This window comes from Paracoccus wurundjeri (assembly GCF_030678915.1).
In the GTDB taxonomy this organism is placed as follows: domain Bacteria; phylum Pseudomonadota; class Alphaproteobacteria; order Rhodobacterales; family Rhodobacteraceae; genus Paracoccus; species Paracoccus onubensis_A.
Window position 1 is genome coordinate 1 of record NZ_JAUUTZ010000008.1, and the last position, 114842, is coordinate 114842.

Sequence of the window (114842 nt, forward strand, 5' to 3'; positions counted from 1 at the left end):
CGCGCCCAAATTTATAGGTGCCCGGCGCGGCGGCCGCGCGGTGCGTCGTGCGGTCCCGTGTCCACCCACCCCCCGCGGCGGGGGGGGGGGCGGGCGGGCCCGCGGCCCGCCCGGCGCCCCCCCCCCCTCCTGCGGGTCAGCAGCCGCCGGCTGTGGATGCCTGGGGAAAACCGGTCCCTCCGCAGCAACCCGGAGGTCCGGGCGCGTCGCCTTTCGGCAGGCCCGCTGGCCCGGTCGCGGCACCCTTTGGTCAGGCTCAGCCCGGTTCCGCTTCGCCCTTCGGCGACAACCGGCCCGGGGGCTCGCCTTTTGGCGCGGCGCAGGAAGGGCAGACCTGGCTGGGGCATCCGGCACCGGCGCAGAATGCCAATCCCGGGCAGATAGGCCGCGCGTCGGGTTCGGACGCGCCGGGGTTCTTTCCCGATTTCAACCGCGGCGGTCAACAGCAGCCTGCCCGGCAGGCCCCGCGTATCGCCCTGCACGAAGCGCTGCATGTCCGTGAACTGGGCGCGGCATCTTCCGCAAATCCGCTGCTGGCTTCGGCAGCCAGCCTGCTGATCCTGCTTGGACGATTGCGCACCGGTCTGGTGGAATTGCAGGTTGCGCCGTTGATGGAACACGTGACTCGCGAAATCGACCGTTTCGAACGGAACGCCCTGACTGCGGGTATCGGCCAGCACGAGGCGTTGGTGGCGAAATATGCGCTGTCGGGAACGGCGGATGATATCGTGCAGAACCTTCCGGGCAGCGCCCGTGGCGACTGGCAGCAATATTCGATGGTCGCGCGCTTCTTTCACAAGCGCGATTCCGGCGTCGGCTTCTTTCAGGAGGCCGAGAAGGCGATGCAGGCGCCAGCGCAGCAATATAATCTGCTGGAATTGATGCTGGTCTGTCTATCGCTGGGCTTCGAGGGGCAATTCCGCACCATGCCCAACGGAGCCGCCGAACTTGCCCGGATCAGAAGCGCCATTTATGAAAGCCTCCGGCGCGTCAATCCGCGTCCTGCCGAAGATATCTCGGTCACATGGGAGCCCGTCGTGCAAAGCAGCGGACGGCGGTTCGGGGCGATCCCGATCCCGGCGGTTCTGGGAATCGCCGCAGCGATGGTGCTGGGGGTGTTTACGGTTTTCGTTACACTGATTAACCGTGACGGAGCCGAAGCGGCCGAGGCGATGCGGGGTTTGCATCAGGGCGTTCCGATCATCCAGGTTGACCGGACAGGCAGGGATGTCGAGGTGAAACCCTTTGTGGCGGAGAACACGCAGTTGGACCGGCTCCGCGAGGCTTTTTCGCAAGAGATCTCGGACGGGTTGGTCAAGGTTGAAGCCAAGGGCGATTACATCGCCATCCGGGTGGGTAATCTTCAATTGTTCGATACTGGCGCTGTTGAGGTCAAACCGGGTTTCACCGATCTGGCCGAACGCATTGCCGAGGTACTGAACAGTGAGCAGGGTCCGGTCCTGATCGAAGGTCATACCGACAATGTGCCGATGTCCGGGCGTGGTCAGTACAAGGATAACTACCAGCTTTCCGAAGCCCGCGCCGAAGGCGTGGCCGAGGTGCTGCGACCACTGCTTTCCGATGCATCCCGGATTGACGTGGAAGGCCGCGGCGAAGACGAACCCGTTGCCGATAACGCCGCACCCGAGGGACGGACCGAGAATCGCCGGGTCGAGATCATGTTGGCGCGCGAAGGTACATATGGCGACGCGGTGACTGGCGATGCGGAAGCCTCGGGCGGAGAAGTCGCGCCCGAAGCGGAAACACCCGCAGATAACGCCGGGACGGAGGCGCAGAATTGAGATTGCTGGGGCTGAATATCCGCTTTCCCCGCTGGAAGAAGCACGCATGGTGGCGTTGGACGGTAACGGCCCTTGGCATTCTTCTGCTATGTGCCGCGATCTGGATCGGTGGCCCGATGACCGGATGGGGGCCGCTGGCGACCCTGTGGTTGCGCCTGACGCTGATCGGAGCGATCCTTTTCATCTTCTTCCTGGTGCTGTTCATCCGCTGGCGCCGCCGGGTTCGCGCGGCACGCGAAATAGAAGATGCGATGATCCCGGTCGAGCCCGAGGGCGATGGCAAGCTGCTTGCCGAAAAGATGCAGGAGGCCCTTGCGGTTCTTAAGAAATCCGGTGGCGCATCCTCGCTTTACGATTTGCCCTGGTATGTCATCATCGGGCCTCCGGGGGCGGGCAAGACGACCGCGCTTGCCAATTCCGGCCTGGATTTTCCGCTTGCGCAGGAACAGGCGGTATCGGGCTTTGGCGGCACGAGGAACATGGACTTCTGGTTCTCGGAAGAAGCGGTGCTGATCGACACTGCGGGCCGGTATACCACGCAGGACAACGACTCGGTTGCCGATAAGGCCAGTTGGGATTCATTTCTTGATCTGCTCAAACGGACCCGTCCGAACCGCCCGATCAACGGCGTGATCCTGTCTTTCTCGGTCGAAGACATGATGAAAGACGATTCAGGGTCCCTGACCCGTCATGCCGAGACCGTTCGCGCCCGTCTGGCCGAACTGCACGAGCAACTCAAGATCGATTTTCCGGTCTATGTGATGTTCACCAAAGCCGACCTTATCGCCGGCTTCCGCGAATATTTCAGCAGCTACAGTCTGAACCGCCGCAAGCTTGTCTGGGGCGTGACTTTCCAGAACAAGGATCGCAAGGCGATCACCCACGAATCCGTTCCGGCAGAGTTCGACCGGCTGGTATCGCGGCTGTCGGACGAGATCATCGACCGTCTGTCCGAAGAACCCGATGGCGTGGCGCGTATCGCGATTTTCGGCCTGCCCGGGCAGATGGCGCTGTTGCGCGACAATGTCTCTTCCTTTCTGCGCAGGGTTTTCGAGCCGACGCGCTACAAGACCAACGCCATTCTGCGCGGCTTCTATTTCACCTCGGGCACGCAGGAAGGCACGCCGGTCGATCAGGTTCTGGGTGCGATCCAGACGCCGGACGCGCCGATGGGCTTCCAGTCCGCCTTCATGTCGGGCAAGGGCAAAAGCTTCTTCATCCATGACCTCCTGCGCCGGGTGATTTTTCCCGAACAGGGTTGGGTGTCACATGATCTCAAGGCTGTCCGGCGCAGTCTGATGATCCGCACGGCGGTGTTTTCGGCAATCGCCCTGGTTACGGTCGGTGCCGTTTCGGCGCTGGGCTACAGCTATTGGAAAAACTTCCAGCTTGTGCGTACTGCCGAAGGGGAAACCCGGTCCTACAAGCTGGCGGCGCAGGAGGAACTGGCCCGCGACGTGATCGACGATACAGATCTGCGGCCCATCGTGCCTTTGCTGAACGATCTGTCCACGATGCCCGCCGGATATGGCGACAGTCAGGATACCAGTTTCTGGGAGGGATTGGGCCTTGGTCAGCGTGACCGTCTGAACCGTGTCGCGACCGAAAGCTATGCCGAAGCGCTGGAGCGGATGCTGCGTCCACGTCTGATCCTTGAGCTTGAAACCCGGATTCCGGAAATCATCGCTTCGGGCGAGATGACCGAGATCTACCGGGCGCTCAAGGTCTATCTGCTTCTGGGCAAGCAGGGCGAGACACAGGATGACGACGCGATCCTGACATGGTTCAATCAGGCATGGCGGCAGGAATATCCCGGTCGCACGGGGCTGGAACTGATCGACCAGCTGCAAATCCACCTTGAGGCCATGTTGTCTCTGGATGACAGACGCAATCTTCTGGTGGATCTGGATCAGGCAACGGTCGACCGCGCGCGCGCCGCAATCGCACAGCTGCCCCTGGACGAACAGGCCTATGCCTTGATCAAGGATGGCGCTCTGGCCGCCGGGCTGAGCGATTGGAACCTGCAAGAGGCCGCCGGTGGCGACATGGCTGCGCAGGTCTTTACCACAAGAGACGGGCAGGATCTGTCATCGCTGACAGTGCCGGGGCTCTATACCTATGAAGGCTTCTGGTCCTATTTTTACGATCAGCTGGCAGTCGTCGGTGAGGAACTGCGCCGCGATCAATGGGTGCTGGGCGATCTTGCGAATACCGCCGAGATCGAAAGCCGTCTTGCCCGTCTGGACCGCGATCTGCTGGAACGTTACCGCAGGGAATTCATTTCTGCGTGGAACGGTGTTCTGAACGATATAACGCTGACTTCGATGGTTGCCGACAAGCCGAATTACGCGGCGCTCAGAACCGCGGTTTCCGCTCAGGCATCGCCGATATTGGAACTGGTCAAGGCGGTTGCGACCCAAACCAATCTCAGTCGCGAATATGAACAGCTTGAAGGTGCTGATCTGGCAGCCCTGACAGGTGAAGGTGGGGAAGAAAACGGTGAACAAGGCGGCGAGGGTGGCGCAGTCGCCGGAGCTGTCGGCAAGCAGCTTGGGGACCGCCTGCGTTCGCGTTCCAGCGGTGTGCAGCGTATCCTGCTTGACGCGGCGGCCCAGCAGGGTGGCGACGCCTTGCCCGGAGGTGGTGGCGGGAATGGCGATCCGGGCGAAAGCAATAGCGTGACCGCTCCGATCGAGGCGATCACCAAGGAGTTCGAGAACTGGCATTTGCTGGTCGAGGGCGAAGCGGGCCAGCGGCCTGTCGACACGCTGCTGGGCAATCTTGGCGCCATCTGGGAAACATTGCGAAACGCAGAATATAATCCGGAAATCGGCCCCGAAATACTGCCTCCGCTATTGAACAAGCTGACACAGTACAATTCGCAATTGCCCGATTCCCTGGCGCGGATGGTCACGCGGGCAGAAGGCGATTTTCGCACCGGGGCCTCGGACGCAAGCATCGAAACGATGAACCGGGAACTGACCGACCGCGTGACATTCTATTGCCGCGATGTGATCACCACGTCATATCCTTTCGCGGATTCCTCTCGCAGCCTGTCCATCGCCAATTTCTCGCGCTTCTTCGGCCCGGGCGGCGAGATGGATAAATATTTCGCTGAATTCCTTGAGCATTATGTCGAACGCACGGATGAAGGGTTGAAATGGCGCGAGGATGAAGAGATCACCAAGCGGCTTTCGGCGAATACGCTGAAGCAGTTCGAGCGTGCCGAGCGGATTCGGCGGGCCTTCTTTGCCGGAGGAACCTCGGAACCGTCGGTCGAGATTACCATCAGCCAGGTCGATGCCCATCCCACGGTTGAAAGCGCCGCACTCGCCATCAATGACGAGGTGGTGCAGACCGCAACCGGCTCGCTTCCGCGTACTGTTGTCTGGCCCGGCACGGGAAAATCGACGATCCTGCAACTGTCGCCGCCTCAGTCGCGCCAATCGGTCTTGCGGTTCGAAGGCAGTTCCTGGACCTTCCTGCAATTTCTGGATGCGGCCAGTTACAAGCAACAGCAGGGTGACACTTTGCGCGCAACCTTCATGCTGGACGGGCGCAATATAACCTATGATTTCACCATCAATGCGCTGGTCAATCCGTTCACCATGCCCGAACTTCGTGAGTTTGAATGTCCGCAGAGCATCGACTGAACGTCGCAGGGATCTATGGCAAGCATCCGGGTTTCGGCGATTTTATCGCCTCGGGGTTGCCGGATTCCTGCCTGAATCCCCTAGGCGACTGGATGCAGGCAGCATTGGGCGAATGGCGGGCGCAAATCGGGGAAAGCTGGCAAAACCGTTTCGATCTGTCTCCGCGCCTGAATTTCTGGATCGGTCCGGCATTGCTTGGCGGCGAGGCGCTGCGCGGCATCTGGACTCCGTCGCATGACCGGACCGGGCGCCGTTTTCCGCTTATCGTGGCACAGGTAACCACGGGACCGGCGCCGGTGACCGAGCCGTCGCAAGATTTCTATATCGCCGCCTCGACCGCATTGACCGGGCTGCTGGACAGCGATGGTTTCGACCCGCGCGACGTGGCAAACCGGCTGCAATCCGAACTTCCCGGACAGGTCTCCCCGGGAGGACAGCCGGGCTGGCCGACATTCTGGGCCCTTAATCCCGAACTTGGGCCTGAAACATTGCTTGAAAATTTGCGCTCTGCCGATCACGCACATGCCGTCACAGCTAGAAGTTATTGGTGGTTTGCCGGCGCTTCGACCCCTGCATCAGGAGTACTGGCATGTCAGGGCTTGCCGGGCCTGTCCGAACTGGACTGGTTGCTTGCGGGTGGGCGGCAGGCGGACGCAGCACCCGGTGGGGAGGATGTGGCATGAACGAGACGAATCGCTGGTTCTCATTTCAGGTGGGTGCGCTGAGCGACAAGGGGCGGATCAGATCGCATAACGAGGACAGCATCGGCGCATTCTCGGATATCGGCGTCTGGGCCGTTGCGGATGGCATGGGCGGACATGCCGCCGGCGACGTGGCCAGTGCGATTATCATAGAGGAACTGGGCTCGCTTGGGATCGCCGTCGATGCGCAGGATCAAAGGGCGCGCGTACTTGAGCGGCTGGACCGCGCGCATCTGCGGATCGCCGAACATGCTCGTCAGAACCAATTGGGCACGGTCGGCGCGACCATCGCGGCGCTACTGATCCATGATGCCGAATTCAGTTGCATCTGGGCGGGTGACAGCCGGATATATCTGCTGCGCGACGGTCAATTGACCCCTTTGACACGCGATCACAGCGAAGTTGCCCAACTGATCGCCTCTGGCGTCATGAGCGAAGCCGAGGCGCGGCTTGCGCCGGGCCGGAATGTCATTACCCGGGCCATCGGGATCGGGGAAAAGGCGAATCCCGAAATCGCGGGCGGGGTGATCAAGCCCGAGGACCGCCTTCTTCTGTGCTCGGACGGGCTGACCGAGCATCTGGACGATGCCGAGCTTGCGCATCTGTTGATACAGCCGATGCCCGCACCAGAACTGACGCGGAGACTGATCGAACTGACGCTTGAACGCGGCGCAAAAGATAATGTCAGTGTGATCGTGCTGGACTGCGCCGCGAAGGAGGAAGCACTGCAGGCGCAGGACGAATAACCGATGACCAAGGATGATCCTTCCCGCAAGACCGACCCGCCCGAGCCATTCGGACCGAATGAGGTCGTAAAGAAGAAGGACAAGCCTGTCGCTTCCAGTGAATCCGCTGAAGATGGCGCGACAGAAGACAGGACTGTCTTTTCCGAACCTGACGAGTCGAAGCCCGAGGTGGGGCCCGAGATGGAGGACGATATCCGGCAGGTATCGGGCTCACCGGACAATGCGCAGGCGGATGCTGATGGTGACAAGACGGTATTTTCCGGCCTCACGGCTGCGAATGAAGGCGGGGAGGAGGATGCGCCGCGAACGATGATCTCATCCGATGGGCCGCCGGTCTCACCGATGCCGTCGTCCGCGGACCCCACCGTGATCGGCGAGCAACCGGCGTCTGGGGCCGCAGAGATCCGCATCGTCGAACCGGGCACCCTGATCAACAATAATTACCGGATCGTGTCGCTGGTCAGTTCCGGCGGTATGGGCGAGGTATATCGCGCCGAGAATGTCTTTACCGGCGATCCGGTGGCGGTGAAGGTGATCCTGCCGAATCTGGCGCAGGATGAATCGGTTCTCGACATGTTCCGGCGCGAGGCGCGGGTGCTGGTTCAGCTTCGCGACGAGGCGATCGTTCGCTATCACAATTTTGTCCTTGATGGCGGGCTGAACCGTTATTGCCTGATCATGGAATTCGTCGAGGGGCGTCATCTCGGCGCGCGGGTCAAGGAAGACGGCCCCTTGTCCGACGATGCCGCGATCACGCTTTTCCGGCGGCTTGCGCGAGGGCTTGAGCGCTCTCACAACCGTGGGGTCACGCATCGTGACCTGTCCCCCGATAATGTCATCCTGCGCGATGACAGGATCGACGAGGCGGTTCTGATCGATTTCGGTATCGCCCGCTCGACCGAGTTGGGGGACGGGCTCGCAGGGCGATTTGCCGGGAAATTCAAATATATCGCCCCCGAACAGCTTGGCCATTTCGGCGGCGATATCCAACCGGAGACCGATGTTTACGGGCTGGCCCTGCTGATGGCGATGGTTTTGCGGGGCAAGCCTTTGGATATGGGAGATTCGATCGTTTCCGCATCTGCGGCGCGTCAGGCCATCCCGGACCTGACCGGAGTTTCGCATCGGTTGCTTCCGTTATTGCAGCATATGCTGGAGCCGGATCCCAAGCGGCGTCCCGGAACAATGGGCATAGTGCTGCGAATGCTGAACGATCCGGCGATGATCCCGGCGCAGTACCGTTTGCCCCTGTGGACCGCGACCGGAAACTCTTCCGGCGACGATAGCGATACGGGCGGGCTCCAGACATTGATCGGGCAAACCGGTTCGCAGGATTCCAGCAGCCCCTTTGCGCGGCCGCCAGAGGCAGGGGTGATGGAAAGCGCGTCTTCGGGAATTCCACCGGCCAAATTGGAACGAAGTCGGGTATGGACCATCCTGATTGCGGTCATCGTTCTTGCTCTTGCCGCTGCGGCAGGCGGGGGGTGGTGGATGACGCGCGATAGCGGGCAACCTCCACCGGTTAAGGAAGCCGTGATAGAAGAACCAAAGGAACTTGCGGCGCGGGATACATCCACGCGCGAAGGTTTTCTGGCATCCCAGTCCTTGCCCGCATGCAGTTTCGTGGATCGGATCGCCATCGGGCAGAATGCCGGGATGGTATCCGTTCTCAGCAATGCCGACTTTCCGTCATCCGGGCTTGTCGATGCCTATGAGGCCGAATTCGGCGCGCGCCCGACGATTATCGAAACGCAGGTCATGCCGCAGCATTGCCCGGCACTTGAGTTTCTGCGCGAAGTCTCGGGGCGTCCTGCCGCTCCGCCCATGCTGACGGCCACGATTCGCTTGGCGGATGAGGGGTATCAGCTTATCGGTGACGTGAATGCTGATACGGCCCGAAATCTTTGGCTGTTTCTGGTTTCTCCGACTGGCGGAATCTACGATCTGACCGGGCAAAGCAGTGAAACTTCGGATGGCCGTCGGTTCGGCGTGGGTATTTCGGCGGTGCAGGCAGATGACAATCCGGCGGCTGCTCCGTTCCTGCTTGTTGCCCTGACCACAGAAAAGCCAATCGCGGCAGTCGCCGCCGCGCCAGCAGGAGCATCGGCCGACGAATTGTTGCCACGGGTGCTTGAGGAATTGCGTGCCAATGAAGAGAATCCGGCGGTCAGTGTTCTGGCGTTGCGTGCAGAGGCACCTTCTGATGCGGCTGTTTCCGACGATGCTGAGGACTCCGAATCAGATGATGCGGACGAGGAAGCCGGCAACTGAACTTTGCAGCCGGTAGCTGTTCAAAGATCAGTCGCGTCCGTCGAATCGAAGAAAATCCATCACGCTGCCCTGTCCAAGGGCGACCTCAGACCAGTTTTCGATCTGGAAATCGATGACAAGCGTTGCCCCGGTCGCATAGCGGCGGAATTCCGGATCCAGCGGGGCACGTGAGGGCAGCATTGCGGCGAATTCCGAGATGCCAGGGTTATGGCCAAGCATCATGACGGTCTGATGACTCGCGCTGCGCAAAATCGTCAGCATCTTATCTGCGCTGGCGTGGTAAAGGCCCGGCTCATAGCGGATCAGCGGGCGTACCTCGAGAATGGCGCTTGCCACCATTTCCCAGGTTTCCTTCGTGCGTCTGGCCGAGGAGCACAGGACCTCTTCCGGTTCGTAATCCCGGCTTGCCAACCAGTCGCCAAGCGCCAGTGCTGAACGTCGGCCACGCGCGTTTAGCGGCCGGTCGTGGTCATCAAGCGAAGGATTGTCCCATGCCGATTTGGCGTGGCGTGTCAGGATCAGTCTTCGGTATCCAAGCGGAGTCATGGGAAAGATGCCTCATATGCCATGCCAATCGTTCAGGCAGCCTGCCACAGCCGTTGCCGGTCGGGCAAGCACTCGCAGCATGTTACTTAATCGAGATATGCAACTTTACAGTCCGGCCTCGCCCTGACGCAGTCCGCGAGGTTTGACCCTTGGCTCGGTTGATCGGATCATGCTGCCCGCGCCATGTTCGGTAAAAAGCTCCAACAGGCAGGCATTCGGTACGCGACCATCCAGAATGATGACGGCCCGAACCCCTTCTTCAAGCGCCATAAGCGCGGTTTCGGTCTTCGGGATCATACCGCCGGCAATCTGCCCGTCGGCGATCATGTCGCGGACCTGATCGGGGCTAAGCTGGGTGACAACCTCTCCTGCACTGTCCTTGACACCGGCGACATCGGTCAGCAGCAGCAGCCGGTCAGCCCTTAGCGCGCCCGCAATCGCGCCCGCTGCCGTGTCCCCATTGACGTTGAAGGTTTCGTTATCCTCCATGCCGGTTGCAACCGGAGCGATTACCGGAATCATGCCCGCAGTGTAAAGATCGCGGATGATCTGCACATTCATCTCGATCGGGCGGCCCACGAAACCCAGTTCCGGATCGTCGGCCTCGCAGACCATCATGTCGTCATCCTTGCCCGAGATCCCGACCGCGCGCCCGCCCGCATCGTTGATGGCCTGAACGATTCGCTTGTTGACCAGCCCGGACAGAACCATCTCGACGACTTCGACGGTTTCCTTCGTGGTGACGCGCTTGCCCCGGACAAACCGGCTTTCAATTCCCAGCTTGTCCAGCAGGTTGTTGATCATCGGTCCGCCGCCATGCACGACGACCGGATTCATGCCGACCTGCTTCATCAGCACCATGTCACGCGCGAATTCCGCCATTGCGTCATCGTCGCCCATGGCATTGCCGCCGAATTTCACTACCACGACCGCGCCCGAATAACGCTGCAGATAGGGCAGGGCTTCGGATAGGGTGCGAGCGGTGGCGATCCAGTTCCGGTTCATATTCTGCTTTCTCATACTGGCCTCTGAGTGACGATGGCGAGCCTATGACGGCGGTGCCGGTCAGTCCAGCCCGGCAATGATGCTTCGCAGACCGGCGATTCCCTGTCCCTTATCCGCCGATGTCACGAGAAGCTGGGGGAACGCGGCCGGGTGTTTCTGCAGCTCGGTTTCCACTTGCTCCAGTACAGGTTTGATCGCGTTCGGCCCCAGTTTGTCGGCCTTGGTCAGCACGACCTGAAACGGAACGGCAGAGCGATCCAGCAATGTCATAATCTCATGATCCACCGGTTTGATTCCGTGGCGCGAATCGATCAGGCAAAAGGCACGGCGCAGGGTGGGTCGACCGCCAAGATAGGCTTTCAGCAATGTCTGCCATTTTTGCACCACCGGAACCGGCGCCTTGGCAAAGCCATAGCCAGGCAAATCCACCAGATAACCGTGCGTGCCTAACGTGAAATAGTTGATTTCCTGGGTGCGCCCCGGTGTGTTCGAGGCGCGTGCCAGTCCCTTGCGACCGGTCAGTGCATTAATCAGGCTGGATTTTCCGACATTGCTGCGGCCGGCGAAACAAACCTCTGGCCTGTCCGCCGGGGGCAGGCCGTTCATGGCGACCACGCCTTTCAGGAAATCGACCGGCCCCGCGAAAAGCTGGCGTGCGGCCTCGGCCTCTTCCCGTTCCGGTTCGGGCGCGACGGAAAACGTGACCTTCATGCGACCGGATCGCCGATGGCGATTTCCCCGCCCGAGATGACTTCGGCGAAAACACCGAAATCCGTATGGCCATAAAGCCGCCCCAACGTGTCCAGCATGTCGATATCGACGCCGCCAGTATCGGTATTCGCGCTCGTTGCCTCGCAGCGGGTGATATGCTGCGTCACCCGCAATTCTACCGCGCCGATCTGGAAGGTGCTGCCGATCAGACTACGCTCGGCAAAGGGCTCCCATCCTTTGACCCAGAAATTCCCTCGCCAGCGGTCGATTCCGAAACGCTGTCCCGTCTGAGCCTCCAGATCGGCAAGGCTGTCCAGCGACAGAACCGAGACCCAGGGCCATTTCTGGTCGGTCCAGATCGCCGCGCCCCTGACCAGCCGCGTGGGTGGCGGAGCATTCGTTGGCCATAGCGGACGAAGCCATTCGACCAGCTTCTCGCCTTCGCATGCAGGATCGAAACTCAGGGCCGGGCGTTCGGGGTGGCGAAGGGCGATGCGCTCATTTTGCCAGCTTCCCTTGATCGCCTGAACCGGGGGCGAGGACACGCCACGGATAAAGCAGGCTTTCGGCAGCCAGCGATCCGGTTCACCATCGGTTTCGCTGGCGCGGGCGTTGCGTTCGCCCGCCTCGGTCAATACCGCCCATTCCCGGTCGCCCGGCAAGCGCTGCGCAGGGTTCAAAGTCACACGCTCCAGCCCCTCGCCGCCGATCGATTTGATTGGATGGCGGCGGATATGGGCCAGATGCGCGGTCATTTGCCGTCATCCTTTCGGGGCCGTTTCGGCATGGAGGCCTTGATATTGCCGAACAGATCGGGGCGGTGCCCATGCATCGACATGATCGAATACTGCTGGATGATCGTGATCGTGTTGTTGGTAATCCAGTACAGCACCAGTCCCGACGCGAAACCGCCCAGCATGAACATGAAGACCCAGGGCATCCAGGCGAAGATCATTTTCTGTGCCGGATCGGTCGGCGCCGGGTTCAGCTTTTGCTGCATCCACATGCTCACCCCCAGCAGGATCGCCAGAATCGGCAGTGACAGGGAATGCAGCATCGTTCCTTGCGCAGGGGCCGCAAAGGGCAGCAGACCGAACAGGTTCAGCAGGCTGGACGGGTCAGGTGCCGACAGGTCGCGGATCCAGCCGATCCAGGGCGCGTGGCGCAATTCGATGGTGACGAAGATCACCTTGTAAAGCGAGAAGAAGATCGGCACCTGCAACAGCACCGGCAGACAGCCCGCGGCGGGGTTCACCTTCTGGCTTTTGTAAAGCGCCATCACCTCTTTCTGGAACTTCATCCGGTCGTCGCCGGTACGTTCCTTGATCGCCTCCATCTGGGGCTGGAGTTCCTTCATCTTGGCCATGGAGATGTAGGATTTCCGCGCCAGCGGGAAGACCAGCAGCTTGAGGATGAAGGTCAGGGCGATGATCGACCAGCCCATATTGCCAATATGCCCATGCAGCCAGTGCAGAAGCTGGAAGATCGGCTTGGTCAGGAAATAGAACCAGCCCCAGTCGATCGAATCGACGAAGCGCTCGATTCCCGGCGTTTCCTGATAGTTGCGGATGACTTCCCAAACTTTCGCGCCCGCGAATAGATAGCTTTCCACCGATGCCTCGCTGCCCGGTTGAACCGTCTGCATCGGGTAACGGGCTTCCGCCTGGTAGATATCGGAATTCTCGGCATATTTCACGACCGAGGTAAAGGGCTGCCCCGGCGCGGGGGCCAGAGTTGTCATCCAGTATTTGTCGGTGAAACCGATCCAGCCGTTCTCCTCGACGGTGACGACATCGGCCCGGCCTTCGCGTTCGACAGGGTCGAGCTCGGTAATATCGTCATATTTCATCTCGAGCAGCTTGCCGTCATGCATGCCCACCGCGCCTTCATGCAGGATGAAGAAATTGGTTGTGTCGGGGTGACCGTGCCGGGCGATGATTCCGTAAGGCGCGGCATTGAACGCGGCATCTCCGTCATTCTGAAGGCTTTGCTTGACGGTGAACAGGTAATTGTCGTCCAGTTCGAACACGCGACGGAAGGTCTGGCCGGCACCGTTGTCCCAGGCCAGCGTCACCGGCTTTCCGGGTGCGAGCGTGTCACCGGACTCGACCTTCCAGATCGTCGAAGGGGTCGGGACAAGGGCAGGATCGACGCCGGAACCGGGAATCCAGCCGTAAACGGTATAATAGGGCTTGGAGCCGGCCGTATCCAGCGACGGATCGGCCGTGGCAGAGGATGGCGACAGCAGCCGGACATTGGGTGAGTCCTTGGCCTGCGTTTCCTGATATTTTTTCAGCAGCAGGTCGTCGATCCGGCCGCCGGCCAGGGAAATCGAGCCCTGCAATGCCGGCGAGGAGATGTCGATACGGCCAGCTTGCGGGGTTTCGCCTTCCTCGCCAAGATCGGCGGTTGCCGGGTCGCCGGCACCAGGGTCTGCGGGGGGTGCCGCGGTGTCATTCGCGGTTTGCTCCGCCACCTGCGGCTCGGGTTGTTGCACGGGTGGCTCTGGGGCGAAGACGGTGTACCAGATCAGGATCACCAGAAACGACAGAACAGTCGCCAGGATCAGATTGCGGTTATTGTCTTGCATTCCGTTACCACCGTATTCGCGTCAGTCGCGCCGGTTCAACAGAAGGGGCCATCAAAGGTCAAGCGCTATCGCCCATTTTATGGGCTTTGTAAGCAAAATTGATCTTGCAGGCGCGAATGCGGAGCGATCCCTTCAGCCAAATTTCTGGAGGCGGGTATCAGGAAGGGGCATTCCCTTTTCACGCTGTCGGGCAAGTTTCACGCTGTCGGGCAAGGAGGTCGAGAGTCTCCTCCAGTCGCATGGGCGGAGCAATGGCGCATCCCTGCACTTCCTGACAGCCAGATTTGGCGAGATAGGCATATTCTTCAAGGCTTTCCACGCCCTCGGCGATTGTGCAAAGCTCAATCTGTCCGGCCATGGCCAGTATGCCGCGAACCGTTCGCTGTTGGACGGGATCCATATCGCAGCAGAAGACAAAACTGCGGTCGATCCGGATCGAATTCACGGCAAGCTGGCGGACCTGATCCAACCCATTATGGCCGATACCGAAACCACCCAGCTCGATCCGGCACCCGATCTCGCGCAAATTCCGCAGATTGGCGCGCAGGGACGGCGAAGCCCGGTCCGATCCTTCGCCACCACCGATTCGCAGAACCAGCCTGATTGGGGGCAGTTTCATCCGCATCAACTCGTCGATCACCCGCTGGGAAAAATCCGGAGCCTGAAGTTCCGTATCCGGTACATTGATCGAGACACGGAGAATATCTGCATCGGCCTTGTCCCAGAAGCGCAGCGCCTTCCGCGCCTCGTGCAGTGCGGGCAGGACCGGGATCTCAAAACCGCGATCATCCGCAGCTTGCAGACCGGAAATCAGACTATCTGCATTCGCGATATGGCTTGATTTGCTGCCCTGCAGTTCAAAGCCTGTCACACGACCTGAATAACAGCATGTAACCGGCTGAAACAAAGTAGTAAATGAATCTTCCTTGTCTGATTGACCGGCGGGCGAAACCTTGGCGCCGTCGGTCTGATCCGAAAATCTGATCTGTCCCAGAAGGCTGCTGTCCATCCGCTCCAGAATCCGACATCCCTGCGCGATCAGAGCCGTCTCATTGCGTAGATGTTCCACGTTCGGCATGACCAGCCCGCTCAGAACCGGAGTAATCATTCGCCCCGATACAGCCAGCATGCGTTCACCCTGCAATTGAGCGCGCCTTGCCACAGCCATTGCTTCGGCTTTCGGAACGCCCGTCAGCGTGACTGCAAAGAATCCGGGCGGGGCAGGATGGATCAGGTCGGATTGCACTGCCTCACCAATCCGGGCGGATATCCTTGACAGGACATGCTCATGTTCGGATTCGGTCAGGACGTGGCTAAAAAGTGCCAAGCTTTCGAGGCGGAGCAGCAAAAGATAGCTGCCCGTCCGTCGCATCGACACCGCCGTGGCGACGCCGTTGCGCAGCCTGGCCCATCCGGTCTTCAAAAACCCTGTCGTCATGCCGGTCCTTTCGGTATTTCTGGTGACCGGTTTTAGAAGCGAAAGATTTTTGATCCGTTAATGTGGTGACTTTTCCTTGGGGAACAGCGAAGCGAAATCGAACAACTGAGGGTCAAGCATATGCGACAGGCGCAGGTTTTTGAGCGCGCGGAACATGACCTGCCGCCGGCCGGGGCTGCGTGTTTCCCATTCGTCCAGCATCTTCTTGACCTGCATTCGCTGCAGCCCTTCCTGGCTGCCGCAAAGATCGCAGGGGATGATGGGGTAATTCATGGCGCGGGCAAACCGTTCGCAATCATCCTCGGCCACATAGGCCAGCGGGCGGAGAACGGTCAGATCCCCTTCTTCGTTCAGTAATTTCGGGGGCATGGTCGCCAAGCGCCCGCCGTGAAACAGATTCATGAAGAACGTTTCCAGAATATCGTCCCGATGATGCCCCAGCACGACCGCAGAGCATCCTTCCTCTCGTGCGATTCTGTAAAGATTCCCCCGACGAAGCCGCGAACACAGGGCGCAATAGGTGCGGCCTTGCGGGACCTTGGCGGTCACGATGGAATATGTGTCCTGATACTCGATCCGATGCTCGACAGCCCGATCCGAAAGGAATTCGGGCAGCACGGTCGCCGGGAAGCCCGGCTGGCCCTGATCGAGATTGCAGGCAAGCAGGTCGACCGGCAGCAATCCACGCCATTTCAACTCGTGCAGCACAGCCAGTAGGGTATAACTATCCTTGCCGCCCGACAGGCAGACCAGCCACCTGTCGCCGGGCCGCGCCATACCGTAATCGTCGATCGCCGCGCGGGTCTCGCGCACCAGGCGTTTCCGCAGTTTGCGAAACTCGGTTGACGAGGGCGCGCCTGCGAAAAGCGGGTGAATGTCCGTATCGTCGGTATCGTCCAGCATGTTTCCGTTTCCCGGGTCTGGGATGGTCAATACCGGCCCCGATACCGCCGCGGGGCTAAAGAATCCAGCGGAAGATGGCAGATCCAGTCCGGATTCGTTATGCCGGGTTGCGCTGCGGATCAGATTTCCTTGACCAATCGTAGTGCGTCATAGATCGCGGCATGGGTATTCCGAGCCGCGACGGCATCACCGATGCGGAAAAGCTGATAGCCGCCCTCAGGGTTGTGCGTGACCTTCTGCGGGCGTCCGTTGATCAGTGCTTCGTAATCCACCTCGCCCAGATTGATTGAACCGGGGCGAAGCTCGAAATAGATGTCGTCCAGCGGTCGTGTGCCGTGATTGACGATAACCTGATCGACCCGCCGTTCTTTAGTCACCCCACCGTAATCGCTGCCGATCATGGCCAGCAATTCATTTCCGTCGCGGCGAACCGCATCGAGTTTCCACATCACGGTAAATGTAACCTCACGCTTTTGAAGCTCGCGCATCGAGGGGGTCAGCGACATCGCCATGACTTCAGGCGCGAAACTGCGGTCCCGCGTCATGATCTCGACCTTCGCACCGGTGGCGGCGATCTTTTCGGCAGCCTGAAGCGCCGGATAATCTCCGGCATCGTCATAGATCAGCACGTTCGAGCCGGGGCGCACATCGCCCGACAGGATATCCCAGCTTGAGATGACCAGATCGTTGCCCGCCTCCAGCAGTTCGGTATGCGGCAGCCCTCCGGTCGCCACGATCACGACATCGGGCTTGTCTTGCAGCACAGTATCGGCGTCGGCAAAACTGTTGAAATGGAAGCGCACCCCCAGCCGCTCACATTCGCTGAAACGCCATTGGATGATCTGGATCATCTCGGCCCGGCGCGGGGTTTGGGCGGTCAGGCGAATTTGCCCCCCGGGATCGCTGGCTGCTTCGTGCAGGATCACCTCATGGCCGCGCTCGGCGGCGACACGCGCAGCCTCAAGACCCGCCGGACCGGCGCCGATGATGACCACGCGGCGTTTTTCGTCCGCCTGCGGGATCTGGTGGGGCTGCTCCAGTTCCCGCCCTGTTGCGGGATTGTGGAGGCACAAGGCCATGCCGCCCTGATAAATCCGGTCAAGACAGTAATTCGCGCCGACGCAGGGGCGGATGCGCTCTTCCTCGCCGCGCATGATCTTGGCGACGATATGAGGATCGGCCATATGTGCGCGGGTCATGCCGACCATGTCCAGCTTGCCGCTTGCGATCGCATGACGCGCGGTCGCGACATCCTGTATCTTGGCCGCATGGAAGGTCGGGAACCGGGTTTCGGCCCGAATTTCCCCGGCGAAATCCAGATGTGGCGCAGAACGCATGCCCTGCACGGGAATGACATCCGTCAGCCCTGCATCCGTGTCGATATGCCCTTTGATGACATTCAGGAAATCCACCATGCCGCAATCTTTCAGCCGGTGCGAGATTTCCAGCCCGTCCTGTCTGGTCAGCCCGCCGGGCAGGTCCTCGTCGCCCGTATAGCGGATACCGACGATGAATTCCGGCCCGACCCGTTCGCGGATCGCCTTAAGCGTATCGAAGGTAAAGCGCAGCCGGTTGTCCAGATTGCCGCCGTAGGGTTCGTCCAGATCATTGGTCAGTGGTGACCAGAACTGATCCATCAGATGGCCGTAAGCCTGCAATTCGATCCCGTCCAGGCCGGCCGCCTGCATCCGTTCGGCCGCGTCCGCGTAATCTTCGATGATCCGGGCGATATCCCAGTCCTCGGCTTTTTTCGGGAATGCCTTATGCGACGGTTCGCGCTCATGCCCGGCCGAAACCACCGGCAGCCAGTCGGCCTTGTCCCAGCGGGTTCGCCGGCCCAGATGGGTCAGCTGAATCATGACGGCGCAGCCGTGATCATGGCATTCGTCGGTCAGTTGCTTCATCCAGCCGACGACCTCGTCCTTCCATGCAAGGATATTGTTGAATACCGGCGGGCTGTCCCGCGAAACCGAGGCCGACCCCGCTGTCATGGTCAGGGCCACGCCCGCCCGCGCCCGTTCGGCATGGTAGGCGCGATACCGTTCCTTGGGCATTCCGTCTTCGGGATAGGCCGGTTCGTGGCTGCTGATCATCAACCGGTTTTTCAGCGTCAGATGCCTGAGCTGATATGGCTGAAGGAGTGGGTCGCTGGACATGGCATCCTCCCTTGGCTTTGTGGGAGAATTCCAGAAATGTTCATAACTGTCAAATTTAAAATCAGCAATGTACATTTTTCTTGTTCGGCTGGAACTCCGCGTCTATGATCCGGGCATGGATGCGGTAAATGACAAGACGGATGAGCCGAAAACCTCGGGCTGGCGCGGTTCGCGCGAACTCTGGCTCGATGCGGCGAAACAGGCGCTGGTGGAGACGGGTCTGGATTCGGTGAAAATCCAGCCGCTTGCGAGTCGGCTGAACATTTCCCGCACCAGCTTTTACTGGTTCTTCAAGGATCGGCGCGCATTATTGGATGCATTGCTGAAGGAATGGGAGGCGAAGAACACCGGAGCTTTCGTCGATGCCTGCGAAGCCTATGCCGAAACCCCTGCCGAGGCGGTGCTGAACCTGATCGGCGTGTTCATAGATGAAAACCTGTTCGAACCGCGTCTGGATTTTGCCATCAGGGGCTGGGCGCATCGGTCGGATTCCGTCGCAGAGCGTGTCAATGCCGCCGATGAAACCCGTCTGGCGGCGATCCGTTCGATGTTCGGGCGTTTCGGTTATGCGATAACAGATGCCGACACACGGGCGCGCACGGTCTATCTGACCCAGATCGGCTATATCTCGATGCAGGTCGTTGAAAGCCTGCAAACCCGGATGGAGCGGATTCCCGGCTATGTCCGGATATATTCCGGGCACGCCCCGACCGGGAAGGAACTGGCGCGTTTCCATGCGCGGCACAAGTTCATGACGCAGGAAGCCGGTCTTTCCGCGCATGATGCCGGGTAACGGGATTTCAAGGTATTGCGCGAATGTCGCGGCAGTCATTCCTGTGACCGGGCAGGGCGAAATTGTCTGCGGCGCAGGATCATCCCGCTGCTTCGGCTGCCTGATAAATGCGGGACAAAAGACTTTCCCGGCGTTCCGGCGGTACGGGAAATGTGCCGTTGCCTTTATTCCGGGCCGTCCCCTTGAGCTTTCGATCCGGTGAAGTTCAGCATCCACGGCGTGCCGAAACGGTCGCGGAACATGGTGAACCGTTCGGCCCAGAAGGTTTCCGCCGGTTCCATGTTGATATTCTGTGCATCTTTCGACAATGCCGCGAAAATGCGATCGAATTCTTCCAGCGAAGCAGGTGCAAGCTGAACATAGAAGCCCTGCGGCCGGTCATACATGTCTTCGGAATTGTCCGAGGCCATGATCATCGACTGATCAAGCTTCATGCCCATATTCATCACCATATCCTCGCCGCCCGGCATGCGCATGTCCGGCTCTGCATCGCCATTGCGGAAGACATAGGCGATCTCACCGCCCAGCGTTTCGGCGTAGTGCTTCATCGCTTCAAGGCAGTTGCCTTTGAAAAACAGATAGATGATCGGATTCATCGGAATCTCCGTTATAAGCTTTTCGCCAATTCTTCCAACTGATCGGCGGCGGCACCCCAGCCTTCGTGAAAGCCCATTTCCTCGTGTTCCTTCCGGGCTTCCTCGGTCCAGTGCATGGCGCGGGCGACATAATGGGTGCGGCCCTCGCCGGCATCCTCGAATGTGACTTCCGAGGCCATGAAAGGCCGCCCCTGAGGGCGCCATCCGGGTGCGAATGCGTCAGTAGTCACGAGTTTGCTGCCCTCGACGATTTCAAGAAATACGCCGAGATTTGGGAATTGCTCGCCATCCGGCCCGTTCATCACGCAGGAAAACTCTCCTCCGGGGCGCAGGTCGATGACGGGATTCGTGATGAACCACGGCTTTGGGCAGAACCATTTTTCCAGGAGGGCAGGTTCGGTCCAGCAGCGCCACAGGGCGGCGCGGGGTGCGTTCAGTTCCCGGTCGAGTACCAGTTCGATCGTGTCAGTCATTTTGTCCTCCCTCCGGACGGCTTTGAAACAAGAGTTTGACATAACGCCGAAGATGGTCAACGCTTTCGACCGCAAGCGAAGGATCGTTGCCTGCCTTGGCAAGGATGAACGCGCCTTGCAGAACCGCCTGCGTATGCCGTGCGAGACTTGCCGGGGTCCAGTCCGCCGATATTCCATATGCCTTCATCGCGGCCTGTATGTCTGGCTCAAGCGTGGTGGAATGCCCGAACAATGACGCCGCACAGGCATCGCGGATGGCGGGATATTTCGAATAGGCTTCTTGCGTCATGGTTCCGACAAGGCAGGTGAATTCGGCAAGCTCACCCGCCACAAGATCGCGGCGAAAATCGATATAGGCCAGGATCCGGTCCAGTGGTTCTGCATGGTCGTGATAGGGTGCATTTGCAAATAGTTCACTGGTCGTTTCCGCCCAGAATTGCGCCGCCGCTACCCCCAGCGCCTCTTTGCTGGCGAAGTGGTGGAAAAATGCCCCCTTGGTGACGCCGGCAGCCTGACAAAGCTGATCAACGCTGGTGGCGGCGAAGCCCTGGGTCCTTATGATGTCCCGCGCGGCCTCCAGCAGCCTTGTGCGCGCATCGCCCCGGTCGGGATTTTGTTTGGTTGGTCTGTTCATGTATGTTTAATACCAACCGGTCGGTATGATTGTCAACCGATAAAATGGCAAGGCAAGCGCAGAGGATCGGCTGCCGTGCTGTAGTCAGGTCGTTCCGTTGGGGGAACGGATTGCCTGAGGGGCGCCTCAGGCTGCGCTTTGCCAATCCGCAAGCTTGCCGGGAAGCATTTCCATATGCGTGATGATGTCGATTGCCCCGGCGTCGCGCAGGCGCGCGGCATGGGTCGGCCAGGTATGTCGTCCGCCGGTAAAGCCAAGCGCCTGCATTCCCGCACGCCGCGCCGCGGTGACACCTGCCGCGCTGTCCTCGATGACCAGACAATCCGCGGGATCGGCACCCAGTTGCGAAGCCGCCAGAAGAAAGACATCCGGCGCGGGCTTGCCGCGGGCGACCTGCTCGGCGGAATAGATATGATGGCCGAAGAAATCGCTCAACCCGCAAACCTCCAGCGAAAGCTTCAGTTTCGTGACGCCGGATGACGACGCGACTGCGCGCGGAAGATCGAGTTTTTGCAGAGCGTCGACGACGCCCCTGACCGGCTTGAGTTCCGTCCGCAGCCTTTCAAGCAGGATCTCATCGGCCTTTTGCAGCAGATCCAGGGGCCAGGGCTGCCCGCGCTCTTCGGCCAGCTCGGCCCAGATGGCGTGTTTCGGCCTGCCGATAAAACGGTGGATGATGTCTTCGGTCGTGATCTGGTGTCCGGCAGTTCGCATCAGCCGGGCATCGGTTTCGCAGGACAGGATTTCGCTGTCCACAAGTACGCCGTCGCAATCGAAGATAATCATTCGCCGTATGGAACCCATATGTTTTTCACTTGTGTCGCATGCTCCAGAAAGATGCGGCCCTGACCTTCGGCACCTGTCCAGTCGCGGGCAGCGCCATCCTCGACCCAGGTCTGCTTCAGATTCCCGGCGCTTTCCGCCTCGACCATGCGGCCTCCGTCCGGTGTGCCGAAATACCACATCCCTGCAACTTCGTCATGCTGCGCCAGCGTCTTGGCCAGATCGTCGCGCGGACCGGTGACGATATTGACCACGCCTGCGGGAACGTCAGAGGTTTCCAGCACCTGATAGAAATCCGTTGCGGCCAGCGGATGGGCCTGGCTGGGAACCGTCACGACGCTATTACCCATCGAAATCGCCGGAAGCACCGTAGAGACGAAGCCCAGCAATGGATGCGCCAGCGGGCAGGCGATGCCGATCACGCCTAACGGTTCGTTCATCGCCAGCGTGCCATGGGCGCTTTTGGTCTGATGCACCGCACCGTCGAACTTGTCGGCCTGCGCGGCATACCAAAAACAGCGACGGATCGCGGTTGCGACCTCTTCCGCGGCTGCGCCTTTGCCTGCGCCGAAGCTGCGCAACCGTTCTTCGAATTCAGGAGCGCGGGCCGAGAGATTTTCGCCCAGATAATACAGCACCTGCGCCCGGTTATGCCCGTTCGCCTTGCCCCATCCGGTGGCCTTGTTCGCGGCTTCGACCGCGTTGCGGATATCTTTGCGGTTGCCCAGTCCCGCTAATCCGACAGCCGCCTTTCCGCCCTGAACGGTATAGGAATAGCCACTGTCGGGCCGGGTCTGCTTGCCGGCGATATACAGCTTGGCGGTACGGTCGATCCCTTGCGCCTGACCGCCGGTATGAGGCGTCGCATCCGGGGCAGGGGGCGCGGCCTCGGGTTTCTTCGTGCGTGGCGCGGGATGGGCGAGATAGGCGCCCATGCCTTCGCGGCCGCCCTCGCGTCCGAAACCGCTTTCGCGATAGCCCCCGAATCCCGCGCCAGCGTCGAAAACATTCGTGCAGTTGATCCAGATCACCCCGGCCTTGATCTTCGAGGCGATGTCGAGGCAAAGATTAACGTTCTCGGACCAGATCGAGGCTGCCAGCCCGTAGCGGGTGTTGTTCGCCAGTGAAAGCGCGTCGGCAGGCGTTCGGAAAGGCGTCAGCGTGACGACCGGACCGAATATCTCTTCGGTCGCCAATATGCTGGCGGGCTCGACCCCCGTGGCAAGCGTCGGCGGATAAAAGCATCCTTCGGGTGCCGTGCCTTGATGCAACACCGCACCTTGCGCCACGCCTTGCCCGACCAGATCGCGGATCCGGTCAAGCTGAACCGGATGCACGATCGCGCCGATATCGGTGGATTTGTCCAGCGGATCGCCCACGCGCAGCGTGGCCATGCGTGCCTTCAGCAGGGTTTCGAACCGTTCGGCTACCGCTTCCGCCACCAATATCCGCGCTCCGGCACAGCAGACCTGCCCTTGATTGAACCAGATCGCATCGACGACCCCTTCGACCGCCGCGTCAAGATCGGCATCGGCAAAGACCACGAATGGCGATTTGCCGCCCAGTTCCAGCGTCAGGGATTTGCCGGAACCGGCGGTCTGGCGACGGATCAGCCGCCCGACCTCGGTCGAGCCGGTGAAGGCGATCTTGTCAATTCCGTCATGAGCTACGATTGCCGCACCGGTTTCGCCATCCCCGGTCACGATGTTCAGCACCCCCTTGGGCAACCCGCATTCAACGGCGATTTCGGCAAAGGCAAGCGCGGTCAGCGGCGTATATTCAGCGGGTTTCAGCACCACCGTATTCCCCGCAGCAAGCGCGGGCGCGATCTTCCATGCCAGCATCAGAAGCGGGAAGTTCCACGGGATCACCTGACCGCAGACGCCAATGGGTTCCGCGCCGGGAAACTCGTCCTCCAGCAGTTCTGCCCAGCCTGCGTGATGATAGAGATGGCGGGCGACAAGGGGAATATCGATGTCGCGGCTTTCGCGGATCGGCTTGCCATTGTCGAGACTTTCCAGCACGGCAAGGAAACGGGAATGCTGCTGGACATGGCGGGCGAGCGCATAGAGATATTTCGCCCGTTCATGCCCCGCAAGCGCCGCCCATTTGGGTTGAGCCTTGCGCGCTGCCGTGACCGCCGTATCCACATCCGCCGCCGTGCCTTGCGTGACCTTGGCCAGTTCCTGCCCGGTGGCCGGATTGCTGACGGTGAATGTCTTGCCCGGTTTCGTGAACGCACCGTTGATGAAGTGGCCGAAACCGCCGGAATGGCGCTCCAGCCAGCCGAGGGCGATGCTGCTGTCTTCGGGAGAGGGGCCGTAATCCATGCTGCTCAGAATATCCGTGATCGTGGTCATATCCCGCTCCTTCAGGCGATCGCGTGACGGGAAGAGGACGCATAACGCCCGGTGACGTGATGTTCCAGTTGCCGCTCGATATCGCCCAGCATCGAAGAGGCTCCGAAGCGGAACAGATCGGGGTTCAGCCAGTCGCGGCCCAGCTCCTCTTTCATCAGGATTTGCCATGTAAGCGCCTCCTTCGCGGATTTCATGCCGCCAGCCGGTTTAAAGCCGATCCTGTAGCCGGTGACCGCGCCGTAATCCCGCAACGCCCGGATCATCACCAGACTGACGGGCAGGGTGGCGTTGACGCTTTCCTTGCCCGTAGAGGTCTTGATGAAATCCGCGCCCGCCTGCATCGCCACCATCGAGGCAGCATAGGTATTACGCAGCGTTTGCAGATCGCCGGTAGCGAGAATCGCTTTCAGATGCGCCGGCCCGCAGGCTTCGCGCATGGCGCAGATCTCATCGTAAAGCGCCTGCCAGTTCGCCGTCAGAACATGCTCGCGAGTAATGACGATGTCGATTTCATCCGCGCCCTCGGCCACGGCGTAACGGATTTCCTCCAGCCGCAGGTTCAGTGGCATCAGTCCGGTGGGAAAGCCCGTGGCGACCGAGGCGACCGGAATGCCTGAGCCCTCAAGCGCGCGGGCGGCATGGTTTACCATGGTCGGATAGACGCAGACCGCGCCGGTTGTCAGGGGCATATCGCCCAGCCCCAGCCCTTCCTTGATATGAGGTGCAAGCGGGTTGCGGGCCTTGGCGCAAAGGCGACGGACGCGGGCCGCTGTATCGTCGCCCGCCAGCGTGGTCAGATCGATGCAGCGCAGGGCATTCACCAGCCACGCCGCCTGATATGCCTTTTTCACCGAGCGCCGCGCGGCAAGTGTCGCGGTCCGTCGCTCGGCGGCAGAACGATTGAGGGCGTGGCTCTCAAACATCTCAGGCGTCAGGGGCATGCCGGGATTGCGTTCATGTCCGGCCCCGGTCCGGGCCGGGACGGGGTGGGTCTTGCCCTGTATGGGCGCTTTCACATCAACGGCCATGTATATGCTCCAATACGCAGATGCGGTGGCATCAGCCCTGACGAGAACACTGACAGAGCATTTGCGCAAGACCTCAACGGTTCATTGCCCGATGATCAGGCGGCGGCTGCCGGGATATGGACCTGCTTGGTTTCTTTGGGTTGCTCGGCAGCAGGTAACGGCAGCGGAAAGCTGCCGTGCAGCGATCCTGGTGCCCTTATCCCCGCGCCCTGACGACCTGCAGAAGCGGCATCAGTTCGGACATGTCCGGCCCATGCGCCTGACCCGTGACCGCCTTGCGCAGTGGCATGAACAGGCCCTTGCCCTTGCGCCCGGTCGCTGCCTTGACCTGTGCGGTCCATTCGCCCCAGGAGGTGTCTGAGTAGGGCGGAGGAGGCAGAAGTTTCACTGCCTCGGCGACGAAATCGCTGTCCTCGGCATCGATCAGCGGTTCGGCGCCCTCGTGGCAGATCCGCCACCAGCCGTTCAGATCGTCCAGCGTGGTGATGTTCTGCGACGCGACGCGCCAGAAGCGCTCGGCCTGATCCGTGGGAACGCCAAGTTCGGCAATGCGGTCGCGGACGGAAGCGAAGGGCAGGGACTGGTTGTACTCGCGCGTCAAAGGCCACAGGTCTTCGGCGTCGAACTTGGTGGGGGAAGCGCCGAAATGCGCCAGGTCGAACTCCGCCGCCAACTCGTCCAATGAGCTGAGCCCGACCGGCTGGCCCGATCCCAGTCGGGCCATCAGCGAAATCAACGCTTCGGGCGCGATACCGGCGTCGCGCAGATCCTTCAGCGAAAGCGCGCCGATCCGCTTGGACAATTCCTCGCCCTTCGCCCCGGTCAGAAGGCTGTGATGCGCGAAGGAGGGCGGCGTGCCGCCAATGGCGCGGATGATCTGGATCTGGGTGGCGGTGTTGGTCACATGATCCGCGCCGCGCACGACATGGGTAACGCCCATATCGGTATCGTCCACGCTGCTGGCGAACGTATACAGCACCTGCCCATCCGCGCGGATCAGCACCGGGTCGCTGACCGAAGCCGCATCAATGGAGATATCGCCCAGGATCCCGTCATTCCACTCGATCCGTTCATGATCCAGCCGGAAGCGCCAGTAGCCCGCGCGCCCTTCGGCCCGCAGTTTGTCCTTGTCTGCATCCGACAGGTTCAGCCCGGTCCGGTCATAGACCGGCGGTTTACCCATATTCAGTTGCTTCTTGCGCTTCAGGTCCAGTTCGGTCGGCGTCTCGAATACTTCGTAAAGATGCCCCGAGGCGCGAAGCTGATCGGCGGTCTCGGCGTAGCGGTCCAGCCGCAGCGATTGCCGCTCGACCCGGTCCCAATGCATGCCCAGCCATTCCAGATCGCGCATGATACCGTCGACATATTCCTGCTTCGAGCGCTCCTGATCGGTATCGTCCAGCCGCAGGATGAACGTGCCGCCCGCTTTCCGGGCGATCAGATAGTTGAACAGCGCGGCACGCAGATTGCCGACATGGATGTGGCCGGTAGGTGACGGGGCGAAGCGGGTGGTGGTCATCAGATGTCTCCTGTTGAGAGACGCTCTTTCACAGCCGGGCTTTTTTGTCCATATCAGCATTGGCAGCAAGGAGTGACCAATGGGCGATTGCGAAGAGCTGAAGGCCCCCGATGCGGCGGCGATAGAGGCTATGGCGCGTGAGGTTCTGGCGGAATTGCCTGCGGAATTCGCCGGCCACGCGCAGGATGTCGCGATTCGCGTGGCGGAATTCGCCACCGAAGAGATGCTGGACGAATTGCAGATCGACGATCCGTTCGAACTGACGGGCCTTTATGACGGCATTCCGGTGACCGAAAAATCCGTGTCGGATCAGCCCGGGGGTCCGGATACGGTCTGGCTGTTCCGCCGCCCGATTCTTGACGAATGGGCAGCGCGGGGGAATGTGACTTTTGGTGAACTGGTGGGCCATGTGATGACGCATGAGCTGGCGCATCATTTCGGCTGGTCCGATGCGGATATCGCGCGGATCGACAGGTGGTGGGAATGAACCAGCTTCCGATCCTGACGGTCACGCTGAATCCGGCGCTTGATCTTTCGACCGTGGCTGACGAGGTTCGCCCCGATCAGAAGCTGCGCTGCGACAAGCCGATAGCTGATCCGGGGGGCGGTGGGATCAATGTCAGCCGGGCGATCAAGATCATGGGCGGGCAATCCACGGCGATGGTTGCGCTTGGCGGCGCGACGGGAACGCGGATCGCCGAGATGCTGAAGGCCGACGGGCTGTCGGTGATCCGTCTGACCGCGCCCGGAGAGACGCGGCAGTCCCTTGCGGTCAGGGATCGCGCGACGGACAGCCAGTATCGTTTCGTCATGCCGGGTCCGGAATGGCACAAGGCGCATGTGTCGGACATGATGCAGGCGATCGGGGAGGCGGCCCGGGCAGGCGGCTGGGTCGTCGTATCGGGTTCGAACCCCCCGGGTGTGGCGCCGGGTTTCGAGCAGATGCTGACCGTGCGGTTGAAAGGCGGCAATGCGCGTCTGTTGGTTGACACTTCGGGGGATGCGCTGCTTGCGCTTGCAGGTTCGTCAACGCCGGTCGATGTGCTGCGCATGGATAGCTACGAGGCCGAGGGGCTGGCCGGGCGTCCCCTGCCGCTGCGCAGCGATAGCGCGGCATTTGCCGCCGGTCTGGTGCGGGATGGGGCAGCGAAATCGGTGATCGTGGCACGTGGCGCGGATGGCTCGATCATCGCCGGCGATGGTGGGGCATGGCATGCCGAAGCGGCAAGGGTTCCGGTGATCAGTGCGGTTGGCGCGGGCGACAGCTTTGTCGCCGGCTTTGTGCTTGCAGCATCCCGTGATCAGCCGGTCGAGGAGGCGCTGGCGCTTGGCGCTGCCGCTGCGTCGGCGGCAGTGATGACCCCGGCGACCGAGCTATGTCGCGCGGAACAGGTGAGGCAGCTTTATGCCAGGAGGACCCTGACGCGGCTTTAAGAGCGTCATCGCCGCCTTTTTGACATTTTCCTTCCGGATGCATGCCGCTGGTCCGTTGCCTGAATCTTCTTCTGCCTTCGGCAAGGTTTTCCGGCTTCGATCAGGGCGACAGGCTGATGATGCCGCCCGATTTCATCAGCGTAATAGGGGCATTATCGCCGATCGGGCTATGCGGCTTTCTTCAGGGGTGCAGCGGATGGCCGCCTGTCCATGAAGTGTGGTTTCCAACACTCACCTGCCGCCTCGATACACCCGAGCCGAAAGACGGGCAATAAGAAGGATTGAAAACACAGAAGCCGTGCAATTTATTGAAATTACACGGCTTCTTGTCATTTAATGGTGCCCAGGAGAGGACTCGAACCTCCACGCCTTGCGGCACACGGACCTGAACCGTGCGCGTCTACCAGTTCCGCCACCTGGGCAGGTGGTGTGAGCGGGGTAACTATAACCAGTCGTGGGGGTCGTCAATGGGAAGTTTGAAAAAAAAATCGCCAATTGCCGACCGGGGTGCTTCACATGGTTCGGCCGGGATGATCGGGTTGGATTTTACACGAATATTTGCGCTTTTCCGCTGCGGAGAACGGGCAGGCGGCTTGTCGATTGGCCCGACCTTCAGTATTGAAAGCCAGGACGCGGACGAAGGAGGCAAAGGCCCATGGCGAAACTTGTCACGATCTTCGGCGGCTCGGGGTTTCTGGGGCGTCAGGTGGCACGGCAGATGGCCGGGCGCGGCTGGCGCGTACGGATCGCTGTGCGCCGCCCCAACGAGGCGTTGTTCACGCGCACCTATGGCGCGGTCGGGCAGGTCGTGCCGGTTTTGTGCAATATCCGCGACGAAGCGTCGGTCCGCGCCGCCATGACCGATGCAGATGCTGTCGTGAATTGCGTCAATATCTTGTCACGGCAAGGGAAAAGCACCTTCAAGACCGTATTTGAAGATGGCAGTCAACATATCGCCCGCCTCTCGAAAGAGATGGGGGTTCCCAAACTCGTGCATGTCTCGGGGCTGGGCGTCGACGCCGATTCCGTCAGTGAATATATCGCCTCCAAGGCCCGGGGCGAGGCTTTGGTGCTTGAGCATCGGCCGGACGCCGTGGTGCTGCGGCCTTCGGTGATGTTCGGCTCGGGGGATGTTTTCTACAATCGTCTTGCCAGCCTTGCGCGATTCGGTCCGATGATGCCGGTTGTGGGCGCAAATACCCGGTTGCAGCCGGTGCATGTGGATGACGTGGCGACCGCTGCCGTCATGGCCGCTGAAGGCAAGGCAGAGCCGGGCATTTATGAACTGGGCGGGCCGGATATTTTGACCCTGCGCGAAATCGCCAGGCAGATACTGGAAGTCATCTACCGCCGCCGGCTGGTGCTGAATGTGCCCTTCTGGCTGGCACGGATTGGTTCGGCTGTGCTGAATGTCGTACAAATGGTCACAGGCGGGCTGTTCACGAATACTATCATGAACCGTGATCAGCTGGCATTGCTGCAGCGTGATAATGTTGTCAGCGATGGTGGCAGAGGATTTGCAGAACTGGGCATTGACCCAATTTCACCTGCGGCGGTGATCGAGGAATATCTGTGGCGCTTCCGTCCGTCGGGCGAGTATGACGACATCAAGCGTTCGGCCAAGAATCTTCGTACTCTCTGATGGAAAGCAATAGCATTGTTGCAGTCGCCCTTGGGATACTCGAAGGGCTGACCGAATTCATCCCGGTCTCTTCGACCGGTCATGTTCTGTTGGCCGGGCATTTCCTTGGCTTCGACTCTCCCGGTCGGGCATTCGAGGTCGTGATTCAGCTTGGGGCCGTTCTGGCTGTGCTGACCATATATGCCACACGGCTTTGGGGCATCTTCTCGACCGCGCCGCGTGATCCGGAATCCCGTCGTTTCATTTTCGCGGTGCTGCTGGCATTCCTGCCTGCGGTCGTGATCGGCGTGCTTGCGCATGACATCATCAAGCGGGTGCTGTTCGAGTCGCCGGCATTGATCGCGGTGATGCTGGTCCTTGGCGGGATCGTGATTCTTTACGTGGATCGCTGGGCAAGGAACCCGACCTATCACCGTGCCGAGGATTTTCCCTTGGGGATGGCGTTGAAAATCGGGTTCATTCAATGTCTGGCGATGATTCCCGGTGTTTCCCGTTCGGGGGCGACGATCGTCGGCGCCCTGCTTCTGGGGGCGGACAAGAGATCGGCGGCAGAGTTTTCATTCTTCCTGTCGATGCCCACAATGCTAGGGGCGTTCACCTACGATCTCTACAAGAATCTGGATGTTCTGGACGCCGGGGCGATGGGGAATATCGTCATCGGCTTTGTCTTTGCGATGATTACGGCGATCATCGTCGTTCGCTGGCTGCTCGATTATGTCTCAAAGCAGGGATACGCGCTTTTCGGTTGGTGGCGAATCATTGTCGGTAGTGTTGTTTTGCTCGCTCTCGCGGCGGGTATGTAAGTATTGCTGACCTGAATTTGGAATTTAGTTGCGATAAAACTCTTCGATAACATAAAAAATCTATATTTAGGTCAATATTACTGACTTTTTATTCGCTGCGCCTTGGTTTATTCCGGCGACGGGAGTTCCTGTCACTTGGAAGGTTGCGCAGCAATGGCCACGCAGAAGATGTTGAAATTCGTTTCCACCCCGCGCGAGATGCCGGAGAAACGCAGCGCGCAAGAGCGCAGCGAGGATTTCAACGAAATTTACCGCGAATTTGCTGAACAGAAGGCCGCCGAGCAGGCCGGTCGCTGCAGCCAATGCGGAGTGCCTTACTGCCAGACGCATTGTCCTTTGCACAACAATATCCCGGACTGGTTGCGCCTGACCGCCGAAGGGCGGCTTGAAGAGGCGTATCGGGTCAGTCAATCGACCAACACTTTTCCCGAAATCTGCGGCCGGATCTGTCCGCAAGATCGCCTGTGCGAGGGCAATTGCGTGATCGAACAGTCAGGCCACGGCACCGTCACGATCGGCGCGGTCGAGAAATACATTACCGATACCGCGTGGGAAAACGGCTGGGTGCAGCCGATCACTCCGAAACAGGAACGGGCTGAAAGCATCGGGATCATCGGTGCCGGGCCGGGCGGGCAGGCGGCGGCGGATTCGCTGCGCCGGATGGGTTTTCAGGTGACGATCTATGACCGCTATGACCGCGCCGGCGGATTGCTGACCTACGGCATCCCCGGCTTCAAGCTGGAAAAAGATATCGTCATGCGCCGCAGCAAATTGCTGGAGGATGGCGGCGTCGAATATGTACTGAACTGCAATGTCGGCGAGGATATCAGCTTCGACGCGATCAGGGGCAAGCACGACGCGGTGCTGATCGCGACAGGAGTCTACAAGACCCGCGATCTGGATATCGACAATGCCGACGCGGGCGGCGTCGTGCGCGCGATCGACTATCTGACCGCCTCTAACAAGGTCGATTTCGGCGATGATGTCCCCGATTTCAACGACGGCGAGTTGAACGCGAAAGGCAAAAGGGTCATCGTTATTGGTGGCGGTGACACCGCAATGGATTGTGTGCGCACGGCGATCCGTCAGGGCGCGCAATCGGTCAAATGCCTGTATCGCCGCGACCGCGCGAATATGCCCGGCTCGCAGCGCGAGGTACAGAATGCCGAAGAGGAGGGCGTTGAATTCGTATGGCTGTCCGCCCCCGGAGCATTCGCGGCGCAGGGCACGGTCGACACCGTCCGGGTGCAAACGATGCGTCTGGGCGCCCCCGATGTCAGTGGCCGTCAATCGCCCGAATTGATCGAGGGCGCGGATTACGATGAACCCGCCGAACTGGTCATCAAGGCGCTTGGCTTCGAGCCCGAGGATCTTCCCCGCCTTTGGGGGGTCGAAGGGTTGGAAGTGACTCGTTGGGGTACGATCAAGGCAGAGTTCCAAACGCATCAGACCTCAATCCCCGGGGTTTATGCTGTTGGTGATATCGTGCGCGGGGCCAGCCTTGTGGTTTGGGCGGTCCGCGATGGCCGTGAGGCCGCAGAAGCAATTGCGGATTTCCTGATCGGCGAAGCACGTGTCGCCGCAGAGTGAGGGTGTGGAGATGAAACCCGACGCTTCGATGAAATTGACAACAGGACGGGCGGCATGCCTGTCGCTTGTCGTGATGACCGCGGGGTGGGTGTTTCCGGTGCATGCCGGAAATTACACCCCGCCGGATGGCTGCAAGCTGGAAGTCACGGTTCAGAATCGGGGATGCACCGTCTCGCAGATCTTCCGCTGTGAGCAGGATCCCCAGGGCCATCAACGCAGCGCGATTTTCGATGAAGAAGGGCTGACCTATCAGTCGCGGATCGATGCCGAGACCCGCTGGATCGAAAGCAACGATCCCGATACCGGTATCGAGGATCTGCTGGTCGAAGAGGCCAAGGACCACGCCAGTTTCAGCACCCTGCTTGAAACCGGCAGGGATGATTTCGACTTCTGGACCGAATCCAACACTGGTGAACGGCTTCACCATGTGGGCCAGGACGAGTTGACCGGCGAGAAGGTGACAATCGACGGGATCGAGCTTGAAAAAACCCGGTTCAAGCTGACGACAAGCAGCCAGAATGACGAGGTTCTGATCGAGCGCGAGGGCCAGCAGTTCATCAATCGCGCCATGGGCCGCTTCTTCGGCGGCGTCGAGACGATGCGGGATTGGACCGGGCAGCAGCAGGAAAGCAACGATTCTCCGGTGATTTTCAGCTTCCCCGGCGAAGATGGTTTCGCGGACACGACCCCGCAATTCGATTGCAGCGAGATGCTGGCATCAGGGGGCGGACGGAAAGTGTCGGAGCCTTCGTCATGACCTTGAGGTGAAACCCTGACCGCGGCGAATTGCGCTTCTGCCCTTCAACAGCGTGATTCCAAACCAACATTTATTCGGCTTCCGTACAGACGGATCCCGACTTTCCTCAGAGAGGCCCGAAATGAAAGATTGGCAAGCCAAGGAACAAGCCCGCCGCGACTGGATGGCCGAAAACAGCCTGTATCGCGCGGATGACGAGCATTCGTCCTGTGGGGTGGGATTTGTGGTCAGCATCGATGGCAAGCCCAGCCGTCAGGTGGTGCAAAACGGGATCGATGCGCTGAAAGCGATCTGGCATCGCGGCGCGGTGGATGCGGATGGCAAGACCGGCGACGGGGCGGGCATCCATGTGCAGATTCCGGTGCCCTTCTTCTATGATCAGATCCGCCGCACCGGACACGAACCCGACCGCGAAAAGCTGATCGCCGTGGGGCAGGTCTTCCTGCCGCGCACGAATTTCGCCGCACAGGAAGCCTGCCGGACCATCGTGGAATCCGAGGTCCTGCGGATGGGGCATTACATCTATGGCTGGCGGCATGTGCCGGTCGATACCTCGGTCCTTGGCGAAAAGGCCAATGCGACACGCCCCGAGATCGAGCAGATCCTGATCCGCTGCGAGAAAGATATCGATACCGTCCAGTTCGAGCGCGAACTTTACATCATCCGCCGCCGGATCGAGAAGGCTGCCGTGGCCGCGCAGATCTCGCAGCTGTATTTCTGCTCTCTCTCCTGCCGGTCGATCATCTACAAGGGGATGATGCTGGCCGAGCAGGTGGCGGAATTCTATCCCGACCTGAAGGATGAGCGGTTCGAATCCGCCTTTGCGCTGTATCATCAACGCTATTCCACCAATACTTTTCCGCAATGGTGGCTTGCGCAACCATTCCGGATGCTGGCGCATAACGGCGAGATCAACACGCTCAAGGGTAATCTCAACTGGCTGAAAAGCCATGAAATCCGCATGGCTTCCAATGCGTTCGGCGAGATGGCTGAAGATATCAAACCGATCGTCTCTGCGGGATCGTCGGACTCGGCTGCGCTTGACGCGGTGTTCGAGGTGATGGTCCGTTCAGGTCGCTCTGCGCCGATGACCAAGACGATGCTGGTGCCGGAAAGTTGGTCGAACTCGACGACCGATATGCCGCAGGCATGGGCCGATATGTATGCCTATTGCAATGCGGTGATGGAACCCTGGGATGGTCCTGCCGCATTGGCAATGACCGATGGCCGCTGGGTTTGTGGCGGGCTTGACCGGAACGGGCTGCGCCCGATGCGTTATGTCGTGACCGGGGACGACCTGCTGATCGCCGGGTCCGAGGTTGGCATGGTGCCCGTCGATGAAAGCGCGGTTAAGGAAAAGGGGGCGCTTGGCCCGGGCCAGATGATCGCGGTCGATATGTGGGACGGCAAGCTTTACCGCGATTCCGAGATCAAGGACCGTCTTGCCGCCAGCCAGCCCTTTGGCGAATGGATCGAGAAGGTCGTGGACCTGAATCACATCATGCGCAATTTGCCCGAAGGCACCCATTATCAGGGTGAAGAACTGCGCCGCCGTCAGATCGCCGCCGGTTTCACCATGGAGGATCTGGAACATGTCCTGTCACCCATGGCCGAGGACGGGAAAGAGGCGCTTGCCTCGATGGGCGATGATACGCCGCCAGCGGTTCTGTCCGGGCAGTACCGGCCGCTGAGCCATTTCTTCCGGCAGAACTTCTCTCAGGTTACGAATCCGCCCATCGACAGCTTGCGCGAAACGCGGGTGATGAGTCTCAAGACCCGTTTCGGGAACCTTAAGAATGTGCTGGATGAAAATTCGTCCCAGACCGAGATCCTGATTCTGGAAAGCCCGTTTATCGCCAACGGCGAATATGCCGAGATGTGCCGGATGTTCGGCGAGGCCGTAACGCATATCGACTGCACATTTGCCGATGGTGCGGGACAGGAAGCGCTGTCCCAGGGGCTGGCCCGTATCCGTGCAGAGGCTGAAGATGCGGTTCGCTCGGGCGCCGGGCATCTGGTGCTGACGGATGAGCATCAGGGGCCAGAGCGGATCGGCATGCCGATGATCCTTGCTACCAGCGCGGTGCATAGCTGGCTGACGCGCAAGGGGCTTCGCACCTTCTGCTCCATTAATGTACGCGCTGCTGAATGTGTCGACCCGCATTATTTCGCCGTGCTGATCAGTGCCGGGGCGACGACGGTGAACCCCTATCTCGCACAGGATTCGATCAGCGACCGGATCGACCGGGGCCTTCTGGAGGGCAGCCTGATCGAGAATATGCGCCGCTACCGGGATGCCATCGATGCGGGTCTTTTGAAGATCATGGCGAAGATGGGCATCTCGGTGCTGTCCTCTTATCGTGGTGGGTTGAACTTCGAGGCTGTGGGTCTTTCCCGCGCCATGGTGGCCGAGTATTTCCCCGGCATGCATAGCCGGATCAGCGGGATCGGTCTTTACGGGTTGCAGGACAAGCTGGAGGATATTCACCACCGGGGCTGGCACGCCGAGAATGTCGAGCTGCTACCGGTTGGCGGTTTTTACAAGCTGCGCCGCTCGGGCGAGAAACACGCCTGGGAAGCCAGGACGATGAAGATGCTGCAAATGGCCTGCGACAAGGCATCCTATGATCTGTGGAAGCAGTTCTCGGCGCAGATGCGGGCCAATCCGCCGATCCATATCCGCGATCTGCTGGATATCAAGCCGCTGGGCAAACCGGTTCCGATTGAAGAGGTCGAAAGCATCACTGCGATCCGCAAGCGTTTCGTGACGCCTGGCATGTCACTGGGCGCATTGTCGCCCGAGGCGCATATGACGCTGAACATCGCCATGAACCGGATCGGCGCGAAATCGGATTCCGGAGAGGGTGGGGAAGATCCGGAACATAGCTATCCGATGGCCAATGGCGACAATCGCTCTGCCAAGATCAAGCAGGTTGCATCGGGCCGTTTTGGGGTGACGGCGGAATATCTGAACGCCTGCGAAGAACTGGAAATCAAGGTCGCGCAGGGGGCGAAACCCGGCGAGGGCGGTCAGCTTCCCGGCATGAAAGTGACGAAGCTGATTGCCCGGCTGCGGCATTCGACGCCGGGGGTGATGCTGATCTCGCCGCCGCCGCATCACGATATCTACAGTATCGAGGATCTGGCGCAGTTGATCTATGACCTCAAGCAGATCAATCCGCGCGCCAAGATCACCGTGAAGCTGGTTGCTTCAAGCGGTGTCGGCACGATTGCGGCGGGCGTGGCCAAGGCCAAGGCCGATGTGATCCTGATCTCGGGCCATAATGGCGGCACCGGCGCCAGTCCCGCGACCTCGATCAAATTCGCCGGCCTGCCATGGGAGATGGGGTTGACCGAGGCGCATCAGGTTCTGGCAATGAACCGGCTGCGCGAACGTGTGACCCTGCGCACCGACGGGGGCTTGCGCACAGGGCGCGACATCGTCATGGCGGCGATGATGGGGGCTGAAGAATACGGCATCGGCACCGCCGCCCTGATCGCCATGGGCTGCATCATGGTCCGGCAATGTCAGTCGAACACCTGTCCGGTGGGCGTTTGCACGCAGGACGAAAAACTGCGGGCCATGTTCACCGGCAGCGCCGATAAGGTGGTGAACCTGATCACCTTCTATGCGCAGGAGGTGCGGGAAATCCTTGCCAGCATTGGCGCCCGTTCGCTGGATGAGGTGATCGGACGTGCAGATTTGCTGACGCAGGTCAGCCGCGGCGCCGCGCATCTGGACGATCTGGACCTGAATCCGCTGCTGATCACCGTCGATGGCTGGGACAAGATCGTCTATGACCGCTCGAAACCCCGCAACGCGGTGATGGACACGCTGGACGCGGAAATCATCCGCGATGCCGAGCGGTTCTTTTCGGATGGCGAAAAGATGCAGTTGTCCTATGCCGTGCGCAACACGCTGCGGACCATCGGGACACGGACATCCAGCATGATCGTGCAGAAATTCGGGATGCGGAACAATCTGCAACCCGATCACCTGACGGTCAGGCTGACCGGCAGCGCCGGGCAGTCGCTGGGTGCCTTTGCCGCGCCGGGGCTGAAGCTGGAAGTCTCGGGCGATGCCAATGACTATGTCGGCAAGGGGCTTTCCGGTGGCACCATTACCGTACGCCCGCCGATGATCTCGCCATTGACGGCATCGGATAACACCATCATCGGCAATACCGTGCTTTACGGTGCGACCGATGGCTATCTTTTCGCGGCGGGCCGCGCCGGCGAACGCTTTGCCGTCCGCAATAGCGGCGCGAAAGTGGTGATTGAGGGCTGCGGGACCAATGGTTGCGAATACATGACCGGGGGCGTCGCGGTGATCCTTGGACCCATTGGTGCGAATTTCGGTGCCGGAATGACGGGCGGCATGGCCTATCTTTACGATCCCGACGGCATTGCGCGCGACTATATCAACCCGGAATCCCTGGTCATGTGCCCGGTGACACAGGAACATTGGGAGACCGAGCTGAAGGAGCTGATCGAACGGCATCGCAAGGAAACCCTGTCCCGTAAGGCTGACGAGATCCTGCAGAACTGGGAACGCGAGAAGCATAATTTCCTTCAGGTCTGCCCGAAAGAGATGCTGCCGCATCTGGCGCATCCGATTCAGGCGGTCGACGACACAAAATCGATCCCGGCGGAATAATCCGCCAAGATGGTTGCGACTTCAGGAAACGGCTCTGATCGGGGCCGTTTCCATCATTTTCAATCCTTTAGCTTGACTGCACGCGATATGACGTGACAAAGCCCGATCATGATCCTTCGGATGTTGCTCAGAACGCCTGCGCATGACGCGCCCGTCCCGGCTGCCACAGGCAGCCGCTGGCGACCCATGCGCCGGCTGATGATCTGGTTGCGATGGATTCTGCTGCGATTGTTCCTGCTGATGGCGCTGGTGGTCGGGTTCTTCGGGCTGATCAATCCACCGACCACATGGACGATCATGGCCGATTCCCGCAACCATTCGATCAAGCCACGCCAATGGACGGATTTCGAGGATATCGCCCCGGTCATGCGCCGCTCGGTCGTGGCGGCGGAGGATGCGAATTTCTGCCGGCACTGGGGGTTCGACATGATCGAGATCCGCCGCGTCATTGCCTCGGGCAGTTCGCGAGGGGCCTCGACGATCAGCCAGCAAACGGCGAAGAACGTTTTTCTGTGGCAGGAGCGCAGCTGGTCGCGCAAGTTTCTGGAAACCGTCCTTACGCCGCTGGTCGAGGCGCTCTGGTCGAAGCAGCGCATTCTTGAGGTCTATCTGAACGTGGCCGAATTCGGGCCGGGGATTTTCGGTATATATGCCGCCGCCCGGGAATATTTCGGAACAACGCCGGACATGCTGACTCCGGTGCAATCCGCCCGGCTGGCGGCAATCCTGCCCGCGCCGAAATCGCGCAGCCCGCAACAGGCCTCGAACCGGTCGCGGGCAATTGCCGATGGCGCTGCCACGATTGCGCGGGACGGGCGCGCGGATTGCCTGTGAGTTGCGGCACCGGTTGCAACGCGGGGCGGGGGATCTTAACAATACAGCGTTGCACAAAGAAGAGATTTCAAGACAGGCGATGAACAGTTCAACCCAGACCACCCGACTATACCACACGATGCTGTCCCCCTTCTGTCGCAAGGTGCGGCTGGTCCTTGCGGAAAAGAAGATCGAAGTGGAACTGGTCGAAGAGCGGTATTGGGAGAATCCGCCCGATCTGAAGCGGCGCAATCCCGCCGGAAAGCTGCCGGTCCTGCGTTATCGTGGCAATATGCTGGCCGAAAGTCAGGCCATCGTTGAGTTTATCGACGAAACAGTCCCCAATCCATCCCTGATGCCCAAATCACCGGCCGAACGACATGAGGTCCGCAGGCTTTGCGCCTGGTTTGACGACAAGTTCAATGCCGAGGTGACGCGCCCGATCCTTGAAGAGCGGGTCTGGAAGAAAATCACCCGCACGGGCTATCCCGACAGCCGCGCAGTCAAGGACGGGCTGCGCGCCGTCAAGGAGCATATCGACTATCTGGCCAGCCTGCTCGAGGCGCGTCGCTGGCTTGCGGGTAACAACCTGACATTGGCGGATTTCACCGCGGCGGCGCATTTCTCTTGTCTGGATTATATTTCGGACGTGGATTGGGACCGGTCCGAGATGGTGCGCGACTGGTATGCGACGATCAAGTCGCGACCGGCTTTCCGCCCGATTCTTGCGGATCAGGTGCCGGGTATTCAACCGGCTCCACATTATGCCGAGCTGGACTTCGGATAGCTCAGGGGGGCGCTGCTCCCCGTTGCCTGCCGGCGATTCCCCCCGGAATATTTCCGTGAAGAAGAAAGCCGACCTGATGGCCGAGGCCCGTGCCGTGGGGTTCTCGGCCATGCGCGTGACGCGGCCCGATGCCGCGCCCGAAATTGCCGGAAGATTGCAGGCTTTCGTTTCGGCCGGACGGCACGGACAGATGGAGTGGATGGCTGAACGCGCCCATTGGCGTGGAAATCCGGCAGCTTTATGGCCCGAGGCGCGTTCGGTCATCATGCTGGCCGAACTTTACACGCCGGATCACGATCCGCTGGCGGTGCTGGAACAGCAAGAGCGGGCGGCGATCAGCGTTTATGCGCAAGGTAAGGATTATCACGATCTGGTCAAGAAACGACTCAAGCGGCTGGGCCGGTGGCTGCTGGAGCAGAATCCCGGAAATGAAATCAAGGTATTCGTGGATACCGCCCCGGTGATGGAGAAACCGCTGGCACAGGCGGCTGGGCTGGGTTGGCAGGGCAAGCATACCAACCTGCTGTCGCGGGAACTGGGAAGCTGGTTTTTCCTGGGGTCGATATTCACCACGCTGGAACTTCCGGTGGATGAGCCGGAGCAGGAGCGATGCGGCTCTTGCCGCGCCTGTCTGGATATCTGCCCGACAGGCGCGTTCCCCGCGCCGTTTCAACTGGATGCGCGGCGCTGCATTTCCTATCTGACGATCGAGCATAAAGGGCCGGTCGATCCAGAATTGCGGCCTTTGATGGGCAACCGTATCTATGGCTGCGACGATTGTCTTGCGGTTTGTCCATGGAACAAGTTCGCGCAGGCCGGAACGGAAATGCGTTATCGCGGCATTGTCGATGCGCCGCCGCTGGAAGAACTGGCGCGGCTGGACGATGCCGGATTCCGCGCGCGCTTTTCGGGTAGTCCGATCAAGCGGATTGGGCGGGACCGTTTCGTGCGGAATGTGCTTTACGCCATCGGTAATTCCGGGAAACCGGAATTAACGGCAGTGGCGCAGGGCCTGACGGATGATGCCGACGAAACCGTTGCCGATGCGGCCCGATGGGCGGCCGGGCGGCTGATGCCTAGAGCTCGTCCCGCCAACGGTTGACCAATGGATAGCGGCGATCCAGCCAGAACGCCTTGGTCGAGATACGCGGGCCGGGGGCGGCCTGATATCGCTTCCATTCGCTGATATACAGCAGCTTTTCGACCTTTTTTACCGTTTCGGCATCGAAGCCCTGCTTTACCAGATCGCCCAGCGCGAGATCCTTTTCGACCAGCCCTTCCAGGATCGCGTCCAGCACCTCATAGGGCGGAAGCGAATCCTCATCCTTCTGATCGGGGCGCAACTCGGCCGAGGGTGGCTTCGAGATGATCTGCGGCGGGATCACCTCACCCGCCGGGCCTTTCATCCACGGGCGGTGATTGGCGTTGCGCCAGCGGCAGGTTTCGAACACGCGGGTCTTGTACAGATCCTTGATCGGATTATAGCCGCCCGCCATGTCGCCATAGACTGTGGCATAACCCACCGCGACTTCCGATTTGTTGCCGGTGGTCAGTAACATCTCGCCGAACTTGTTCGAGATCGCCATCAGCATCAGACCACGCAGGCGGGACTGGATGTTCTCTTCGGTGATGTCGGGGCTGGTGCCTTCCATCAGATGCGAGAGCGCCCCCTCCACGGCATTGCGTGCGCCGTCGATCCGGACGGTATCCAGTCGGGTTCCCAGCCGCCCGGCACAATCGGCGGCGTCATCCAGACTGCCCTGCGATGTATATTCCGAGGGCAGCATGACGCAGCGGGTATTTTCGGGGCCGATCGCGTCGGCGGCGATCGTCGCGACAAGTGCCGAATCGATACCGCCGGACAGGCCCAATACCACCTTGCCAAAGCCCGATTTGTGCAGATATTCGCGCAGGCCAAGCATCATGGCGTGGTAGTCCTGCTCCCATATATCGGGTTGGGTCACCATCTCGCCCGGCTGGGCCCGCCAGCCTTCTGACGCACGGATGAAATCGACATGGGCGATGGCTTCCTCAAAAGCGGGAAGCTGCACGACCTTTTGACCGCCGGGGTTCAGCACGAAGCTTGCGCCATCATAGATTTGATCGTCCTGACCACCTACCAGATTAACATAGACCAGCGGCAGGCCGGTTTCGACCACGCGCCCGACCATGTGGCCCATGCGCAGATCCAGCTTCTCGCGGTGATAGGGTGAGCCGTTCGGGACGATCAGAAGCTCGGCCCCGGTTTCCGCCAGCGTTTCGGCGACGTCGGGATACCAGCTATCCTCACAGATGGGCGAGCCGATCCGGGCCGCGCCGACCGGATAGGGACCGCTGATCGGACCGCTATCGAACAGGCGTAATTCATCGAAAAGCTGTTTGTGAGGCAAGTGATGCTTCAGAATCCGGGCAATCAGTTTGCCATCCTTGAAAATCCAATAGGCGTTGTGCAGCTTGTCGCCGTCGCGCCAAGGACCGCCAATGCCGATCGCCGGGCCATCCGTGCAGGCCGCACCGACTTTCTGGATCGCCTCGACCGCCTGTTCTGTAAATGCCGGTTTCAGCACCAGATCCTGCGTCTGATATCCGGTGATGAACATCTCGGGCAGTGCCAGCATATCGGCGCCCGCCGATTTGGCCGTCTGCCATGCCTCGATGGCGCGGGCGGAGTTGCCGGCAAGGTCGCCGACGGTGGCGTTCAACTGACCGATGGTCAGACGGAAGTGGTCGGTCATGGCATTGCCCCTGTTCTCTCGCCCCTGTGATAGGGGATGATGCGGGAAAGGAAAAGTCGGCCTTTGCGCAAGCAGGGCGCTTAGGGTAGACCATGGGGCAAAAGGTCAAGGACGAGGCGATGATGGCGGCAATTCGGGCGTCGATGAAAGCGGGTTTGTTTGCTCTGATGCTGGCAGCGGCAGGCGATGCGGCATCGGCGCAAGACGTCATCACCAAGGAGTATGATGACGGCGGCGTCTACGAAGGCACGTTCCGCAATGGCCGTCAGCACGGGCAGGGCACCTATAGTCTGCCCAACGGCTATCGTTACGAGGGCGATTGGGTGGATGGCGAGATCCTAGGTCAGGGCAAGGCCACCTTTCCCAACGGCTCGGTCTATGAGGGACATTTCGCTGGCAGCAAACCGGATGGTGAAGGCAAGATCACCTATGCCGACGGCAGCACCTATGAGGGAGACTGGACCGCCGGAGAGCCGACCGGCGAGGGCGAGGCGCATTATGCCAATGGCAGTGTCTATATCGGTCAGTTCGTCGACGGGAAGCACCACGGCAAGGGCAGGCTGACGCAGGAAAACGGCTATCGTTACGAAGGCGACTGGAATAACGGCGTCAAGGAGGGGCAGGGCAAGGTCACCTATCCCGACGGTTCGGTTTACGAGGGCGCGATGCTTGCGGGACAGCCCGCGGGACAGGGCGAGCTGACCATGCCCGACGGGATGATCTATGACGGTATCTGGGCGGCCGGGCAGATGTCGGGCAAGGGTGTTCTGGAGCAACCTTCGGGCGACCGTTACGAAGGCGAGATGCGGCAGGGCAAGCGCGAGGGGCATGGCGTGGCCACCTATACCAATGGCGATGTCTATGACGGCCAGTTCAGGAATGACCGCAGGCATGGGCAGGGAACATTCACAGGCAAGGACGGCTATGTCTATACCGGCCAGTGGGTCGAGGGCCGGATGGAGGGGAAGGGCAAGATCACCTATCCCGATGGTTCGGTCTATGAAGGAGACATGAAAGAGGACCGACCTCATGGAGTGGGCAAGATCACCTATCCCGACGGCTCGAATTATGAGGGCCAATGGGCCGAGGGTGTGATCGCGGGTGACGGTAAGGCGACCTATGCCAATGGCACGGTTTACGAAGGGAGTTTCAAGAACGCCCAGAATGACGGCCAGGGCCGGATGTCCTATCCCGATGGTTATGTCTATACCGGCGCGTGGAAAGACGGGCAGCGGCACGGAGAAGGTCAGGCCACCTATGCCGATGGAACGGTTTATACTGGCGGATTCGTCAACGGGCTGCGCGAGGGGCAGGGCAAGCTGACTACCCCCGATGGATTCGTTTACGATGGCGGCTGGAAAGAAGGCGAGATCCACGGCAAGGGCGTTGCGACCTATTCCAATGGCGACCGTTACGAGGGAAATTTCGTTGTCGGCAAGCGTCAGGGTCAGGGGATCATGCGCTACGCAACCGGACAGGTGGCGTCCGGCGAATGGGAGGAAAACCGGCTGGTTGATCCCGATGATGATGCTGCCGCTTCGGAACCCGAACAGCAGGATGAAGCGGTGGAAACTCCGGATTTGCCCGATGAGACCCCGGCCGCCGAAGAGGAGTGATTGGCGCGCTGCCTCTGCACCCCCAGGATATTTGAGTGAAGAAGAGAGGGACGGAGCGGAATTCGTCTGACGTAATCGGCGTTAAATTCGAAAGGCTCCGGGCGATGATGCCGTTCACTTACCGTTTGCGGGATTCTTCCGGAAGCCGAATGCGACATAATCGCGTTGATAAGCGGAAAAGGCGGCGGTTATCAGCTCTTTATCCGACAGGAATGCCGGCGGTGCCGGGATTTCGATACGCTCAAGCTGTGGGTCGGGGATATTCGCGCTTTGGCACAGATAGGCGATATCTTCCTGAAGACGATCCTCGCGGATCAGAATATCGGGCTGCACGAACTGGCTGAAACCCGCCAGCACCGCGGACTGACTAGCCCAATGAGGATGAGTCGGAAGCGTGGTCTGGCCGTTGAGATTGCGGCCCAGAAATCCAAGGAACTGATGGAACAACCTGACTGTGCTGGCATCGTCCAGATCGGTCAATGCGTCATCGGGGGGCAAATCCACGCGATGAACCTGGCGCATCAATTGCCGCAGTTCAGGTTTGGCCCCTGACAGCAGATGCAGGAAGGCTTCCCATGCCCGGTGCAGCGGGTGCCGCAGGATGATGAAGCTGCGATGGCCCGGATGCTGTCGTTTCCACTGGCGCAGGCTGTTTTGCGTGTGATTGCGCCCGGTTTGCCCCAAAACCTCGAACCACCCTTCTTGCGGAACTGCTCCTCCGTCCTTGACTGGCATATAAAGCAGGCCCGAGCCTGCCTCGCTGGTCAGAAAACTGGGGACGGCGGGACCCCGGCTGGGCTCGAAATTCGGAATCTGCCCGATCGCGAACGGGTCCAGTTGCTGCAGATCGTCCTGCATCTCTTGAAAATTCGTGACCTTCTCTTCCATCGCACGCGGATTTTGCGGAACCTGATCGCTTGCGGGTTTGACATTCTGCACATCGCTGCGGCCAAGCCAGTGCAGCAGTCCGGTCATCACCGCGCTGTCGCGGAGATCGTTGTAGTCAAGCCAGAATGCACTCTGACCGGTGGCCTGAAGATGATGAACGATCCGCCGCTGAAACTCTGTCTGTTTCGACAGGGTCTGGCGAAACTCCTCGCGGTTATAGGTGATCGATGCCGGGATCGGGGTTTCGGTTTCGTTCAGCTTCCATTGGTTCGTTTCCCAGGCCAACCGGGTCGAGACATAGCTTTCCAATGGATTGCGGGTCAGGATGACCTTTGCACAGCGCCGGTCGTCCATGATGGCGTCAAACACCCGCGGATCGTGATCGTGAAAATAGCGGAATCCCGGCAGGTGATCGGGTTTGTTGAAAAGCTTGTCAAGCAGCCGCATCGGATCGGCTTCCCGCTCATCGCGGGTGATCCCCAGCATCTCGTCCTTGTCGGGCCAGCCCATCATATAGGGATTGAACGCCTCCCCGAAACAGGTGACTTTCCTGACGGCGTTCAGCGTCGCCTCGAGCAGATTCGAGCCGGTGCGCATTTCGGCGAAGATCACAAAACTGCAGAAAGCTTCGGTCATCAGATTTCGTTCCTTGTCAGGATATGCGATGCCTTGGTGATCGGCTGGTCACCCGTCAGGCGAGGATGCAGGCCAGAATTGCGCAGACGTTGCAGATGTTCTGCCAGTCCCGTGGTGTCGCGCGTGGGGGGCAGGCTGGTGATGGGTTTGGCATTCGGGTCGATCTGGCCCAGCGCCTTCTCGAGAATCGCCTGCGGTCTTGCGATGAAATCGTTGAATTCCCAAAGCTGAACACGGGCCTTGACCCAGACCGAATTGAGAATTTCAAGCTGGGCCATCTCGGTTCGCTGGAGCATGGCGGTAATTCTGCGCACATCGTCGAAGGGCATCCCGGTTTCGAGCAAAGGCAGATTCCAGGCGCCGGTCACCACGAAAAGCGTCGCATTGGGATCGGTTGCCATGAACCAGTTAAGGCTTTGATTGTCGCGGGGACTGAACTGAAAGATCTGCATCTTTTCGGTGACGCGGATCAATGCGGCAAGGAAGCGCTGGGTGTCGTAATCGCGGATTTCGGCGCTGCAGGACAATGCTCCGGGCCCGATCTCGGGCCGGCCTGCGAATTCCACCTTTTCCGGCCCCAGAAGATGGCCGTGAACATCGCCGGAAAGATGTTCGGCCAGCCATGTCTCGAAATCGGGGAAAATGTCAGTCAGTCCCTGAAACAAGGCGTAGGGCGCAGAGGTCTTTCCGTTTTCGGCATCCTTCCGGGGGAAACGGCTTTGCATATACAGGCCGGGGCGCCCCAGAACCCGGCGGCTGAGCGCGCGCGCGATCAGTCTTTCGATATGGGCGGGTTGCGGGGGTGAGGGATCGGGGTCGGGTTTGGCGGGCCTGGGAAAATGCTCCAGCAGGCGGGTCGCACCCGGCCAGATTTTCCGCGCGACGAAACAATTCGATTCCTCGAGTATCGGAATGTGGTCGTCATAGGCCCGGTAGGGCCGTCCACGATGGTCAAACCGCGAGAATGTCAGCGAACGGCTTTCGATCCTGTTCGAATGTCGCCGAGCCAGCGTCTGGAAGTAGCTTTCATCGGGGATCCAGCTTCGACGGAAGTAACGGTCATATTCCCAGCGCCGCGGATCGTCCAGGATTGCACGCAGCGTCCGCGCGGTCAGGCACCACCATTGCGAGCCGAGATGTGGGGTAAGACCGCGCGGCAATCTTCGCCTGATGCCCAGCCGCCGCTGAAGGTTGACGCAGGAATCGAACAGTTTGCGTCGTTTGCGCCAGTCGAACGGAAAATACATCGTGAAGCGTTCTTTGTTCAGCCCGCCAATGACCCATGCGACCTCATTCGCGTCAACGCTTTCGATATAGTCGCGATCGGGAGACAGGGCGAGAAATGCGGCGAGTTCCGAGATCGGGCGCAATGGCAGGCAGGAACCGGATGCAAGATAGACATGCGTGCAGTCGGGGAATTCCTCCAGCAGCAAGGACGCCGCATGCTGAGTTGCCTCGATCAGGCTGAAGCGGCCCCAACCGCAGCGGATCCGGCGGGAAAAGCGAATGTCGGGCAGATCCGACAGGGAAGTCTTCATCTGATCTATTTCGGTTTCGGGAGATTTTGCATCGACATGGATCGCGACTTTCGCCCCGCCCTCGGCCCAGATCCGGGCGATCCGCGCCGCCATCTGCAAATTCTCGTGGCACAGAAGGACCACGCCCATATTGACCGGCACGCTCATGGCCAGTTCCCGCTTGAGATCAGGCCAAGATCCTCAAGCTGCCGCCAGTCGCGAAACCTGCGCGACTCGTTGCACCACAGGCGCACGCCCTGCTGCAATCCGGCATGATAGGCGCGGTATTCCTGGCTGTTTCCGTAATGCTGGCCGCGATCCAGTTCTTCGGTGGATTTTTTCGCGAATGTGGACAGGAATTTGGCATGTAACAGGCAGCCCGATGCCATCTCTCCTCCGTCTTCGTCGAAAACCTGATTCAATGACCGGGGAAGCAGCATATGGGTCGAGCTGTAATAGGTGAAGCGTCTGTTCCATCGAACCAGCGGAATCTTGTTCAATGCCGGGCCCGACTGAGGGTTATAGGGAAAGAATGCCCGGGTCCGCGGGCCGCCCTGTACCCAGAGATTGCCAAGATAATTATTCTTCCGGATCGAATAATTGGCGGGGTCGAACCAGCAGGCGATCTCGAACGGGTTCTGTCCCTCGCGATAGGTTTCATCGTCCAGATTGCCCTTGGGATACATATCCAGAAGCATCGCCGGGAATGATCTGTGCCCGGAATCAGACAGCCAATCGGTCAGGGCAGTTAACGGACGGGTGTCGCAATGCGGATAGATCAGGAATTCATCGGGATCGACCGTCAGGCACCAGTGGTTGTGACCATATCGAAACAACAACCAGCCCAGCCAGTCCATCCCGAAACGCGATTGCTTGTAGCTCGCACGGGTCCGCCATAGCGAGACATCGGTCTGTGTTTTCAGATACTCCGCACTGCCATCCGTACTGGCGTTATCGACGAACAGGAAATGCCGAACGCCAAGATTGCGGTAATATTCCAGGAAATAGGGAAGCCGTACCCTTTCGTTCCGCTGCGTTACGAATGCCAGAATATCCCGTTTCCGGATCTGATCGGTGCGGTCGCTTACCGGGGTCAGGGCACGACGGCGATTGATCGCGCGGGCGATCAGCCATTGACGCTCTGCGCGGCGACGTAGCCTGGCCGGTAAAGGCAGATGTTTCAGACCCTGCACGATTGGCACCCGTCAATGCGATAACATAAAAATCTATTCAGTTTCTGCACTATGCCTTGCCGCTTCAAGGGGCAAGTCCGGTGCCTGCCCCGTTCCCATCAGGCCAAGCTCGACCAGATTCTTCCATCCCGTATAACGCCGAGAGTTGCTGTTCCACAATATCGGCCCTTCGACGAGAGTCTGATGATAATCCACGAACTGATCCGGATCCGAAAAATGCTGACGTCTTTTCAGCTCTTCCGAAGATTTTCCGATGATTTCCGGCAGGAACTTGCTGTGCAGCAGCACGCCGCTGAGTCGGGGATCACCGGGGCCGTCATAAAGCTCGTTCAGATGACCGGGCAGAAGCGAATGTGTCGAATTCACATAGACATATCGCCAATGCCAGCGGATCAGCGGAAGTTTGTTCAGAGTGGGCGAGATATCACGGTCGTCCTGAAAGAAGACCCGCTCCCGCACGCCGCCGCGCAGAATGCGGTTGCCCTTGGGGCGCGAGATTTCGCAGCGATAGGGGCCGGCATCAAACCAGGGCAGCCGCTCGGTCAGGGGGGCATCCCAAGGCGCTTCGGATTGACCCAATGGCAGCCGCGGATACAGGTCCAGCATCAGGGCACCCATGCCGGCCATCTGCTGTTCTTCAAGAAAACCGGTCAGCCGCGAAAGGTCGCGGCGTTCCCAATCGGGATAGATCAACAGCTCATCGGCATCGACCGTCACACACCAGTGATCGTGACCGTATCGCAGCAAAAGCGCCCCGATCCAGTCCATGCCGAACCGCGCGGCGCGATAACTGTCCCGACTGCGCCATAGGGACAGATCCGGCTGTTCAAGCAGAAGCGCGGTCGAGCCGTCATTACTGTCATTATCCACGATCAGGAAATGCTGGACGCCCAGCTTCCTGTAATGCGCCAGAAATTCCGGAAGCCTGCCGGCTTCGTTCCGGATGGTCGCGAATAGCAGGATGTCCTTCTTGCGGATTGCCGCGGTGCGATCGGCAAGCGGCGTGAGTCTGCGGCCCACGCGAATGGCGCGCCACAGGATCTCACGCCGCTTCCATCGCAGGCGATATCGGGACCAGAGCCGCCGCAGACGGCTGGCTTGCTGTCCGGATACCGTGGTCAAGCCTGGTAATTGCCGTTTTGATGCCAACGCCAGGCGTCGGCGATCATCTGCTTCATGGTCGAACGCCCGGGCCGCCAGCCCAGTTCGTCCTTCGCGCGCTGGCTACCGCAGACCAGTTTGACCGCATCCCCGCCACGGCGCGGGCCGTCCACCATCGGGACGGGGCGGTTGGTGACGCTGCGCGTTGCCTCTACAACTTCGCGAACCGAGAAACCGTCGCCCGTGCCAAGGCAGAAGACCCGGCTGCCCTTGCCCGTCCGCAGCCATTCCAGCCCCTGGACATGAGCATCGACCAGATCCATGACATGGACATAGTCGCGGATGCAGGTGCCGTCCGGTGTCGGATAATCGGTGCCGTGGATCGTCAGGGCATCGCGTTTGCCGTCGACGGCATCGAGGATCAGCGGGATCAGATGGGTTTCGGGGCGGTGGAATTCGCCCACCTCGGAATCCGGATCGGCGCCAGCTACGTTGAAATAGCGGAAGATCACATGGCGCAGCCCATGCGCAGCCTCGAAATCCGTCAGCATGTTTTCGATCGCGCGCTTGCTGGCGCCATAGGCGTTCAGCGGCGCTTGCGCCGAGCTTTCGTCCAGAACTTCGCCATCGCAATCGCCATAGGTCGCGCAGGTCGAACTGAAGACGAAATTCATACAGTCCGCCGCGACCGCAGCCTCGATCAGATTCAGCGATCCCCAGACATTGTTCCGCCAGTATTTGCCCGGCTCGGCCATTGCCTCGCCGACCTGACTGAGCGCGGCGAAATGCAGCACGGCAATCGGTTTATGCTCGGCAAATGCGGCATCCAGCGAGGCGCGATCGGCCAGGTCCGCCCTGACCAATGGCCCGAACTTGACCGCATCGGCCCAGCCTGTCGAAAGATTGTCCAGAGTTACAGGTATATAACCCGCCTTCGCAAGCGCCTTGCAGGCATGCGAACCGATATAACCGGCACCGCCGGTCACCAATACTTTTCCGGACATCGTTTACTCCGCGGCGCGGCGCATAGCGGTTATGCCATGCAGGAAATCCAGAAATTCATCGCGCAGTTCGTCGCGTTCGAGTCCGAAGGCAACCGTTGCCTGAAGGAAACCGGCCTTGGAACCGCAGTCGAAACGCTGACCACGGAAGCGCAGGCCGTAAACATCGCGCCCGGCATTGATCTCATCGGCAATCGCATCGGTCAGCTGAATTTCGCCACCCGAGCCCTGCTTGAGCTTGTTCAGGTTCTGCATCACCGTGGGGGCAAGGATATAACGTCCGATGACCGCAAGATTGGACGGCGCGGAACCAAGCGCGGGCTTTTCCACCATGCCCTTGGCGCGGACGATGGCGCCCATGTCTTCATCCACGTCCAGAACGCCGTAGGCAGAGGCTTTTTCTTCGGGGACTTCCATCGTGGCGACCATGCTGCCGCCGGTCTCGCCATAAGCCTCGATCATCTGCTGGAGACAGGGAGGTTCGCCCATGATGACGTCATCGGTCAGGATCACCGCAAAGGCTTCGTCATCGGCCAGCAACCGGCGGGCGCACCAGACTGCATGGCCCAAACCCAACGCCTTGTGCTGGCGGATATAGGCAATCGCGCCGGATTCCATATTGGTCTTGCGCAGCGTATCCAGAAGCCCGGTCTTGCCCGCCTTTTTGAGATTGGATTCAAGCTCATGCGCGTGATCGAAGTAATCTTCGAGGGCACCCTTGCCACGAGAGGTCACGAAGATGAATTCCTTGATCCCGGCAGCCCGCGCCTCATCGATGGCGTATTGGATCAGCGGTCGGTCGACCAGAGTCATGATCTCTTTCGGAATGCTTTTCGTCGCAGGCAGGAAGCGCGTTCCCAGGCCGGCAACCGGGAAAATGGCTTTGGTGACTTTACGGCTCATACAAGTGCCCCTTTAGTTGCTGTCTGCTTATCACAGATGTGAAAGCGAAATAGTTAAAGAATGTTTACGTTCACTGCGCCTAACGCGTCGCGCGCAAAATAGTTTGATCACTTATGCTTTGAAAGACGGCAATCTGGTTAAAATGCTATCATAGGCTGGTTTCCACTCAAACAATTATCACATGTTTAACACCTGACGTTACGCCATTTTGTCAATCGATTTCCATTTGCTTCATCATGGTTTCCAGACGTGTAACGTCCTGGGGGTTGTTCAGTTCCCAGAATTGACGTCCGCGGGCTTCGACCTCGACGCAAAGCAGCCTGCGGCCCCGTTCAAGGAACCGCAATTGTTCGAGCCCCTCCAGCTTTTCAAGCGTTCCCTCGGACCATGTCGGATAGGCGGTCAAAGCGGGTGGACGATAAGCATAGACACCCACATGATGATAGACCGGGCTGGGATCGTCCGGGCCATAGCTTTCCCCGGTATAGGGGATGACTTCCTTCGAGAAATACAGCGCCTGCCTGTCATGCCCGAAAACGGCCGTGGTGCCGCCGATCCGTCCCGCCATACGGTCGGCCAGCAGGTCGTCGCGCATCTGTCCGGTGCAGCGCAAAACCGGTGTGGCGACATCCGCAGCGGGATCGGCACGCAGCCCGGCGATCAGATCCTCGATGAACCACGCGGGCGTCAGAGGCGCGTCACCCTGAAGATTAACTACGATCTCGGGAATATCGTCAAACGCGGTCATGGCTTCCGCGCAGCGTTCGGTGCCATTGCGGCAATCCGACGAGGTCATGATGACTCTGGCGCCAAAAGCCTGGGCGTGATCCCGGATCCGCTCGTCATCGGTGGCGACGGCGACATGGTCTGCCCCTTGCACGGCCATGGCCGCTTCCCAGCTTCGGCGAATCAGACTGCGCGTTTCACCCGACGCCCCCTTCAGCCCGACCAGCGGTTTGCCGGGATAACGGCTTGAAGCGTAACGCGCCGGAATGAGGATGAGGACCGACATCGTCAGTCCTTCACTAGCAATACACCGGGTGCGAATGCGATAAAGAACGGATTCTCGAAGCCGGGTTTGCCGTAGGCGAGCGGTGCGTGATCGTCGAAGCGCACGACCTCGCCCCCGGCACCGCGAAGCACGGCATCGCCGGCTGCGGTGTCCCATTCCATGGTCCGGCCAAGCCGGGGATAAAGATCGGCCTCACCGGTCGCGACAAGGCAGAATTTCAGCGACGATCCGGCACTGGTCATGTCCCGCGCCGAATAGCGCGCGATATATTCGTCCGTGGCGGCATCACGATGCGACTTCGACGCCACGACCATCAGCCCCCGGTTATCCGGAGTCGGGTTCACCCCGATCGAGTTCACCTCGCCAGGTTCTTTCCCGAACGGCCCGCGTTCCTCGACCGAGCGTCCATCCGCCGTAGTATAGAACAGACGGTCCTTTGCCGGCGCGTAAACCACACCGCGCAGGGGGACGCCGTTCTCGACATAGGCGATATTGACGGTGAAATCCCCCCGGCGCTGTACGAATTCCTTTGTACCATCCAGCGGATCGACGATCAGGAAGGTCCCGACCGTCTGCCCGTGAGTCGCGGCCTGTTCTTCTGTGACCAGCGGGATATCGGGGAATGTTGCGCGCAGCCCCGCGGAAATCAGTGCATCTGCGGCTTCGTCCGCGGCGGTGACGGGCGAATCGTCGGACTTGGCCCGGACAGCGAAATCGTCGGCATTATAGATTTCCATGATCTTTTCGCCCGCCTGCAAGGCGAGGCGGCGCATTTCAGTAACAAGTAGATCAAATTGCATCGACTTTTCCTCTGCTTCGCGGTTCGGTGCCCAAGTCTTGATTGTGCGGGCTTACATATCCGGGTATCCTCGTGCAACCGCGGTCCGCCTATGGTACCGCCTAATCTCACGGAATTATGTATTTCGTGTGCACCCGCAGCACAAATTCGATTGATTTTTACATTGTTTACACAGCGCCGAAACCGAAATTTCCTGGATGCGATCTTTACGACGCTGAATCTGATCTATCATCAGACGGTTTACAATCTGCGCAATAACGACCGGAACGCGGTCATGGGCCTGCTTTTCACGATTGCCCAGACTGCTATCTTTGTTGGTTTTTTTGCGCTTTTGTATTTCGTTGTCGGAATTCGATCATCCCCGATCCGGGGCGATTTCATCCTGTTCATGATGTCGGGCATCTTCGTGTTCATGACACATGTGCAGACCGTCGCACAGGTCTCCGGAAGCTATTCCGTCGGCGGAGGTCTGGCCAAACATGGGCCGATGAATGCCGCGGTCATGATCGCTGCGGCGGCGCTTGCCGTTCTTTACCGACAGATGCTGAGCGGGATCGTGATTCTCGGGCTGTATCACCTCGCGGTGACGCCGATCACATTCTATTTCTTCCCCGGCTGCCTTGCCATCTTTCTGCTGGGATGGTTCGGGGGCGTCTGCGTGGGATTGGTCTTCGTCGGGATTCGACCATGGATGCCAAAGGCGGTCGGGATCATGACCCAAGTCTATCAGCGGGTGAACATGATCGCCTCGGGCAAGATGTTCGTTGCGAATTCCTTGCCGAATTTCGTGCTGCCGTGGTTCTCCTGGAACCCGCTGTTTCACGTCGTGGACCAGCTTCGCGGATATCTGTTCGTCAATTACACACCGCAAAAGACCGATTACCATTATGCGATATGGGTTTTCATCGGATTGCTGATGGTCGGGTTGCTGATCAACTTCGCCGCCCGCAAATATGAATCGTTGAGCTGGGGCGCGGCGCAATAGACCGCTCGAACCGGTATTCAGGTTTATAGATAGGGGCGCGGGTATTCCATGTTCACGCCCCGGTCTGACCGAATACGCCCGCAGCGCGTCCGATCAACATAAAGCCACGCGCGGTGCGGGTATCGGCCAAGGCTTGCACATGAACATCTTCCAGACGAGGCAGGTCGCGGGTCAATAACGTATCGAAATGACGCAGGAAGTGATGCGCGGTATCGCGGAAAATCTCGTCACCGCGTAACAGGGCGGATACGATCTCCAACGCGTCAGCATCGCGAATGCCGCCGATTTTGGCAGCGATCTTACCGCGCTCACCTTCCGCGAATTTTCTCCAGATGGCAGGCGACGCATGTTCTGGCGGCAGATCGTCCATAAAGATGCCATGCCCGGCGAGCAATGTCACAACATCCTGAGCGGCGCGAAGGACGCGGGCGGTCTCGGGCTCCTTCAATGCGGTGCGCAGCGCCGCAATGGTTTCGTGATCGTCCGCATCGTCGGGGAAATTGAGCGCAAGAACTAGCGTATCTGCCGGGATGGGTGCCGGCTCGGGGGAATCGAAATCCATGCTTGCCTGATGCGGGGCTGCCGCGGGTTGCCTTGGCTGCGCGATCGCGGCAGGGGGGGCAGGGCGCGGTTGCGCTGCGGGGAGTGGCTGTGTTGGTATCGGTTCCGGCACGACTTGCGGCGTGGTGGATTTGGGTGGCTTGGACGCGAGTTGCTTCAACTGATCGAGATCAGAGCGCAGTTCCGCCGCTTCCGCGCGCAAATCGCTGATTGCGCGGGCAAGCCCGACCGCCATCCAGATCAGGATAAGAGGCATCACGATCCCGATAATGATCACGAGCCGGGTGATCCCGCCGGTTTCCGCATCCGTCCTGACCGGGATCAGTAACCAGAACCCCAGTAGAAGAGCCACCCAGATCGCACTCAGTGCCAGGCCGATCATCAGGACCGGTTTGTGCTCTGTCATCGCTGTGCCGTTGCTGCCGGGGGGCATAAGTCACTCATACCGGATGGCGAGGATCTCGTAGCTGCGCTGGCCGCCGGGCGTGTTCACCTCGATGCTGTCGCCCTCGTCCTTGCCGATCAGTGCACGGGCCAGAGGCGAACGCATGTTAAGTAGTCCACGCTCGATATCGGCCTCGGCCTCGCCGACGATCTGGTATCGGCGCTTTTCCTCGGTATCCTCGTCGATCAGATCGACAGTGGCGCCGAACTTGATCGATCCCGACAGTTTGGCCGGATCGATGACGTCGGCACGCGACAGGATCGCTTCCAGCTCCTTGATCCTGCCTTCGATGAAGCCCTGTTTCTCGCGCGCGGCATGATATTCGGCATTTTCCGACAGATCGCCATGCTCGCGTGCTTCGGCGATTGCGCGGATGATCGCCGGCCGTTCGGTCGATTTCAACCGGGTAAGCTCTTGTTCGAGCGCTTGATAGCCGCGCCTTGTGATCGGTAACTTGTCCATCGTTGCCTTGTCCTTTCGGATTGCATCATCCTGTCGGAGTTAACCGAACGCCCCCGCCATTTGACATGACAGGGGCGCCGGAACCGTTGACAGGCATCGTGACTCCAAATCCACAGGCTTTGCAAGAGCGGCGGTTGCTTTGATGGCAGTTTTTGGCCAGTTCAATCCGCTGCGTCATGATTGCGCATTGCGATATCGCCATGTAGTGCTGTCTCAGCCAGAAGGGATGAGGAGAATTCCAGCCATGACGGAAGCCGCGCAGTTCGAACGCGAATCGATGGAATATGACGTTGTGATCGTGGGTGCGGGGCCTGCCGGTCTGTCTGCGGCGATCCGGCTGAAACAGATTAATCCCGAAATCGAGGTCGTGGTTCTGGAAAAAGGCTCAGAAGTCGGGGCGCATATCCTGTCGGGTGCCGTGCTTGACCCGTCCGGGCTGAACCGGCTGATCCCCGACTGGAAGGAAAAAGGCGCGCCGCTGAATACCGAGGTCGTGGACGACAATTTCTATATCCTGGGCGAGTCCGGCCAGATCCGGGTGCCGAACTGGCCGATGCCTCCGCTGATGAATAATCACGGCAATTACGTCGTCAGCATGGGCAATGTCTGCCGCTGGCTGGCCGAGCAGGCCGAGGAACTGGGAGTCGAGATCTTTCCCGGCATGGCGGCAAGCGAGATCGTCTGGGACAAGGGTGAAAACGGCGCGGATCGGGTGAAGGGTGTCGTGGCCGGTGTTATGGGGCTGAACGCGGACGGCACGCCGGGACCCCAATTTGAGCCGGGGATGGAACTGCACGGCAAATATGTCTTCATCGCCGAAGGCGTGCGCGGCAGTCTTGCGAAGGAAATCATCAACAGGCTGAACCTGTCAGAAGGGCACGAACCGCAGAAATTCGGGCTTGGAATGAAGGAGATCTGGGAGGTCGATCCCGCTAAGTTCAGGAAGGGCCGGGTCGTGCATACGATGGGCTGGCCGCTGGGCAAGAATGCCGGGGGCGGCAGTTTCATCTATCATTTCGAGGATAATCAGGTTCTGGTCGGCTTCGTCGTCCATCTGAATTACCAGAACCCGTATCTTTACCCCTATATGGAATTTCAGCGTTTCAAGCATCACCCGATGGTGGCCGAACTGCTGGAGGGCGGCAAACGGGTGGCTTACGGAGCCCGCGCGATCACCGAGGGTGGCTGGCAGTCGGTCCCCGAACTGTCATTCGATGGCGGGGTCTTGCTGGGCTGTTCGGCAGGCATGGTAAATGTGCCGCGGATCAAGGGCAACCATAACGCCATGTTATCCGGGATCGAGGCGGCCGAGGCTGCTGCGGCGGCCCTGGCGAAAGGCCGCGCCGGTGATCGGCTGACCGCGTATGACGAAGCCGTGCACGGCGGCGAGATCGGCAAGGATCTGAAACGCGTGCGCAACGTCAAGCCGCTTTGGTCGAAACTGGGGCTTTGGGCCAGCCTTGCGCTTGGCGGTTTCGACATGTGGGTGGCCAATCTGACCGGCTGGAACCCTCTGGGCACGTGGAAGCACGGCAAGACGGATGCGCAGGCGACCGGCAAGGCCAGCGATTTCCAGCCGATCGATTACCCCAGACCTGACGGGAAACTGTCGTTCGACCGGCTGACCAATGTCTCGTTTTCCTTCACCAATCACGAAGAAAGCCAGCCCTGCCATCTGACGCTGAAGGACGAAACGATTCCGATCGCAGTCAATCTGCCGCAATATGCGGAACCGGCACAGCGCTATTGTCCGGCCGGCGTCTATGAAGTGGTCGAGGATGCGGGGGACCCGCGCTTCGTGATCAATTTCCAGAACTGCGTCCATTGCAAGACCTGCGACATCAAGGATCCCAGCCAGAACATCAACTGGGTGACGCCGCAGGGCGGTGACGGGCCGAACTACCCGAATATGTGAAGCCGTGCCGCGTGGCGGTCATTGCTCATCAACTGGGGGGGCGTTAGGGTTACGGTAAATTCAACCTTGCCCAGCCGGTGTATGAAGTGACTATGACCCGTCCGAATTTGGCTTTGACCGCAACGTTATGTGCGGGATTGCTTTGGCCGTTGACCTCGCCCGCCACCGCGCAGGAACCGCCGCCGCCGCGGCCCGAGGAATTTCAGGACAGCGATCCGGTTCCCGCCGCCGAAGAGGATGCTCCGGCGGAAACCGCCGCGCAAGAGGAGCCAGCGCCGCTGACGAAGGGGCTTGCGGGGCCTTTCCTTGCGGCGAGGATGGCAACCGTCCTTAACGATTACCGGGCAGCCGCGCGATATTTCTCGCAGGCCGTGGCCAGCGATCCGAACGATCTTTACCTTCAGGATGGGGCGCTTGTCGCGCAGATCTCGGCCGGTGATGTCGAGCGCGCGACCGAGCTGGCCGGGCAAATTGCGGCTCAGGGTGGCGGAACCGAACTTTCCGAACTGGTTCGCCGGGTTGACCTGGCGCGTCACGGCGACTGGACGGGATTGGTTGAAAATCTGGAAGAAAGCGGCGTCGAGCGGGGCGGTGAGAACGGCAACCTGCTGGACGGGATGATGCGTGCATGGGCCTTGCTGGGTGCCGGGAATGCATCGGTCGCACTGGAAAGCTTCGAAGAGATGGCGAATGTCCGGGATGTGGCACCGATGGTTCACTACCATCTCGCACTCGCCCGGGCGATGGTCGGGGATTACGAAGGGGCGCATAAGCTGCTGTCCGACAGGCGCATCGGCGAAAATCTTCTGGGTGTGATCGCGCGGGTGCAGATCCTCGTGCAGCTTGAGCGCCGGGATGAGGCGCTTGCACTGCTGAACGATGTTCAGGGGCTTGAAACGGAACCCCAGCTTGTCGATCTCAGGGAAAAGCTGCAAACCGGAGAGCCGATCGCCTTCGATCTGGTTCAAACCCCCGCCGACGGTATTGCCCAGTTGCTGCTGACCTTCGCATCGGCGCTTGCCGCGAATCCCGATCCGGAACCATTGTCCCTGATCCATGCAAGGTTGGCGGTGCGGCTTGCACCCGAACTTGGCGCGGCCCGCCTGACTGTCGCGCAACTATTGCAAAGCCGGAGTCAGTTCGACCTGGCCGAACAGGAATTCGAGGCGCTTCGCCGCATGGGCGAAATGCGGCCGCTTGCGGAATTGTCACGCATAGAGGCTTTGTCGCAGGCGGAGCGTCCTGACGAAGCGGAAAGTGCCGCCCTGACACTGACCGCCGCTTATCCCGAACTGCCTCAGGCCTGGATCGCGCTCGGGGATCTGCTGCGTCAGCAACAGAAATTCTCGCAGGCGGTGCCGGCCTATGACAAGGCGCTTTCGCTACTTGCCGATGCGCAGCCGCAGGAAAAATGGTTTGCCTATTATGCCCGTGGCATCGCGCTTGAACGCGCCGGGCAGTTCAAGCGTGCCGAGAAAGATCTGCTTGCCGCGATAGAAATCCAGCCAGAGGAACCCAGCTTGCTGAATTATCTGGGCTATAGCTGGATCGACCGGAACGAGAATCTGGATCGTGGACTGGAACTGATCCGCAAAGCGGTCGAGCTGTCGCCGGATGACGGATATATCCTCGATTCGCTTGCCTGGGCTTATTATCGTCTTGGCCGCTATGAGGAAGCAATCGACCCAATGGAAAAGGCGGTCGCCTCGATGTCTTCGGACCCGGTGGTGAACGATCATCTGGGCGATATCTACTGGAAGGTCGGACGTCAACGCGAGGCCGAGGTGCAGTGGCGGCGCGCCCTGTCCTTCGAGCCGACCGAAAGCGGCGAGGTCGATCCCGAGCGGATCCGGGCCAAGCTGGATCGCGGGCTGGACACGGTTCTGAAGGAAGAGGAGGCATCCGGCGAAACGGCGGAATTGCCGGATCCAAAGGCCGAGGCGAATGCCGAACCCTCAAACGGCGACTGACGCCCAATGAATGCAATGGAATTGTCGGAGCATGCTCCGGCCAAGCTGAATCTGGCGCTGCATGTGACCGGCCAGCGCGGTGACGGGTATCATCTGGTTGATTCGCTGGTTTGTTTCGCGGCGATCGGGGATGTGGTGCATCTGTCGCCTGGCCCACTTTCTCTGACGATTAACGGCCCTTTCGGTGGGGGGCTTGACCCCGGGGACGATAATCTTTGCTTGCGCGCTGCCCGGCTGGCCGGTGTGCAGGCCGCCATCAGTCTGACCAAGAACCTGCCCGTTGCCTCGGGCATCGGCGGTGGTTCGGCGGATGCGGCTGCGGTCCTGCGCGGGTTGCGGCGAATGGGGCATATACTGCCCGGCGGGTTGGAGGGTCTTGGAGCTGATGTGCCAGTCTGTCTGGCTTCTCAACCGGTTCGGATGCAAGGCATCGGCGAGCAATTGACGCCGCTTCCCCCGCTTCCTCCGCTGCAGCTGGTACTGGCCAATCCCGGTTTGTCGCTGTCGACGCCACAGGTGTTCGCGCAGATGGAGAACCGGCAGAACCCGCCACTTCCGCCGGTTCCCGATTTTCCTGATCTTGCTGCCCTGATCCACTGGCTGCGTGGTACGGGCAACGATCTCGAAGCTCCTGCGCTTCGCCTTGCTCCGGTGATTGGAGAAGTGATTTTGGCTTTACTGGGCTCGGGCGCGGTGCTTGCGCGCATGTCCGGTTCCGGCGCGACCTGTTTCGGGATTTTCGAAAATGCCAGCCGCGCCGCCAATGCCGCCAAGCGGTTGCGGCAACATGGCTGGTGGGCGGTTCATACGGAACTGGCGCCGCCGCCCGCCACTGGTTAAACTGCCTCAAGATACCGGAGAACCCACATGCTGCGTCTTGGCGTGAATATCGACCATGTTGCCACGATCCGTAACGCCCGCGGCACGCCCTGGCCCGAGCCTCTTCGCGCCGCCCGCATCGCGGAAGAAGCGGGGGCCGATGGCATCACCGCGCATCTACGCGAGGATCGCCGCCATATTTCCGACGCGGATATCGACGGGCTGATGGCCAATCTGCGGTTGCCGCTCAATCTGGAAATGGCCGCCACTTCGGAAATGCATCGGATCGCTTTGCGTCACCGCCCGCATGCCGTCTGCCTGGTCCCCGAAAAACGGGAAGAGCGCACGACCGAAGGTGGTCTTGATGTGGCGGGAAATGAGGGATTTCTTGCCGATTTCATCGCCGCCCTGCGCGAGGCTGGCAGCCGTGTCTCGCTGTTCATCGGCCATGATCCCCACCAGATCGAGGCTGCCGCCCGTATCGGCGCGGCGGTGGTAGAATTGCATACCGGGGCCTATTGCGATTTCGACACCGAGGGCCGCATCGCCGAGCGCGATGCCGAGCTTGCGGGGCTGACCAGAGGCGCGGAACTCGCCGCGAGCCTTGGGCTCGAGGTTCATGCCGGCCATGGCCTGACCTTCGATACCGTCGGACCGATCGCGGCGCTGCCTCAGGTTGCGGAACTGAATATCGGTCATTTCCTGATTGCCGAATCCGTCTTTTCGGGACTCGAGGGTGCGATCCGCGAAATGCGCCGCCGTATGGACGAGGCCCGGTCATGAAACGCCTGATCGCCGCAACCCTGTGCATGATCGCGGCTCCGGCCCTTGCGCAGGCCGGTCCGCAAGATGCGACAACATATCCCTGCGATGACGCGACGCGGGCAGATGTCATTGCCGAGCCGTGGGAGCAGAATACCGCAACATATGCCGATGGCAGGATTCGCGTCACCTTGCTGGATTATATCGAGCCTGCGGGGGCGGCGATGAAGCTGCTGATTCTCAGCCCGCCGCATGACGAGATCGGCCGGCGGCAATGCCGGATCGTCGGAGTTCCGGATCGTCAGGGTTTCTACGGGATCGATTTCGGCAAGCGGCAGGCCGAATATGATCCCGCCACGGGCCTGACCTTGACCATTCCGGTCCGGCAATATCCGACGGAAAACGATCAGGGTGAGGATGGCGGCTGGTTTCAGCTTGGAATCACCATCGATCAGAAAACCGGCGATATTGCCTTGCAGGAGGTCAGGTGACAGCGGAAGATTCCTTCTTTGCCCGGATATCCACGATCCCGGCAGGGCAGCCAAAGGCATGATACTGGGCATAGGCACCGATCTTGCGAATATTGAACGCATCCAGGACACGCTGGATCGCTTCGGGGATCGATTCCGCAATCGCGTCTTTACCGAAACCGAACTTGCCAAAGCTGCCCGCCGCAAGGACGAGGCAGGGACCTTGGCGAAAAGATGGGCCGCAAAAGAGGCCTGCTCGAAAGCGCTTGGAACCGGGTTGGCGATGGGAATCAGCTGGCGCGACATGGCGGTCAGCAATCTGCCGACCGGGCAGCCCGTCATGGCGCTGACCGGCTGGGCGGCGGACAGGCTGGCGCGGATGACCCCGCCCGGCCATGACGCCGTTGTCCATGTCACCCTGACCGATGACCACCCCTGGGCACAGGCTTTTGTGCTGATCGAGGCCCGGCGTTTGCCGTGACTTGACTTTGCCCCCTGCAAAAGACCAAACACATGCGGGCGCAGCCGCGCCTTGCGTAATCTGGAAGGACATGAGTCATGGCTGACAGCACGGCCGGCAAGAAAAAGGAAGGCATCTGGGAGACGGTCAAGACCATCTTCTGGGCACTTGTGATTGCAGGTGTTTTCCGCACCCTGTTCTTTCAGCCCTTCTGGATTCCCTCGGGCAGCATGAAGGACACATTGCTGATCGGCGATTTCCTTTTCGTCAACAAGATGGCCTATGGCTATTCGCAATATTCCTGCCCGTTCTCGATGTGCCCGATCTCGGGCCGGATTCTGGGTTCCGAGCCCGAGCGGGGCGATGTCGTCGTGTTCCGCCATCCCACCCGCGGCGTTGATTTCATCAAGCGTGTCGTTGGCTTGCCCGGCGATGAAATCCAGATGAAGGGCGGTCGTCTGTGGATCAATGGCGAAGAAACCGGGCGTGAGCGCGTCGAGGATTTCACCGAGATCAAGGAACAGCAGGGACCGCAGGGCCTGATCCCGCGTTGCGTCAATGATCCGGTGCCCGAAGGCGGCGACTGCATCAAGGAGCGTTACACCGAAACCCTGCCAAATGGCGTCAGCCACAGCATCCTGAACATTACCGAGGGTTGGGTTGCCGACGACACCGCGACATTCACGGTTCCCGAAGGTCAATATTTCTTCATGGGCGACAACCGTGACAATTCCGAGGATTCCCGCTTTCCGCAGGAAGTCGGTGGTCTTGGTTTCGTGCCAGCCGAATTCCTGATCGGTCGCGCCGACCGGATCATGTTCTCATCCGCCGGTCGCTCGCTGTTGTATTTCTGGACATGGCGCGGCGACCGTTTCTTCAAGGCGGTCGAGTGAGGCTTGGCGGTGATATCCGTGCCTTCATGGCCCGGCTTGGTCATGAGTTCGAACGGCCCGAGTTGCTGATCCGTGCGCTGACGCATGGCTCGGTGGCGACGCCGACCCGCCCCGATAATCAGCGTCTGGAATTTCTGGGCGACCGTGTGCTGGGTCTCGTGATGGCCGAGGCGCTTTACGCTGCCGATGCAGATGCCACCGAGGGTCAGCTTGCCCCCCGTTTCAATGCGCTGGTCAAGGGCGAGACCTGCGCGGCGATTGCCCGTGTGATCGGGCTTGGCGATGTGCTCAGGCTGGGCCGCTCGGAGATGCTGTCCGGAGGGCGACGAAAAGAGGCCGTTCTGGCCGATGCGATGGAAGCCGTTCTGGCCGCGGTCTATCTGGATGCCGGTTTCGAGGCGGCGCGTCAGGTGATTTTGCGACTGTGGCGCGACCGTCTGGACAGTGTCGAGGACGATCCCCGCGATGCCAAGACCGCGCTTCAGGAATGGGCGCAGGCGCAGGGAATGGGTCCGCCGACCTATGAGCAAACCGGCCGCAGTGGACCGGACCATGCGCCGGTCTTTTTCATCACCGTCCGGCTGGCTGATGGGCGCAGTGCCGAAGCCAGCGGTACCGGCACCAAGCGCAGCATCGAACAGGCAGCGGCCCAAACCCTGCTGGACCGGCTGGAGGGCCGTGAATGAGCGACAGCACCACACGCGCCGGATTCGTCGCCCTGATCGGCGAGCCGAATGCCGGCAAATCGACCCTGCTGAACCGCATGGTCGGTGCCAAGGTGTCGATCGTGACACACAAGGTACAGACGACTCGCGCCCGTATCCGGGGAATCGCCCTTGAGGGCGCGACGCAGATCGTCTTTGTCGATACACCCGGCATCTTCCGCCCCCGGCGCAGGCTGGATCGTTCGATGGTGGCGGCGGCATGGGGTGGCGCATCAGATGCGGATATCATCCTGCTGCTGGTCGAGGCTCATCGCGGCCTGACTGACGGCGTGCAATCCATCATCGATGCGCTGAAGGAACAGGAAACCCGCACCCCTGTCGCCCTGATCATCAACAAGATCGACCGGGTGAAATCCGAAGTCCTGCTGGCCTTGTCCCGGCAACTGAACGATGCTTTCACCTTTGAACGCAGCTTCATGATCTCGGCCGAGCGCGGTCATGGCTGCGACGATCTGCGCAAATGGCTTGCGGAAACCCTGTCCGAAGGTCCCTGGCTCTATCCCGAAGATCAGATCGCCGATCTGCCCATGCGCATGATTGCCGCCGAGATCACCCGCGAGAAGCTGACCCTGCGCCTGCATGAAGAGATCCCCTATCAGCTCACCGTCGAGACTGAAGGATGGGAGGAACGCAAGGACGGTTCCGCCCGCGTCGATCAGGTGATCTATGTCGCCCGTACCGGCCACAAGGGCATCGTACTGGGCAAGGGCGGAGAGACGGTCAAGGCGGTAGGGCAGGCGGCGCGGGCAGAACTGGAGGAATTCATGGGGCGCCGTATCCATCTGTTCCTTCAGGTTCGGGTCCGCGAGAACTGGCAGAACGAGGCCGAGCGTTACAGCGAGATGGGCCTCGATTTCCGCGACGGCGGGTGACGGCATGGCGGAACCGCGGCTTGCCACGGGCATCTGGGTTTCCGCCTATCTGGCGCGGCTGGGGCAGGCGAATATCCCGGCTTATGTGTCGGAGCATGGCGATGATACTGCGGGCGCGGTGCTGGTCAAATGCGCCCGGCTTGACGGCACGGCGCAGCTTTATGCCCGCGAATGGGATTTCGAGACGGATATCCGTTCGTGGAACCGGATTGTCGACGGCCCTGAAGCGCAAGTGGATGAGGCCATCCGCAGACAACGCGGCTTCGATCCCGACCTTTGGGTGATCGAGATCGAAAGCCGGGATGGGCGGGTTTTGCTGGATGAGGAAGGTTTGAGATAGGGGCGGCGGCAGTCAGGTCATGCGGACTTGAGGCCCATGCCGTCATCGCCCTGTGTTTCCAGCCCGGCTCTGCTTTTTGCAACAGCTCATTCAGCCTCTGGCGCCCTCTCGAATTGCAGATTATGCACAAGGTATGAGCAGCAAACCCGGCATAGACAGCGATTCGCCCCACGGCTTCGGCTTCGCGCTTGCAGCCTATGTTCTATGGGGGCTTATGCCGCTGTATCTCAAGGCAATTGCGCATATCCCGCCCATGGAGGTTATCGCCCATCGCGCGCTCTGGTCTCTGCCGATTGCTGCTGCAGTCCTGATCTGGCAGCGGCGCAGCGATGAGGTGATCGCCGCCGTAAAAAAACCGCGGCTTCTGGCGATGGCGGCCCTGACGGCGGCTTTGATCACGGGCAACTGGCTGACTTATGTCTGGGCTGTCGCCAATGGCCACACGCTTGACGCTGCGCTTGGCTATTACATCAACCCGCTGTTCAGCGTGATGCTGGGGGCGGTTCTGCTGGGGGAAAAACTCAGCCGCCTTAAGATGTTCGCTGTCGCTCTGGCTTTCGCGGCGGTTGTGATCCTGACTGTGACGGCCGGCAGCCTGCCGCTGGTCGCCGTTGGCCTGACGCTGACCTGGGGCTTCTACGCCTATTTCAAGAAAAGCCTGCCGCTTGGACCCAATCAGGGCTTCACTCTGGAGGTCCTGTTGCTGACCCCGATCGCGCTGGCCTATCTGATCTGGCTTGGCACAACCGGGCAGGGCACGTTCGGAGAGGGCAATATGGTGGATAACCTGCTGCTGCTGGGCTGCGGCCCGATCACGGCGATTCCGCTTCTTTTCTATGCCAACGGAGCCAAGCTGCTGCGGCTTTCGACCATTGGCATCCTGCAATATCTGACGCCGACCATGCTTTTCCTGACGGCGGTGCTGCTGTTCGGCGAACCCTTCGACACGGCCCGCATGATCGCTTTCCCGATGATCTGGGCGGCGCTTGCGCTTTATTCCGTCTCACTGTTCCGCGAGGCCAGCGCAAGGCGACGTACCCGTCGTGAATTGGCGGCGCACCGCATCCAGTAACGCCTTTACCGGCTTCTCTTTTACATAAATATCCCCGGGGAACCACGCATATGCGTGGCGGGGCAGAACCCCCTTTCCGGTTCCGCCCCGCGCATGGCCCGCCATCCGGATCAGCCGTCGAAATCGACCTCTTCGATCAGGGTCAGAGCTTCGGAGCGCAGATCCGAAATTTCACTCAGCGACATCGTGTCGGGTGTGAACTCACCCCAGCTCGTCACCAGTTCCGAACGCTCCACATGGTCGGATACCGGAAACTCGTGGTTGGTCTCTGCATAGATTTTCTGGGCCTCGTCACCGACCAGAAACTCGATCAGCTTGAGCGCCGCGTCCTTGTTCGGCGATGCCGCCGCCAGGGCCACGCCCGACACGTTCACATGGGTGCCGCCGCCGTCAAAGACCGGGAAGACGATATCGACCGACTCCGCCCAGTCTTTCTGCTCGTCATCGGCAAGCATCTGGCCCATGTAATAGGTATTGCCCAGACTGATATCGCATTCGCCCGCCCAGATCGATTTGACCTGATCGCGGTCGCCGCCCTCGGGTTGCTTGGCCAGATTCGCCTTGATCCCCTCCAGCCACGCCTTGGTTTCCTCGGCGCCGTGATGGGCCAGATGGGCGGCGGTCAGTGCAACGTTGTAGTCATGGGTAAAGGGGCGCGTGCAGATACGGCCCTTCCATTTCGGATCGGCCAGATCCTCATAGGTCGTTACCTCGCCGTCGGCGACCCGCTCTTTGCTGGCATAGACGATGCGCGCGCGGGTGGTCAGCCCGAACCAGTTGCGATCGGCGTCGCGCAGGGCTTCGGGAACGACGTCCAAAGCCTCGCTTTCGACGGGCTGGGTCACTCCGGCATCCTTGACCTCGCCCAGCCGGGCGACATCCACCGTCATGATCAGATCGGCGGGCGAGCGGTCGCCCTCGGCCTTCAGCCGTTCGACCATGCCCTTGTCCACATAGGCGGTGTTCACGGTAATGCCGGTCGCTTCAGTGAAGGCATCGGTCAAGGGTTTCAGCAGTTCCGGCTGGCGGTGGGAATAAACATTTACCTCCTCGGCCAGGGCGGGCAGTGCGGTCGCGCCCATAAGGGAAGCAAGCAACAGGTTACGCATTCTTGACTCCTTTGGTCAGGTTAATGTGCTTGTTTTCGCATTCCGATTACGGGCCAGTCAATAATAAGTTGCGACAGGTTAGAAATTTGCACGTTATGCGGGTGTTGTGCCTGTCCTAAACACGCCATCTTACATGCACCGGTACGGATCGGCGATCTGAGCGGGCTTGCCGTTGACCATCCGCCTGCCGCAGGATAAGGCGCGGCAATGGCACGCGCACCCCTGTTACAACTGACCGATATCTCGCTGACCTTTGGCGGCAATCCTGTCTTTGACGGCCTCTCCCTAACGGTACAGCAGGGCGACAGGATTGCCTTGGTCGGGCGGAACGGATCGGGCAAATCGACCTTGATGAAGGTCATGGCCGGTCTTGTGGAGCCTGACCGCGGCGAGGTGGTGCTGAATGCCGGAAGCCATGTCGGCTATATGGAGCAGGAGCCGGACCTGTCGGCTTTCGCGACACTTGGCGATTTCGCCCGTGCAGGATTACCCGAGGCCGAGGGCTATCGCGTCGAGATGGCCGCCGAAGGGCTGAAATTCGATCCCGATCGCCCGGTTTCCACCGCATCCGGGGGCGAGCGGCGGCGGGCTGCTTTGGCACGTCTTCTCGCGCAGGCGCCCGAACTGATGCTTCTGGATGAACCGACCAACCATCTGGATATCGAGGCGATCGGCTGGCTTGAAGACCATCTGAACCAGACGCGGGCCGCCTATGTCATCATCAGCCATGACCGTGCTTTCCTGCGCCGCCTGACCCGCGCGACCCTGTGGATCGACCGGGGCGAGGTTCGGCGGCAGGATCGGGGTTTCGAGCATTTCGAGGAATGGCGCGAGGCTGTCTGGACGACAGAGGACGACGCACGCCACAAGCTGGACCGCAAGATCAAGGCCGAGGCTCGTTGGGCGGTCGAGGGGATCAGTGCCCGGCGCAAGCGCAACCAGGGCAGGGTGCGGGCCTTGCAGGCGCTGCGGGCCGAGCGTGCGGCGCAGATCACCCGTCAGGGCGCGGCGGCGATGGCGCTTGAAGCCGGGGCGCAATCGGGGAAGAAGGTGATCGAGGCGCAGGGCATCGGCAAGGCTTTCGGCGACCGCACCATCTTGCGCCCGTTCAATCTGCTGGTTCGCAGGGGTGACCGGATCGCCTTTGTTGGTCCCAATGGCGCCGGAAAGACGACGCTTATCAAGATGCTGACCGGTGAACTCCCGGCGGATGAAGGCAGCGTCAAGCACGGCACCAACCTTGAGATCGCGATATTCGATCAGGCTCGTGCTGCCCTGAACCCCGATCTGAGCCTGTGGGAATCGCTGACCGGAGATGCGGACATGCGCGTATCCGGCCGCGCCGATCAGGTCATGGTGCGCGGGCAACCCCGTCATGTCGTGGCTTACCTGAAAGATTTTCTGTTCGACGATGCACAGGCGCGCGCGCCGGTCCGCAGCCTGTCCGGTGGAGAAAAGGCGCGGCTGCTGCTTGCGCGGTTGATGGCGAAACCGTCGAACCTGCTTGTCCTGGACGAACCGACGAACGATCTGGATGTCGAGACGCTGGATCTTCTGCAGGATATATTGGGTGATTATGACGGTACGGTGCTTCTGGTCAGCCACGACCGGGATTTCATCGACCGTATCGCAACAACGACCGTTGCGATGGAAGGCGATGGCCGTGCCGTGGCTTATGCCGGAGGCTGGAGCGATTACCGCGCGCAGCGGGGAACCGAGGCTGTCCGGGTGCCCGCGCGGCCCGGAAAGGCCCCGCAATCGCCCAAAACGCCAGACAGATCGAGCCTTACGAAAGCAGGGCTGAGTTTCACCGAAAAGCACCGGCTGGACGAATTGCCTGCCGTTATCGAGCGTCTCGAAGCCGAGATTGCCAAACTGTCCGAGTTCCTCGCAGATCCCGATCTGTATCAGACCGCGCCGGCCAAGTTTCAGAAAGCCACCGAAGCGCTGAGTGCCCGTCAGGCGGCTTTGAATGCGGCTGAAGAGGAATGGCTGATGCTCGAGGAAAAATCGGCCGGGGCAGGTTGAAACCGGGGATTTGCTTGACTTGTCGGCGCGAATCCTCCATATCCATGCGGACCGGCCAAGGTTGCCCTTCGGCCGGTATGTTATTTATATGATCTCCGTCTTTGCACGGGGCGCTGTTCGCAGGCACCAAACGCCGGGTCAAACCGGGGCCGAAGGACGCGGAAACCAAAGGAAAGCAAAGCGATGTTCGCTGTTCTTAAAACTGGCGGCAAGCAATACAAGGTGCAGGCGGGTGATGTGCTGCGCGTTGAAAAGCTGAATGCCGCCGCTGGCGAGAAAGTCCAGTTCAACGAGATTCTGATGGTCGGTTCGACCCTTGGCGCGCCGCTGGTTGAGGGTGCTGCGGTGCAGGCCGAGGTGATCGATCAGATCAAGGGTGACAAGGTCATCAAATACGTCAAGCGCCGTCGCAAGCACAGCTCGCAGCGGACCCGTGGGCATCGTCAGCAACTGACCCTGCTGCGCGTGACCGACGTGCTGGAAAAAGGCGCGGCCAAATCCGGTGTGAAGGCTGCCGTGGGCGCTCGCACCAAGGTCGAGGAAGTTGCTGCGAAACCGGCCAGGGCGAATGCCGCCAAGGCCAAGAAAAAAGCGGATGAGGCTGAACCGGCCTCTGATGCCACCGAAGCGTAAGGAGACTGAACCATGGCACATAAGAAAGCAGGCGGTTCGTCCCGCAACGGTCGCGATTCCGCGGGGCGTCGCCTTGGCGTGAAGCTTTATGGCGGCCAAGCTGCGACCGCCGGTAACATCATTGTGCGCCAGCGCGGCACCAAATGGTGGGCGGGCGATAACGTCGGTATGGGCAAGGATCACACTCTTTTTGCACTGACCGACGGTCATGTGGCCTTTAAAAAAGGCCTCAAGGGTCGCACCTATATTTCGGTAATTCCGGCCACACAGGTGGCAGCCGAGTAACCCAAGGGTAACATTCCAATGTTAGCAAGGGGGATCGGCGAAAGCCGGTCCCCCGCTCCGTTTTCCGGGGGAGGAAAAATGATGATGTCTGCTCCAATGCGGGAGGGTACACGGTTGGACGATATGAAACTTGTTGAAACGGTGGTTCTGAACCAGCCGGTTATCGAAACCAGCCGTTTCATATTGCGCCCGCTGAGGCCCTCCGATGCGGGTATGATCGCCCATTACACCTCTGATCGCAGGGTGGCGGAAGGAACCCGGGCCATTCCCCATCCGTTGCCGCCCGGCGCCTCGGAAAATTTTGTGGCGCGGGCCCTGTCTGCCGACAGGGTCGAGGATGTCTGGGCGATTGACGGTTCGGCCCATCGGCTGGATGAGGTTCTGGGCGTCGTATCGCTGACCCGGATGGACAGTGATCAGTCCGAACTGGGATTCTGGATCGGTGCCGGTTTCTGGAATACCGGCTTTGCGACCGAAGCGGTCGAGGCATTGGTTGCCGCGAATCCGCATAAGGCGCGGACACTGTTCGCAGAGGCATTTCAGGACAATCCCGGCTCGGCCCGTGTGCTGACCAATAGCGGATTTGTCTATCTGGGCGATGCTGAAAGCTGGTCCGTGGCGCGGAACGCGCGTGTGCCGACATGGACCTATCTGCGCAAGATGATCTGAGGAAGAAGGGGGGCTTGCGCCCTTCTCTTGCGCTGCCGCGCATTTCACCCCCAAGGATATTTTTCGTGAAGAAGAAGAGAGATGCAGAATCTGCAATCTCAGCCCTTGTATTCGTTTGGGGGCAGCATAATTCGGGAATATGAGCATTCCATATTCCCTTCTTGATCTGTCGCCGGTGCCCGAAGGTTCCGAGGCTGCGGACGCAATCTCCAACAGTATCGATCTTGCCCGTCATGCCGAAGGCTGGGGCTATCGGCGTTATTGGCTGGCCGAGCATCACAACATGCCCGGTATAGCCAGCGCGGCGACCGCGGTGCTGATCTCGCTGATCGCACAGGCGACCGAACGGATGCGTGTGGGGGCCGGAGGCATCATGCTGCCGAACCATGCGCCGCTGACCGTGGCCGAGAATTTCGGAACACTGGCGACGATATTTCCCGATCGGATCGATCTGGGGCTTGGGCGCGCGCCGGGAGGGGATGGTGCGGTGATCCGGGCGCTTCGGCGTGATCCGATGGCGGACAGTTTCCCGCAGGATGTGGTGGAATTGCTGGATTATTTAGGACCCGCGCGCCCGAACGCACCGGTCCGAGCCTTGCCCGGCGAGGGAACGCATGTTCCGATCTGGATTCTGGGCAGCAGCCTGTTCGGGGCGCAGCTTGCCGCGCATCTGGGCCTGCCCTATGCTTTTGCAAGCCATTTTGCGCCCGGGGATATGGAGCAGGCCCTGGCGATCTATCATGACCGGTTTCAGCAGACCCAATGGGGCGAGAAGCCAAGGCTGATGATTGCGATCAATGTATTCGCTGCCGATGATGCGGAAGAGGCGCATTATCTGCGCAGTTCGATGCAGCTTGCATTCGCGCGGTTGCGCACCGGGAAACCGGGCAAACTGCCGCGACCGACCCGCGATCTGGACGCGGAAATCAGCCCCCAGATGCGCCGCATGGTCGATCAGGCTTTGCGGATTACGGCTGTGGGTAATCCGGCGCAGGTGAAAGAGCAACTGGCCGCACTGATCGATGCGCACCGCCCCGACGAGGTTATCCTGACCGGCCAGATTCATGATCAACAGGCACGGCTGCGCAGTTTCGAGATCGCGGCCGAGGTGATGCGGGGCCTTTAAGGCAGCATCACCCGCGTCAGACCCGGAAATGCCGCGATCACCAACAGGCCGATAACGCTGGTCAGCAGGAAGGGAAGGGCGCCCCGCGCGATGCGCTCTAGCGGCAGGCGGGTGATATTGGCGGCGACATAGAGGTTGATCCCGACCGGAGGGGTGATCAGCCCTATGGCCAGATTGACCATGACCAGAACGCCAAACCAGATCGGATCCCATTGCAACTCGCGCATCACCGGCAGGAAGATGGGCAGGCAGATGAACATGATTGTCACCGCATCCATGAACATGCCTGCGATCAACAGGACCAGCATGATTACGGCAAGGATCACCCATTGGTTATCGGACAGGCCCAGCAATGTGCCGGAATATTGCCCGATCAAATCGTCTACCGTAACCACCCAGCCGAACAGCCCCGCATAGGCGACCACCAGCATGACCACTGCAGAACCCGAGGCGCTGTCGACAAGGCAGTTGTACAAGCTGCGCAGGTTGAGTGTCCGATAGATCAACCCGCCAACGGCAAGGGCGTAGACCGAGGCGACGATGGCGGCCTCGGTCGGCGTGAAGATGCCGGAATAGATGCCGCCAAGGATTACCACAGGGGTCATCAGGCCCCAGAAACTGTCCAGAAAGCTGCGCCACAGCGCCGCTCCATATGACAGGCCGGGATAGGGATCGGGCACAAGATCACGGGTAGAGGATGGATTGCCGCGACCGAAGGGCAGGGCGACCAGCATCAGGGCACCGCAGACGAGGCCCGGAATGATCGCGGCGATGAACAGATCCGCGATCGAGGTCTCGGCCAGCACGCCATAGATCACCAGCCCGATCGAAGGAGGGATGACGATGGAGAGGGCCGCGCCGGTGCAGACCAGTCCGGCGGCGAATGCGCGGGTATAACCATCATCTTCCATAGAGCGGATGATCATCGGCCCGATGGCGGCGACCGAGGCCGGGCCTGAGCCGCTGACCGCACCCCAGAACAGGCAGACCACGGTGCCGACAAGACCCATGCCGCCCGGTAGCCCTCCGACTAGCACACGAAAGAAGCGGATCATCCGGTCGGCTATTCCCAGACGGCCCATCAGGTTGCCGGCAAGGATGAAGAACGGGATCGCCAGCAGCGAGAATTTTCCGATGCCCGCCGTCAGCAGATCGCCGACGAGATCAAGTCCGAAGCCAAGCTTCCACATGGCTGCCAGCGCCGACAGGCCAAGCGCGAAAGCCACCGGAACCCGCAGGATCAGGAACAGGACGAAAAGCCCGACCATCAGGCTGCCGGCACCGATATCAATCATTCTGCTGCCTTCCCGTTCCGCCCGGAGATCGTACCCCATACGGCCTGAATATAGCGGAACAGCACAAGCGCGAAACCAAGAGGAAGCGCGGCGGAATACCACCACAGAGGCAGGCCGAGCGCATAGCTGCGCATGCCGTTCCCCATCTGATTCAGCACCAGTTGCCAGCAGAACCAGACCGATGCCGTCAGCAGTACGACCGACAGCAGCGCGGCAATGACAATGACCACCCGCCGCAAGGGTGCGGGCAGCATATCAGAGATCAGTTCGACGGCCAGATGCTCACCCCGCCGCGCTGCAATTGCGGCACCGAAGACGGTCAGCAGGACGAAACCTCCGGTCAGCAATTCCTCGGTCGCGGCCAGCGATTTATTGGTGCCGTAGCGGACAACCACATTGGCGAAGCCCAGGATTGCCATGAACAGCAGCAGCGCTGCGCAGACGATTTTTTCGAACTGATCGAGGATGCGCATTTACTGCGCGTTCGCTTCTTCGGTGAAGAGCTCGACGATATCCTCGCCGATCTGCCCGGCCCATTTGTCGAAGCTTGGCTGGGTGGCTTCCTTGAAGGCCACGAGTTCCTCGGGCGTCGGTTCATAGACTTCCATGCCCTGCTCTTTCAGGAATTCCAGCCCTTCGGCCGTCGCCTTGCGGCTGATCTCGATCTGGTATTGCATCGCCTCATCGGCGGCCTTCTGGAATTTTGCCTTGGTGTCGTCGTCCAGACCGTCCCATTTCGCCTTCGAGATACCCAGGAACAGCGGATCATAGCTGTAATGCCACGCCGTGATGTATTTCTGAACCTCATAGACCCGTTGCGGGATGATCACCGCGCCGATGGGGTTTTCCTGACCGTCCACGACGCCTTGCTGTAGTGCCGGGAATGTCTCGGTCCACTGCATTTGCTGCGGATTGGCGCCAAGATCGTTCATCACGTCGATATACATCGGACCCGCGACGCGCATCTTTAGACCCTGCATATCGGAAGGCGCTTTGATCGGGTGTTTGGAATTGGTGACTTCGCGGAAGCCGTTCTCGCCCCACGCAAGAATATGGATGCCATGCGCCTCCATAATCTCTTCCATCTTGTCGCCTGCCTTGCCGGCCGTGGTGCGGTCGACGGCTTCGTAATCGGGATAGAGGTAAGGCAGCGAGAATGCCGCCATTTCCGGGGCAAGCGGCGTGACATTGATGGCCGAGGTCAGCACGAAATCGATTGCGCCGCGCCCGGTCATCTCGGCCTGCTTCATCTGATCGCCGCCGGAAAGCTGAGCATTCGGAAAAACCCGCACCTCGTATTCGTCGCCGGTTTCCGCAGCCAGAAGTTCGGCGAATTTATCTGCGCCCTGCTGCCATGTGGTGGTGTCGCCGGTATTATGCGACAGGCGCAGGGTTTCCGCGGTGGCTGGCAGGCAAAGCGCAAGCGCAGTGGTCAGCCCAAGGGCGAATTTCGTGAACATGGCTTCTCCTCCGATTCCGATTTGCGGCATATTTACGGCTCGGGCCGGGGCATGCAATAAGTTTCGGCAAGAAGATGGAGGGGATCATGACAGACCAGATCACTGTGCCGCCCGCACCAGAGGGGCAGATCATCGGCTGGGCGCATAGCCGCTTTGGCAAATCCGAAGCCGCGGATGTCGAGGCTTTGATGGCCGAGGTCACGTCGGTCGCGCTGGAACATGCGGGGATTGGGGCCGAACAGGTCGGCGGGATTTTCGCCGGTGTCTTCAATGGCGGTTTTCAGAAACAGGGCTTCGAGGCGGCGCTTGTCGCACTTGGTGCGGAAGGTCTGGCCCATACGCCCGCGGTGCGGCTCGAGAATGCCTGCGCGACCGGCTCGGCGGCGATTACGGCAGCACTGGATTTCATCGGCTCGGGCCGTGGCAAGGTCGCTTTGGTGGTCGGCGCCGAAAAGATGACCGCGACGCCGGGGGCCGAGGTCGGGGATATCCTGCTGGGTGCCTCTTACCGCGCGGAAGAGGGCGATACGCCCGGCGGTTTCGCAGGCGTGTTCGGCGGGATCGCGAACAGCTATTTTCAGCGTTACGGCGATGTATCGCGTGAACTGGCCATGATCGCGGCCAAGAACCATGCGAATGGTGCGCAGAACCCCTATGCGCATATGCAGAAGGATTTCGGTTTCGATTTCTGCAATACGGTCAGCGAAAAGAACCCCATTGCCGCCGGTCCCTTGCGGCGCACCGATTGCTCGCTTGTGTCGGACGGTGCGGCGGCGCTTGTGATCGCGCATCCCGATATCGCCGCCGAGGCATCCCGTGCCATTGCCTTTCGGGCGCAGCGGCAGGCGAATGATTATTTGCCATTGTCGCGCCGCGATCCGCTGGAACTGGCGGGTGCGCGGCGGGCATGGGCCGAGGGGCTGGAGCAGGCGGGCATGACGCTGGACGATTTGTCACTGGTCGAGACGCATGATTGCTTTACCATCGCCGAATTGCTGGAATACGAGGCGATGGGGCTGGCCGAACGCGGACAGGGGGGCAGGGTGATTGCCGAAGGGTTGACTGCGCGGGACGGAAAACTGCCGGTGAATCCGTCCGGCGGGTTGAAATCCAAGGGCCATCCCATCGGAGCGACGGGCGTTTCGCAGCATGTCATGGCCGCGATGCAATTGACGGGCGAGGCCGGGGGGATGCAGATACCGGGGGCCACGCTTGCCGGGGTGTTCAATATGGGAGGAGTGGCGGTCGCCAATTACCTTTCCATCCTAGAGCGCGTGAAATGAACCTGCCCTATTCGACCCGCACGATGAATCTGGGGCATCTGCTGGACCAGACCGCCCGCCGCCTGCCGGATCATTCGGCGATGGTCCATGGCGGGCAGCGGTGGAGCTGGGAACAGATGCGGTCCCGCGTCGATGCCCTGGCGCGGCTGTTGGCATCAAGGGGAATCGGCAAGGGCGACCGCGTGCTGGTACAATCGCCCAATAACAACCAGATGTGGGAAAGCCTGTGGGCCAGTCTCAAGCTGGGGGCGGTCTGGGTGCCGGCGAATTTCCGCGGCGCGCCGGACGATCTGCGTTGGATGGTCGAACTGACCCAGCCGAAGCTACTGATATGCCATGCGGATTTTCCCGATCACGCGGCGATATGCGATTTGCCGGTTCTGGCCATTGGGCAGGCGGATTTCGGCCCCGATATCGACGCGGAACTTGCGGGTTTCGATACATCCCCGTTGCGTGCCGCCGATGTCGAGCGTGACGATCCGGCGTGGCTGTTCTTTACCTCCGGCTCGACCGGCAAACCCAAGGCGGCGGTGTTGACGCATGGCCAGATGGGCTTTGTCATCGCCAATCACCTTGCCGACCTGATCCCCGGGACGACGGAACAGGACGCCTCGCTGGTCGTTGCCCCGCTAAGCCACGGAGCCGGGATCCATCAGATGTTGCAGGTCGCGCGCGGGGTCCCTTCGATCCTGCCCGAAGGCGGCTTTGATCCGCAGGAAATCTGGCGGCTGGTGCAGGAATATCGCGTCTCGAACATGTTCACCGTGCCGACCATCGTGAAACTGCTGACCGAGCATCCGGCGGTGGACGAATTCGATCATTCCAGCCTGCGCCATGTCATCTATGCCGGTGCGCCGATGTATCGTGCCGATCAGATCCGGGCGCTGGAAAAGCTTGGCCCGGTTCTGGTGCAGTATTTCGGGCTGGGTGAGGTTACGGGCTGCATCACCGTTCTGCCTGCGCGTCTGCACGAGACGGGCGAGGGCTGGGCATTGGAGGGATCCTGCGGCATACCGCGAACCGGGATTCAGATCGAGGTTCAGGATGAGGCCGGCAATCCGCTACCTCTGGGCAAAACTGGCGAGCTTTGCGTGACGGGCGGCGCGGTTTTTGCGGGCTACTGGAACAACGACGAAGCCAACGCCAAGAGTTTCCGCAACGGCTGGTTCCGCACCGGCGATCTGGGACATATGGACGAGCAGGGCTTTTTCTTCCTGACCGGGCGCGAAAGCGACATGTTCATCTCGGGTGGCTCGAATATCCATCCGCGCGAGATCGAGGAAAAGCTGTTGCTGCATCCCGACATTGCCGAATGCGCGGTTGTCGGCATGCCCGATCCGAAATGGGGCGAGGTGGGCGTCGCCATCTGCGTGACCCGTGATGGCGGACAGCCCGAGCTTGGGGAGTGGCTGGGCTCGCGGCTGGCGCGGTATAAATTGCCTCGCCGTTTCGAGTTCTGGGAGGAGTTGCCGAAATCCGGCTATGGCAAGATCACCAAGAAGCTGGTGCGTGAAGAACTGATCCGCCGCGATGCCGGGGCCGGAAATGGCTGAATCGCTGCGCCATCCCGGCCCGGCGGATGGTCCTCGTCTGATGCTGTCAGGCACCCGGATGGAAGAGCGCGTCGCGACACTGGCCGCCGGGATACCGCTGGAGACCGCGATTGCCGAGGCATTGAATGGCGCAGACAGCGCATGGATCAGTTTTGCGGATGGACATGGCGATTTGCGTTTCGTTCTGCCCGACCGGGCGACGGATGGCTTGCATGGCGCGTGGTATTCCACCCCCCGCGATGCCGCCGATACGCCCCTGCATCGCGCCGGTATCGTCTGGGGACGGCGTGAGGGCAGGGCGTTCGGGCATTGTCACGGGCTGTGGGGCGAGACGATGGGGCATCTGCTGCTGGATGCCTCTCGATTGACCCGGCCGGTTCAGGCCCGTGCGATGCTGTTTCCCGATGCGCGTTTCATCGCGTCCGAGGATGCAGAGACGGCCTTTACTCTGTTCAAGCCGGAAGGCGGTGTGAATGGCTATGCGGATGCTGCCCTGCTACGGTTGGCTCCGCATGTCGATCTTTGCGACGGTATCGTGGAGGCCGTCCGAAAACTGGGTTGGTCGCGTGCGCAGGTCGAGGGCATCGGCAGCCTGAACACTGCCCGTTTCGCCGATGGTACATTGCTGGACAGCCATGCTTCTGAATTCCTGATCTCGAACGGGATCGCGACGGACACAGAAGCGGAAATCGCCATTGATATCGTTGGTATCGGCGGCATCCGCGCGGCAGGTTTGCTGAAATCCGGCGCGAATCCCGTTTGTGTCACGGCAGAGATCATCCTGCTGCGCGAGACCTGACCTACTGCTTGACGCGAAGTGATGAACAAATTATGAACATCGGCTTTTCTTGCGACGATGACAGGGCTATGGTGACGGTATGGAGCAGAACCACGATTCCGATACTCTTCCCTTGTCGCAACGTGCCATAGCCGCGCGGCCCGCGCCTTATCTGGACGGGTTGAACGCTGCTCAGCGGGCGGCTGTCGAACTGCTTGACGGTCCGGTTCTGATGCTGGCCGGGGCCGGTACAGGCAAGACGCGGGCACTGACGACGCGGATCGCGCATTTGCTGACACTGGGTCGGGCGCGGCCCGGGCAGATACTGGCTGTCACATTCACCAACAAGGCCGCCCGCGAGATGAAAACGCGGATCGGGGCCTTATTGGGCGAAACGGTCGAGGGGATGCCGTGGCTGGGTACTTTCCACTCGATCTGTGTCAAGCTGCTGCGCCGCCATGCCGAATTGATCGGCAATGGCGAGCTGCATTTGAAGCCTTCGTTCACCATTCTGGATACGGATGATCAGATTCGTCTGCTCAAGCAGTTGATTCAAGCTGAAAACCTTGATGAGAAACGCTGGCCCGCGCGGCAATTGGCGCATCTGATCGATGGCTGGAAAAACCGCGGCCTGACGCCCGAGAACCTGCCCAAGGGTGAGATGGCGGCTTTCGACGGTTGGGGCGGTCGGCTTTACGCAGCCTATCAGGATCGGTTGCTGACCCTGAATGCCGTCGATTTCGGTGATCTGCTGATGCATTGCGTGAGGCTGTTTCAGGCGCATCCCGATGTGTTGAAGCAATGGCAGGACCGGTTCCGTTATATATTGGTGGACGAGTATCAGGATACCAATGTCGCGCAATATATGTGGTTGCGGCTGTTGGCGCAGGGGCACCGGAATATCTGCTGCGTCGGTGACGACGATCAGTCGATCTATGGCTGGCGCGGGGCGGAGGTCGGCAATATCCTGCGCTTCGAACAGGATTTCCCCGGCGCTCAGGTCATCCGGCTGGAGCAGAACTACCGTTCGACCCCGCAGATCCTTGGTGCTGCCTCGGGATTGATCGAAGCGAATAGCGGGCGGCTTGGCAAGACGCTGTGGACCGATGCGGAACAGGGCGAAAAGGTGCGCCTGATCGGCCATTGGGACAGCGAGGCCGAGGCGCGCTGGATCGGCGAAGAGATAGAGGCGTTTCAGGGCGGGCACCGGGCCGTAATGGGCGCGGTTAACCTTGACGGGATTGCGATTTTGGTGCGGGCCAGTCATCAGATGCGGGCTTTCGAGGATCGCTTCCTGACGATTGGCTTGCCTTATCGCGTGATCGGTGGGCCGCGCTTCTATGAACGGGCCGAGATACGCGACGCCATGGCTTATTTCCGGCTGGCTGTCAGCCCATCGGACGATCTGGCATTCGAGCGGATCGTGAATACACCGAAGCGAGGGCTGGGTGACAAGGCTTTGCAGGTGATCCAGATGGCGGCGCGGCGGAATGGCGTGCCGCTGCTGGAAGGTGCCCGGATCGTGGTCGAGGAAAAGCAGCTTGGCGGCAAGGGTTTGACCAATCTGCGCGAATTCGTTGCCTCGTTCGACCGATGGCGCGTGGATGCGCTTGATCCTGATGCCAGTCATGTGGAACTGGCCGAACGGATACTGGACGAATCCGGCTATACCGCCATGTGGCAGAATGACAAATCGCCGGATGCGCCCGGCCGGCTGGACAATCTCAAGGAACTGGTCAAGGCGCTTGAGGAATTCGACAATCTTCAGGGTTTTCTTGAACATATCGCGCTTGTCATGGACCGGGACGAGGGCGATCGCGGCGAAGAAGTCAGCATCATGACCCTGCACGCGGCCAAGGGTCTGGAATTTCCCGTTGTCTTTCTGCCCGGCTGGGAGGACGGGCTTTTCCCCAATCAACGCGCCATGGACGAGAACGGCACCAAAGGGTTGGAAGAAGAGCGACGGCTGGCCTATGTCGGCATTACCCGCGCCGAGCGGCTGGCGATCATCAGTTTTGCGGGGAACCGGCGGCTTTACGGGCAATGGCAAAGCCAGATGCCGTCGCGCTTTATTGACGAATTGCCCGAGGCGCATATCGAGATTCTGACGCCTCCCGGACTGTACGGGGGCGGCTATGGAACGGCAATGGCCTTTGCGGGCGCGAATGCCGGAACCGATATGCATGACCGGGCGGCGCGGGCGGATGTCTATAACTCGCCCGGATGGAAGCGGATGCAGGCTCGCGCATCAGAACGGCGGACACCGAAAGTTGCTGCGGTGACGATAGATTCCGAAGCTGCGGCGAAATTCAGTGTTGGCGACCGGGTATCCCACGCGAAATTCGGCGAGGGGCAGATCATGGGAATCGCAGAAGATACGCTTACAATCCAGTTCGGCACCAGCTTCAAGACCGTCAAAGCCGCGTATATTCAACCTGCGGGCGGCGATCAGGACGTGCCGTTCTAGATCGGGCTATCCGCCCAAAGCCTTCGTGCGTTCCCCCGTGAGCGGGTTAGAAGCAGGCGACCTTGGCAACATTGCCGTCAGGCCCGATCTCGATATTCAGCCGGTCCCCCCGATAATCTGCGGTAACCGGATCCTCGGGGCCGATAATGCGGGTGCCCGGTGCGAATTCCCGTGAGGACACTACCGATTGCGGTTGCCCGACCAGACCCTGCAATTCGTCAGCTCCACAGCTTTGCGGCAGATCCAGCACCGGTGCGGTCGAGCTTTCCTCGGGTGGTGTGCAGGCAGCCAGAGCGGCTGCCGATAATAGCGGGAATATCAGGAGATGGCGCATTTTCATCCACAATCGATATTGTTGATATTGCCTGCGGCATCAAGGCGGAAGACGATCCGGTTCGGGTCGTAATCCTGAGGCTCGATCCCGCGATGTTCGACGACACGATATTCCTTGGTCAGTCCGATGGTCGAGATGACACTGCCGGGTTGCGACAGATATTGCGTATATTCCTTGGCACCGCACAGATCGGGTTGACGCTCTTCCAGGCCAGAGACTCCGGCAACAGGTGGCGGGGCTGTCGGCACGGGTGCTGCTGGCGCAGGGGCGGGGGCAGGTTGCGGGGCCGGCATGCAGCCTGCAAGCATCATGGCTGTGGCGACAGCGGGCAGGAGCGCGGTCTTGATCATCTTGTCTGTTTCCCTCGTGTGCCTGAACGGGCGTTTATTATGAATCACAACATGAATTATACGATCCGGCAAGCGGGTTGAGAACCGGTTCCACGATCAATATTGCATTAGCGTGACGACATTGCCCCGTTTTCCGATTTGTCCGGCTGTCTGGATTGCTGGTCGATCCCGGCTCCGTAAGCGCGCAGAAACATCGTGGCGGCGGTTTCGGCGGTGCGTTTGACCGGCATCTCGGTTTCCAGCGCGGGGCCGGATATCGCCCGATCATAGAAGGTAAGCCCGCAGAGCCCGATCAACTGTCGGGCGGCCAGTGCGACGTCATCAACCACCAGTTCTCCCCGGTTGACGAAGCCGTCAATGTGATCGCGCAAAGGCTGTTCCAGCAGCGTTTCGATGCGTTCGTGATAAGTTGCGGCGATATCGGGAAAGCGGTTCGCCTCGCCGATGGCAATCCGGAAAAGGTCGGTTTCGCGATCCGATCTCAGCCATGCGGTCATGGCGGCGGTTATTCGCGGAACAGCCTTTTCGGCAGGCAGGTCCTTGCCGATATCTGCAAAGGGCTGTGTGCGATCCCCCCCCAGCACATTCTGCATGGCGGTTTCAAACAATAGCCGCTTATCCGGAAAATAGGCATATAGGGTCGCTTTCGAAACGCCCGCCGAACGCACGATGTCATCCACCGCCGCACCGGCATACCCGTCCCGTAAAAATATGCGCCAGGCACCATTCAGTACCTGATCCGCCTTACGCCCGAATACGGCGTTTCCATGTCTTTTTGTACCAATCATTCAAACCGTCTCTTCTGCAATATCAATATAACAATGTTTCGGGAAGCTGATGGTTTCATGCCAGCTTCGACAGGCCGGGCCAATCGGCAAGGAATGCCCATGATTTCAAAATTGCCTAAAATTTGACCTAACTTCGCGGAAGCCGGTGGAACCTGTCACAGCATTCTCGTAGCCTCCCGCCCAGGATCTATCGAATCGTTTACGTGAAAGGGAGCCCGCGATGGCCATTAAACATAAGTCATTTCGTGATTCTGTCGATAAGATGTTCACCCATGCCGCAGGGTTGATGTCTCTGCCACCCGGGTTGGAAGAAAAAATTCGCGTTTGCAATTCCACCTATACGGTTCGTTTCGGTGTGCGTCTGCGCGGCGAGATCCAGACCTTTACCGGTTATCGTTCGGTCCATTCCGAACATATGGAGCCGGTCAAGGGCGGCATCCGCTATTCGATGGATGTCAATCAGGACGAGGTCGAGGCGCTTGCCGCACTGATGACCTATAAATGCGCTCTGGTCGAGGTGCCTTTCGGCGGCTCGAAGGGCGGGTTGCGCATCGACCCGCGCGAATGGAACGAGGACGAGCTTGAGCGGATCACCCGTCGGTTCACCTATGAATTGTCGCGCCGCAACCTGATCTCGCCCAGCCAGAACGTGCCCGCTCCCGATATGGGCACGGGCGAGCGTGAGATGGCGTGGATGGCAGACGCCTATAAGCGCCTGCATCCCGACGATATCAACGCCAAGGCCTGCGTGACCGGTAAACCGCGCACCGCGGGCGGGATCGACGGCCGGGTCGAGGCGACGGGCCGTGGCGTGCAATATGCGCTGCGCGAGTTTTTCCGCCATGATGATGTGATGAAGCGCGCCGGGCTGGAAGGCGGATTGGCGGGTAAGCGGATCGTCGTGCAGGGGCTGGGGAATGTGGGCTATCACGCCGCGCTGTTCCTGTCGCAAGAGGACAAGGCACTGATCACGACCGTGATCGAACGCGACGGCGCTGTCAGCAATCCTCGGGGTCTGGATGTCGGAGCGCTTAAGGCGCATATCGCGGCGACCGGCGGAGTCGGGGGCTTTACCGGCGGTGATTTCCGGCCGGAAGGCCTTGCCGCGCTTGAAGATGAGTGCGACGTGCTGATTCCGGCCGCCGTGGAAAGCGTGATCCATGCCGACAATGCGGATCGCATCAGGGCCAAGGTCATCGTCGAGGCTGCGAACGGGCCGGTGACGGCGGATGCCGATGCGATACTGAAGCATAAGGGGATGGTTATTATCCCCGATATGTACGCAAACTCGGGCGGTGTGACGGTGTCCTATTTCGAATGGGTCAAGAACCTGTCGCAGATCAGCCTGGGCAGGCTTGAACGCCGTCATGAAGAGGCTCGTGCCCGCGTGCTGGTCGAAGAGCTGGAGCGTCTGTCGGCGGATACCGGACTGAACTGGACTTTGTCCAAGGGCTTCAAGGAAGCGTTCCTGACCGGTGCCGATGAGCTGGAACTGGTGCGCTCGGGGCTGGACGACACGATGCGCGAGGCATTCGGCAAGATGAAGGAAGTCTGGGTCAATAACAGCAAGGTGGATGACATGCGGACAGCGGCGTATGTCGTCGCCATCCGCAGAATTTCCAACGTTTACGGCTCGCTGGGCCTGTAAGCTTTCGGAGACTGGCTCTCTAAGCCAATGCCGCGCCGGCGATCGGCGCGGCATTGGCCGTTTGTTCTTCCTGTCATCCTGCCCGGACGGAATTTGTTTCCCATTGTGACGCGGGGTTTTGGTTGTGACCGGTGTGGCGCTTCGTAATATGACCCCGGAACAGCGCTCTGCATGGGAGGAACGGATGAGCTATTGCGCACCAGTCGGGCAGATCGATTTCATTCTGAGGCATGTCGTGCCTTATGATCAGGTGGCTCGAACGGAACGTTTCGCCGAAGCGGGGTTCGATACGGCGAACGCGATCCTGACAGAGGCGGGGAAACTTGCAGCGAATGTGCTTGCCCCGTTGAACCGCAATGGCGATCTGACACCGGCGCGACTTGAAAACGGCAAGGTCCGGTCCTCCCCCGGATTTGCCGAAGGTTTCAGGGCAATCGCCGAGGGTGGCTGGGTCGGGCTGGCTGCAGATCCGGAATATGGGGGTGTGGGCCTGCCGCAGGCGCTCAACATGGCCGTGGCCGAGATGATGGCGGCGGCCTGTCTGTCGCTGCAACTCAACCCGCTTCTGACACAGGGCCAGATCGAGGCGCTTGAGCATCACGCAAGCGACGAGTTGAAAGCGCTTTATCTGCCCAAGCTGATCAGTGGTGAATGGTCGGGTACGATGAACCTGACCGAACCGGGGGCGGGCAGCGATGTCGGGGCATTGACAACCCGGGCCGAGCCGAACGGTGACGGCAGCTACAGGATCACCGGGCAGAAGATCTTCATCACATGGGGCGACAGCGATATGACGGAGAATATCTGTCATGCCGTGCTGGCGCGTCTGCCCGACGGTGCCAAGGGCACGCGGGGTATCAGCCTGTTCATGGTGCCGAAATTCATCCCCGATGAAAACGGCAATCCCGGCGTTGCCAATGATCTCAGGGTGGTCGGCCTGGAGGAGAAGCTGGGCATCCATGGCAGCCCGACCTGTGTCATGAGCTATGAGGGTGCGACGGGCTGGCTGATCGGGGAAGAGCATAAGGGCATGGCCGCTATGTTCACGATGATGAACTGCGCCCGGCTGGGCGTCGGCATGCAGGGCATCGGCGTCGGCGAGGCGGCATTGCAGCAGGCTGCGCTTTACGCGCAGGAGCGGAACCAGATGGGGCCGATCATCCGGCATCCCGATGTCCGCCGTATGCTGGCTATGGCGCGGGCCGAACTTTTTGCTGCCCGTTGCATTGCGCTCGCCTGCGCGACCGCGATTGACCTTGAACGCGCTACGGGCGAGGCGGATCACGCGGCGCGTGCAGCCTTCCTGACCCCGATCGCCAAAGCTTACGGCACCGATACCGGCCTGCGTGCCGCCGATGCTGCCGTGCAGGTTCATGGCGGCATGGGCTATATCGAGGAGACCGGCGCGGCGCAGTATCTGCGCGATGTCCGCATCACCCAGATTTATGAGGGCACGAACGGTATTCAGGCCATGGATCTCGTGGGCCGCAAACTGGCCGACGGGGGCGAGGCCGCCATGCGGCTTCTGGACGAAATCCTCGATGGCGCAAAATCCGCACAGGCCGACCATCCCGATCTGGCGCATGAGGTCTGGCAATCGGCCGAAACCCTGCGCGAGGGTACGCAGGATTTGCTGGAACGCGAAATACCGCAGCGTTTTGCCGGAGCCGCGCCTTATCTGACGGCTTTCGCCCGTGTTCTGGGGGGATATTATCACCTGCTTGCCGCACGTTCCGGGGGTGAGGCGGAAGTGGGCCTTGCCCGGGTGTTCATCCGTCGCGTCCTGCCGCATTTTGCCACTGACCTGACCGAGGCGCTTGCCGGGTTGGAGGATCTCGCCAATCTTGGCGATGATGTGCTGACGGGGCAGTCGGGCGCGTGATCGCATTCCCGTTCGAAAATCCGCCCGCCGAAGGCGAGGCGATCGCGATTGCCGACGGAGTGCTATGGCTGCGCCTGCCCCTGCCCATGGCGCTGGATCACGTGAATGTCTATGCTTTGGACGAAGGGGATGGCTGGACGATCGTCGATACCGGTTTTGATACCGGGCGAACACGCAGGATATGGCAATCGCTGCTGGCGGACCCGCTTGCGGGCCGCCCGATCCTGCGGATTATCGGCACCCATCACCATCCGGATCACATCGGCCTTGCCGGATGGTTCGTGCAGGAACACAGCGCCGGGCTGGTGATGAGTCGGACGGCATGGCTGACTGCCCGGATGTTGCAGCTTGACCGGCAGGAAAGCCCGACGCCGCAGGCCATTGCGTTCTGGCGGCATGCGGGCATGCCCGCTGAGCTTCGGGAAAAGCGCGCAGCCGAGCGCCCTTTCAACTTCGCGGATATGGTGCATCCGCTGCCTCCGGGTTTTACGCGGCTAGTCGCGGGGCAGGAGATTCGCCTGGGGGGCCGTCGCTGGCGGGTGGAAATGGCACATGGCCATGCGCCCTGCCACGCGACTTTCTGGTCTCTGGACGATGATCTGGTGATCGGAGGCGATCAGTTGCTGGCCTCTATCTCACCCAATCTCGGCGTTCATCCGACCGAACCCGATGCCGATCCGGTCGGAGAATGGCTGGAAAGCTGTTACCGTCTTCTGGCACTGGCCGAAGAGCGGCATCTGGTTCTTCCTGGGCACAAGCTGCCCTTTACCGGGCTACCTGAACGTCTTCGCCAACTGATCGACAATCATCACGGCGCGTTGCAACGGATGGAGATTGCATTGCGCAAATCGCCCCGAACTGTGGTTGAATGCTTTGACATCCTGTTCAAGCGCAGGATCGGGGAAGCGGAATTCGGACTTGCCCTTGCCGAAGCGGTTGCGCATGTCAATCACTTGCGTGGCAAGGATGTGATCCTTGCGGTCGGCGAAAGGGATGGTGCCGTGCTTTGGGGGGCGTGACAGCGTGCGCAGTTTCGGCTATCGGGGTGTCAAGGACAAATACCGGAGGGCAGGCGCATGGCCACGCATCACGAAGTAACCGAACACGAACATGGCAGCATGGATATTACCGAGCATAGGAAAACCTTTGCGGGCTTTGTCCGGGTCAGCACCTGGACTGCCGTCATCTCGATTCTGGTGCTGATCTTCTTGGCACTGACAAACGCCTGATCGGGCTGCACAGGACGGATCATGAAAAGACGAGTTTTTATCGCCGCTGCGTTGCCCGCGGCACTGGCAGCTTGCGGCGCCGATAATGTGTGGGACGACGCCGAAGCGGTAAAAGCCGCGCGCTTCGTATCTAACGAGCCCCCTTCCATCACGCTGTTCACCGTGATCGGGATCCCGCGGGGCGAGGGCGGGCATAGCGCGTTGATGATCAATGGCAGTCAACGGGTCATCTATGATCCTGCCGGTACATGGAATCATCCCTCCATCCCCGAGCGGCATGACGTGCTTTACGGGATTACCGACAATTTCAAGAATTTTTACATAGATTACCACGCGCGCGAAACCTATTGGGTTGCGGAAGAACGTGTGCCGGTCTCACGCGAGGTTGCCGATCTTGCAATCCGCAGGGCCGAGGCGAACGGCTCGGCCAACAAGGCTTTCTGCGCAGTAGAGACAAGTGCCGTGCTGCGGGGGCTGCCGGGATTCGAGAATGCGCCTTCAGGCTTTTCTCCGCTCAAGCTGCGGAACTGGTTCATGACGCTGCCGGGCGTGACCTCAAAGCGCCATATGGACGGGGATCCCGCCAATAACCATAATGTGCTTATCCGTCAGAAAAACGGAGAGTTTACCGGTTACGCCAGAAGATAAAGCATTCCGAACAGCGTGGCTGCGCCTCCCAGAATGGCGAGGATGATATTTCTGGTAAGCATGCCGATCAGCATGGTCACGGCAGCGGCACTTAGCCGCGCCAGATCGGGCTGGCCTCCGGTGGCGGCGGGCCACATCACCAGCGGAGCAGACAGGGCGGGCAGCACGGCTACGGGGGTATAGCGCAGCATGCGCATGATCCATTGCGGTAACTCCCGATCCCCCAGCGCGCCAAGGAACGACCAGCGAATCAGGAACGTGCCTGTTCCCAGGATCAGGATTACGAGCCAGATGGTCAGATCAGAAGCATTCTCCATCCCGCTTACGCCCTTTTCCGTTTTTCGGTCAGCACCTCGACCACCGCACCCGTGGCCATTCCAAGTGGAGCCGCCAGCATCAGGCCCAGTCCCGATGGCAGGCCCGCAAAGGCGAGGGAGGCAACGATTGCGACGAAACAGGCCGCAAGATGGGCCGCGCTGCGCAGCATCGGTGCGATCATGGCCAGGAAGGTGATCGGCATCGCGAAATCCAGTGCGATATCGTCTGGAATGACACTGCCAAGAACCGCACCCACCCAGCTTGCGAGCATCCACGGGACGCATATCGCCACGGCGGTTCCCGAGAAATAGGCAATCCGCTGGGAAAGCGTCAGTTTGGGATGACGTTCATAATGCTGGATCGACAGGGCATAGCTTTGATCGATCAATGTATAGGCGATCCAGGCTTTTTGCGCGCCGGACGTGCCCCGGAACCAGGGCACAAGGGATGCGGAATACATCGCCATCCGCAGATTGACGGCCAAACCCGACAGGATCACGATCCAGACCGGGGCATTATCCGACAAAAGCTGAACGGCGGTGAATTGCGATGCTCCTGCAAGCACCAGAACCGAAAAGCCCATTACCTGCGCAATATCGATCCCGGCTTCGCGTGCCACCACGCCGAACAGAAGCGCAAACGGGACGATCACGATCAACATGGGCACGCTTTGCACCATGGCGTATCGGAATGCCTGCGCCGGACTGCGGGCCAGGGCGCGTATATCTGCCGGGTCGGCTGCGGCTTGCTGCTGCTGGGGGCGTGGGGCTGGTGAGGGCGACATGAAGCGGATATCCATCACTTGCGTGTGGGCCTCTTGCTTGCATGATGTGCAGGGAGAGGCAAGCATCCGATGAAAATTTACGCTCCGATCCCTGAGACGATATTACCCGAAGCCGCAGGGCTTTGGCACAGTGCTTTTGGTCATCGTCGCGGCAAGCTGCGGGTCTGCCCGGAAAATGCCATCGTGGTGATAAGTTCGGACGGGCTTGAAGGCGTTGTCGGCCTCCGCGATGATAAGGGAGGTTTTCTGACGACGCCCCCGCCGCTGTCCCGGATTTTGTTCCGGCCTGCGCCGCCGACCTCGGATCTGGTTCTTGACGGTATTGTTGTGCGGCACAGGCGCCGCGGATATGGCCGCGCTCTTGTCGCCGCCGCGGAAATCGAGGCCCGCCATCGTTGCCGTCCCGGATTACGGGCGGAAGTCGTGCTTCGCAACCGATCGGCATTGGCATTCTATCAACGGTTGGGGTTCGTCGAAGAGACGCGGGGCTGGTATGGCTGGCCCTGGTCCGGACGGGTGGTTGTCCTGCGAAAGCAGGTCTGAGATCGTTTTCCGGGAAGCCGGTTCCCTGTTCAGCCTCCTGTCGCCGTCAGGACCAAAAGCCAACCCACGCCGGCGGCAATCAAGGCCATCCCAATCAATTGGATGCGCCCGGTCGATTCGTGCAAAAAGCGGCCAGAAACGATTTGTGCGAAAACCACCTCGATCAAAGCCAGTGTCCGGACATTCGCGGCCGGGGTCAGGGCGAAACCGATGAACCAGAATAGCGAGGCAAAGGCGCCCAATCCGCCCGCCGCAAGCGAAACCCGCCATTCACCCATGATTCCCCGTAATGCCCGACGATCCGCGATCAGCATCCAAGCCAGAGTTATCGAGGATTGCAGACCCAATGTCAGGACCAGGATGGTCAAGGCATGAACGAAAAAACTGCCCTCGGGCAGGGTCAGTAAAGCGCCCCGGAACCCGATGGCCGACAGGCCAAACAAGGCACCTGCGGTAATACCGTTCACCACCGGGATCAGCCCGGCCCGGGACCAGCGCGCGCCCGAACTCAGCATCACGCCAAGCGTGGCAAGGCCGATTGCTGCAAGACTGACCGGCCCCATCGGCTCGTTCAGGATAAGGATTCCGATCAGTGCAAGGGTGACCGGTTCGGTCTTCATCAGGGCGGTCGCAACGCCGAAATTTTGCCCGCGCATGGTTAACAGCATGAAGGCGGTCGCCCCGATCTGTGCCCCTGCGCCCATTGCGGTGAAACCGATCGCCGTGGCATTCAGCGGAGGCAGATCGGTAAAGGGCGTTAACAGCAACAGGAACAGCGCGGCGAAGGGAAATCCGAAAATGAACCGGACCGAAGTTGCGCCAATCGTGCCGATCCGGCCACCCAGTCCCGCCTGCGCGGCATTCCGTGCGGTTTGGGCAACCGCTGCGATCAATGTGGCCGCGACCCAGATCATGCGCCGCGAACGGCTTCGATCATGCGCGTGACATTATCGGGGTCGGCATCGGGTGTGATACCGTGACCCAGATTGAAGATATGCGGTCCATTCCGCAATGCGCGGGTGATGCGGCCGGCCTCGGAAATTAGCGCGTCGCCACCGGTGATCAACAATTGCGGGTCGAGATTGCCCTGCACGCAGCTGTCGCATTGCAGATGCCGGGCGGCCCAGTCCGGGCTAACCGAATTGTCCAGCGCAACGCAATCCGCGCCGGTTGCCTGCGCAAATCCCCTGTAGCCTTCACCCAGACCGCGCGGGAAGGCGATGACGGGGATGCCCGGATGACGGGTTTTCAGGGCGGAGACAATTCTCCGGGTCGGCTCTATCGCGAATTCATGGCGGTCATTCTCGTCGCGCAGACTTCCGGCCCAGCTATCGAAAAGCTTGATCACTTCGGCGCCAGCCTCGATCTGGGCGGAAAGATAGAGAATGGTAGCCTCTGTGATCCGGTCGATTAATGCCGAGAATGCGGCGCGGTCCGCGGTCTTGAAGTCATGCGCGGGACCTTGATCCGGCGTTCCACGTCCGGCGATCATATAGGTGGCCACGGTCCACGGGGCTCCGGCGAAGCCGATTAATGTGGTTTCCTTGGGCAACTCACCGGCCAATATCCGGATCGTTTCGTAAATTGGTGAGAGACGCTCGTGTATTGCATCGCCGGGTTTCAATGCATCTACCTGAGCGCGTGTGGTGATCGTGGAAAGGCGCGGACCTTCGCCCGTGACGAACCACAGCTCTGATCCCAGCGCTTGTGGAAGAAGCAGAATATCGGCAAACAGGATCGCCGCGTCGAAATCGAACCGGCGCAGCGGTTGCAAGGTCACCTCGGCCGCTAGTTCCGGCGTGTAGCAAAGCGACAGGAAATCACCCGCTTTTGCACGGGTAGCGCGATATTCGGGCAGATAACGCCCGGCCTGACGCATCATCCAGATCGGTGGGGTGGGTAAGGTTTCGCCCGCCAAGGCGCGCAGCAAGAGTTTGGTCATGGTGCCTCCTGCCTCTTTCATGGCCAGAGGGCAGGCATTGTCAAGCGATGCAGGGGCGGATAAGTCACGTGCATGAAGAATTTTCCTGACCCTGACCGCCCGCTCAAGATCGGCACCAGAGGCTCGAAGCTCGCACTTGCCCAGGCTTATGAGTTGCGGGCGCGGGTGATGGCCGCGCATGACCTTCCCGCCGAGGCTTTCGAGATCGTCGTGATCCGCACGACCGGTGATCGTGTGACTGACCGTCCCTTGAAGGAAATAGGCGGTAAAGGTCTGTTTACAAAGGAAATCGAAGAGGCATTAGCCGAAGGCGGGATCGATATCGCCGTGCATTCGATGAAGGATATGCCGACGGTTCAGCCCGACGGCATGGTTATCGATTGCCTGCTGCCGCGCGAGGATGCGCGAGACGCCTTTGTCAGCCCGCATGTTGGCTCGATTGTGGAATTGCCGGAAGGCGCCGTGGTCGGTTCGTCCAGTTTGCGGCGACGGGCGCAACTTGCGCATCGGCGGCCCGATCTGCGCCTGGTCGAGTTTCGCGGAAATGTGCAGACCCGGCTTCAGAAGCTTGAAGATGGCGTGGCGGTGGCGACATTCCTGGCGATGGCGGGATTGTCCCGTCTGGACATGCTGCATGTTGCGCGCAGTCCCATCGATCCGGCAGAGATGCTGCCCGCTGTCGCTCAGGGCGCCATCGGTATCGAGCGGCGTTCAGATGACGACGGGATCGCGGCATTGCTGCGCCCGGTCAATGATGTCGAAACCGCTCAGCGTGTCGCGGCAGAGCGCGCCTTTCTTGCGCGCCTGGACGGCTCATGTCAGACGCCAATCGCGGGATATGCCGAATTGCAGGGTACGCGCCTTTCGCTGCGGGGCGAAATCCTGCGGCCGGATGGGTCACAGGCGCTTGCCGGAACGCGTGAGGGTGAGATTGCCGATGGTCCGGCAATGGGTCGGGATCTCGCGGAAGAATTGCTGACCCGTGCAGGGCAGGGGTTTTTCGATCACCTGTAAGTCGGTCTAATAATTACGGATCAGACCGACCAGCCGTCCCTGCACCTTGACGGCATCTTCACGCAGAATACGGGTTTCATAGGCAGGATTGGCGGCTTCGAGCGCAATCATCTTGCCTTTGCGGCGGAACCGCTTCAGCGTGGCTTCCGCCCCATCGATCAGGGCTACGACGATATCGCCATTCTCGACCCGATCCTGCTGGCGTATCACGACGATATCGCCATCGTTAATGCCAGCCTCGATCATCGAGTCGCCCTTGACCTCAAGTGCGTAATGTTCGCCATTTCCGGACAGCATGCTGTCCGGGACCGAGATGTGATGCGATATTTCCGAGATCGCCTCTATCGGGACACCGGCCGCGATCCTGCCCATCAAGGGTAATTCCATTGCGGAACTGCTCGTAATTTGCATGGCATTGTCGGGTTGCATGGCATCGTTGCTGCGTTTCGGGCGCGGATTGTCGATGACTCTGGGAGAAAAGCTGCCGGAAGAGCCGTTTCTGTCGGCTTGCGCCAGCGTATCGGGCAGGCGGAGGATTTCAAGCGCGCGGGCCCGGTGCGGCAGGCGGCGGATGAAGCCGCGTTCCTCCAATGCGGTGACAAGGCGGTGAATGCCGGATTTCGAGCGCAGATCAAGCGCTTCCTTCATCTCATCGAATGACGGCGGCACACCATCCCGCGCCATTCTGCGACTGATGAATTCCAGAAGCTGAATCTGTTTTTTCGTCAGCATATCCTTGCCTCATGCAACAAGTGTTCTTCTAATGTTCTACACGAGCCAGGGCGCCGCGTCAATCTGTTTGGCCCTGTCATTGCTGATCGCGGTAAACGATCAGTGAAACAGCGGCATGTATTCCACTATTTCACCCGCTTTATGCGCGGGATCATGCGGAGGCCGGATCAGCAGCGCGTCCGCTTTTGACAGAACCGAAAGCAACGAGGAATCCTGTTTGTCGAAAGCGGTAATCGCCGGAAGATCATCTCCGGGGAAAAGCTGTGCGCGCAGGTAATGTTCCCTGTCTCCCTCGGGCGGCAGCCCGGCGGTCAGCCGGGCGCGGCGGATCGGTCGCTGTAATGGCAGCCCTTGCATCGCATGAATAAGGGGGCGCATGAACAATGTCGCGCAAACAATTGCAGATACAGGATTTCCCGGAAGACCTAGCATTGCCATCTCGGAAATTTTTCCTGCCATCAGGGGCTTTCCGGGACGCATGGCGATCTTGTAGAAAGAGCGTTCCATTCCCAAAGCGCCCGCGACCTTGCCGATCAGATCGTGATCACCGACCGAGGCACCACCGATGGTGACCAGAAGATCGGAGGTCTTCGCGCGATCGAAGCTTTCGCGAATGCTGTCTTCGGTATCGCGGGCAATCGGCAGGATTTCAGCTTCGGCCCCGGCGGCGCGGGCGATGGCGGCGATGGCAAGATCGTTCGAGCAGATGATCTGCCCCGCGGCGGGATTTTCGCCCGGCCGGATCAATTCGTCGCCGCCGGCCAGCACCGCAACCCTTGGGCGTTTCGCGACTGTGATCTGCGGCAGGTTCATCCCCGCCAGAAGCGCGATATCCGCGGCGGTTAGAACCCGCCCCGGCTCGACCCGGTCGCCTTCACTGAAATCGCAGCCCCGGCTGCGGATATGCGCCCCTGCCGATGGTTCGGTGATGGTCAGCATATCGCCGTCGCGCCGGGTATTTTCCTGCATCTCGACGCGGTCATAGCCGGGCGGAACCGCAGCGCCGGTAAAGATGCGGATCGCGGTGCCGGGGGCCGGCGTCCCGGTCCAGGGATGCCCGGCTGCGGATTCGCCGATAACGCGAAGCGGTTGCCCCTGATCCGCATGGCGATAGGCATAGCCGTCCATCGCCGCTGAATCGAAGGGGGGCTGAGTCAGACGGGATATCGCTGCCGCATGCAAAACCCGGCCTGCGGCCTGCTCAAGGGGTACGCTTTCGCCTTCGGGCGGATTCGCCAATGCCAGAACCCGGTCAAGCGCCTCATTGACAGAAATCATGAATTTGCCTCGTAATCACCGGATTTTCCGCCGCTTTTGCGCAGCAATCGGATATTTTCGATCCGCATTCCCTTTTCGGCGGCCTTGAGCATGTCATAGATGGTCAGGCAGGCAGTGGTGACCGCAGTCAGGGCCTCCATCTCGACACCGGTGCGGCCCGTGGTGCGGACCGTTGCCATGACGCGGATGCCGGGCAGGTCGGGATCGGGCTGCAGATCCAGCGCGACTTTCGAGATCGGCAGGGGGTGACATAACGGGATCAGATCAGAGGTGCGCTTGGCCCCCATGATCCCGGCAAGCCGCGCGACGCCCATAACGTCACCCTTCGCCGCCCCGCCTTGCGCCAGCGCCAGTGTTTCAGGCGACATGATCACGCAGCCCTCTGCCACGGCCTCACGCGCGGTTTCGGCCTTGCCCGAGACATCGACCATATGCGCCTGACCGGATTTGTCGAAATGCGTCAGGCTCATGTCGGGGCCAGCAGGTTGCGGGTGGCGGTGGCGACGTCGTCCTGACGCATCAGGCTTTCCCCGATCAGGAAGCGACGAGCGCCGACCTCCATCATCGAGGACAGGTCGGCAGGGGTGAACAACCCGCTTTCACAGACGATATCGCGGTCGTCGGGAATGCGCGGAGCAAGCTCGCGTGTCACATCAAGAGTGACATCGAATGTCTTGAGATTACGATTATTTATTCCGATAAGCGAGGATTTCAACATAAGGGCACGGTCGAGTTCGGCTGCATCATGGACCTCGATCAGCACATCCATGCCCCAATGAATTGCGGCATTCTCCAACTCGGCGGCAAGAACATCATCGACCGAGGCCATGATGATCAGGATGCAATCCGCGCCCCATGCCCGCGCCTCGGCCACCTGATAGGTGTCATAGAGGAAATCCTTGCGCAATGCGGGAAGGTCGCAGGCATCGCGGGCAGCGGCCAGAAATTCGGGCGCGCCCTGAAAGCTGGGCGCATCGGTCAGGACCGACAGGCATGCCGCTCCGCCTTCGGCATAAGCGCAGGCCAGAGACGGTGGATCGAAATCGGGGCGGATCAGACCTTTCGAGGGGCTGGCCTTCTTGATTTCGGCAATCAGTGCCGGTCCGGTCACGGCCTTGTCGGTCAGGGCGCGGGCGAAACCTCGTGGCGCGGACGCTGCACGAGCGACGGCCTCGATATCGGCCAGAGGGCGCGCCGCCTTCGCCGCGGCGATCTCTTCCAGCTTATAGGCTTTGATCTTTTCGAGAATGTTCATGATACGGTTCTAACTCCGGGCGGGCGGCGAGGGAAGGGGCAGGGTTCGGGTTTGGGCTGGACGTTGGGGCGGGTGAGGCTTATCCCGTTATCCTTACAGCCCGTGACCTATCTCAGGAAAGCCCATATGGCGATTTCATCGGCCGATAGTCCGGTTCTGCTGGAAGATGTCGGTTACCGGATCAACGATATGCCGGTTCTGGCCGGCGTCTCTGTCCGCTCCGAGGCGATGCGGATTGGCGTGATCGGGCGGAACGGTTCGGGCAAAAGCACATTGGCGCGGCTGATCGCGGGCCTGCTGGAACCGTCAGAGGGCCAGATCAGGATCGAGGGCGTGGATGTTTATAAAGACCGCCGGGCCGCGATCCGCACCGTTGGAATCCTGTTCCAGAACCCTGAACATCAGATCATCTTTCCCACAGTGGGCGAGGAAATCGGCTTCGGCCTGCGCCAGCTTGGCGCCAGCAAAGCGGATGCGGTTACCGGGACGCAAAAGGTTCTTGCGCAGTTCGGCAAGGCGCATTGGCAGGACGCGCCGATCCATGCGCTGTCTCAGGGGCAGAAACATCTGGTTTGCATGATGTCGGTTCTGGCGATGCGTCCCCGGTTGCTGGTGCTGGACGAGCCTTTCGCCGGGCTGGATATTCCCACGCGGATGCAACTAACCCGGCATCTGAACGATGCGGGGACGCGGTTGCTGCATATCACGCATGACACGCGCGACCTTGAGGAATACGATCAGGTCTTCTGGCTGGACCGGGGGCATTTGCGGGCCAGTGGCGTTGCGCGTCAGGTCCTGCAGGATTTCACGCAGGAGATGGTGCGGATCGGAGGCGGGGATGATCTCTCTCTCCTCGCCGGTTAGGACATGGGCGCATGGCTGGCGCGCCGGTACCAAGCTGGCGGCGCTTTGCGTGGCCACGATGCTGCTGTTCGTCATCGGGAATATTGGCTTTCAGGCCGCCGCGTTTGCCTTTGCCCTGCTGCTTTACTGTTTGCCGGGAATGGTGTTCCTGCGCGAGGGGCTAGGGCATCTGCGGGTGCTGATCCCCTTTGTCGTCATCGTGCTGATCTGGCATCTGGTCACGGGCGATCCCGCCGGGGGGATCAAGACGATCATGCGCATGGTCACGGCGGTCGCCTTGGCGAATCTTGTGACGATGACAACCTCTCTCACCGCGTTGATGGATGTGGTTCGCTGGATGTCGTCGCCACTGCGGCGGCTGGGTGTTTCGACTGCGCCTCTGGAAATCGTGCTGCCGCTGTTGATCCGCTTTGTCCCGGTGCTGACCCTGCGGGCCGGGCAGATGCATCAGTCCTGGCGGGCACGTTCGTTGCGCCGGGCGAATTACCGGATCGTATTGCCGATGATGCTGATGGCGCTTGACGATGCGGACCGGGTAGGCGAAGCCCTTAAGGCAAGGGGCGGAGCCCTGCCGGAACAGGAGAACTAGGATGGAAAAAGACCTTGCCCGCATTGCCCTTTTCGCGGCATTGATCGCGATACTCGGCCTGATCCCCGCGATCACCCTTGGCTTCGGCGTGCCGATCACGGCGCAAAGTCTTGGCGTGATGCTGGCCGGGGCGGTGCTTGGATCCCGCCAGGGCGGGCTGGCGGTATTGCTGTTCGTTTTCGCCGCTGCGCTTGGCCTGCCGCTGCTTGCTGGAGGGCGGGGCGGGCTTGGCGTATTCGCCTCACCGACGGTCGGGTTTGTGGTCGGGTTTCCCGTCGCAGCCTTCGTGACCGGCCTTGTGGTCGAGAAGCTGCACCGCCTGCCGCCGGGCGTCAATGCAGGGATCGGGGCATTTATCGGCGGAATCGTCGTGATGTACGCTTTTGGCACCATCGGCATGGCGATCGTGCTGAACAAAAGCCTGACCGAGGCCGCCTTGCTGAACAGCGCTTTCGTTCTGGGCGATCTACTGAAGGCCGGTCTGTGCGGGATGCTGGTTGCTGCCATTGCCAGACTGCGCCCGCAGATGTTGCCCTGGTATCGTGCCCCCGTCAGCCATATCTTCCGTTAAGGCCGCGGGGAGGTTCATGACCGGAACCGGGGCAGATCGGCAGAACCGCTGGTTTTCCCGGTCCGTTGAAAGCCTGATTCTTTCCTGCGGTTCCCGCGAGCAGAACCGTCCCGCAATCGCTGCGCTGCTTGACTGTATCGACCGGCAGGTGCCGATCCATGCCCGGCAGGAGAGCATGGTGGTTATCGCGGCGGCACGGGAATGTGGCCCCCTTCTGCTCTGCCAGAGTTCGGGCAGCACCGGGCGGGCCAAGACGATCCGGCGCGGCCACGCCTCATGGATTGCAAGTTTCGAGGTGAACCGCTCGCTTTTCGGCCTTGGGAGCCATGATTGCTACGCGGTATTGGGGCATCTTGGGCATTCGCTATCGCTTTACGCGGTGACCGAGGCTGTGCATCTTGGAGCGAATGTTCTGGCGCTTGGCGGGGATGGTCCTCGCAGGCAGGTCGAAGCTATACGGGTCGGCAAAGCTAGCGTTCTGTATGCGACACCGGCGCAAATCCGGCTCCTGTGCCGGGCCGGTGCCGCCCGGCTTGACCGCATCCGGCATGTGATCTGCGGAGGCGGCTTGCTTGCCCCCGGTGAACGCGAAGAGTTCGCGGCATTTTTCCCCAATGCCCTTATTTACGAATTCTACGGTGCCGCTGAGACCAGTTTCATTTCCATCTCGGGACCGGATACCCCAACGGGATCGGTGGGGCGGCCTTATCCGGATGTGGACCTGCGACTTGGGAATACAGGCGAGATCTGGCTGCGCAGCCCCTATCTGTTCGACGGATATGACGGCGAAGGCAGCGTCGATACCAGATGGCGCGATGGGTTCCTGACGGTGGGTGAAATCGGCTGGCTGGATGGTGCCGGAAATCTTGTTCTGCGCGGGCGCAAATCGCGGATGGTGACGGTGGCCGATGTGAACGTATTCCTTGAAGATATCGAGAGGATCATGGCCGGCATATGCGGGGCGCGTTCATGCGCGGCAGTCTCGGTTCGTGACCGGATGCGGGGAAATGCCGTGATCGGTTTCGTGGAAGGCGGCAGCGACGGCCTGACGGCCGAATTGATACTGACGAAGTGCCGCGATGCGCTTGGCCCGCTTTCTACCCCTAGGCGGATCGAATTTCTCGGGCAGATGCCGATGCTGCCTTCGGGCAAGCCCGATCTGCTGGCACTGCAACGATTTGCCGAAGAGACATGATGCGTCGTCGCAGCCATATCGTCGCGGCAAGGCGCAGCGCCGTCCTGCCAAGGGGCGGTGGCTTCCGGTCGCTGGAGATGCATGAACTTGCCGCGACGGTGATGCAGGCGGCGCTGCGCGATGCCGGTCTCGAACCGGAGCGGGTGGGTGAGGTCATTCTGGGCAATGCGCTTGGGGCAGGGGGAAACCCGGCCCGGATTGCCGCGCTTGCGGCAGGTTTGCCCGAGAAGGTGGCGGGACTGACGATCGACCGGCAATGCTGCGCCGGGCTGGATGCGATCTTGTTGGGTGATGCGATGATCTGCGCGGGGCTGCATGATATCGTCATTGCCGGCGGCGTGGAAAGCTATTCGCGCCGCCCCTTGCGGCTGCGCACCGATCCGGACGGTGGTGCAGCGCAACCATATGACCAGCCGCCTTTCACGCCCTGGCCCGACCGCGATCCGCTGATGCCTGCCGCTGCCGATACTTTGGCGCGGCGCTTTGGCATATCGCGTGAGGCGCAGGAGGAATGGGCCATTGCCAGCCATGCAAAGGCACTTGCCGCACAGCCAATGACCGAAATCCTGCCACTGGAAGGCGCAACGGCGGATAGCTATGCCCGCCATCTGACCCATCGGCTTTGTGCGCGGACCCGGCCCTTGGCGGGAAGTGTCACATCCGCGACAACCGCGGCCGCGGCGGATGGCGCAGCGATTTGCATCCTTGTTGTGGATCGGCTGGCCGAAGATCTGGGCCTCTCCGGTCCGGCGATCCTTGCAGGCAGAACCCTTGGCGATGACCCCGAACTGCCTGGCCTTGCGCCGGTCGCTGCAATAGAGGCGGCGCTGGAGGAAGCCGGGCTTACCCCCGGCGATCTTGCCTGCGCCGAGATCATGGAGGCTTTTGCGGTTCAGGCCATCGCCTGCCAGCAACAGGCCGGGATCGATCCCGCAATCGTCAATCCCGGTGGCGGGGCGCTTGCCCGTGGCCATCCCATCGGTGCATCGGGCGCGATCAATGCTGTGCGGCTGGTCCATGAATTGCGGCGGCGCGAGGGATACGGGCTTGCCGCTATTGCCGCTGCGGGCGGGTTGGGAACTGCGCTCTTGCTCAGGACCTAGCGTCGAACCCGTGGAACTCTGCGAAGACGGACAGGTCTTCGCGTTCGGTCCTTACCTGATTCGCGTCGGCATTCCGGTCGGCCACGCCAAGGGCAATCCCGCACACGACCAATTCATCCTCGGGCAGGTCAAGATGGCGATGCACTACCGGGCCGTAATGCGCCAAAGCTCCGAGCCCGGTTGTCCCATAGCCCAGATCTTCAGCAGCCAGCAGCAGGGCCATCACCGCCATCCCCAGATCCATGAAGCAGCCCTTGCCCATGTCTCTGTCGATGGTGATGACGATCCCGACCGGAGCGTCGAAAAATGCGTAATTCCGCTGAAATTGCCGCCGCCGCGCGTCAAGATCCCGGCGTTCGATGCCAAGCGCATTGTAAAGGGCGTATCCTGCCGCCACTTGCCGGGCACGCAGCATTTTGGGCATCGGGTCGGGGAAATAGGAATATTCCCTGCTTTGGGGTTCCCCGGCCGCGATAGCGGATGCGAGCGCGTTGACAAGACTGCCCAGCGCCTTCCCGGTCAGGACATGAAACCGACCCGGCTGCAGATTGGCACCGCTTGGCGCGGTGCGGGCAAGGCGCAGGATCGTTTCGATATCTTCGCGCGCGACCGGATCGCTGGTATAGGCCCGGATCGAGCGACGGCGCGCAAGAAGCCGCTGCAAGTCAGTTCGGTTCATGCGCCCCCTAACGCAAGATCAGCTTTGCTTACGATCCATCGGGAAACGGCGGCCCTTGCTGCAGAAGTCCATATCAGTTTCCGCCCAGAATACCGTTCAAGGCGCGGCTGAGCGCGTCATCCGAACTTGATGATGAAGACGAGCCTTCCGTAGCGGTCCCGCCGCCACCGCCGCCGCCCTGCACCTCGGTTGGTGCCGTGACCATTCTTCCGCCCTGCGCCTGCCGCTGGCCTTCCGCGTTCTGCATCGCCCCTGCCAGGGCCGAGGCCAGCGGATCGTCCGCGGAACCGGAGGTGACGACTTTCGGGGTGTTGCCGCCACTCGAAACGATGATCCCGCTGCCATCGGGGGAAACCGTGGACAATGGCAGTTTGGGCAGGTCCTTGTGGATATCGGCCATCACTGCCTGCCAGATCTCGGCAGGCAAGCCGCCGCCCGTCACACCGGCCAGAGGGGTGTTATCGTCATAGCCCATCCAGACGCCGGTTACATATTGTTCGGAGAAGCCGACGAACCATGCGTCGCGATAGCTGCTGGTGGTCCCGGTCTTGCCGGCGATGGCGCGGTCGCCCAGTTTGGCGCGTCCGCCGGTGCCGGACTGGATCACCTGCTGCATCATATAGATCAATTGCCCTGCCGCACGCTGACTTATCACGCGTTCGCCCAGACCGCCAAGCTGACCCATCAGGGGCTGATCGTCGCCATGGATCTTGAGTTCGACCACGCCGTAAGGCGCGACCGAGGTCCCACCATTGCGAATCCCGGCATATGCGCCGGTCAATTCCAGCAAGGTCGCTTCGGATGCGCCCAGCCCAAGCGAAGGGCTTGTGGTCAGATTGCTGACGATCCCGAAATCATGCGCCACGCGGCGAACCTCGTCACGTCCCACGGCTTCCTGCAAGCGGATCGTGGCGGTGTTGAGCGAATTCTTCAAGGCATCCGTCAGCGTGACATTGCCGTGATATCTGCGCGTATAGTTCTTTGGCGACCAATCCTTGCCACCCGGGATGTGGATCGTCAGCGGACCGTCCTGCACCACATCCGAGGGCGAATAGCCCGCTTCAAGCGCCGCCCCGTAGACAAAGGGCTTGAAGCTGGAACCGGTCTGCCGTTTGGCCTGAATGGCACGGTTGAAGGCACCATTCACGGTCGTATCCCGTCCGCCGATCATGGCCCGCACTGCGCCATCAGCCGACATGACGACAACCGCGACTTCGGCCTTGCTGTCATCCTTGACCTTTTCATCGAAGATCCGCTTGACGGCACCTTCGGCAATCTTCTGGACGTCCTGATCAAAGGTGGTTTGCAGCGTGACATCCTCGGTCGTTTCCGACGTCAGGAAGCCAGGGCCGGTATCCATCACCCAATCGGCGAAATATCCTCCGGCCCGCGCGGCTGCCGCCTGAGACAGGACTGCCGGATGCGCCTTGGCTTCGGCAAGCTGCGTGTCGTCCAGAAAACCCTGATTATGCATCAGATCCAGAACCGTCCCGGCGCGTCCCTGACTGCGTTCAAGATTGGCTGTCGGAGCGAAATAGCTGGGCGCTTTCAGCAGCCCGGCCAGCATCGCCGCCTCGGACGCGTTGACCTCGGATGCGGATTTGTTGAAGTAACGCTGACTGGCGGCTTCGAAGCCGCGGGCGCCCGCTCCGAGATAAGAGCGGTTCATGTAGATATTGAGAATATCGTCCTTGGAATATTTCAACTCAAGCGCAAAGGAGAAGGGGACTTCCTTCACTTTCCGCCACAGGCTGGAAACGCGGCAATCTTCCTCGAATTCCGCTTCGTTTTTCCAGCGAATCGGATCGAAACTGTCGCCCAGACACAGAAGCTTCGCGACCTGTTGGGTAATGGTCGAGCCACCATTGCCTTCCAGCGGGCCGCGTCCGGAAGCGAGGTTGATCTTGATGGCGCTGGCGATACCCTGCGGATCGATGCCGGGATGGAGGTAATAGCGTTTATCCTCGGTGGCGATGACGGCATGTTTCAGCACCGGCGCAATCTGGTCGCTGTCCACGGTGCCGAAGGTTTCGCCGCGCCAGGCAAAGACTTTACCGTTCCGGTCGAGCATCGTGACCGAGCCACGGGCGCGCGCGTCGAAAAGTTCCTGCGCCGTGGGCAGGCCACTGTAGAAATAAGCGGTTGCCGCACCGATGATCAGGAATACGACCATCCCGAGACGCCAGGCCGAGCCCCAGATCACACGCCATATCAGGCTGAAAGTGCCGGAAATTCCGCGCAACACCACATTGCCCCTGCGAGGGGGTTTCCCACCGCGGGATTTGCGCTTCACTTTCGTGGGTTTGTCGGCCGGTGCGGGGGTGCGTTTATCCGCAACCGGACTGCGGCCCTTGCGCGTTGGAGTGCCCGTAGGTTGTTTCATGCCTGATTATGCCTGCTCGTTTCCTGGCCGATTATTGGGGCCATATAAAATGCAAGCATACATGAGAAGGTTCCAATAGGGAATTACGCTGAACAATCCGTGATGACCCAGCGAAATCCCGCAACGACGAGTTTTGCGGCCTTCGCGAAAATTTGCGGCAGACCGGGTTCGAAAGAAGCCGGAACTGCACGTTTCATGCGCAAATCCTCGGATAGCTGCATAATAAACAAGCAAATCGCGGAACCGACAGGTTTGGGACATCGGCGTGCTTGCTCAATCTGCCCTGCTTTGTCGATCAACATGCTGAAAGGCGGCCGGTCCGGCGGCTTTAAACGCAGACAGGTGAACGAGATGAAAAAGACTCCCCCGATACTCGCGGCATTGGCCATGACATTTGCTCTGCCTGCATTCGCGCAGGACGCCGCCGCGACGGAGGCCGCTGCCCCCGTCAGTGCAGATGTCGCCTATGTCTTCAATACATTGCTGTTCCTGATCGGCGGTTTCCTGGTGATGTGGATGGCCGCAGGCTTTTCAATGCTTGAGGCGGGGCTGGTGCGTTCGAAGAATGTCACGGTCCAGCTTTTCAAGAATGTCTCGCTTTTTGCCATCGCCGGGCTGATGTATTGGCTGATCGGTTACAATCTCATGTATCCAAGCGACGATACCTGGACGATTGCGGGCGTCATCGGGACATTTTTCAGCCCCGTCAGTCTCGATCCCGTTGGCGCAGGTGATGTCGCGGGGGGGTATTCCGCTGGATCAGACTTCTTCTTTCAACTGATGTTCTGTGCCACTACGGCCTCGATCGTGTCGGGTACCCTGGCCGAGCGCATCAGGCTTTGGCCCTTCATGATCTTCACAGTGATTCTGACCGGGCTGATCTATCCCATCGAGGCAAGCTGGCAATGGGGCGGCGGCTTCCTGAGCGAGATGGGATTCTCTGATTTCGCGGGCTCGACGCTGGTGCATGCGACCGGAGGCTTTGCGGCGCTGGCCGGGGCAATTGTCCTTGGCGCCCGAGAGGGTAAATACCGTGCGGATGGACGGATGCAGCCGCTTCCGGGATCGAATCTTGCACTTGCCACATTGGGGACATTTATTCTGTGGCTGGGCTGGTTTGGCTTCAATGGCGCTTCGCAGCTTGCGATCGGCTCTGTCAATGATGCCGCGGATGTCAGCCGGATTTTCGTGAATACCAATATGGCGGCCTCAGCGGGTGTGATTGCGGCGATTGCTCTGACACATGTGCTTTACGGCAAGATCGACCTGACCATGGTGCTGAACGGCGCATTGGCGGGGCTTGTCTCGATCACGGCCGAACCGCTGTTTCCCTCGATTTTCGGCTCTGTCCTGATCGGTGCCGTGGGCGGGGCGCTTGCTGTGCTTGTCGTGCCGGTGCTGGACAGGCTGAAGATCGATGATGTGGTTGGCGCGATTCCCGTTCATTTGGTTGCCGGCATCTGGGGAACGCTGATCGTGCCAGCTTCGAACCCGGACACCAGTTTTGGCACGCAGATTTTCGGGATCGTGGTGATCGGCGTATTTACCTTTGTCACCAGTTTCGCGATCTGGATGATCCTCAAGGCGACGATGGGAATCCGGGTCACCCCGGAAGCCGAGATTACCGGGCTGGATGTAAGCGAGATGGGCATGGAAGCCTATCCGGATTTCATACAGGCAAAATAGGAATAGCAATCGCTTTTCGCCGGGGGCGGGCCGGAGGACCGGTCCGCTCTTGGATTTTGCAGATGGCATCCCGAACAGATCCACAGATAAATCGCACGATCAGTCCGAAAGGATATCAGGCAACCCGGCTGACGACGAAATCCGCCAGATCCGACAGCATCTCGCGAATGGGATGGCCGGGCAGGGCGGCGAGTGCTGATTTGGCCCGCTCTGCCCACGCGAGCGCATCCGCCCGCGCGGCATCCATCGCACCGTGTCGGCTTAGCAGGGTCAGGGCATGTTCCAGATCACCCTCGTGCTGATCGCCCTTTTCGATGCAGCGTGACCAGAAGGCCCGTTCTTCGTTATCGGCCTGCGCAACGGCCTTGATGACCGGCAGCGTCAGTTTGCGTTCACGGAAATCATCGCCGATATTTTTACCGATGGTTTCTGTCGCACCGCCGTAATCCAGAAGATCATCGACGATCTGAAAGGCGATCCCCAGAGCATCGCCATAATCGAACAACGCCTCGACCTGCTGTTCCGGTGCGTTCGCGATCACGCCGCCGACCTTGGTCGCGGCCGAGAACAGCGCGGCGGTCTTGCCGCGGATCACCTGAAGATAGATTGATTCATCGGTCTTCAGATCCTGCGCTGCGGTGAGTTGCAGCACCTCGCCCTCGGCAATGGTGGCGCTTGCATTGGCAAGGATCTCCAATGTGCGCAGGTTGCCCGGTTCGACCATCAGCTGGAAACTGCGGGCAAAGAGATAATCGCCGACCAGAACTGAGGATTTGTTGTCCCAGAGCAGATTGGCGGTAGGCCGCCCGCGACGCTGCCGGCTTTCATCGACGACATCGTCATGCAGCAAAGTGGCCGTGTGGATGAATTCCACGGTGGCGGCCAGATGGATATGATACGCGCCCGGATAATCCAGCAGCTTCGCCGCCGCCAAAGTCAGCATGGGGCGCAACCGCTTGCCCCCGGCCTCGATCAGATGGGCGGTGACCTCGGGGATGCGCGGCGCATGGCGGCTGGACATCCGTGCGCGGATCAACGCGTTGACGGCCTCCATCTCGGCCGACAGCTCGGACGCCAGACGATCCAGCGGTTTAAGAACGTTTTCGTTCACGCCCATGACCATTCCCCGTTTCTGGGCGAACGCATTGCCATGCTATCGACAATTGCGCAACCGCAACATATGATTTTAGCGATGAAAGAACTGTTTCGCAGCAACGATCCCGTCAGAATTTCCAGCGCAGTCAGCCTGTTGGAGCAGGAAGGTATAATTACCTTCGAAATGGACGGGCATATGAGCATATTGGATGGCTCGATCGGGATTCTTCCCCGACGGATCATGGTCGCGGATCGCGACGAATTCATGGCCCGCAGTATTCTGCGCGATGTAGGGTTGGATGAGTGACCTGCGGGAAGACGGTTTCCTTGGCGGGCGGCTGACCATTCTTCAGCCTGCGCGCGGGTATCGTTCGGGTGCCGATGCGGTGATGCTGGCGGCGGCCTGCCCGGCGAAACCGGGCGACAGCGTGCTGGAACTTGGCTGCGGGGCCGGGGTTGCGAGTCTGTGCCTGGGCTGGCGGGTGCCTTTACTTCGCCTGAGCGGGCTGGAACAGCAAGCGGACTACGCCAATCTGGCGCTGCGGAATGCCCGGGCGAATGGGATCGGCCTGCATGTCGTGACCGGCGATCTTTCCCGGATGCCGTCAGAGCTGCGACAGGAAAACTATGATCACGTCATCGCCAACCCGCCCTATTTCAGGGCTGGCACGGAGGCTTCCGATGCCGGGCGCAGCGCCGCGCGGCAAGAGGTCACTCCGCTGGAGGCCTGGATCGGCGCGGCCTTGCGGCGTCTGCGTCCAAAAGGGGTGCTGACGGTCATTCAGCGGGCTGACCGGTTGGAAACGCTTCTGACTGCCTTGCATGGGCGTGCAGGAGCAATCGCGATATTGCCGATTACCGCCCGGGCGGGACAAGACGCCGGGCGAATCATCGTGACCGCCCGTAAAGAATCGCGTACTGCGCTGCGGCTGCTTGCCCCGTTCATCATGCATGACGCGCCCAGGCATTTACGGGACGGAGAGGATTTTTCTGCGGCGGCTTCGGCAGTTCTTCGCGAAGGTAAACCGATCCTTTGGCATGATGCGAAAGATTCGTGACAGAATCGATGTTCTGTGCTGCAATCGGAATGTTCGCTACACATATAAAGGAGGACGCGATGTCGGTTGCTTCCCACGTTGAAGAACTTCGCAAGAAACATCAAATGCTCTCGGATGCTGTTGAAAAGGCACAAAAAAGACCGGGTAGCAATGATCTTGAAATTGTCGAGATGAAACGTGAAAAGCTGCGCCTCAAGGAAGAGATTTCCCGGCTGTCGCACTGATCCTGCCGAATTGTTGGACTGAAATGACAATGGAAATAACGATGGCCCGCGCGAATTGCGCGGGCCATGTGGTTTCTGCTATCGCTTCGGGTCAGACGAAGAACTGACCGCCATTCGCCGTGATGGTCGAGCCGGTGATGAAGCCCGCGTCATCCGAGGCAAGGAAAACGACACTGCGCGCGATTTCTTCGGGCTCGCCCAGCCGGCCGACGGGGATCTGCGGGATGATCCGTTCATTCAGAACCTTTTCATCAATGGCCCGGACCATTTCGGTTCCGATATAACCGGGGCAAATGGCATTGACCGTAATGCCCGCCCGGGCCCCTTCCTGCGCAAGCGCCTTGGTAATGCCCAGATCACCCGCCTTGGCGGCCGAGTAATTGGCTTGTCCGGCCTGCCCCTTTTGCCCATTGATTGAACTGATATTGATGACGCGGCCGAATTTGCGATCGCGCATCCCGCCCCAAACGGGGTGGGTCATGTTGAATACCCCGGTCAGATTGGTGTCGATCACTTCTTTCCACTGCTGGGGGGTCATCTTGTGGAACATTGCGTCGCGCGTAATGCCGGCATTGTTTACCAGCACGGCAATGGGGCCAAGCTCATCTTCCACCTGTCTGATACCCGAGGCGCAGGCATCATAATCCGCGACCGACCATTTATAGGTCTTGATCCCGGTTTCCTCGGTGAATTTCGCAGCGGCTTCGTCATTGCCCGCGTAATTGGCGGCGACGCTATACCCGGCGTCTTTCAAAGCCTTTGAAATAGCTGCGCCAATTCCGCGCGTTCCTCCAGTGACCAACGCCGTTCTCGACATGTGCTCCCCACTTTCTGTTCAACTCGTTTAAAATCTTGCTACCGAAAATACATTCTGCGCGCAAGATAATTGCGCGCAGAATTTTCGGATCACCGCTCAAGGCACATGGCGACGCCCATGCCGCCACCGATGCACAGGGTTGCGAGGCCCTTCCTGGCGTCGCGGCGCTTCATTTCGAACAGCAGGGTGTTCAGAATCCGGCAGCCCGATGCACCGATAGGGTGGCCGATCGCGATCGCGCCGCCATTCACATTCACGATTTCGGGATTCCAGCCCATATCCTTGTTCACGGCACAGGCCTGTGCGGCAAAGGCTTCATTCGCCTCGACCAGATCCAGATCACCGACCTTCCATCCCGCTTTCTCAAGCGCTTTGCGGCTGGCCGGGATCGGGCCGGTACCCATGATGGCGGGATCAAGGCCCGCCGTGGCATAGGAAGCGATTCGCGCCAGAGGGGTCAGACCACGGCGATTCGCCTCGTCTTCGGACATGACCATGACCGCAGCGGCACCATCGTTCAGGCCCGAGGCATTTGCAGCCGTGACGGAGCCATCACGGGTGAATGCCGGGCGCAGCTTCTGCATGGAGTCCAGTGTGGCACCGTGGCGGATATATTCATCCTTGCCCACGGTGACCTCGCCCTTGCGGGTCTTGACGGTATAGGCGAGGATCTCGTCGTCGAACTTACCGGCTTTTTGCGCGGCTTCGGCCTTGTTTTGTGACGCGACGGCGAATTCGTCCTGCTGATCGCGGTCGATGGACCATTGCTCGGCCACATTCTCCGCCGTCTGCCCCATATGGTAATTGTTGAAGGCGTCCCATAGCCCGTCAACGATCATGGTATCCAGCATCTTCATATCGCCCATCTTCTGACCGGCCCGCAAATGAGAGGCGTGGGGCGCCAGCGACATGCTTTCCTGTCCGCCTGCCAGAACGATACCGGCATCGCCCAGAATCACCTGCTGCGCGGCCAGGGCAACCGCGCGCAGGCCCGAACCACAAACCTGATTGATCAGCCACGCCGCGGATTCCACCGGTAAACCGGCATTGATATGCGCTTGCCGTGCAGGGTTCTGACCCTGTCCGGCCGTCAGCACCTGCCCAAGAATGGTTTCGTTGATTTCCGCGGGATCAACACCCGCGCGGGCGACAACCTCTTTCAGAACCGCGGCCCCCAGATCATGTGCGGGGATATTTGCGAATGAGCCGAGGAAACTGCCGACCGGGGTGCGGGCGGCGGATACGATTACGGCTTTGGTCATGTTTGGCTCCTTCGGATCAATGCCGGGGATCCCGGCGGTCCTCCCTAGAATGCGGTTTCAGGGTATCGCGTCAAGCTACGGGCGACGCTTTCGACCAAAGGCCGGGGGACACCGGCAAAACCTACCGTCAGTACCACGCGGCTGCGGAAGGCTTTTTCCAAGGTGGCGCAAGGGTTGGCGCGCCGAAATAGAAGCCCTGAAGGCAATCAATTCCCAACTCGATCAGGAAAGCGGCATCATCCGCCGTTTCAACCGATTCGGCCACCGTGAACATGTCAAAATGTAATGCGATCGATTGCAGGGCCCGCGTCAGAACCTGATTGTCCGGTTGTTTGGCGATTCTGCGGATGAATTGGCCGTCGATCTTCACCATGTCAAAACAGAAATCCCGCAAGTAGCGAAAGGAGGTATAGCCGGCACCGAAGTCATCCAAAGCCAGACTGACTCCGTATTGCTGGATTTCGCGCATGAATTTATTGACCTGTTGCGGCAATTCCATTGCCGAATTTTCGGTGATTTCGAGGATCAGCCGTTCCGAGGTCTGGGGATTGCGCCGGACTCCTTCGTATAGGATGCGGTTCCATTCGGGGTGGCCGATCGATCGGGCTGACATGTTGACCGCAAGCCGTAACGCCGGTTCTTCTTCCAAGGCCTGCAGGCCCAGCGAGAGCGCGAGGCAATCGATCTGTCTGCCTAATTCGGTGGTTTCCGCATAGGGCATGAAATCCTTCAGAGGCACTAGACGGCCCGTCTCGTCCGCGATCCTGATCAACCCTTCGTAATACGCGATGCGTTGTGATTGCCTTGCCTGTACAATCGGCTGAAAGGCCAGGAAGCCTTTGCCATGCTCGACTGCGTTGCGGACCGAGGAAAGGGTAAAGCGGCTTTGCTGGCTGATCACATAATTCAGCGGTGAATCATCGCGGTTGATCGTATCGCTCACATCGGCCTCATCAATCGGGTGGGTTACTTTGAATTCCTGTTATGATTACGTAATTCCGCGCTTATGGGCAGAAAATCTGGACTCGGAGTAAACAATATATGAACAAGAGATGTGGCTGGTGCGGGGAGGATCCGCTTTATGTCGCCTATCACGATACCGAATGGGGGGTGCCCGAATATGACGGCCGCGCTCTATGGGAAAAGCTGGTTCTGGACGGGTTTCAGGCGGGCCTGAGCTGGATCACCATTCTGCGCAAGCGCGAGAATTTCCGCGAGGAATTCGACGGTTTCGACCCCGAGCGCGTGGCGCGCTGGGACGAGGCCCGGATCGAGAAGGCATTGACGAATCCCGGTATCATTCGCCATCGCGGCAAGATCGCCGCGACCGTACGGGGCGCGAAGCTTTTTCTGGAGATCGAGGAGAGCGAAGGTTTTTCGCCCTTCCTGTGGTCCTTCGTGGGTGGCAGCCCGATTCAAAACGGCTTTGCGTCGCTGGCTGACGTGCCGACCGATACGGCCGAATCCCTGAATATGTCCAAGGCACTGAAGAAGCGTGGTTTCAATTTCTGCGGCCCGGTGATCACCTATGCGTTCATGCAGGCGACGGGCATGGTGAACGACCATGTCACCGATTGCCCCTGTCATGCACCGGTCAGGGCGCTGTCAGTTGCCGGATAACCTCTTTCGCGGCCTCGCCTGACCAGTCCGCATCGCCCAGAAGCCGCGCGACCTCGACGCCCTCGCGATCGATCAGAACCGAGACGGGCAGGCCCACCACGCCCATCTCGCGCGACAGTTTCTGCTTGGGATCCAGCAGAACAGGAAGGTTCTGGACACCGGTTTCCTTGAAAAAATCATCGATCTGTTCAGGGGGATTCCGGCCCGTCGCAATGGTCACGACCTGGAAATCCTCGCCACCGAGTTCGGATTGCAGAGCGTCCAGCGAGGGCATTTCCTCGCGGCAGGGGGCGCACCATGTGGCCCAGAAATTCAGCAGCACGACCTTGCCTTCGTAATCGGCAAGACTGTGTTCATTGCCATCCGGATCGGTGAATGTGGTTTCGGGCAGCGGTGCGGCATCCTCGCTTGGGACCAGTTTGACCAGCCCGCCCTCCTTGGCGGCTTGCCAGTCGACTTCTCCGGCGAATGCGCCATTTGCACCTAAAACCAGTGCCGTATAAAGCAGGACGGAACGCAGCATTTGACCTCCGAAGGACTGACAATGACCGACCGCAAGGATGCCGCCAACAGCATGTGGGGCGGGCGCTTCGCCTCCGGGCCGGATGCGATCATGGAGGCGATCAACGCCTCGATCGGATTCGACCGGCGACTCTACGCCCAGGATATCCGGGGCAGCCGGGCCCATGCCGCCATGCTGGCAGCACAAGGCATCATCAGCGATAACGATGCAACCGCGATCGGGGAAGGGCTTCTCACGGTCTTGTCAGAGATTGAGGCCGGGAATTTTCCTTTTAGTACCACGCTTGAGGATATTCACATGAATGTCGAGGCGCGGCTGAAGGATCTGATCGGCGAGCCTGCGGGCCGTCTGCATACCGGGCGTTCGCGCAACGATCAGGTGGCGACGGATTTCCGGCTGTGGGTGCGTGATCAATGCGATGCCGCGACCAAGGGGCTGCATGCGCTGATCCGCGCGGCCTTGTCGCAGGCCGAGGCGGGCGCGGATTGGGTCATGCCCGGCTTTACCCATCTGCAGACCGCGCAGCCGGTGACATGGGGCCATCACATGATGGCCTATGTCGAGATGTTCGGGCGCGACCTGTCCCGTTTCGAGGACGCGCGTCGCCGGATGAACGAATCGCCTCTTGGGGCGGCGGCGCTGGCGGGTACCGGCTATCCTCTTGACCGGGAAGCAACGGCAAAGGCGCTGGGCTTCGACCGCCCAATGGCCAACAGCCTTGATGCGGTAAGCGACCGGGATTTCGCGCTGGAATTCCTGTCGGCGTCGTCGATCTGCGCCGTTCACCTGTCGCGCCTGGCGGAGGAACTGGTGATCTGGTCCTCGGCGCAGTTCCGCTTTGTGTCGATGTCGGACAAGTGGTCTACCGGTTCCAGCATCATGCCGCAAAAGCGCAACCCGGATGCCGCCGAACTGATCCGGGCCAAGATCGGCCGTATCCTCGGTGCGACGGTGGCGCTGTTCACGGTGATGAAAGGGCTTCCGCTGGCCTATTCCAAGGACATGCAGGAAGACAAGGAGCAGGTCTTTGATGCCGCCGACCATCTGCTGCTGGCTTTGGCGGCGATGGGCGGGATGCTTTCCGACCTGACAGCCAATCGCGCGAACATGGAGGCGGCGGCATCAAGCGGTTTCTCGACCGCGACCGATCTTGCCGACTGGTTGGTGCGCGACGCCGGTTTGCCGTTCCGCGACGCGCATCATGTCACCGGTTCACTGGTGGCACTGGCCGAAGCGAAGGGCTGCGATCTTGATGATTTGTCGCTGACCGAGATGCAATCGGTTCACGGGGCCATCAACCAATCGGTCTATTCCGTTTTGGGTGTTCACAATTCGGTTGCCTCGCGTCAAAGCTATGGCGGAACGGCCCCCGATCAGGTGCGGGCCCAAATTGCACGCTGGAAGGAGAAACTGGCATGAGAATTCTGGCATTTCTGGCAATTTCCGCAGTAGCTGCCTGCGGGGTGGACGGCCCGCCCGAAAGACCGGCCGCGCAGTCACACTCGGGCGTGACGGTGTCCGGTTATGCAACGGTTGGTACGGTCACAGATCTCTGATGGATCATTTCAACTATCATGACGGCGCACTCCATGCCGAAGACGTGCCGCTGCACCGGATCGCGGAACAGGTCGGCACGCCGGTCTATGTCTATTCCACCGCGACCCTGACCCGGCATTTCGGCCTGTTCCGGCAGGCGCTGGACTGGACCGATCACCTTGTCTGTTTTGCGGTCAAGGCGAATTCCAATCTTGCCGTGCTGAAACTGATGGGTGATCTGGGCGCGGGCATGGATGTCGTTTCGGGGGGAGAATACGCGCGCGCCCGGGCAGCGGGTGTGCCGGGTGAACGGATCGTGTTCTCGGGCGTGGGCAAGACCCTGGCCGAGATGCGGCAGGCCATCGAAGGCGGTATCCGTCAGTTCAATATCGAGAGCGAACCCGAGATGCGGGCCTTGTCCGAGCTTGCCGTATCGATGGGGACCGAGGTGCCCATAGCCATTCGGGTGAATCCGGATGTGGATGCGAAGACCCATGAGAAGATCGCCACCGGAAAATCGGAAAACAAGTTCGGGATCCCGATCGCCAGGGCGCGGCAGGTCTATGCCGAGGCGGCAGAGCTTCCGGGGCTGCGGGTGCTGGGCGTCGACGTGCATATCGGCAGCCAACTGACCGATCTGGAACCTTATCGTCAGGCTTACAGCAAAGTGGCCGACCTGACCCGCGCCCTGCGAGATGACGGTCATGCGATTTCCCGGCTGGATCTTGGGGGTGGGCTGGGGATCCCCTATCGCCGCGACAATAACGCCCCGCCGCTGCCCATCGAATTCGGGCAGGTGATTCGCGAGACGGTGGGCGATCTGGGTTGCGAGATCGAGATCGAGCCGGGACGGAACATCGTCGGCAATGCCGGGATTCTGCTGGCGAGCGTGATTTACCTGAAAGAGGGTGAGGGGCGCGATTTCCTGATCGTGGATGCCGCCATGAACGACCTGTTGCGCCCGGCGATGTATAGCGCCCATCACGATATCGTGCCGGTGGCGGAACCTGCTTTGGGCGCGGAATTGCAGGCTTTCGATGTGGTTGGCCCGATCTGCGAAACCGGCGATACTTTCCGGAAAGGGGTGGAGCTTCCGGCTTTGGCCGGGGGCGATCTGGTCGCATTCCGTTCTGCCGGAGCTTACGGGGCGGTGATGGCATCGGAATATAATTCGCGCCCTCTGGTCCCCGAGGTGTTGGTGAAAGGCGATCAATTCGCCGTCATCAGGGCAAGACCGACATTTGAGGAAATGCTGGCGCGCGATAGCATCCCCTCATGGCTCTGAGGCGGCACAGGAAGCAAGAAAGAACCAAGGCGGGGGCGCTGCCCACGGACCCCCGGGGTGTTTGGATGAAGAAGAAAGGGCGGATCGGCCGCGCTTTGCACCTGACCCGGCTGGGCATGATATGGGAGCGGGCGGCGCGTGCCTTCTGGCCACTGGCCGGGCTGCTGGCCTGTTTCTTCGCGATCTTCGCCTTTGGGGGTGTGGCGGCTATGCCGGTTCCGGGCCTGCTTTGGCTGGTGGGGGGCGCGCTGATCGCCTTGCTGGCTGCTGCGATCTGGGGCGGGCTGCGATATCGGCATGTGCGTGAAACCGAGGTGGTCGAGCGGCTGGATCGGACCTTGCCCGGACGTCCTCTGACCGCGTTGCGGGATCGGGCCGCGATCGGCGGCGAGGGGGAGCTTTGGCAGGCGCATCTGACGCAGATGCAGGAACGAGCGGCGGTGGCGCGGGCGGTGCGGCCCGATGCGGGGCTGACGCGGCGCGATCCATACGCGTTGCGGCTTGCTGCCTTGGTCGCTTTGGTCATGGCGCTGATCTTCGGCGGTACCGAGCAGATGGGGCAGGGGGTTTCAGCTCTTGCCGCGACGATCAGTCGTCCGGCCGGGCAGGCGGACGACATGGCAAGCGGTCCTACATGGGAAGGCTGGGCCAAACCGCCAGATTATACCCGCCGTCCGACGATCTATCTGAACGCGCTGCCCGAGGGCGAAATGCTGACATTACCCAAGGGCTCGGTAATCAGCTTCCGCCAGTATGACGAGGAGTCGCAGGTCACACAGGATATCGGCGCGGCGTTGGGGGATGAGATTCGCGCCGGTGACATCACGGCGGAAAACTCCGGCACGTTCGAGATTGCCGGGCGGCGTTTCGAGGTTACCGTTCTGCCGGATCAGCCGCCGGTCATTCGTGCAGGCGATTCCGCATCCCGGCGCGCCGATGGCCGTATGGTTCAGCCTTTCGAGGCCGAGGACGATCATGGAGTTGTTTCCGCCAAGGCTCTGATATCTCTGGATATGGAAAATGTGTCGCGGCAATATGGGCTGGCAGTCGAGCCCGAGCCGCGCGAAGCCATCGCGCTGGAGCTTCCCCTTCCGCGTTCAGGGGATCCATCCCGGATGAGCGGGCAACTGGTCGAGGATCTCTCGCGCCACCCATGGGCCAATCTGCCTGTTCGGTTGAGCTTGCAGGCCGTCGATGGGATCGGGCAGGAGGGAACGGCCGAGCCGGAGTCGATGGTGCTGCCGGGACGGCGGTTCTTCGATCCTCTGGCTGCGGCCCTGATCGAGATTCGCCGCGATCTGCTGTGGTCGCGAGAGAATGCGAAACGCAGTGCCGAAATATTGCGTGCCGTGACCTGGCAGCCCCAGGGCTTTGTGGAAGAGGGGTTATACCTGCAATTGCGCGGCGCGGTGCGGATTCTGGAAGCCGGACCACTGGATGAGGCCGAGCGTGACAAGCTGGCCGAGGCTTTGTGGAAAGCGGCGGTGCAGCTTGAGGACGGCGGGCTGGCCGATGCTTTGGAACGGATGAAACAGGCGCAGGAAAAGCTGTCCGAAGCGATCCGCAACGGCGCCAGCC

107 protein-coding genes and 1 tRNA gene (1 of these 108 running past the window's edge) are annotated in these 114842 nt (G+C 60.4%); 59 read left to right on the plus strand and 49 right to left on the minus strand.

Annotation, left to right across the window (positions count from 1 at the left end; genetic code table 11):
* Window positions 1–152 precede the first annotated feature (152 nt).
* The 5 genes from tssL to Q0601_RS09490 are packed head-to-tail and all read left to right on the plus strand — an operon-like array spanning window position 153 to window position 9173.
* Window positions 153–1802: a type VI secretion system protein TssL, long form gene (gene tssL / locus Q0601_RS09470; RefSeq protein ID WP_305289505.1), complete on the plus strand. Its 1650-nt coding sequence runs from the start codon at window positions 153–155 to the stop codon at window positions 1800–1802.
* On the plus strand, window positions 1799–5455 hold the full coding sequence (gene tssM / locus Q0601_RS09475) for a type VI secretion system membrane subunit TssM (RefSeq protein WP_305289508.1): 3657 nt from the start codon (window positions 1799–1801) through the stop codon (window positions 5453–5455). Before tssL ends, tssM begins: the two co-directional genes overlap by 4 nt.
* On the plus strand, window positions 5434–6138 hold the full coding sequence (gene tagF / locus Q0601_RS09480; protein ID WP_305289510.1) for a type VI secretion system-associated protein TagF: 705 nt from the start codon (window positions 5434–5436) through the stop codon (window positions 6136–6138). Before tssM ends, tagF begins: the two co-directional genes overlap by 22 nt.
* The gene (locus Q0601_RS09485) at window positions 6135–6902 is read left to right on the plus strand and encodes a PP2C family protein-serine/threonine phosphatase (RefSeq protein ID WP_305289512.1); all 768 of its coding nucleotides are present in this window, start codon (window positions 6135–6137) and stop codon (window positions 6900–6902) included. Before tagF ends, Q0601_RS09485 begins: the two co-directional genes overlap by 4 nt.
* 3 nt (window positions 6903–6905) lie before the next feature.
* The gene (locus Q0601_RS09490) at window positions 6906–9173 is read left to right on the plus strand and encodes a serine/threonine-protein kinase (protein ID WP_305289514.1); all 2268 of its coding nucleotides are present in this window, start codon (window positions 6906–6908) and stop codon (window positions 9171–9173) included.
* Between the two features lie 27 nt (window positions 9174–9200).
* Here Q0601_RS09490 and Q0601_RS09495 read toward each other — a convergent pair whose 3' ends face one another.
* The 8 genes from Q0601_RS09495 to Q0601_RS09530 all read right to left on the minus strand — a co-directional run bounded on the left by Q0601_RS09495 (window position 9201) and on the right by Q0601_RS09530 (window position 18522).
* A complete protein-coding gene (locus Q0601_RS09495; RefSeq protein WP_305289517.1) occupies window positions 9201–9719 on the minus strand; it encodes a SixA phosphatase family protein in 519 nt (172 codons plus the stop codon).
* 105 nt (window positions 9720–9824) lie between these two features.
* Window positions 9825–10724: an acetylglutamate kinase gene (gene argB / locus Q0601_RS09500; protein WP_305289772.1), complete on the minus strand. Its 900-nt coding sequence runs from the start codon at window positions 10722–10724 to the stop codon at window positions 9825–9827.
* 60 nt (window positions 10725–10784) lie between these two features.
* Window positions 10785–11435, minus strand: a complete 651-nt coding sequence (yihA, locus tag Q0601_RS09505) for a ribosome biogenesis GTP-binding protein YihA/YsxC (protein WP_305289520.1) — start codon at window positions 11433–11435, stop codon at window positions 10785–10787.
* Window positions 11432–12190 (minus strand): MOSC domain-containing protein, encoded by a 759-nt coding sequence (locus tag Q0601_RS09510; protein ID WP_305289522.1) that lies wholly within the window; start codon window positions 12188–12190, stop codon window positions 11432–11434. The genes yihA and Q0601_RS09510 overlap by 4 nt, the downstream gene beginning before the upstream one ends.
* A complete protein-coding gene (yidC, locus tag Q0601_RS09515) occupies window positions 12187–14025 on the minus strand; it encodes a membrane protein insertase YidC (protein WP_305289525.1) in 1839 nt (612 codons plus the stop codon). The genes Q0601_RS09510 and yidC overlap by 4 nt, the downstream gene beginning before the upstream one ends.
* Window positions 14026–14203: 178 nt before the next feature.
* Window positions 14204–15463 carry an EAL domain-containing protein gene (locus Q0601_RS09520; RefSeq protein ID WP_305289527.1) on the minus strand — a complete coding sequence of 420 codons (1260 nt, stop codon included), beginning with the start codon at window positions 15461–15463 and terminating at the stop codon, window positions 14204–14206.
* 57 nt (window positions 15464–15520) lie between these two features.
* Window positions 15521–16366 (minus strand): tRNA 2-thiocytidine(32) synthetase TtcA, encoded by an 846-nt coding sequence (gene ttcA / locus Q0601_RS09525; RefSeq protein ID WP_305289530.1) that lies wholly within the window; start codon window positions 16364–16366, stop codon window positions 15521–15523.
* Between the two features lie 119 nt (window positions 16367–16485).
* Window positions 16486–18522, minus strand: a complete 2037-nt coding sequence (locus Q0601_RS09530) for an NADH:flavin oxidoreductase (protein ID WP_305289532.1) — start codon at window positions 18520–18522, stop codon at window positions 16486–16488.
* A gap of 115 nt (window positions 18523–18637) precedes the next feature.
* Here Q0601_RS09530 and Q0601_RS09535 point away from each other — a divergent pair, with 115 nt between their 5' ends.
* Window positions 18638–19315, plus strand: a complete 678-nt coding sequence (locus tag Q0601_RS09535) for a TetR/AcrR family transcriptional regulator (RefSeq protein ID WP_305289773.1) — start codon at window positions 18638–18640, stop codon at window positions 19313–19315.
* Window positions 19316–19479: 164 nt separating this feature from the next.
* Here the strand turns inward: Q0601_RS09535 and Q0601_RS09540 are convergent, their stop codons facing one another.
* The 7 genes from Q0601_RS09540 to gltX all read right to left on the minus strand — a co-directional run bounded on the left by Q0601_RS09540 (window position 19480) and on the right by gltX (window position 26708).
* Complete coding sequence (locus Q0601_RS09540) at window positions 19480–19911, minus strand: VOC family protein (protein WP_305289534.1); 432 nt, start codon at window positions 19909–19911, stop codon at window positions 19480–19482.
* An 11-nt stretch (window positions 19912–19922) separates the two neighbouring features.
* On the minus strand, window positions 19923–20384 hold the full coding sequence (locus tag Q0601_RS09545; protein WP_305289536.1) for an SRPBCC family protein: 462 nt from the start codon (window positions 20382–20384) through the stop codon (window positions 19923–19925).
* Window positions 20377–21018, minus strand: a complete 642-nt coding sequence (locus Q0601_RS09550; RefSeq protein ID WP_305289538.1) for a TetR/AcrR family transcriptional regulator — start codon at window positions 21016–21018, stop codon at window positions 20377–20379. The genes Q0601_RS09545 and Q0601_RS09550 overlap by 8 nt, the downstream gene beginning before the upstream one ends.
* Window positions 21019–21144: 126 nt before the next feature.
* Window positions 21145–21804, minus strand: a complete 660-nt coding sequence (locus Q0601_RS09555) for an HAD family hydrolase (protein WP_305289540.1) — start codon at window positions 21802–21804, stop codon at window positions 21145–21147.
* Entirely contained in the window at window positions 21801–24161 is a 2361-nt protein-coding gene (locus Q0601_RS09560; RefSeq protein WP_305289542.1) for an aldehyde dehydrogenase family protein, read from the minus strand. The genes Q0601_RS09555 and Q0601_RS09560 overlap by 4 nt, the downstream gene beginning before the upstream one ends.
* An 11-nt stretch (window positions 24162–24172) precedes the next feature.
* The gene (gene deoC, locus Q0601_RS09565) at window positions 24173–25102 is read right to left on the minus strand and encodes a deoxyribose-phosphate aldolase (protein WP_305289774.1); all 930 of its coding nucleotides are present in this window, start codon (window positions 25100–25102) and stop codon (window positions 24173–24175) included.
* Window positions 25103–25385: 283 nt separating this feature from the next.
* Window positions 25386–26708, minus strand: coding sequence for a glutamate--tRNA ligase (gene gltX, locus Q0601_RS09570; RefSeq protein WP_305289544.1), 1323 nt, complete (start codon window positions 26706–26708; stop codon window positions 25386–25388).
* A 79-nt stretch (window positions 26709–26787) separates the two neighbouring features.
* Here gltX and Q0601_RS09575 point away from each other — a divergent pair, with 79 nt between their 5' ends.
* Both Q0601_RS09575 and Q0601_RS09580 read left to right on the plus strand, forming a co-directional pair.
* Window positions 26788–27195 (plus strand): metallopeptidase family protein, encoded by a 408-nt coding sequence (locus tag Q0601_RS09575; RefSeq protein WP_305289546.1) that lies wholly within the window; start codon window positions 26788–26790, stop codon window positions 27193–27195.
* Window positions 27192–28142, plus strand: a complete 951-nt coding sequence (locus Q0601_RS09580) for a 1-phosphofructokinase family hexose kinase (RefSeq protein ID WP_305289549.1) — start codon at window positions 27192–27194, stop codon at window positions 28140–28142. Before Q0601_RS09575 ends, Q0601_RS09580 begins: the two co-directional genes overlap by 4 nt.
* A 337-nt stretch (window positions 28143–28479) precedes the next feature.
* Here Q0601_RS09580 and Q0601_RS09585 read toward each other — a convergent pair.
* Window positions 28480–28564 (minus strand) — tRNA-Leu (locus Q0601_RS09585).
* A 233-nt stretch (window positions 28565–28797) separates the two neighbouring features.
* On the opposite strand from Q0601_RS09585, the gene Q0601_RS09590 reads away from it, so the two are divergent.
* The 8 genes from Q0601_RS09590 (at window position 28798) to queG (ending at window position 40293) form a co-directional block, all read left to right on the plus strand.
* Window positions 28798–29784: a complex I NDUFA9 subunit family protein gene (locus tag Q0601_RS09590; protein ID WP_305289551.1), complete on the plus strand. Its 987-nt coding sequence runs from the start codon at window positions 28798–28800 to the stop codon at window positions 29782–29784.
* Complete coding sequence (locus Q0601_RS09595; protein WP_370656113.1) at window positions 29784–30587, plus strand: undecaprenyl-diphosphate phosphatase; 804 nt, start codon at window positions 29784–29786, stop codon at window positions 30585–30587. The genes Q0601_RS09590 and Q0601_RS09595 overlap by 1 nt, the downstream gene beginning before the upstream one ends.
* 153 nt (window positions 30588–30740) lie before the next feature.
* On the plus strand, window positions 30741–32177 hold the full coding sequence (locus Q0601_RS09600; RefSeq protein ID WP_305289553.1) for an NAD(P)-dependent oxidoreductase: 1437 nt from the start codon (window positions 30741–30743) through the stop codon (window positions 32175–32177).
* A 10-nt stretch (window positions 32178–32187) separates the two neighbouring features.
* Complete coding sequence (locus tag Q0601_RS09605) at window positions 32188–32934, plus strand: hypothetical protein (RefSeq protein ID WP_305289555.1); 747 nt, start codon at window positions 32188–32190, stop codon at window positions 32932–32934.
* A gap of 121 nt (window positions 32935–33055) precedes the next feature.
* Window positions 33056–37591, plus strand: a complete 4536-nt coding sequence (gene gltB / locus Q0601_RS09610; protein ID WP_305289557.1) for a glutamate synthase large subunit — start codon at window positions 33056–33058, stop codon at window positions 37589–37591.
* Between the two features lie 120 nt (window positions 37592–37711).
* A complete protein-coding gene (gene mtgA, locus Q0601_RS09615) occupies window positions 37712–38425 on the plus strand; it encodes a monofunctional biosynthetic peptidoglycan transglycosylase (RefSeq protein WP_305289559.1) in 714 nt (237 codons plus the stop codon).
* 79 nt (window positions 38426–38504) lie between these two features.
* Entirely contained in the window at window positions 38505–39191 is a 687-nt protein-coding gene (gene fzlA, locus Q0601_RS09620) for an FtsZ-binding protein FzlA (RefSeq protein WP_305289561.1), read from the plus strand.
* 76 nt (window positions 39192–39267) lie between these two features.
* A complete protein-coding gene (gene queG / locus Q0601_RS09625; RefSeq protein WP_305289776.1) occupies window positions 39268–40293 on the plus strand; it encodes a tRNA epoxyqueuosine(34) reductase QueG in 1026 nt (341 codons plus the stop codon).
* Here queG and Q0601_RS09630 read toward each other — a convergent pair.
* Window positions 40268–41926 carry an NAD+ synthase gene (locus tag Q0601_RS09630; protein ID WP_305289563.1) on the minus strand — a complete coding sequence of 553 codons (1659 nt, stop codon included), beginning with the start codon at window positions 41924–41926 and terminating at the stop codon, window positions 40268–40270. The genes queG and Q0601_RS09630 overlap by 26 nt on opposite strands.
* Before the next feature lie 143 nt (window positions 41927–42069).
* Between Q0601_RS09630 and Q0601_RS09635 the strand changes: the two genes are divergently transcribed.
* The gene (locus tag Q0601_RS09635; RefSeq protein ID WP_305289777.1) at window positions 42070–43542 is read left to right on the plus strand and encodes an MORN repeat-containing protein; all 1473 of its coding nucleotides are present in this window, start codon (window positions 42070–42072) and stop codon (window positions 43540–43542) included.
* 114 nt (window positions 43543–43656) lie between these two features.
* Here the strand turns inward: Q0601_RS09635 and Q0601_RS09640 are convergent, their stop codons facing one another.
* The 8 genes from Q0601_RS09640 to cysQ form a co-directional block, all read right to left on the minus strand.
* Window positions 43657–45066 carry a sulfotransferase family 2 domain-containing protein gene (locus tag Q0601_RS09640; RefSeq protein WP_305289565.1) on the minus strand — a complete coding sequence of 470 codons (1410 nt, stop codon included), beginning with the start codon at window positions 45064–45066 and terminating at the stop codon, window positions 43657–43659.
* Window positions 45066–46751 (minus strand): DUF5927 domain-containing protein, encoded by a 1686-nt coding sequence (locus Q0601_RS09645; protein ID WP_305289567.1) that lies wholly within the window; start codon window positions 46749–46751, stop codon window positions 45066–45068. Before Q0601_RS09645 ends, Q0601_RS09640 begins: the two co-directional genes overlap by 1 nt.
* Complete coding sequence (locus Q0601_RS09650) at window positions 46748–47776, minus strand: glycosyltransferase family 2 protein (RefSeq protein ID WP_370656114.1); 1029 nt, start codon at window positions 47774–47776, stop codon at window positions 46748–46750. The genes Q0601_RS09645 and Q0601_RS09650 overlap by 4 nt, the downstream gene beginning before the upstream one ends.
* A 33-nt stretch (window positions 47777–47809) precedes the next feature.
* Window positions 47810–48898: a glycosyltransferase family 2 protein gene (locus Q0601_RS09655; RefSeq protein WP_305289569.1), complete on the minus strand. Its 1089-nt coding sequence runs from the start codon at window positions 48896–48898 to the stop codon at window positions 47810–47812.
* Window positions 48895–49881 carry a UDP-glucose 4-epimerase GalE gene (gene galE, locus Q0601_RS09660; RefSeq protein WP_305289571.1) on the minus strand — a complete coding sequence of 329 codons (987 nt, stop codon included), beginning with the start codon at window positions 49879–49881 and terminating at the stop codon, window positions 48895–48897. Before galE ends, Q0601_RS09655 begins: the two co-directional genes overlap by 4 nt.
* Window positions 49882–49884: 3 nt before the next feature.
* Window positions 49885–50781, minus strand: a complete 897-nt coding sequence (locus Q0601_RS09665) for a UTP--glucose-1-phosphate uridylyltransferase (RefSeq protein ID WP_305289573.1) — start codon at window positions 50779–50781, stop codon at window positions 49885–49887.
* A 211-nt stretch (window positions 50782–50992) separates the two neighbouring features.
* The gene (locus Q0601_RS09670) at window positions 50993–51793 is read right to left on the minus strand and encodes a 3-deoxy-manno-octulosonate cytidylyltransferase (RefSeq protein WP_305289576.1); all 801 of its coding nucleotides are present in this window, start codon (window positions 51791–51793) and stop codon (window positions 50993–50995) included.
* A gap of 2 nt (window positions 51794–51795) precedes the next feature.
* On the minus strand, window positions 51796–52593 hold the full coding sequence (cysQ, locus tag Q0601_RS09675) for a 3'(2'),5'-bisphosphate nucleotidase CysQ (protein ID WP_305289578.1): 798 nt from the start codon (window positions 52591–52593) through the stop codon (window positions 51796–51798).
* 150 nt (window positions 52594–52743) lie between these two features.
* Here cysQ and Q0601_RS09680 point away from each other — a divergent pair, with 150 nt between their 5' ends.
* Window positions 52744–53577, plus strand: a complete 834-nt coding sequence (locus Q0601_RS09680) for an ABC transporter permease (RefSeq protein ID WP_305289581.1) — start codon at window positions 52744–52746, stop codon at window positions 53575–53577.
* Between the two features lie 52 nt (window positions 53578–53629).
* On the opposite strand, the gene Q0601_RS09685 is transcribed toward Q0601_RS09680, so the two are convergent.
* Both Q0601_RS09685 and greA read right to left on the minus strand, forming a co-directional pair.
* Window positions 53630–54544, minus strand: coding sequence for a hypothetical protein (locus Q0601_RS09685; protein ID WP_305289583.1), 915 nt, complete (start codon window positions 54542–54544; stop codon window positions 53630–53632).
* Between the two features lie 30 nt (window positions 54545–54574).
* Window positions 54575–55045, minus strand: coding sequence for a transcription elongation factor GreA (gene greA, locus Q0601_RS09690; RefSeq protein ID WP_119751219.1), 471 nt, complete (start codon window positions 55043–55045; stop codon window positions 54575–54577).
* 244 nt (window positions 55046–55289) lie between these two features.
* Between greA and Q0601_RS09695 the strand changes: the two genes are divergently transcribed.
* The 11 genes from Q0601_RS09695 to rarD all read left to right on the plus strand — a co-directional run bounded on the left by Q0601_RS09695 (window position 55290) and on the right by rarD (window position 65343).
* Entirely contained in the window at window positions 55290–56960 is a 1671-nt protein-coding gene (locus Q0601_RS09695) for an electron transfer flavoprotein-ubiquinone oxidoreductase (RefSeq protein WP_305289587.1), read from the plus strand.
* A gap of 92 nt (window positions 56961–57052) precedes the next feature.
* Window positions 57053–58930, plus strand: coding sequence for a tetratricopeptide repeat protein (locus Q0601_RS09700; RefSeq protein ID WP_305289589.1), 1878 nt, complete (start codon window positions 57053–57055; stop codon window positions 58928–58930).
* Window positions 58931–58936: 6 nt separating this feature from the next.
* Window positions 58937–59770 (plus strand): 4-(cytidine 5'-diphospho)-2-C-methyl-D-erythritol kinase, encoded by an 834-nt coding sequence (locus Q0601_RS09705; RefSeq protein ID WP_305289590.1) that lies wholly within the window; start codon window positions 58937–58939, stop codon window positions 59768–59770.
* A 27-nt stretch (window positions 59771–59797) separates the two neighbouring features.
* The gene (locus Q0601_RS09710; RefSeq protein WP_305289593.1) at window positions 59798–60532 is read left to right on the plus strand and encodes a pyridoxine 5'-phosphate synthase; all 735 of its coding nucleotides are present in this window, start codon (window positions 59798–59800) and stop codon (window positions 60530–60532) included.
* On the plus strand, window positions 60529–61002 hold the full coding sequence (locus tag Q0601_RS09715) for a hypothetical protein (protein ID WP_305289595.1): 474 nt from the start codon (window positions 60529–60531) through the stop codon (window positions 61000–61002). The genes Q0601_RS09710 and Q0601_RS09715 overlap by 4 nt, the downstream gene beginning before the upstream one ends.
* A gap of 58 nt (window positions 61003–61060) precedes the next feature.
* Window positions 61061–61462 (plus strand): holo-ACP synthase, encoded by a 402-nt coding sequence (gene acpS, locus Q0601_RS09720; RefSeq protein ID WP_305289597.1) that lies wholly within the window; start codon window positions 61061–61063, stop codon window positions 61460–61462.
* Between the two features lie 77 nt (window positions 61463–61539).
* Window positions 61540–62334 carry a signal peptidase I gene (gene lepB / locus Q0601_RS09725; RefSeq protein WP_305289599.1) on the plus strand — a complete coding sequence of 265 codons (795 nt, stop codon included), beginning with the start codon at window positions 61540–61542 and terminating at the stop codon, window positions 62332–62334.
* On the plus strand, window positions 62298–63020 hold the full coding sequence (rnc, locus tag Q0601_RS09730) for a ribonuclease III (protein ID WP_370656115.1): 723 nt from the start codon (window positions 62298–62300) through the stop codon (window positions 63018–63020). Before lepB ends, rnc begins: the two co-directional genes overlap by 37 nt.
* On the plus strand, window positions 63017–63931 hold the full coding sequence (gene era, locus Q0601_RS09735) for a GTPase Era (RefSeq protein ID WP_305289603.1): 915 nt from the start codon (window positions 63017–63019) through the stop codon (window positions 63929–63931). Before rnc ends, era begins: the two co-directional genes overlap by 4 nt.
* Before the next feature lie 4 nt (window positions 63932–63935).
* Window positions 63936–64271, plus strand: coding sequence for a DUF1491 family protein (locus Q0601_RS09740; RefSeq protein ID WP_305289604.1), 336 nt, complete (start codon window positions 63936–63938; stop codon window positions 64269–64271).
* A gap of 133 nt (window positions 64272–64404) precedes the next feature.
* A complete protein-coding gene (gene rarD, locus Q0601_RS09745; RefSeq protein WP_305289607.1) occupies window positions 64405–65343 on the plus strand; it encodes an EamA family transporter RarD in 939 nt (312 codons plus the stop codon).
* Window positions 65344–65453: 110 nt separating this feature from the next.
* Here the strand turns inward: rarD and Q0601_RS09750 are convergent, their stop codons facing one another.
* A complete protein-coding gene (locus Q0601_RS09750) occupies window positions 65454–66452 on the minus strand; it encodes a Fe(3+) ABC transporter substrate-binding protein (protein WP_305289609.1) in 999 nt (332 codons plus the stop codon).
* 207 nt (window positions 66453–66659) lie between these two features.
* On the opposite strand from Q0601_RS09750, the gene Q0601_RS09755 reads away from it, so the two are divergent.
* The 5 genes from Q0601_RS09755 to Q0601_RS09775 all read left to right on the plus strand — a co-directional run bounded on the left by Q0601_RS09755 (window position 66660) and on the right by Q0601_RS09775 (window position 71193).
* Window positions 66660–68480 carry an ABC-F family ATP-binding cassette domain-containing protein gene (locus tag Q0601_RS09755; RefSeq protein ID WP_305289611.1) on the plus strand — a complete coding sequence of 607 codons (1821 nt, stop codon included), beginning with the start codon at window positions 66660–66662 and terminating at the stop codon, window positions 68478–68480.
* 183 nt (window positions 68481–68663) lie between these two features.
* Window positions 68664–69113: a 50S ribosomal protein L21 gene (rplU, locus tag Q0601_RS09760; protein ID WP_305289613.1), complete on the plus strand. Its 450-nt coding sequence runs from the start codon at window positions 68664–68666 to the stop codon at window positions 69111–69113.
* Window positions 69114–69125: 12 nt separating this feature from the next.
* Entirely contained in the window at window positions 69126–69398 is a 273-nt protein-coding gene (gene rpmA, locus Q0601_RS09765; RefSeq protein WP_119751204.1) for a 50S ribosomal protein L27, read from the plus strand.
* 123 nt (window positions 69399–69521) lie between these two features.
* Window positions 69522–70067, plus strand: coding sequence for a GNAT family N-acetyltransferase (locus Q0601_RS09770; RefSeq protein WP_119751306.1), 546 nt, complete (start codon window positions 69522–69524; stop codon window positions 70065–70067).
* 139 nt (window positions 70068–70206) lie between these two features.
* A complete protein-coding gene (locus Q0601_RS09775; RefSeq protein WP_305289617.1) occupies window positions 70207–71193 on the plus strand; it encodes an LLM class flavin-dependent oxidoreductase in 987 nt (328 codons plus the stop codon).
* On the opposite strand, the gene Q0601_RS09780 is transcribed toward Q0601_RS09775, so the two are convergent.
* From Q0601_RS09780 to Q0601_RS09790, 3 genes are read right to left on the minus strand one after another with little or no spacing between them, the layout of a single operon-like run.
* A complete protein-coding gene (locus Q0601_RS09780) occupies window positions 71190–72488 on the minus strand; it encodes a TRAP transporter large permease (RefSeq protein ID WP_305289619.1) in 1299 nt (432 codons plus the stop codon). The two genes, Q0601_RS09775 and Q0601_RS09780, sit on opposite strands and share 4 nt — an antisense overlap.
* Entirely contained in the window at window positions 72485–72961 is a 477-nt protein-coding gene (locus Q0601_RS09785) for a TRAP transporter small permease (protein WP_305289621.1), read from the minus strand. Before Q0601_RS09785 ends, Q0601_RS09780 begins: the two co-directional genes overlap by 4 nt.
* Window positions 72962–73948: a DctP family TRAP transporter solute-binding subunit gene (locus tag Q0601_RS09790; protein WP_305289623.1), complete on the minus strand. Its 987-nt coding sequence runs from the start codon at window positions 73946–73948 to the stop codon at window positions 72962–72964.
* A gap of 86 nt (window positions 73949–74034) precedes the next feature.
* Here Q0601_RS09790 and Q0601_RS09795 point away from each other — a divergent pair, with 86 nt between their 5' ends.
* From Q0601_RS09795 to Q0601_RS09810, 4 genes are all read left to right on the plus strand, one after another.
* Window positions 74035–75231, plus strand: coding sequence for an acetyl-CoA acetyltransferase (locus Q0601_RS09795; protein WP_305289625.1), 1197 nt, complete (start codon window positions 74035–74037; stop codon window positions 75229–75231).
* The gene (locus Q0601_RS09800; protein ID WP_305289627.1) at window positions 75228–76784 is read left to right on the plus strand and encodes an acyl-CoA synthetase; all 1557 of its coding nucleotides are present in this window, start codon (window positions 75228–75230) and stop codon (window positions 76782–76784) included. Before Q0601_RS09795 ends, Q0601_RS09800 begins: the two co-directional genes overlap by 4 nt.
* A complete protein-coding gene (locus Q0601_RS09805; RefSeq protein ID WP_305289629.1) occupies window positions 76777–77583 on the plus strand; it encodes a hypothetical protein in 807 nt (268 codons plus the stop codon). The genes Q0601_RS09800 and Q0601_RS09805 overlap by 8 nt, the downstream gene beginning before the upstream one ends.
* 79 nt (window positions 77584–77662) lie before the next feature.
* Window positions 77663–80029: an ATP-dependent helicase gene (locus Q0601_RS09810; RefSeq protein WP_305289631.1), complete on the plus strand. Its 2367-nt coding sequence runs from the start codon at window positions 77663–77665 to the stop codon at window positions 80027–80029.
* A 46-nt stretch (window positions 80030–80075) separates the two neighbouring features.
* Here the strand turns inward: Q0601_RS09810 and Q0601_RS09815 are convergent, their stop codons facing one another.
* From Q0601_RS09815 to Q0601_RS09825, 3 genes are all read right to left on the minus strand, one after another.
* On the minus strand, window positions 80076–80363 hold the full coding sequence (locus Q0601_RS09815; RefSeq protein WP_305289633.1) for an I78 family peptidase inhibitor: 288 nt from the start codon (window positions 80361–80363) through the stop codon (window positions 80076–80078).
* 2 nt (window positions 80364–80365) lie between these two features.
* A complete protein-coding gene (locus Q0601_RS09820) occupies window positions 80366–80713 on the minus strand; it encodes an I78 family peptidase inhibitor (RefSeq protein ID WP_305289635.1) in 348 nt (115 codons plus the stop codon).
* A 107-nt stretch (window positions 80714–80820) separates the two neighbouring features.
* Entirely contained in the window at window positions 80821–81501 is a 681-nt protein-coding gene (locus Q0601_RS09825) for a TetR/AcrR family transcriptional regulator (protein ID WP_305289637.1), read from the minus strand.
* Window positions 81502–81721: 220 nt separating this feature from the next.
* Between Q0601_RS09825 and Q0601_RS09830 the strand changes: the two genes are divergently transcribed.
* The 5 genes from Q0601_RS09830 to Q0601_RS09850 all read left to right on the plus strand — a co-directional run bounded on the left by Q0601_RS09830 (window position 81722) and on the right by Q0601_RS09850 (window position 86908).
* The gene (locus Q0601_RS09830) at window positions 81722–83149 is read left to right on the plus strand and encodes a Glu/Leu/Phe/Val family dehydrogenase (RefSeq protein ID WP_305289641.1); all 1428 of its coding nucleotides are present in this window, start codon (window positions 81722–81724) and stop codon (window positions 83147–83149) included.
* Window positions 83150–83333: 184 nt separating this feature from the next.
* Entirely contained in the window at window positions 83334–85031 is a 1698-nt protein-coding gene (locus tag Q0601_RS09835; protein ID WP_305289643.1) for an acyl-CoA dehydrogenase family protein, read from the plus strand.
* Window positions 85028–86050, plus strand: coding sequence for an MBL fold metallo-hydrolase (locus Q0601_RS09840; protein WP_370656116.1), 1023 nt, complete (start codon window positions 85028–85030; stop codon window positions 86048–86050). Before Q0601_RS09835 ends, Q0601_RS09840 begins: the two co-directional genes overlap by 4 nt.
* Before the next feature lie 57 nt (window positions 86051–86107).
* Entirely contained in the window at window positions 86108–86260 is a 153-nt protein-coding gene (locus tag Q0601_RS09845) for an aa3-type cytochrome c oxidase subunit IV (RefSeq protein WP_305289644.1), read from the plus strand.
* A gap of 21 nt (window positions 86261–86281) precedes the next feature.
* Window positions 86282–86908, plus strand: coding sequence for a hypothetical protein (locus Q0601_RS09850; RefSeq protein WP_305289646.1), 627 nt, complete (start codon window positions 86282–86284; stop codon window positions 86906–86908).
* Here Q0601_RS09850 and Q0601_RS09855 read toward each other — a convergent pair.
* Complete coding sequence (locus tag Q0601_RS09855; protein ID WP_305289648.1) at window positions 86893–87225, minus strand: AzlD domain-containing protein; 333 nt, start codon at window positions 87223–87225, stop codon at window positions 86893–86895. The two genes, Q0601_RS09850 and Q0601_RS09855, sit on opposite strands and share 16 nt — an antisense overlap.
* 5 nt (window positions 87226–87230) lie before the next feature.
* Window positions 87231–88025 carry an AzlC family ABC transporter permease gene (locus Q0601_RS09860; RefSeq protein ID WP_370656117.1) on the minus strand — a complete coding sequence of 265 codons (795 nt, stop codon included), beginning with the start codon at window positions 88023–88025 and terminating at the stop codon, window positions 87231–87233.
* 54 nt (window positions 88026–88079) lie between these two features.
* Between Q0601_RS09860 and Q0601_RS09865 the strand changes: the two genes are divergently transcribed.
* On the plus strand, window positions 88080–88553 hold the full coding sequence (locus Q0601_RS09865; RefSeq protein WP_305289650.1) for a GNAT family N-acetyltransferase: 474 nt from the start codon (window positions 88080–88082) through the stop codon (window positions 88551–88553).
* Window positions 88554–88582: 29 nt separating this feature from the next.
* Here Q0601_RS09865 and Q0601_RS09870 read toward each other — a convergent pair whose 3' ends face one another.
* Window positions 88583–89467 carry a DMT family transporter gene (locus Q0601_RS09870; protein WP_305289652.1) on the minus strand — a complete coding sequence of 295 codons (885 nt, stop codon included), beginning with the start codon at window positions 89465–89467 and terminating at the stop codon, window positions 88583–88585.
* Window positions 89464–90495, minus strand: coding sequence for a uroporphyrinogen decarboxylase (gene hemE, locus Q0601_RS09875; protein ID WP_305289654.1), 1032 nt, complete (start codon window positions 90493–90495; stop codon window positions 89464–89466). The genes Q0601_RS09870 and hemE overlap by 4 nt, the downstream gene beginning before the upstream one ends.
* A gap of 72 nt (window positions 90496–90567) precedes the next feature.
* Between hemE and hemC the strand changes: the two genes are divergently transcribed.
* Window positions 90568–91509 (plus strand): hydroxymethylbilane synthase, encoded by a 942-nt coding sequence (gene hemC / locus Q0601_RS09880; protein WP_305289655.1) that lies wholly within the window; start codon window positions 90568–90570, stop codon window positions 91507–91509.
* A 6-nt stretch (window positions 91510–91515) separates the two neighbouring features.
* Here hemC and lexA read toward each other — a convergent pair whose 3' ends face one another.
* The 4 genes from lexA to trpC all read right to left on the minus strand — a co-directional run bounded on the left by lexA (window position 91516) and on the right by trpC (window position 94774).
* Window positions 91516–92241: a transcriptional repressor LexA gene (lexA, locus tag Q0601_RS09885; protein WP_305289656.1), complete on the minus strand. Its 726-nt coding sequence runs from the start codon at window positions 92239–92241 to the stop codon at window positions 91516–91518.
* 99 nt (window positions 92242–92340) lie between these two features.
* Complete coding sequence (locus tag Q0601_RS09890; RefSeq protein ID WP_305289657.1) at window positions 92341–93519, minus strand: molybdopterin molybdotransferase MoeA; 1179 nt, start codon at window positions 93517–93519, stop codon at window positions 92341–92343.
* The gene (gene moaC / locus Q0601_RS09895; RefSeq protein WP_305289658.1) at window positions 93516–93989 is read right to left on the minus strand and encodes a cyclic pyranopterin monophosphate synthase MoaC; all 474 of its coding nucleotides are present in this window, start codon (window positions 93987–93989) and stop codon (window positions 93516–93518) included. The genes Q0601_RS09890 and moaC overlap by 4 nt, the downstream gene beginning before the upstream one ends.
* Entirely contained in the window at window positions 93986–94774 is a 789-nt protein-coding gene (gene trpC, locus Q0601_RS09900) for an indole-3-glycerol phosphate synthase TrpC (RefSeq protein ID WP_305289659.1), read from the minus strand. Before trpC ends, moaC begins: the two co-directional genes overlap by 4 nt.
* A 126-nt stretch (window positions 94775–94900) precedes the next feature.
* Between trpC and Q0601_RS09905 the strand changes: the two genes are divergently transcribed.
* From Q0601_RS09905 to Q0601_RS09925, 5 genes are read left to right on the plus strand one after another with little or no spacing between them, the layout of a single operon-like run.
* A complete protein-coding gene (locus Q0601_RS09905; RefSeq protein WP_305289660.1) occupies window positions 94901–95638 on the plus strand; it encodes an energy-coupling factor ABC transporter ATP-binding protein in 738 nt (245 codons plus the stop codon).
* Window positions 95613–96227 (plus strand): CbiQ family ECF transporter T component, encoded by a 615-nt coding sequence (locus tag Q0601_RS09910; RefSeq protein ID WP_305289661.1) that lies wholly within the window; start codon window positions 95613–95615, stop codon window positions 96225–96227. The genes Q0601_RS09905 and Q0601_RS09910 overlap by 26 nt, the downstream gene beginning before the upstream one ends.
* Window position 96228: 1 nt before the next feature.
* Window positions 96229–96798 carry a biotin transporter BioY gene (locus tag Q0601_RS09915; protein WP_305289662.1) on the plus strand — a complete coding sequence of 190 codons (570 nt, stop codon included), beginning with the start codon at window positions 96229–96231 and terminating at the stop codon, window positions 96796–96798.
* A 16-nt stretch (window positions 96799–96814) separates the two neighbouring features.
* Entirely contained in the window at window positions 96815–97993 is a 1179-nt protein-coding gene (locus Q0601_RS09920; protein WP_305289663.1) for an AMP-binding protein, read from the plus strand.
* Entirely contained in the window at window positions 97993–99096 is a 1104-nt protein-coding gene (locus Q0601_RS09925) for a thiolase family protein (RefSeq protein ID WP_305289664.1), read from the plus strand. Before Q0601_RS09920 ends, Q0601_RS09925 begins: the two co-directional genes overlap by 1 nt.
* On the opposite strand, the gene Q0601_RS09930 is transcribed toward Q0601_RS09925, so the two are convergent.
* Both Q0601_RS09930 and Q0601_RS09935 read right to left on the minus strand, forming a co-directional pair.
* Complete coding sequence (locus tag Q0601_RS09930) at window positions 99086–99775, minus strand: nitroreductase (protein ID WP_305289665.1); 690 nt, start codon at window positions 99773–99775, stop codon at window positions 99086–99088. The genes Q0601_RS09925 and Q0601_RS09930 overlap by 11 nt on opposite strands.
* A gap of 73 nt (window positions 99776–99848) precedes the next feature.
* Window positions 99849–102158, minus strand: a complete 2310-nt coding sequence (locus tag Q0601_RS09935; RefSeq protein ID WP_305289666.1) for a transglycosylase domain-containing protein — start codon at window positions 102156–102158, stop codon at window positions 99849–99851.
* Between the two features lie 351 nt (window positions 102159–102509).
* Here Q0601_RS09935 and Q0601_RS09940 point away from each other — a divergent pair, with 351 nt between their 5' ends.
* Window positions 102510–103844 (plus strand): ammonium transporter, encoded by a 1335-nt coding sequence (locus Q0601_RS09940; RefSeq protein ID WP_305289667.1) that lies wholly within the window; start codon window positions 102510–102512, stop codon window positions 103842–103844.
* A 115-nt stretch (window positions 103845–103959) separates the two neighbouring features.
* Here Q0601_RS09940 and Q0601_RS09945 read toward each other — a convergent pair whose 3' ends face one another.
* Window positions 103960–104961 (minus strand): polyprenyl synthetase family protein, encoded by a 1002-nt coding sequence (locus tag Q0601_RS09945; RefSeq protein WP_305289668.1) that lies wholly within the window; start codon window positions 104959–104961, stop codon window positions 103960–103962.
* A 75-nt stretch (window positions 104962–105036) separates the two neighbouring features.
* Here Q0601_RS09945 and Q0601_RS09950 point away from each other — a divergent pair, with 75 nt between their 5' ends.
* The 3 genes from Q0601_RS09950 to Q0601_RS09960 are packed head-to-tail and all read left to right on the plus strand — an operon-like array spanning window position 105037 to window position 106221.
* A complete protein-coding gene (locus Q0601_RS09950; protein WP_305289669.1) occupies window positions 105037–105246 on the plus strand; it encodes a putative signal transducing protein in 210 nt (69 codons plus the stop codon).
* Window positions 105239–105997: a tRNA1(Val) (adenine(37)-N6)-methyltransferase gene (locus Q0601_RS09955; RefSeq protein WP_305289670.1), complete on the plus strand. Its 759-nt coding sequence runs from the start codon at window positions 105239–105241 to the stop codon at window positions 105995–105997. Before Q0601_RS09950 ends, Q0601_RS09955 begins: the two co-directional genes overlap by 8 nt.
* 59 nt (window positions 105998–106056) lie before the next feature.
* On the plus strand, window positions 106057–106221 hold the full coding sequence (locus Q0601_RS09960) for a YdcH family protein (protein WP_119751162.1): 165 nt from the start codon (window positions 106057–106059) through the stop codon (window positions 106219–106221).
* A 91-nt stretch (window positions 106222–106312) separates the two neighbouring features.
* Here the strand turns inward: Q0601_RS09960 and phbB are convergent, their stop codons facing one another.
* The 3 genes from phbB to Q0601_RS09975 form a co-directional block, all read right to left on the minus strand.
* Entirely contained in the window at window positions 106313–107038 is a 726-nt protein-coding gene (gene phbB / locus Q0601_RS09965; RefSeq protein ID WP_119751160.1) for an acetoacetyl-CoA reductase, read from the minus strand.
* Between the two features lie 89 nt (window positions 107039–107127).
* A complete protein-coding gene (locus tag Q0601_RS09970; RefSeq protein WP_305289671.1) occupies window positions 107128–108300 on the minus strand; it encodes an acetyl-CoA C-acetyltransferase in 1173 nt (390 codons plus the stop codon).
* A gap of 127 nt (window positions 108301–108427) precedes the next feature.
* Window positions 108428–109243 (minus strand): EAL domain-containing protein, encoded by an 816-nt coding sequence (locus Q0601_RS09975; RefSeq protein ID WP_305289672.1) that lies wholly within the window; start codon window positions 109241–109243, stop codon window positions 108428–108430.
* Window positions 109244–109341: 98 nt separating this feature from the next.
* On the opposite strand from Q0601_RS09975, the gene Q0601_RS09980 reads away from it, so the two are divergent.
* Window positions 109342–109920, plus strand: coding sequence for a DNA-3-methyladenine glycosylase I (locus Q0601_RS09980; RefSeq protein WP_305289673.1), 579 nt, complete (start codon window positions 109342–109344; stop codon window positions 109918–109920).
* Here the strand turns inward: Q0601_RS09980 and Q0601_RS09985 are convergent.
* Window positions 109895–110443 (minus strand): TlpA family protein disulfide reductase, encoded by a 549-nt coding sequence (locus tag Q0601_RS09985; protein WP_305289674.1) that lies wholly within the window; start codon window positions 110441–110443, stop codon window positions 109895–109897. The two genes, Q0601_RS09980 and Q0601_RS09985, sit on opposite strands and share 26 nt — an antisense overlap.
* A gap of 21 nt (window positions 110444–110464) precedes the next feature.
* On the opposite strand from Q0601_RS09985, the gene argH reads away from it, so the two are divergent.
* The 4 genes from argH to Q0601_RS10005 all read left to right on the plus strand — a co-directional run.
* Complete coding sequence (gene argH, locus Q0601_RS09990; protein ID WP_305289675.1) at window positions 110465–111862, plus strand: argininosuccinate lyase; 1398 nt, start codon at window positions 110465–110467, stop codon at window positions 111860–111862.
* Window positions 111859–111999: a hypothetical protein gene (locus Q0601_RS09995; RefSeq protein ID WP_305289676.1), complete on the plus strand. Its 141-nt coding sequence runs from the start codon at window positions 111859–111861 to the stop codon at window positions 111997–111999. Before argH ends, Q0601_RS09995 begins: the two co-directional genes overlap by 4 nt.
* A complete protein-coding gene (gene lysA, locus Q0601_RS10000; RefSeq protein WP_305289677.1) occupies window positions 111999–113264 on the plus strand; it encodes a diaminopimelate decarboxylase in 1266 nt (421 codons plus the stop codon). The genes Q0601_RS09995 and lysA overlap by 1 nt, the downstream gene beginning before the upstream one ends.
* A gap of 65 nt (window positions 113265–113329) precedes the next feature.
* Window positions 113330–114842: the 5' portion of a DUF4175 domain-containing protein gene (locus tag Q0601_RS10005; RefSeq protein ID WP_305289678.1), read on the plus strand. 974 nt of this gene lie beyond the right edge of the window; the window shows 1513 of its 2487 coding nt (coding positions 1–1513); it begins with the start codon at window positions 113330–113332; its stop codon lies off the right edge, out of view.

Bases quoted from the DNA above. Each gene is read 5' to 3' on its own strand.
- Q0601_RS09860 (WP_370656117.1), bottom strand. From the start codon at position 88,025: ATGGATATCCGCTTCATGTCGCCCTCACCAGCCCCACGCCCCCAGCAG.
- Q0601_RS09510 (WP_305289522.1), bottom strand. From the start codon at position 12,190: ATGACCGCGCATCTGGCCCATATCCGCCGCCATCCAATCAAATCGATC.
- trpC (WP_305289659.1), bottom strand. From the start codon at position 94,774: ATGAACATTCTCGAAAAGATCAAAGCCTATAAGCTGGAAGAGATCGCC.
- Q0601_RS09545 (WP_305289536.1), bottom strand. From the start codon at position 20,384: ATGACTGACACGATCGAACTGGTACTCGACCGGGAACTGAACGCACCC.
- Q0601_RS09820 (WP_305289635.1), bottom strand. From the start codon at position 80,713: ATGATCAAGACCGCGCTCCTGCCCGCTGTCGCCACAGCCATGATGCTT.
- Q0601_RS09815 (WP_305289633.1), bottom strand. From the start codon at position 80,363: ATGCGCCATCTCCTGATATTCCCGCTATTATCGGCAGCCGCTCTGGCT.
- Q0601_RS09825 (WP_305289637.1), bottom strand. From the start codon at position 81,501: ATGATTGGTACAAAAAGACATGGAAACGCCGTATTCGGGCGTAAGGCG.
- Q0601_RS09800 (WP_305289627.1), top strand. From the start codon at position 75,228: ATGAACCTGCCCTATTCGACCCGCACGATGAATCTGGGGCATCTGCTG.
- Q0601_RS09785 (WP_305289621.1), bottom strand. From the start codon at position 72,961: ATGCGCATCCTCGATCAGTTCGAAAAAATCGTCTGCGCAGCGCTGCTG.
- moaC (WP_305289658.1), bottom strand. From the start codon at position 93,989: ATGAGCCTGACGCATTTCGACAAATCCGGTCAGGCGCATATGGTCGAT.
- Q0601_RS09540 (WP_305289534.1), bottom strand. From the start codon at position 19,911: ATGAATCCGATCATCTATCTGTTTTTCAAAGGCAACTGCCTTGAAGCG.
- era (WP_305289603.1), top strand. From the start codon at position 63,017: ATGAGCGACAGCACCACACGCGCCGGATTCGTCGCCCTGATCGGCGAG.
- Q0601_RS09915 (WP_305289662.1), top strand. From the start codon at position 96,229: ATGGAAAAAGACCTTGCCCGCATTGCCCTTTTCGCGGCATTGATCGCG.
- Q0601_RS09645 (WP_305289567.1), bottom strand. From the start codon at position 46,751: ATGAGCGTGCCGGTCAATATGGGCGTGGTCCTTCTGTGCCACGAGAAT.
- ttcA (WP_305289530.1), bottom strand. From the start codon at position 16,366: ATGCTGGACGATACCGACGATACGGACATTCACCCGCTTTTCGCAGGC.
- Q0601_RS09835 (WP_305289643.1), top strand. From the start codon at position 83,334: ATGAGCTATTGCGCACCAGTCGGGCAGATCGATTTCATTCTGAGGCAT.
- Q0601_RS09750 (WP_305289609.1), bottom strand. From the start codon at position 66,452: ATGCGTAACCTGTTGCTTGCTTCCCTTATGGGCGCGACCGCACTGCCC.
- Q0601_RS09940 (WP_305289667.1), top strand. From the start codon at position 102,510: ATGAAAAAGACTCCCCCGATACTCGCGGCATTGGCCATGACATTTGCT.
- Q0601_RS09995 (WP_305289676.1), top strand. From the start codon at position 111,859: ATGAGAATTCTGGCATTTCTGGCAATTTCCGCAGTAGCTGCCTGCGGG.
- Q0601_RS09970 (WP_305289671.1), bottom strand. From the start codon at position 108,300: ATGACCAAAGCCGTAATCGTATCCGCCGCCCGCACCCCGGTCGGCAGT.
- Q0601_RS09985 (WP_305289674.1), bottom strand. From the start codon at position 110,443: ATGCTGCGTTCCGTCCTGCTTTATACGGCACTGGTTTTAGGTGCAAAT.
- Q0601_RS09755 (WP_305289611.1), top strand. From the start codon at position 66,660: ATGGCACGCGCACCCCTGTTACAACTGACCGATATCTCGCTGACCTTT.
- hemE (WP_305289654.1), bottom strand. From the start codon at position 90,495: ATGACCAAACTCTTGCTGCGCGCCTTGGCGGGCGAAACCTTACCCACC.
- greA (WP_119751219.1), bottom strand. From the start codon at position 55,045: ATGGACAAGTTACCGATCACAAGGCGCGGCTATCAAGCGCTCGAACAA.
- acpS (WP_305289597.1), top strand. From the start codon at position 61,061: ATGATACTGGGCATAGGCACCGATCTTGCGAATATTGAACGCATCCAG.
- hemC (WP_305289655.1), top strand. From the start codon at position 90,568: ATGAAGAATTTTCCTGACCCTGACCGCCCGCTCAAGATCGGCACCAGA.
- Q0601_RS09980 (WP_305289673.1), top strand. From the start codon at position 109,342: ATGAACAAGAGATGTGGCTGGTGCGGGGAGGATCCGCTTTATGTCGCC.
- cysQ (WP_305289578.1), bottom strand. From the start codon at position 52,593: ATGCAATTTGATCTACTTGTTACTGAAATGCGCCGCCTCGCCTTGCAG.
- Q0601_RS09935 (WP_305289666.1), bottom strand. From the start codon at position 102,158: ATGAAACAACCTACGGGCACTCCAACGCGCAAGGGCCGCAGTCCGGTT.
- deoC (WP_305289774.1), bottom strand. From the start codon at position 25,102: ATGCCCCTGACGCCTGAGATGTTTGAGAGCCACGCCCTCAATCGTTCT.
- Q0601_RS09830 (WP_305289641.1), top strand. From the start codon at position 81,722: ATGGCCATTAAACATAAGTCATTTCGTGATTCTGTCGATAAGATGTTC.
- Q0601_RS09670 (WP_305289576.1), bottom strand. From the start codon at position 51,793: ATGTCGGTCCTCATCCTCATTCCGGCGCGTTACGCTTCAAGCCGTTAT.
- Q0601_RS09890 (WP_305289657.1), bottom strand. From the start codon at position 93,519: ATGATTTCTGTCAATGAGGCGCTTGACCGGGTTCTGGCATTGGCGAAT.
- Q0601_RS09925 (WP_305289664.1), top strand. From the start codon at position 97,993: ATGCGTCGTCGCAGCCATATCGTCGCGGCAAGGCGCAGCGCCGTCCTG.
- Q0601_RS09775 (WP_305289617.1), top strand. From the start codon at position 70,207: ATGAGCATTCCATATTCCCTTCTTGATCTGTCGCCGGTGCCCGAAGGT.
- yidC (WP_305289525.1), bottom strand. From the start codon at position 14,025: ATGCAAGACAATAACCGCAATCTGATCCTGGCGACTGTTCTGTCGTTT.
- rarD (WP_305289607.1), top strand. From the start codon at position 64,405: ATGAGCAGCAAACCCGGCATAGACAGCGATTCGCCCCACGGCTTCGGC.
- Q0601_RS09635 (WP_305289777.1), top strand. From the start codon at position 42,070: ATGAAAGCGGGTTTGTTTGCTCTGATGCTGGCAGCGGCAGGCGATGCG.
- Q0601_RS09600 (WP_305289553.1), top strand. From the start codon at position 30,741: ATGGCCACGCAGAAGATGTTGAAATTCGTTTCCACCCCGCGCGAGATG.
- Q0601_RS09530 (WP_305289532.1), bottom strand. From the start codon at position 18,522: ATGTCCAGCGACCCACTCCTTCAGCCATATCAGCTCAGGCATCTGACG.
- Q0601_RS09605 (WP_305289555.1), top strand. From the start codon at position 32,188: ATGAAACCCGACGCTTCGATGAAATTGACAACAGGACGGGCGGCATGC.
- Q0601_RS09945 (WP_305289668.1), bottom strand. From the start codon at position 104,961: ATGGGCGTGAACGAAAACGTTCTTAAACCGCTGGATCGTCTGGCGTCC.
- Q0601_RS09705 (WP_305289590.1), top strand. From the start codon at position 58,937: ATGAATGCAATGGAATTGTCGGAGCATGCTCCGGCCAAGCTGAATCTG.
- tagF (WP_305289510.1), top strand. From the start codon at position 5,434: ATGTCCGCAGAGCATCGACTGAACGTCGCAGGGATCTATGGCAAGCAT.
- Q0601_RS09595 (WP_370656113.1), top strand. From the start codon at position 29,784: ATGGAAAGCAATAGCATTGTTGCAGTCGCCCTTGGGATACTCGAAGGG.
- Q0601_RS09575 (WP_305289546.1), top strand. From the start codon at position 26,788: ATGGGCGATTGCGAAGAGCTGAAGGCCCCCGATGCGGCGGCGATAGAG.
- Q0601_RS09770 (WP_119751306.1), top strand. From the start codon at position 69,522: ATGAAACTTGTTGAAACGGTGGTTCTGAACCAGCCGGTTATCGAAACC.
- queG (WP_305289776.1), top strand. From the start codon at position 39,268: ATGGCCGAGGCCCGTGCCGTGGGGTTCTCGGCCATGCGCGTGACGCGG.
- yihA (WP_305289520.1), bottom strand. From the start codon at position 11,435: ATGAAGGTCACGTTTTCCGTCGCGCCCGAACCGGAACGGGAAGAGGCC.
- Q0601_RS09910 (WP_305289661.1), top strand. From the start codon at position 95,613: ATGATCTCTCTCTCCTCGCCGGTTAGGACATGGGCGCATGGCTGGCGC.
- Q0601_RS09485 (WP_305289512.1), top strand. From the start codon at position 6,135: ATGAACGAGACGAATCGCTGGTTCTCATTTCAGGTGGGTGCGCTGAGC.
- Q0601_RS09865 (WP_305289650.1), top strand. From the start codon at position 88,080: ATGAAAATTTACGCTCCGATCCCTGAGACGATATTACCCGAAGCCGCA.
- rpmA (WP_119751204.1), top strand. From the start codon at position 69,126: ATGGCACATAAGAAAGCAGGCGGTTCGTCCCGCAACGGTCGCGATTCC.
- Q0601_RS09845 (WP_305289644.1), top strand. From the start codon at position 86,108: ATGGCCACGCATCACGAAGTAACCGAACACGAACATGGCAGCATGGAT.
- Q0601_RS09850 (WP_305289646.1), top strand. From the start codon at position 86,282: ATGAAAAGACGAGTTTTTATCGCCGCTGCGTTGCCCGCGGCACTGGCA.
- Q0601_RS09580 (WP_305289549.1), top strand. From the start codon at position 27,192: ATGAACCAGCTTCCGATCCTGACGGTCACGCTGAATCCGGCGCTTGAT.
- Q0601_RS09810 (WP_305289631.1), top strand. From the start codon at position 77,663: ATGGAGCAGAACCACGATTCCGATACTCTTCCCTTGTCGCAACGTGCC.
- Q0601_RS09665 (WP_305289573.1), bottom strand. From the start codon at position 50,781: ATGAGCCGTAAAGTCACCAAAGCCATTTTCCCGGTTGCCGGCCTGGGA.
- Q0601_RS09490 (WP_305289514.1), top strand. From the start codon at position 6,906: ATGACCAAGGATGATCCTTCCCGCAAGACCGACCCGCCCGAGCCATTC.
- Q0601_RS09590 (WP_305289551.1), top strand. From the start codon at position 28,798: ATGGCGAAACTTGTCACGATCTTCGGCGGCTCGGGGTTTCTGGGGCGT.
- Q0601_RS09710 (WP_305289593.1), top strand. From the start codon at position 59,798: ATGCTGCGTCTTGGCGTGAATATCGACCATGTTGCCACGATCCGTAAC.
- Q0601_RS09695 (WP_305289587.1), top strand. From the start codon at position 55,290: ATGACGGAAGCCGCGCAGTTCGAACGCGAATCGATGGAATATGACGTT.
- fzlA (WP_305289561.1), top strand. From the start codon at position 38,505: ATGAACAGTTCAACCCAGACCACCCGACTATACCACACGATGCTGTCC.
- Q0601_RS09870 (WP_305289652.1), bottom strand. From the start codon at position 89,467: ATGATCTGGGTCGCGGCCACATTGATCGCAGCGGTTGCCCAAACCGCA.
- Q0601_RS09715 (WP_305289595.1), top strand. From the start codon at position 60,529: ATGAAACGCCTGATCGCCGCAACCCTGTGCATGATCGCGGCTCCGGCC.
- Q0601_RS09805 (WP_305289629.1), top strand. From the start codon at position 76,777: ATGGCTGAATCGCTGCGCCATCCCGGCCCGGCGGATGGTCCTCGTCTG.
- argB (WP_305289772.1), bottom strand. From the start codon at position 10,724: ATGAACCGGAACTGGATCGCCACCGCTCGCACCCTATCCGAAGCCCTG.
- Q0601_RS09640 (WP_305289565.1), bottom strand. From the start codon at position 45,066: ATGACCGAAGCTTTCTGCAGTTTTGTGATCTTCGCCGAAATGCGCACC.
- Q0601_RS09495 (WP_305289517.1), bottom strand. From the start codon at position 9,719: ATGACTCCGCTTGGATACCGAAGACTGATCCTGACACGCCACGCCAAA.
- gltB (WP_305289557.1), top strand. From the start codon at position 33,056: ATGAAAGATTGGCAAGCCAAGGAACAAGCCCGCCGCGACTGGATGGCC.
- galE (WP_305289571.1), bottom strand. From the start codon at position 49,881: ATGTCCGGAAAAGTATTGGTGACCGGCGGTGCCGGTTATATCGGTTCG.
- Q0601_RS09950 (WP_305289669.1), top strand. From the start codon at position 105,037: ATGAAAGAACTGTTTCGCAGCAACGATCCCGTCAGAATTTCCAGCGCA.
- Q0601_RS09700 (WP_305289589.1), top strand. From the start codon at position 57,053: ATGACCCGTCCGAATTTGGCTTTGACCGCAACGTTATGTGCGGGATTG.
- Q0601_RS09790 (WP_305289623.1), bottom strand. From the start codon at position 73,948: ATGTTCACGAAATTCGCCCTTGGGCTGACCACTGCGCTTGCGCTTTGC.
- Q0601_RS09550 (WP_305289538.1), bottom strand. From the start codon at position 21,018: ATGAACAGACCAACCAAACAAAATCCCGACCGGGGCGATGCGCGCACA.
- Q0601_RS09930 (WP_305289665.1), bottom strand. From the start codon at position 99,775: ATGAACCGAACTGACTTGCAGCGGCTTCTTGCGCGCCGTCGCTCGATC.
- Q0601_RS09535 (WP_305289773.1), top strand. From the start codon at position 18,638: ATGGATGCGGTAAATGACAAGACGGATGAGCCGAAAACCTCGGGCTGG.
- Q0601_RS09855 (WP_305289648.1), bottom strand. From the start codon at position 87,225: ATGGAGAATGCTTCTGATCTGACCATCTGGCTCGTAATCCTGATCCTG.
- Q0601_RS09630 (WP_305289563.1), bottom strand. From the start codon at position 41,926: ATGACCGACCACTTCCGTCTGACCATCGGTCAGTTGAACGCCACCGTC.
- Q0601_RS09520 (WP_305289527.1), bottom strand. From the start codon at position 15,463: ATGACGACAGGGTTTTTGAAGACCGGATGGGCCAGGCTGCGCAACGGC.
- mtgA (WP_305289559.1), top strand. From the start codon at position 37,712: ATGTTGCTCAGAACGCCTGCGCATGACGCGCCCGTCCCGGCTGCCACA.
- Q0601_RS09560 (WP_305289542.1), bottom strand. From the start codon at position 24,161: ATGACCACGATCACGGATATTCTGAGCAGCATGGATTACGGCCCCTCT.
- Q0601_RS09795 (WP_305289625.1), top strand. From the start codon at position 74,035: ATGACAGACCAGATCACTGTGCCGCCCGCACCAGAGGGGCAGATCATC.
- Q0601_RS09955 (WP_305289670.1), top strand. From the start codon at position 105,239: ATGAGTGACCTGCGGGAAGACGGTTTCCTTGGCGGGCGGCTGACCATT.
- gltX (WP_305289544.1), bottom strand. From the start codon at position 26,708: ATGACCACCACCCGCTTCGCCCCGTCACCTACCGGCCACATCCATGTC.
- phbB (WP_119751160.1), bottom strand. From the start codon at position 107,038: ATGTCGAGAACGGCGTTGGTCACTGGAGGAACGCGCGGAATTGGCGCA.
- Q0601_RS09740 (WP_305289604.1), top strand. From the start codon at position 63,936: ATGGCGGAACCGCGGCTTGCCACGGGCATCTGGGTTTCCGCCTATCTG.
- Q0601_RS09685 (WP_305289583.1), bottom strand. From the start codon at position 54,544: ATGACAGAGCACAAACCGGTCCTGATGATCGGCCTGGCACTGAGTGCG.
- rnc (WP_370656115.1), top strand. From the start codon at position 62,298: ATGGCGCGGCGACCGTTTCTTCAAGGCGGTCGAGTGAGGCTTGGCGGT.
- Q0601_RS09905 (WP_305289660.1), top strand. From the start codon at position 94,901: ATGGCGATTTCATCGGCCGATAGTCCGGTTCTGCTGGAAGATGTCGGT.
- Q0601_RS09780 (WP_305289619.1), bottom strand. From the start codon at position 72,488: ATGATTGATATCGGTGCCGGCAGCCTGATGGTCGGGCTTTTCGTCCTG.
- Q0601_RS09555 (WP_305289540.1), bottom strand. From the start codon at position 21,804: ATGATTATCTTCGATTGCGACGGCGTACTTGTGGACAGCGAAATCCTG.
- lexA (WP_305289656.1), bottom strand. From the start codon at position 92,241: ATGCTGACGAAAAAACAGATTCAGCTTCTGGAATTCATCAGTCGCAGA.
- lysA (WP_305289677.1), top strand. From the start codon at position 111,999: ATGGATCATTTCAACTATCATGACGGCGCACTCCATGCCGAAGACGTG.
- Q0601_RS09960 (WP_119751162.1), top strand. From the start codon at position 106,057: ATGTCGGTTGCTTCCCACGTTGAAGAACTTCGCAAGAAACATCAAATG.
- rplU (WP_305289613.1), top strand. From the start codon at position 68,664: ATGTTCGCTGTTCTTAAAACTGGCGGCAAGCAATACAAGGTGCAGGCG.
- Q0601_RS09920 (WP_305289663.1), top strand. From the start codon at position 96,815: ATGACCGGAACCGGGGCAGATCGGCAGAACCGCTGGTTTTCCCGGTCC.
- argH (WP_305289675.1), top strand. From the start codon at position 110,465: ATGACCGACCGCAAGGATGCCGCCAACAGCATGTGGGGCGGGCGCTTC.
- lepB (WP_305289599.1), top strand. From the start codon at position 61,540: ATGGCTGACAGCACGGCCGGCAAGAAAAAGGAAGGCATCTGGGAGACG.